The organism is Chromobacterium sp. CCUG 76385, assembly GCF_059916625.1.
In genome coordinates, this window is record NZ_JAUCGU010000014.1 from 1 (window position 1) to 90,861 (window position 90,861).

The following is a 90,861-nucleotide window of genomic DNA, read 5'->3' on the forward strand; positions in this document are numbered from 1 at the left end:
AGCGCCGATGATAGTGTGGCATTCGCCATGTGAAAGTAGGACACCGCCAGACGCCCGATAAGACAAAGCCCAGCTCACACGAGCTGGGCTTTGTGCTTTGCGCCGGCGAAACGCCGCCCCAACCCGCCCCGACAGTCCCTGCCGGGGCGTTGGCGTTTAGTGGGCTAGTTGTCCCCATCCTGCCGCAGCAAGGCATCGACTTCCTCTTCATTCCACACTTGGATGCCATGTTGGCTCAGCAGGCTGGCGGTCACTCCTTGGCCGTCGCGCAAGGTTGTTCTGAAACGGCCATCGTAGATTTGCCGATTGCCACAGGATGGGCTGTTGGCCTTTAGCAGCGCCAGTTTGCAGTCACCCTGCTGGGCCAGGCGCAGGGTTTGCCAAGCTCCGGTGATGAATGCCAGGCTGACATCCTGCCCGCCTCTGGTTTGGACCGATGCTTGCTGTGTCAGCACATCATTACCCGAGCCGCCGATGATCTCTGCCGCGGGTCTTGGCGTGGGAAGACCGCCCATGCACTCCGGACAGGCGGGAATGAGTTCGAATCTATCGCGGATCTTTGTCCAGTCGATATCGCGCATGGGTTTGGACTGGCCGTCATAGCGCACCGGCTGTCCCAGCAGGCAGGCGCTGATCAAGAGTTTGGTTTTGTTGGTCACAGTCTGCTCTCCAGAAGTCTGGCCAGCGCTTGGCTGGCGGGGGCGACGCCTTCGTCCGGCACGGCCGCGTAACCGAGCACCAATCCGTTGCGATCGGCTTTGCCCAGGAAGTGACGAGCCAGTGGCCGCAGCCAGAGTCCTTGCCGGGCGGCGGCATTCTGCAGTTCCCATTCATCAAAGCCCAAGGGCAGATTGGCTAGCAGATGCATGCCAGCCTCGCCGCCCGATATCGGCAGGGCATCGCCCAGGTAGCGCGCCATGGCGGTTCGCAGCAGATGCTGCCTGTGCGAATACAGCTCGCGCATATTGCGGATGTGTTGGGCAAAGTGGCCGCGCTCGATGAAATCGGCCAACGCTGCCTGGTGGAGGTAGCCGGATTCGCCGTGCAGTCGCGCCTGGCACTGGCGGAAGGCCTCGGCCAGTTCAGGCGGCAGCACAAGATAGCCCAATTTCAGTGCAGGGAACATCACTTTGCTGAAGGTGCCCAGATAGATGACGCGATTATCCTGATCCAGGCTTTGCAAGGCGGCCAATGGATTGGGGGTATGGCTGAACTCGCCGTCGTAGTCGTCCTCGATGATCCAGCTGTCGTGATGCCGCGCCGTCTGCAACAGTTCCAGCCGCCGCGCCAGCCCCATGATGACGCCGGTTGGATATTGGTGCGCCGGCGTGGTGTAGATCAGTTTGGGAGGGGCTGCGCTGGATAGAGGCGCAAGTCCATGCTGATCCACTGGAATGGGGCGGCAAGCCAGCCCGGCTTCCATCATCGCGGCTTGGGCGCCGGTATAGCCCGGCTCCTCCAGCCAGGCGATGTCGCCGGGATCGGCCAGCAGCTTGGCGATGAGCGCCAATCCGACTTGCGTGCCGCTGGTGATCAGGATTTGGTCCGGGCTGCAGCGCACGGATCGCGTCAGGAACAGGTACTCCGCCAGCGCATGGCGCAGCGCCTGCAGGCCGCCTGCGCGCTGATAATGCATCCATTCCAGCGGCGCGGTTCGTTGGCTGCGCGCCAGACACTTTTGCCATTGCTGATGGGGAAAGCGCGCCAGCTCGGGCTGGCCGGGGATGAAGGCGCCAAACTTGCTGGCGGGCAGACGGCTGCATGCTTGCAGCTGTACGCCGCGCCGCGATAGCTCTCGCCGCGGCAAGACGGCGGGAGCAGGCGATGCCGTGGATGCAAACGCCTGACAGACATAAGTGCCCGAACCATGCCGGCTTTCCAGATACCCTTCGGCAATCAGTTGCTCATATGCGGCAAGCACGGTATTGCGACCCAATGCCAGCGTATCGGCCAACTGGCGGCTGGCGGGTAGCGCGCTGCCGGGCGCCAGCCGGGTTTGGCGGATCAGCTCTCGCAGGTGTCGATACAGTTGGCGTGACAGGTTTTCCCCCTGGCCGCGCAGCAGACGGGATTTGAGATAAGAACAGAGCCAGTCGCGATTCAAAGTGGTTCCATCAAATTAATGAATGTGGTCCTTCAGATGGTGCTGCCTGTGTCGTAGGATAACAGCATCGTAACGAGCTGGAGCAAAGTGATGATCAGCCAGGAAGCGTTCTATGCCGCCAAATTGGCGTATGAGCTGGATGCCGCCGATGTGGCGCAGGCCTTCGCGCAAGGCGATGGCTCGCTGGTATTAGTCGATACCCGCAGCGCGGAAGCGTTTGCCCATGAAACCATTCCCGGAGCGATCAGCCTGCCGCACCGGCTGATGACTGAGGAAAGCACTGCCCATCTTGCGCGTGAGCTCACTTACGTTACTTTTTGCGATGGCATTGGTTGCAACGGCTCCACCAAAGGCGCATTGAAGTTGACCCGGCTTGGTTTCAAGGTCAAGGAGTTGCAGGGAGGCATCGATTGGTGGAAGCGTGATGGCTACGCCACCACGCTGCACGCCGGTTGCGGCAAGGACGTATGCGATGCGTGCTGACTGGGACGCGCTGGCGCAGCCGGCCGAGCAGATTTCGACCGGGCAGTGGGTGGGTTTGCCAGTGGAGGGCTGGACGGGCGCGGCCTATCCGCCGCGCCAAGCTTTGACCGGCCGGCATTGCCGAGTGGAACCGCTAGATGTAGAGCGGTATGGGGCGCAATTGTATGATGCCTTGCATCAGCTGGCGGGCGGAGCCAACTGGACCTACCTGAGCCACGGTCCGTTTTCCACTCTGGAGGATTGGCTGGGCTGGGTGCGGGCTAATGCTGGGCGCGATGACCCGCAGTTCTATGCGATCGTCGCTGCCAGTGACGATGCCGCTATCGGCTTGTGCAGCTATCTGCGCATTGCGCCGGACGATGGCTGCATTGAAGTGGGCTTTCTCAACTTTTCCCCGCGTCTGCAGCGCAGTCGATTGGCCTCTGAGGCGATGTACCTGATGATGCGCAATGCGTTTGAGCTTGGCTACCGGCGTTACGAGTGGAAATGCGACGCCCAGAATGCGCCGTCGGTGAAGGCCGCGCTGCGGCTGGGTTTCACCTTTGAAGGCTTGTTCCGCCAAGCGCGCACCAATAAGGGACGCAACCGGGATACCGCCTGGTTCTCCATTCTGGATCACGAGTGGCCGCAGCGGCGGCGAGCGCTGGAACTGTGGTTGGCGGATGCCAATTTCGATGCGCAAGGGCGGCAATTGCGCAGTCTCTCGGAGTTTGCAGCGGAGGCAGCGGCTTGAGCTTGGTCGCGGACGCGGGCGCGCTGGCTCAAGCGGCGGTTTTCAATGCCGTGGGGCAGCCTGTCGGTTGCGAGGCAGATCGATGGAGCGGGGCGGCTTGGCCGCCGAGTGTTGTCTTGCAGGGCCGCTTCTGCCGTCTGGAGGCCTTGGATGCGGCGCGGCATGGGCGGGACTTGTTCATCTGCCTGCATGCCGATGCCAGCCACGCGAACTGGACGTATCTGAATCAGGGACCGTTCGCGTCCTTGGATGCATGGCGGTCCTGGCTGGAGAGCGCGATCCAGGCCAAGCGTGCCTGCAATTACGCGCTGATCGATGCGGATAGCGGCATGGTGCAGGGCATGGCCGCATATATGAATGCCCAGCCTGAAGACGGCTGCGTCGAAATCGGCGGGGTGCATTTCTCGCCGGCCATGCGCCGCAGCCGGCTGTCGACGGAAGCGATGTATCTGATGCTGAAGCAGGTATTCGAGCTGAATTACCGTCGCTGCGAGTGGCGTTGCGACGCGCATAACGCATCGTCGGCGCGCGCCGCCTTGCGTTTGGGCTTCACGTTCGAGTGCCTGTGGCGGCAGCGCCGAGTGAGCAAGGGACGCAATCGCGACGCGGCCTGTTTCTCTATGCTGGATCACGAGTGGCCGGCGAAGCGCGTGGCCTTGGAGAGCTGGTTGCATCCGATCAATTTCGATGCGGCGGGCCGCCAGCGATGCGATCTGGCCCATTTCATGGCGCGGCAGGGCTAATTCGCTGTTTGGACTTCATGCGGGGAGGCTGCGGCGCTACAATGGGTGACTGTAATCCCTTGATAGTGTTGTCTGAATGAAATCTCTGCCGCGCAACGCCCGCATCCGGGGCGAGCCTTTCCTGCCCAGCCGCTTTATTTTCGGCGATGCCGTCGATGACGAGGGCTTGGAGGGGAGCGAATACCTGGTGCATACCGAATCCCCTGCCTTCATTTGCCGGCTGGTAGGCAACGATGATACCGATTTCCCCGGCCGCGAAAGCGAGGGCTTGGCCAGCGCTGTACTGTACGACGAGGCGGAGAAGATCACGGTCTATGTCTGCAATTTGCGGCTGAGACTGTTCGACTTCAATTTCTACGATGAAGCCGAGCCCAGTGTCGGCGAGCTGCAGGATATCTGCGATGAGGCGATGCGCGCCTACCAGAAACTGCAGAAGGCCTATGCCGAGCGTGACGCCGCGGGTCCGCCGCCGCGCGAGATGCGCACCGGGCCGACCAAGCCATTGCCCCCGGCCGAGCGCCAGCAGGCGATCAGCCAGTTGATCGAACAGGCTCGCCTGGCGGTGGGCAAGCCCATGGGCGGCATGCAGTTGGCCGCGGCAGTGCAGATGGCGTTGATGGCCGGCGATCAGGCCGTGTTCACCGAAGCTCAGCTGGCCTTGCAGGCGGAGCCCGACGCGCGGCAGTTGCTGATCCAGCGCGCGCGCGACGCCGTGGCCTTCCCCGAAGTGCTGCGCAAGGACGGCTCCGTGGTGTCGTTTGAACTGTGGGCGCTGCCGTTTGCCTTCTCTCGCAGCCAGGGAGGCGTATGGTGGCATTTCCCGCGGCTGGAAGCCTTGGAGGTGGCGCTGGCCGATGCGCTGGAGGTGCCGGAAAAGTCGATTCTGTGGATTTCGCCCACCCTGTTCACCGTGGACATGCTGAATGAGCGTGGTTGCCAGGATCTGGTGCAATTGGCGCCGGTGATGGATGCCGGCTGCGATTTCGCGCCGCTGGACCCGGAGTCGTCGCGGGCCACCTATGAGGCGGCGCGCAAGACGAATGACCCGCAGTTGGTGATGGCGTGGATTCCGTTCCTGGTGGAGCGCGGCGCGCTGCCGATGGACAAGGCGCGCCGACTGGCCCGCCGGGCGCTGGATGTGGCCATGCCCTTGGTGCAGCAGGCGGTTGCCGCCGAGATGGAGTATGGCGAGGCGGAACTGTTTGCCCCCTTGCCGTGGTGGGAGGCTTTATCCAGCGGCATGCGCGCCTGGAACCGCAAGCGTCTGGGCGTGACGGCAGCCTTGCTGGCCGTCAGCCAGGGCGGCATCGACAAGCTGGAAGCGGTGGCCGAGTATCAGCCCGAGATCCAGGGCTTTGACGTGGCCTTGCGGGTAAAGGGGCGCGACGAGGTGGAAGCTCGCGTGCCTTGGCTGGTGGTGCCGGATGTCGCGCCGGACCGCGACGCCGCTTGGCGCGACTTGGCCGATTGTCTGCGTGAGGCCGGTATGCCGTTGTCGCAAAGCGTGGCGCGTTTGCACTGATTGTCACGCCAGCAGCAGAAAAGGGGCCTTGCGGCCCCTTTTTCTATGGCGGCTTGAAGCCAAGCGCTGATTTTGCCTGGCGCCGCTCATCGCATTTTGAGCGTTGTGGGTGGTGCAGCGCCCTTTGCTGCTATTGGTGCCCGCTACTTCTGCCAATAGGTTTTGACGTTGACGAATTCGTACAGGCCAAATTCCGACAATTCCCGCCCGTAACCGGACGCTTTGACGCCGCCAAACGGCAATCTCAGGTCGGAACTGGTGTGGCGGTTGATGAACACGCTGCCGGCTTGAATTTGTCGCGCCAGCGCCCAGGCCCGCTCATTATCGGCGCTGTAGATGCTGGCGCCCAGCCCGAATGGCGTGTCATTGGCCAGGCGGATGGCGTCAGCCTCATCGCTGGCGCGCAGAATGCTGGCGACCGGGCCGAACACCTCCTCGTGATAGACCCGGCAGGCGGCCGTCACGCGATCCAGCACGGTCGCGGGGTAGAAAAAGCCGGGCGTGTGCGGCATCTGCCCGCCCAGCCGCAGCTCGGCCCCATTATGGCAGGCATCCAGCACCTGGGCGTGCAAGGCTTCCCGGAGATCGGCGCGAGTCAGCGGCGACAGCGTCGTCGCCGGATCGCGCGGATCGCCGGCGCGCAATTTGGCGGCTTCGGCGCAAAAGGCCTCGACGAAGGCGTCCGCCACTTCCGGCACCACGATCATCCGCTTGGCGGCATTGCAGCTCTGGCCGGCATCGCGAAAACGCGAGTTAGCGGCATCGCGGGCGGCGGCTTCGATATCGGCATCGGCGAGCACGATGAAGGGGTTGCTGCCGCCGAGTTCCAGCACGGTTTTCTTCAGATGCTTGCCGGCCAGCGAGGCGATGATTCTGCCGGTGTGGGTGGAGCCGGTGAACGCGACGGCATCGCAACGGCGGATGGCGTCCTCCACCAGCTCGGTATCAATCCACGCCATGTCCATCACTGCCAGTCCGGATTGGCGGATGCAGTCCAGCAGCAATTGGCTGCATTGCGGAACCGAGGGCGCCGGCTTGACCAGGCAGGCATTGCCGGACATCAGCGCGGGAACCGCGAAACGCAGCACTTGCCAGATGGGATAGTTCCACGGCATCACGGCCAGAACCAATCCGAGCGGTTCAAACGCCACGCCGCTGCGGCTAGCCTGGGTGGGAATCTGCAGCGATTGCAATAGCTCAGGCGCCAATGCCGCGTAGTAACGGATCAATTGCACCGATTTGTCGATTTCGGCCAGGCATTCGCCGGTGCGTTTGCCGACTTCCTGAGTGATCAGGTCGGCCAGGACATCGCGTTGTTCGGCAAGCTGCTCCGCCAAACGCAGAAGCTGGGCTGCGCGCTGTTCTACCGTCAACGCGGCCCAGCTGCCTTGGGCTGCGTTCAATTGTTTCAGCGCTAGGTCAAGCTCGGGGGCGTGCCAAGTCGGGCGGGTGTAACAGACCTCCCCGGTGGCGGGGTTGCAACTGGTAAAGGCGGTCATGATGAAATGGCTGGGAAAAAAACAAATGTAACAAATAAAACGCTCCTATGGCAGTTTTGAGCGTTTCTTGAAATGCATGTCATTGTTTTTATTGAATATTATATTGTTGTGCATGGTTTCTCTATCCATGTGGGCCAGTTAACATATTCATTTCAATGAAATTGTTTGGAGTTGGATTCTTAACTGCACTAAGCACTGGCCGATTGGCCAGATTTCGTACTTTTGGCCTGGTTTTACATTTCAGCTGCCTGAGCAAGGCTTAATTAGGAGGCTGAAATGAAAGCGTTTTTCCCGTTGGAGCTGGATGGTCTGGTGTTGAATGTCGTTTCCTCGCCGTTGGAGCAAAAGCAGCTGTGGGCATTCCGGCACAGAATCTTCCGGGAGCAACTGGCGTGGGTGCCAGTATGCGAGGATGGCTATGATCGGGATAGCTATGATGATTTTTCTGATAATCTGGCGCTGTATCGGGATGGGCAGGTGGTGGGAGCGATACGTCTGACCGGAGGGCAGAATCCCTTCATGCTGGAAGAGGAATTCTCTGGCTTGCTGGCGTCGGGCGAGTGCATTGGCAAGGGGCGCGAGTACTCGGAAATCACACGGCTGGCGATTGATCGCCATGCATTGAGTGGCAGGGAGTCGGTGATGGCGGCTCGCATGCTTTATCTGGGCGCTTGGTTGTGGTCGCAGATCCATGGCGTGCGCTGGATGTATTTCGTGGTGGAGCCAGTGTTCTATCGTCGGCTGGTGATGTTCGGCTTTCCCATTGTTCCTGTGGGAGTGCCGAGACCTTTGGATGGCGGAGTGATGTCGATGGCCGGCCTTCTGGATTGGCGGCAGGCGCGGCCGGAGCTTATTCGCTCACTATGTCCCGGGGTGACAGTGTCAGATGCATGCCAAGAACTATGGCATGAGTACGATTATTCGCATTGAGCTTGCGAATCACGTTGGCGACGTGGAATTTGACGGTGCGTTCGCTGATATCTAGGATGGTGGCGATTTCCCAGTTGGTCTTGCCGCGGCTCATCCAGTGGAAGATGTCGTATTCGCGCTGCGAAAGCGGCATGCTGCTGGGGGAGGCCGGCGGCAGGTTGGCGATGCGGACCGCAGCTTGATGCAGATGAGGCGTCAGGCAATTGAGCATGGCGACCAGGGCAGCATTCCGCGCCGGTTCGCGTCCGCCAAGCGATAAGATGCTGCCCACGTTGTTGCGCTCGGAGGCCGCGCTGAAGGTGACACCATTACCCATGCCGTTCAGCGTGGCTTCTGCGACAAACCGTTTTTCATCGACGCCCTTGGCGCGGCTGAAACGTTCCTCCCAACTGACAGGACCCTGGCCAAGATGAATGCGCATGATGGGATCGTGCTGTGCGAAGTTTTCCTGCGCATATTGCTCCAGCCAGCTTGATGGATAGCTGACGTTCAGAATTTTTTCCATCCGCTGGATTTGATTCTGGTTGTTGAGCCGGCCCAGAACCAGAATGAGCTTGTCGGAAGGTGCCTGCGCGAGAATGGAGTCAAGAAAGGCCTTCAGTTCGCTTTCGGTCTCGATGTGTCCCGCCATATGGATCCATTCCAACAGCGTCCACTGCTGCGAAGTGGTGAGGCCGGCAGGAAGGGGTCTTGCATTGATGGTTTTCGAGATCGCCATGAACGGGTCTTCCTTGATTTTGTGAGGGCGCACGGTAAATAGTAGCCTACATGCTTTCTGCATGTAAGAACCTGGGCGCAAAAACCATGTGGATTGTTGTTTTTCCGTCCGTCAGTATACCAAATTTGTCCTTCTGCCGATCCTAGGAAAAATACTGATAAATCACTACTTTGTTTATCATCGGCAAGACCTTTACAATATGTAACCTGTTTGTCGCTGATAAATTCTTGACATTTTGTATTTTTGGCATGGCGAATTATGCCATTCGAGAGGCTTGAGCCTGTGCGGGGTAGGCGGCCTGCCCTAATACTGGTTAGCTGGGAAGCCGGCAGGATTTGTCGCATCCATGCCTCAGAACAAGGGCATAAATTGTAAGCAAAAGCTAATAAATTCTGGCAAGCAAACGCTTAAAAGCGCATAATTGCTTCGCATAAAAAATAAACATAACCGGCTTCGACGCCTTGGCGATTTGGGCTGGCAGGTAGTTGGGGAAGTTTGGGTTCTGTAGTGAAGAGGCTGGCGACGTGATGAACGTTTTTTAGAAGAATCTTCAATATCATGCGGGAGTGGTGTAATCTTTTTTAAGTATTTACATTCAATCCCGTGAACGGCGGTGTTCGCCCCATGGTCTGAGTCGTTCAAGACCCGTGCGCAACATGCCAGTTCAGGAATCGCCTCGCCTATGGATACCTTAAAAGCTCTAATGGTCTTCATGACCACTGCTGAAAACGGCAGTTTTTCGGATGCGGCCCGCAAGCTCGGCGTGTCGCCGGCTGCCATCAGCCAGAGTATCGCCAGACTGGAACAGGAGCTGGAAGTGCGCCTGTTCAACCGCACCACGCGCCAGTTGACGCTGACCGAAGATGGTCGCCGTTTTTATGCGCAGTGCCGTGGTCCGGTCAATAATCTGGATTCTGCCATCAATCAACTGAAGGCGAGCCGCGATGAGCCGGCCGGGCATCTGCGCGTCAGCATGCCCAACTCCTTTGGTCGCCGCTTCATTCTGCCCATCATGGGCGAGTTCTGCGAGCGCTATCCCAAGGTCCGCGTTTTCTTCGGCCTGGACGACCACTTCAGCGATTTGATCGAGGATGGCTACGATGTGGGCGTGCGTACCGGCATGATGCCAGACAGCCGGATGGTGGCGCGCAATCTGTCGCAGATGCCGTTGTATGTGGTGGCGTCGCCAGCCTATTGGGATCGCTATGGCCGGCCGACCACGCCGGAGGAGCTGGGCAATCATGATTGCATCAACTTCCAGTTCCCGACCTCAGGCCGCTTGTTCAAATGGGAGTTCGACCGCAAGGGCGAGCGCATCCCGGTGGAGGTGAACGGCACCTATACCCTGAACGACATGGAGGCGGTGGCCGAGCTGGCCAGGCTGGGCATGGGGGTGGCGCAATTGCCGGGCCACGAGGTGGTGCATATGATCCGCAGCGGCGAACTGGAGCCGGTGCTAACCGACATGGTGTCGCTGGAGCGCTCGATCTACATCTGCTTCCCGCATCGCGACCATATCGCGCCGCGCACCCGCGTCTTCGTCGATTTCGTGGTGGAGAAGCTGGCGGATCATCCGGACATCATGGCCGACCTGCCGGGATTGGATCTGAGCGCCAAGCGCAGCGCGGTGCAGCAAAGCATAGGCATCGTCTGATCGATTGCGTCTTGCCATGAAAAAGGCCGGCATTGCCGGCTTTTTTCATGCGCTCAAGGGTTCGTCTGCTCCAAACTCTCCCACTACTCGATTGCGGCCGGCCTGTTTGGCGGCATACAGCCGCATGTCGGCGCGATGGATCAGGCTGTCCGGGGTGTCGTCTTCCTGCAGCGTGGCGACGCCTATGCTGGCGGTGACGGCGGATACCGGCGCGAAATCGGTTTCCTGCAGCAGCCGGCCAATGTCGGCCGCCAGTTGCAGCGCGCCAAGTTGCCCGGTTTCCGGGCAGACGACGATGAACTCCTCCCCACCCCAGCGCGCCACCGTATCGAGTTGGCGAGCCCGTGTCTGCAGGACTTTGGCGAAGGCATGCAGCACGGCGTCGCCAACCTGGTGGCCATGGTTGTCATTGATGCACTTGAAGTGATCGATATCGATCAATAGCACGGAGAAGGGACGGTTGGAGCGGAAGCTGCGTTCGGTTTCGCGCTGCAACATCTGGTTGGCGCGGCGGCGGTTGGCCAGATTGGTGATGTCGTCGCGCTCGGCCTGCCGCCGCAGCACCTTGAGCAGGCCGCGCGCTTCCCGCAGGCGGCGGATGGCGAAGACCGTCATCGACACCGCCAGCGAGAAGCCGACCAGCATCACCTCATCCAGCGGGGTGTCGGGATGGTTGTGGAACCAATCATCCAGCTTGTCGAAGAGTTCGAAATAAACGAACAGCACAAAGCACGCCAGGTTGAACGCGGCAATCCAGGCCAGCTCTATCCAAATCCGCCGTTCTTTGTATGGCCAGTATTTCATGATGCCCCATCTTCGGCAGGTCTAGCTTCTTGCTAGCCCATGCCGAAGAGCGGAGCAAGCCGCTATGTGACGCGGCGCGTCAAGCCGCCATCAGCCGCGATAGCGGCGTTTCGCTCCAATCTATGCTGTCCAGCAGATTCTTGACGATCAGGCCTAGCTCGGTATCGCCCTCGATGCGCAGCTTGCGGTTGAAGAACAGCGTGTCCGGATCTTCCTCGCGCAGCAGCATGCGGGCGAAGTCGGCGCAATTTGCCGCCAGTGTCAGGTCCACTGGGCCGTTGGCGGCGGAGAACTTGCTGTCGGACGCGGCGAGAGTCAGGGCGAGTCCGGCGTCCTCCAGCCGAATCTCGAAGCGCTTGCCGGCCAGCAGCGCCATGTCGACGGGCAGCACGCCGCGCTTGGCCAACTGGTTCAGCGTGGCAGCCAACAACTGGCTGGGCGGCGTGGCTGGCAGCCGGGACAACAGGCCGGCTACGGCGGAAGGAAGCGTCAGTTCAGGAATGCGCATGTGGTTTCTCCAATGGGCGGATGCCGGCTTGGCCGCGCCAATAGCCGTCCACCAGTTCGCCGGGCGCTTGGCGGGCCAGTGTCGGCAAAAGGGGGGTGATGGGTTCCGGCTGCCGCAGCAGCTGAGCGAAGGCCCGCACCACCGCGTCGGTGCCTTGCGACTGCGGGCTGATGCGCACGCGCCGCACGCCGATGTCGTGCATGTCCTGCAAGTGCGGCAGCAAGGCCTGGCAGCCGTCGGACAGGGTCTGGGTGCCGTTGATGGCGAGGAAGCCCTGACGGTCGCGCGTGCTCAGCGTCAAGCCGTCGGGATGCTCCAGGCAGCGGAACTGGCAGTCATCCTTGTTCAGGTTGTAGTGGCGGGCGGTAAAGCAGCGCGACGACAACGCCAGCGGCAGGCGGCCCCAGGCGAATACCTCTGTCTCCATGCTGAGTTGCTGACGATGCGCCTCCGCCAGCACGCCGGCCAACGTGTCGCGGCTCATCTCCACCGGCGGCAGCCAACGGTAGGCGCCCAGCATTTCCATCACCGCCAGCGTGTCGGCGTTGTAGATGTTGAGATGCGGGCCGGCGACGAAGGGCAGGTGTTTTTCGCGCGCCAGGCTGGCGGCGCCCAAATCATTGGCCTCGATCGCCAGCTCGCCGTTATCCACCAGTTTGCGCACGCGCTTGATATCGGATTCGCTCTCGATCAGCGCCTGGCAGCTGAGCACCACTTCGCGGCCGGTGGCGGCTAGGTCGGCGGCCAGCGCGATCCAGTCCTGGCCGCGCATTTGCTGGCGGCGGCCGCAGACCACTTCGCCCAAGTAAATGGTGTCCAGCGGCCAGGTGGCCGCTTCGGCGTAGAAACGCAGGATGTCGTCGCGGCTCCAGAAAAACAGCACCGGGCCGAGCGAGAGCTTCAATGGGATGGCGTTCATGCGGGACTCCTCGCGCTTATTTCCACGGGCGGTTGTAGGCGCCCAGCGTTTGCTGGCAGCCTTCCGCCACCTTGTTCAGCGCCTGCTGCCAGGCCGCCTGCACCATGAAGCGCTGCCGTTCGCGGCCGGCTGTGTCCAGCGCCTGGCGCAGCACGCGGGTGACCTGGGCGACATAGGCCGGGCTGCGCTGGCGGCCTTCCACCTTGATGGCGGCCACGCCTATCTCCAGCAGCTGCGGCAGCATCGGCAGCACGTTCAGGCTGGTCGGCTCCTCCAACGCATAGTACGTGTCGCCGTTCACGTCGAAGCGGCCCTTGCACAGCGTGGGATAGCCCGCGGGCTGGTCTTTGCCGTAGCGGTCGATCAGGATGCCGCCCAGCCGGGCATCGAGGTGGTTCGCTCCCTGCTGCCATTGCACGAATTTGGCCGGCGAACACACGCCATGGCTGTTCGGCGATTCGCCGGTGGCGTAGCTGGACAGCAGGCAGCGGCCTTCCACCATCACGCACAGGCTGCCGAAGCCGAATACCTCGATCTCCACCGGGCTGTGTTCGATCACCTGCCGCACCTGCTCCAGCGTCAGCACGCGCGGCAGCACCGCGCGCTGGATGCCGAACAGCTCATGCGCCAGCCGCAGCGCCTCGCGATTGGTGGCGGAGCCTTGCACCGACAGGTGCAGCCGCAGATCCGGATGGCGGCGGCGGGCGTAGGCCAAGAGGCCCAGGTCGGCCAGGATCACGGCGTCCACGCCCAGGTCGGCGGCTTGGTCCACCGCGCGCTGCCAGCGGGCGATGTCGCCGCCCTGGGCGTAGGTGTTGATGGCCAGCAGGGTTTTGCGGCCGCGGTCTCGCGCGTAGCGGATGCCGATGCGGGCGGTGTGTTCGTCGAAATTGAGCCCGGCGAAATTGCGGGCATTGGTGTCGTTCTTCAGGCCGAAATAGACGGTGTCGGCGCCGTTGTCGACGGCGGCCTTGAGCGCGGGCAGGCTGCCCGCCGGACACACCAGTTCCGGCAGATGCTGTCTGGCTGGCATGGGAAAGTCACAGATAGGGGAAATGCGGCGACAGTAGCAGATGCCGCCGGGCCGGCCCTTGTTTTGGGTCAAGCCCGGCAGTCACTTGGCCGGCGGCGGGACGACGTTCAGGACGGTGGGCGCGCTCAGACTCAGCGTGTTCTCATCGCCCTGGCTGTCGGTCCATTGCATATAGACCGTGATGGTGTTGTTTGTTTCTTCGCGCCGGCAGCGGAAGCGCGATAGCGCCCCCTTGCCGCGAAACGCGGCGTAGTCAGCTTGGGCGCAGTCGACGAGCGCGCCGTTATGCCGCTGCTCCAGCACGGCCTGGGCCAGATTGGTGGCGGTGTTGTAGTCGTTGGCGGCCATCTGGCTGTGCAGCAGCTCGGTTTGCAGCCGCAGCAGGCCGAGCACGCCAACCGCCAGCACCAGCAGGCTGATCATCATTTCCAGCAGGGTAAACCCGGTTTGGGGCCTCATGAGCCGACTCCGCTGTCCATCCAGCTGTAGGGCTGCGCGGTCAGCGTTTTTTTCGCACCGTTGTTGCTGCCCTGGCCGGGATCGACGCCGGGTTTGAACGAGTCGGGCAACTGGGTCAGGTCTATGGTGGTGCTGCCGCCCCAGTTGTGGCGCAGGCTGGCGTCGTTGCTCTGCCGGGCGGCGCTGATGTAGCCGTGGATGGTGGTGCTGCCGCCGGAGATCAGCATATTGCCGGCCCAGACATTGCCGTACACCTGGGTGGACGCGCCCAGCGTGATGTTGCCGCCACGAAATTGCTGCTTGCGATAGCCTCCGGCGAGCAGCACCGCATGGCCGATGGGGCGGCCCTTGAATATGCCGCCTGCGCAGTAGTCGAGCGGATAGGCGTTGGGGAAGTCGCTGTTGCGGCAAATGCCGATCAGGCCGGCGTAGTTGACGGCGTAGCTGACGTGCTGGCCGCTGGTGACGATGTTGCCGGTGGCGATGAAGGTGTTGTGGTAGACGCCGCTGCCGATTTCCAGGTCGCCGTCGAACCACAGCACGCCGGGGGCCATGGTGGCGCCGCTGATTCTCCAGCGGCCGGGCGCGCTGCCGGCAAAGCAATCGCTGGTGTCGGGATCGTAGCCTTTGCAGATCAGGTAGCTGGGGCTGCCGGCCAGGCAGCGGCCGGAGGCATCGAGCTCGCGGCATAAATGATTGGGTTGCTGGCTGTCGGTGGCGACGCCCAGCCGGTAGCTGCCGTCCGGGATGCCATGTATCTGGCGCACGGTGACCAAGATGCGGCCCTTGTCGTCGTATTCGAAGCGGTAGTGGGCTTCGTGCCGGAAGTCATAGGCGTCGATGCGCGGCCGGGTCACTTGCAGCGGCGGCACCGGCTGCAGCTTGAGCTGCAGCTTGGGATCGACCTGAATGCGGATATCGCGGTTATTGGTGTTGTAACCTAAGCGGCCGGCGATGGCACCGGCTATCGGGGCCCCCCAGCCCTGAATGGTCAGATCGCCCAGCGCCTTCAGGCTGGCCATGCCGCCAAACTGCTGGATGTCTACCTTGCCTTCGGTCTCCAGCGCGCCAAGCGGAGCGCCGCCGGTATTGATGAGGACGTTGCCCTTCACCTGCGCCTGCTTGACGGCGGTTTGGCCGCCCGGGCTATTCAGGAAATCCGCGTTGCCGTTCACGCGCGCCAATTGCTCGACCATGGCGCTGCCCGTCAGCGTCAGTTTGCCCATGGCCTTGACCGTCTGGTAACGGCCGTTGGACAGCTCAAGATTGCCGTTGGAGTGCAGCGTGTTGATGGTCTGGTTGCCGCGGACGATGATGTCGCCGGTGCTCTGCAGCGTGTCGATGTTGTCCACGCTGCCATCCAGCGTGACCGTGCCGTCCACCGTCATGTCGACCGGCTTGTCGCTGATCATCTTGATGGCGCCGCTCAGGTTGAGGTCGCCGACAATCGTGAGCGCGCTGCGCGGCGGGTCCTCGTCGGCGCCTTGCTGGAAAATACGCTGCACCCGAACCTGATGCCCGTCGTAAACACCGATGCTCTCCAGGCGCAGCCGGTCGGCGCCGAGGGCGGTCATTTTGAGTTGGTAGTGCGGGCTGGCCGGCAGCGGCAAGCCCTGGCTCAGCGCGTTTTGCCCGGCGAGCAGTCCTTCTTCCGCGTAGTTCAAGGCCTGATGGTAGCGCTGCTGGTTTTGCGCATTCGCATGCGCCAGCACCAGTTGGCGCGAACCGGCCAGCAGCACCAGGCTGGCCAGCGCCAGCAGCGTCAATGCCATGAACAGCGTGGCCAGGCCGCGTTGTTTTGCCTGGCTGCTCATTGGACGCTCACCGTCGGCTGATTGCGCAGCGTGACGCTGGTGTGGATGTCCAGCTTCTCCTCGCCGGCGCTGCCGGCAGCGTGCGCCGCCAGGTCCAGGGCAATGGCATGGGTGCCATCGGCGGAGAAGCGCAGCGAGTCGATGACGCCGATATCGGTCTTGCTCAGATCGTCCCACAGCGCGTCTGCTGCGTTGCAACTCCAGCCTTTCTGATCGGTCGTCAGGCGCTGGATGCGGCCGCTGCTATTCAGGCGGAAGGCGAAGAAGCGCTTGCCGTCATTGTTTTGCGGCGGCGGCGCGTCGTAGGCGTAGCGCAAACAGCGGCCACCCTGTTCGATGAACAGCTGGCGGTAGGGATTGCTCTGCGCATCGCCGTTGCCGTTCCAGTAGCCGGCGCGGCGCAGCTCCATCGCCATCAGCGATAGCGAGGCGTCCAGCATCGCGCCCAATTGGACTTGGCGGCGGTCATGCGCTTGGCCGCCCAGCAGGTTGACCAGCAGGCTGGACATCGCCAGCAGCAGCAACAAGCCTATGGTCATGCCCACCAGCAGCTCCAGCAGGCTGATACCGCGCATCGCTTTCATGGGCAGCGCACCGCGCTATTGTGGATCAGCCCGGTCGACAGCAGCTGCAGCTCTGCCGGTTGGCAGGCCGCGCGTCTCAGTTGCAGCGTGATTTCGTGCTGCAGCGGGCCGTCGGCATCCTGAGGTATGCCGCGCAGCGGCGAAAACGCCAGCTGCAGCGGCAGGGCTTTGCCCGGCGCGCTCAGGGCGATGCCGGCATGCTGTTCGCTGCTTATGCAGCGCAAGTCGCGGCTGGCGTCGCAGCCATTGGCGATCTTTTGTTCGGACACCCGCATCAACCAGCCATCTTTCTGCTGGCTGAATTCCACCCACACCAGCTTCTGGCGGGTGGTGGCAAGCTTACGCGCCAGTTCCAGGCTCTGCTGGATATCGTCCTGCGCGCCCTGCAGTTGCTGCCGGGCGATCCACGGCCCCACGGCTGGCAGCGCCAGCGACAGCAAGACCGCCAGCAGCGTGAGCGTGACGAGCAGTTCGACCAGGGTGACGCCGCGCCAAGGAGCTTTCATCGCCGGCCCCAGCATGGCAAGGGCTCCAGCGTGACGGTGTGCTGCCGTTGGGTCAGCGTGATGGTCTGGCATTCGGCGTCGGCGGATTGCGCGCCGCCGGCAACCGCGATGGCGCGGATAAAGTAACTGGAGGCGGCATCGGCTTTGTTTGGCACGCCGGTTTCCAGCCGGTAATAACCCTGGGCGCTGATGCCGCCGGCAAACGGCGTTTTCAGCTTCTCAATGGCGTCGGCGTAGTCCTGGTTGAAGCCGCGATAGCGCAATTGCGCCTGCTGCAGCTGATGCAGCGCATCCAGCGCGTCGCTGCGGCGGCTGCGCTGCATATAGCTCTGGTAGCTGGGGATGGCGAAGCCGAGAATCAGCGCGGCTAGCGTCAGCACGATCAACAGCTCGATCAGCGAGAAGCCGCGAGTCTGTTTCGGCAAGCATGGGGTATGGGTCATCTGGCCACAGGCTCCGACATCAATGGCTTGGGGCAGGGCGGGAACATGCGCACCGGCGCGATGGGGCATGGACGGCGCGGCCGCCGTCCCTACCTGTTTCCTAGAAGTTTGAAACCGGACAGTCAAGATTGCCGGCGGATTTACAGCAGAGGCAGCACCATCTTGGTCTTGGCCACCAGCAGGATGTAGGCGACCACCGCCAAGGCGGCGAAGAAGGCCAGGCGCCGGCTCTTGGGCGTGGCGCCGCGCAGCGCGATGGTGCCGAGCGCCACATAGGCGACGAGCCCGATGATCTTGGCCAGCAGCCACGGGCTGTGCAGGATGGGCCAGCCGCCCATCGCCACCAGCGCAATCGCACAGCCCAGCAGCAGGGTGTCGATGACATGCGGCGCGATGCGCAGCGGCTTGTTTTGCAGCAGATGGCCGCGGCCCCCCATCACCAGCGCGCCGCGCGCGGCGAACAGCAGGATGGACAGGATGGCGAAGCCCATATGGGCATGCTTGACGATCAGATACGGATACATGGCGGGTACGGGCTGGGAAGGCGCTGCGCGCCGATGCCGGCCATGGTACACGGGGAGGGCGGCATTTTGTAGCGCGCCATGCGTGGCGCGGACGCAGAGAGGGGATTGGTACGGGGCGATTCATTGCGCATATGGTATGTCATTGGTATGAATGAGTGTTGATCAATATCAATCCCGGCGGCGCGCTGCGCCGGCCTTGCGATGCCTGGCGCAATGCTACAATCCGGCCATACCCGCATCCGGACGCGCGCCAACTCCATGCTGTTCCTCTATCAATCGAATCGTCTTGAGCAACTGGGCGAACTGTTTCGCGGCATGACGCAGACGATGCCGCTGGCCGACCCGTTCGCCGCCGAAACGGTCATCGTGCAAAGCCGCGGCATGGGGCGCTGGATCACCCTGGACCTGGCGCGCCAGGCCGGCATCGCCGCCAATATCGACTTTGTGCTGCCGGCCGCCTTTGCTTGGCGGCTGATGCAGAAAGTCATGCCGGAGCTGCCGAAGAAATCCGCTTTCGTGCCGGAAGTGCTGGCCTGGCGCTTGCTGGCGCTGCTGCCGACGCTGCAGGGCGAGCCGTTCGGGCCGGTGCGGCATTATCTGGAGGGCGGCGAGCGCGCGGCCTTTGAATTGGCCGGCAAGATCGCCGACATCTTCGACCAATACCTGGTGTTCCGCCCCGACTGGATACGCGCCTGGGAGGGCGGCGAGCTGTTGGGCCTGGGCGACGACGAGGCCTGGCAGGCGGCTTTGTGGCGGCGGCTGGCCGAGAGCGACCCGGGCCGCCACCGCGTGCGCATGCTGGACCAGTTCTTCGCCGAGCTGAAACCCGGGCATTTGCCGCCGCGCGTCACCTTGTTCGGCATCGCCAGCCTGGCGCCGATGTATCTGGCCCTGGTCAAGCGCTTGTCCGAGCTGACCGATGTCTGCCTGTTCACGCTGAACCCGTGCGAGGCGTACTGGGGCGACATCGTCGACGCCCGGCGCAAGCTGAAGCTGAGGCAGGCCGGCGACCTGTTCGCCACCGAAGGGCATCCGCTGCTGGCGTCCCTGGGCAAGCAGGGGCGCGATTTCTTCGAGCTGATCGCCGAGGACGCGGAGCTGGACGCGCGGCCGCTGTTCGCCGCGCCCAAGGGCGCTAGCCTGCTCGCCCGGCTGCAGCGCGATATTCTGCAGTTGAACGACCCAGCGCAAGACCCGCGGCCATTCGATCCGGTCGATGGCTCGGTGGAGGCGCACGCTTGCCACGGGCCGATGCGCGAGCTGGAAGTGCTGAAAGACCGGCTGCTGGCGATGTTTGCCGACGATCCCGCGCTCAGCCCGGCCGATGTGGCGGTGCTGACGCCGGACATCAACGCCTATGCGCCGTATATCGACGCGGTGTTCGGCCGCCGCGACGACGCGCCCAACATTCCGTACAGCATCGCCGACCGCCGCATCGAGCGCGAGCAGCCATTGTTGTCCACCTTCGCCGCGGTGCTGAAGCTGGCGGATTCGCGCTTCGCCGCCGACGCGGTACTAGCGCTGCTGGATTGTCCGGCCTTGCTGGCGCGCTTCGATCTGGCCGACGCCGACCTCGGCTTCATCCAGGACTGGGTGCGCGATGCCGGCATCCGCTGGGGGCGCGATGCCGCTCACAAGGCGGCGCTGGGCCTGCCGGCCGAGCCGATGTACACCTGGCGCTGGGGGCTGGACCGCCTGCTGCTGGGCACCGTGCTGCCGCCGGCCTTGGCCGGCGACGAGGCCGGCCTGTTCGCCGGCCTGCTGCCTTATACCGCGGCCCAGGGCCAGTTGGGCGAAACGCTGGCGCGTTTCGCCAATTTCTACGACGCGCTGGATGCGCTGGCGCGCGAGTGGTCCGTTCCCGCCGCGCCGCAGCAATGGGCGCAGCGCTTCCATTGGGCCTGCGACGCGCTGTTTGCGGCGGACGGCGATGACGAAGCCGCGCTGGAACTGCTGCGCGCCGCCTTCGCCGAGTTGGCCGAAGACGCCGATCTGGCCGGTTTCGAGCAGCCGGTGGAGTTGGCGGTGGTCCGCGACTGGCTGCTGCGCCAGCTGTCCTTGTCGTCCGCGCAGGGCTTTCTGTCCGGCGGCGTCACCTTCTGCGCCATGGTGCCGATGCGCTCCATCCCGTTCCAGGTGCTGTGCCTGATCGGCATGAACGACGGCGCCTATCCGCGTGACGAGCGGCCGGTCAGCTTCGATCTGGTGGCGCGCCATCCGCGGCGCGGCGACCGTTCGCGCCGCTTCGACGACCGTTATCTGTTTCTGGAAGCCATTCTGTCGGCGCGCAGCCGCTTGTATCTGTCTTATGTCGGGCAGTCGGCGCGCAGCGGCGAACCCTTGCCGCCGTCGCCCTTGCTGTCCGAGCTGTTCGATACCCTGTCCGCGATGTGCGGCGAGGACATGGCGGCCAGGCTGACTTTGCGCCATCCGCTGCAGCCGTTCGCGCCGCAAGCCTTCGATGGCGCCGATGTCAGGCAGGCCAGCTTCGAGCCGGCCTTCGCCGCCGCGCTGGCCGCGCCGCCGGCCGAGCCCAGGCCCTTTGTCGCGGCTATGCCGGATCAGCCGCTGGCGACGCTGGTCAATCTGCACGATTTCATCCGCTTCTGGCAAAACCCGGCCCGCGCCTGGCTGGCGGATCAGCTGGCGATACGCGTAGGGCGCGGCGACGAGGCGCAACCATCGCGCGAGCCGTTTGCGATGGAGCGCGACGCCAGCCAGACGCTGCGACGCCAATTGGTGGAGGCCATGCTGCACCGCAAGCCGTCCGTCCCGGTGCGCCAGCGGGTGGCCGCCGCCGGGCTGTTGCCATGCGGCGAGCTTGGCCAGGCCTGGCTGCAGGAGGAGGGCCGCGCCAGCGTGCGCCTGGCCGGCCGCTTGCCGCGCGCGCTGGCCAGCGAGACGCTGCCGCCGCAGCCGGTGCATCTGGAAATCGGCGGTTTCACCCTGGTGGGCGAGCTGTACGGCTTGCGGCCGGAGGGGCGGCTGAGCTTCATCGTCGGCAAGCTGAACGCGGCGCAGCGCATCGAGCTGTGGCTCAGCCATCTGATCCTGTGCGCGGCCCGGCCGGCCGGCATCGCCTGCCATAGCGCCTGCTACGACGACGCCGGCAGCATCCTGCTGCACGACGAGATCGACGCCGCCGGACTGTTGGCTCCATGGCTGGCGCGTTGGCGACAGGGCCAGGCTCAGCCTTTGCCGTTCTTTGGCCGCACCAGCTGGGCCTATGCCGAAGCGCTGGCCAAGAGCCCGGAGAATCAGGAGAAAGCCTTGTCCGCCGCCTGGCAGAAATGGGAGCCGAATTTCATCCTGGGCGACGGCATGGCGCAGAAGGACGAGCCGGCCATCGCGCTGGCCTTCCGCCACCAGTCGCCGCTGGACGACCCGCTGTTCGCCCAATTGGCGCAGACGCTGCTATTGCCGCTGGCCGAAAGACTGCAGGGAGGCGAGGCATGAGCGCGATGCAGGCGTTGGACGCGCTGAACTGCCCGTTGAGCGGCGTCAATCTGATCGAGGCCTCGGCCGGCACCGGCAAGACCTGGACCATCGCCGCCTTGTTCGCCCGGCTGCTGCTGGAGGAGCGCGCCGGCGCGCCGCCGCCCACCGTGGACCAACTGCTGGTGGTGACGTATACCAAGGCCGCCACCGCCGAGCTGCGCGAGCGGCTGCGCAGGCGGCTGGCCGAGATGCTGGCCGTGCTGGAAGGCAAGGCCGATGGCGACGAATTCCTGCAGGCGCTGGCGGCGCGTTTTCCCGCGGGACCGGCGCGCGAGCAGGCGCGGCAGCGTTTGATCGCCGCCGTCACCGGCTTCGACGCCGCCGCCATTTACACCATCCACGGGTTCTGCCAGCGCGTGCTGACCGACGCCGCCTTCGAGAGCGGCCAGACCTTCCAGGCTGAATTGGTGGAGGACGACGCGGCGCGGCTGGCGGAAATCGTCGACGATTTCTGGCGCCGCCGCATCATCGCCGAACCGTTGCTGGCCCAGGTGCTGGTGGAGCAGGGCGCCACGCCGGATGCCTGGCTGGCGGAAATCCGCCCCTATCTGTCCAAGCCCTACCTGAAGCTGCGCGCGCCGGACTCGGCCCGGCTGGACACGGCGCGACGGCTGGCGGAGGAACGCTGGCAAGCGCTGGCGGCCGATCCGGCGCGAGTGGAGCAGGGCTTGGCGCTTTTCCTCGCCCACCCCGGCTTCAAGGCCAATATCTACCGCCCCGATACCATGCAGCGCATAGCCGAGACTTTGCGCGGCTGGCTGGCGCTGCCGGACAACCTGCCGGAGCTGGACAGCGACAGCCGCAAGCTGCTGGAAAAGCTGCTGCCGGAAGCGCTGGCCAAGGGCATGAAAAAGGCCTGCGAGCCTCCGGCCCATCCGCTGTTCGAGCAAGTCGAGGCCTGGCTGGCGGCCTGGGGGCGGTATATGGAGCAGGTCGCCAACTCCTTGGCCGGCCTGAAGCTGGAGCTGATCGCCTGGGCCAACGAGGAATTGGCGCGGCGGCGCGGCGCGGAGCGCAGCCGCAGCTTTGACGACCTGCTGACCGATCTGGGCGCGGCGCTGGATCATCCGGAAACCGGCGCGCTGCTGGCGGCGCAGGTGGCCAGCGGCTTTGCCGTGGCGCTGATCGACGAGTTCCAGGATACCGATCCCACCCAATACCGCATCTTCCGCCGCTGCTTTGTCGAACAAGGGCGGCCGGTGTTTCTGGTGGGCGACCCCAAGCAGGCGATCTATAGCTTCCGCGGCGCCGACATCTTCGCCTATCTCTCCGCCCGGCACGACGCCGAACGCCACTATACGCTGGACACCAACCGCCGCTCCGACGCGCCGCTGGTCGAAACCGTCAACGCGCTGTTCGGCCGCGAGCTGCCTTTCCTGCTGGAGGGCATCGCCTATCAGCCGGTGGCGGCGCAGCCGTCCTCGGGCGCGTATCTGGACGTGGACGACGACCGCGCGGCTTTCAATGCGCAGTGGCTGCAGGCCGGCGACAAGGCCTTGAGCAAGGAAGCGGCGGAAGCGGCGGCGGCCGAGGCGTGCGCCAATGAGATCGCGCGCTTGCTGTCCTTGGCGCTGGAAGATCGCGCCGCCATCGTCAAGGGCGAGACGCGGCGGCCTCTGGCGGGCGGCGACATCGCGGTGCTGGTGGCCACCCACAGCCAGGGCGACCGGGTGCGCACCGAGCTGCGCGCCCGCGGCGTGGCCAGCGTGGCGCTGACCCAGGAGAGCGTGTTCGCCAGCCGCGAGGCGGCAGAGCTGCTTGCCCTGTTGTCGGCCTGGGCGGAGCCGGCGCACGAGGGCCGTCTGCGCCGCGCGCTGGCCACCGAGCTGGCCGGCCTCGATGCCGCCGAGATCAAGGCCGAGCTGGAAGACGAGTCGCGCTGGGAGTTGCAGCTGCTCAAGAACGGCGCCGATCATCAGCTGTGGCGCGAGCGCGGCTTCATGGCGGCCTGGCGCCATTATTTCGGCCGCGAGCGGGTGGCGGAGCGCTTGTTGCCGCTGCCGGACGGCGAGCGTCGCTTGACCAATCTTGGCCACCTGGCCGAGCTGCTGCAACAGGAGAGCGAAAGCCGTCAAGGCATGGCGCCGCTATTGGCCTGGCTCGCCGGCCGCGTGGCCGATCCGCCGCGCGGCGAGGATGCGGTGCTGCGGCTGGAGAGCGACGCGGCGCTGGTGAAGATCGTCACCGTTCACACCTCCAAGGGGCTGCAGTACCCGGTGGTGTTCTGTCCATTTTTATGGAACGGCGCGCTGGAGAGGCGCGGCGCCAGTTTCTGGAGCTATCACGACGGCGACCAACCCTGGCTGGCGCCGGACGTGGCGGCCGACGACGGCGTCAAGCAGGCGGCGCGCAGCGAGATGCTGGCGGAGAAGCTGCGCCTGTTGTACGTGGCGTTGACGCGCGCCCAGTATCGGCAATACCTGGCCTGGGGCTGGGTGCGCGAGCTGGAAACCGCCGCGCTGTCGTGGCTGTTGCATGCGCCGGGCGCGCGCAGCCTGGCCGAGTTGGAGTCGCAGGGGTTGGACGGCGCCCAGGTGGAGGCGCAGCTGCGGGACTTTCTGGATGGCCGCGGCGCGGCGGCGCGCTGGCTCGTCGATGAAGGCCGGCAGACATTGAGCAGCCTGGACGCCGCCGCGCGCCGCTATGCCGCGTGGCCGTTCGAGCGCAAACTGTTCTCGCCATGGAAGATCGCCAGCTTTACCTCGCTGACGCACGACGCCGGCAGCCATCTGGCCGAGGCGCCGGATTATGACCGCTCGGCCAAGCCGGCTGAGACCGAGCCGGCTGCGGAGCCGCAGTTCGATCGCTTTCATTTCCCGCGCGGCGCCAAGGCTGGCGTCTGCCTGCACGAGATATTCGAGAAGATCAGCTTCGGCGCGGCGGAGCCGGACATCCGCGCGGCGACGGAACAGGCGTTGGCCCGGCATGGTTTTGGCCTGGAATGGCTGGATGCCGGTTGCGACTTGATTCTGGGCACCTTGGGCGCGGAGATCGCGCCCGGCGCGCGGCTGGGCGATGTGGCCGACCACAAGCGGCTGATCGAGCTGGAGTTCACGCTGCCGGTGAAGCGGCTGGATGTGAAGGCGCTGATCGCGGTCTTGCAAAAGCCCGAGCACGGGCTGGCCGAGCCGCTGCGGACGGCCGCCGGCGCGCTGGATTTCGCCACGGTGCAAGGGTTTTTGAAGGGTTTTGTCGATCTGGTGTGCGAGATCGATGGCCGCTACTACCTGGTGGACTACAAATCCAACCATCTGGGGAACGATTACGACGATTATCGCGTCGACAATCTGCTGCAGGCGGTGGCGCGCGAACAATACTATCTGCAGTACCTGATTTATCTGGTGGCGCTGCGGCGCTACTTCGCCGCGCGCGGCGTGGATTGGGACGGCCGCTTCGGCGGCGTGCGCTACCTGTTCCTGCGCGGCATGGGATCGGCCGGATGCGGCGTGTGGGCCGACTCGCCGTCCATCGCCCTGCTCGATGCGCTGGATGGCCTGCTGAAGGGAGATCGGTAGTTATACGCAGTGATGACTACCGTAGACTGCAACTAAGCTAAGCTAGGGGATAAGGATGGAACTTCATGTTTGAATCTGCCGAAATCGGCCACCGCATAGACAAAGAGACGTTTCGCAAGATGATGCCCTCGCTGCGCGAGGCATTGCTCGACGTGCAGTACGACCTGAAAGAACAAGCCAATGTCCCGGTGCTGATCCTGATTCACGGTTTCGACGGCGCCGGCCGTGGCGAAACCATGAACCTGATCAACGAGTGGCTGGACCCGCGGCTGATCCACACGGTGGCGTTTGACAGCCCCAACGACGAAGCGCGCGCCCGGCCGTGGATGTGGCGCTACTGGAGCGAGCTGCCGGCCAATGGCCGCATCGGCATGTTCTTCGGCTCGTATTATTCCGATACCTTGTTTGACCGGGTATTCAGCCGCAGCGACCGCGACGCGTTCGACCGGCAGATCTTCGATATCCTCCGCTTCGAGCGCATGCTGACGCTGGATCGCGCGGTGGTGCTGAAGTTCTGGTTCCATCTGAGCCGCGACAAGCAGAAGCAGCGGCTGAAGCAACTGGAGCAGGATCCGGCCACCAGCTGGCGCGTCACCAAGACGGACTGGGAGCACTACGAGCGCTACGACAAGATCCGCAAATACGGCGAACACATGCTGCGCCTGACCAATACCGCCTATGCGCCGTGGATCATCATTGACGGCGAGGACGCCAATTACCGCAGCCTGACTGTCGCCAACACCATACTGGAAGCGATCCGCAAGCGCATCGGCCAGACCGTGCTGACCACGGACCATACCGAAGCCCCGCCGCTGCTGGCGCCGATAGACAACAAGCTGGTGCTGGACACTCTGGTGCTGGACCAGAAGCTGGACAAGGACACGTATCAGAAAAAGCTGGATCAGCTGCAGGGACGGCTCAGCAAGCTGACGCGCGATCCGCGTTTCGCCCGCCATTCGTTGGTGTTGGCGTTCGAGGGCAATGACGCGGCGGGCAAGGGCGGCAGCATCCGCCGCATCACCCAGGCGCTGGATGCGCGGCGTTACCGGGTGGTGCCGGTGGCGGCGCCGACCGAGGAGGAAAAGCTGAAGCCATGGTTATGGCGTTTCTGGCGCCATGTGCCGGGCAAGGGGCGCGTCACCATTTTCGACCGCAGTTGGTACGGGCGGGTGCTGGTGGAGCGGGTGGAAGGATTCGCCGCCGAAGCCGACTGGATGCGCGCCTACTATGAAATCAACGATTTTGAGCACCAGTTGACCGAGAACGGCGCCATCGTGCTGAAATTCTGGCTGGCGATCAGCAAGGATGAACAGTTGGCCCGGTTCAAGGGGCGCGAGGAAACCGGCTTCAAGCGCTTCAAGATCACCGACGAGGATTGGCGCAACCGCGATAAATGGGATCTGTACCGCCAGGCCGTCAGCGACATGGTGGACCGCACCAGCACCAGCAAGGTGCCGTGGACCCTGGTGGAGGCCAATAACAAGTATTTCGCCCGGATCAAGATTCTGACCACCATCTGCGAAGCATTGGAGGCAAGGTTGAGTGAGTAGAGTGCTCTGGTTTTGCCTGATGGGTTTGTTGAGCCAGCCGGTGTGGGCGCAAGTCATCCTGCGCGCCGGCGTGGCCAGCGACACCAGCGAACCGCTGCGCCAGGCAGGGGATGGCGAGTTGCAGCAGGCTTACCGCGAGGCTGTGGCGCTGATCGCGCGGCAGAGCGGCATCCGCTTCCAGCTCGACTACTACCCGACGCAGCGTTTGGAGCAACTGTTTGTGATCGGCCGGCTGGATATGGAGGTCGGCGTCAACCCGTCCTGGCGCGCGCTGTCGCCGGTGGCGGGCTTCTATACCATGCCGATAGGCGAAGTGGAGTACCAGCTGTGCCTGCCGCCCGGCAAAGGGCATGTTCAGACTGCGCTGGCGGATATGAAGGGCTGGACGGTGGGCACGCTGGCCGGGCAGCAGTACCCCTTGCTGGAGCCTGCCTTCCAGGCGCAACGGCTGAAGCGCGACGTATCGAGCAACGAGGACGAACTGCTCGACAAACTGCGGCTGGGCCAGGTGCAAGCGGCGGCGCTGGAGCGCGGCCGCGCCTTGTACTGGAATCGACGGGCCGAGGGCAGCCTTTGCCAGTTGTCGGAGTCGGCAGGCAGCCTGCCGGTGATGCTGCGCCTGCATCCGAAATATCGCGAGCTGCTGCCGAGATTCAATCAGGCCATTCAGACGCTCAACAACCAGGGCAAACTCAAGCCTTTATTCAGCCTGCGCGGCCCGGTCGTTCCCTGACTGCGGCGGCATGGCCATTCCCGGATTGATGATGAAATCATTTTCACCGCAGTTGCCTGAGCAGTTGGCCGCCTTGTTCTCGCGGCTGTTGCCCGATGTAGACGACGCCCTGCTGGCCTTGATCGGCGAGTTGAGCCACGCCAATCAGGCCGGCCATGTTTGTCTGCCGCTGGCGCATCGGGCGGAGCTGAAGGCTTTGCGGGCCAGCCCGCTGGTCGGCGCGCCCGGCGCGTATGCGCCGCTGATCCTGGACGATGCGGGGCGCCTGTATTTTGCCCGCCATTGGCATGATGAAGACCGCTTGGCGGCGGCGCTGATCCGTTTGGCCGAGCCTTTGCCGCTGCCGGACGAGGCCAGGCTGTCGGATTTGCTGGCGCGACTGTTTCCCGACGCCGGCGATGGCCAGCCGGATCGGCAGAAGCTGGCGGCGGCCCTGGCGGCGCGGCAGCGGCTGATGGTGATTTCCGGCGGGCCCGGCACCGGCAAGACCACCACCGTGGTGCGGCTGCTGGCCCTGCTGGCGGCCATGTCGCCGCGGCCGCTGGTGATGGCGATGGCGGCGCCGACCGGCAAGGCGGCGGCGCGGCTGTCCGAGTCGGTGCGCGCGGCGCGGGATAGGCTGGACGTGGACGAGGCGGTGAGGCGTCAGTTGCCGGCCAAGGCGGAAACGCTGCATCGTCTGCTGGGCTTGCGTCCCGGCGCGGAGCAGCCGCGCCATCATGGCGGCAATCCGCTGCCGCTGGACCTGCTGGTGGTGGACGAGGCGTCGATGATAGACCTGGCGCTGATGGCGCGCACGGTGGAGGCGCTGCCTTCGCAGGCCCGGCTGATCCTGCTGGGCGATCGCGACCAGCTGTCGTCGGTGGAGGCCGGCGCGGTGCTGGGCGAGCTGTGCGCCCGCATCGGCTATCGCGAGTCCACTCGGCAATGGCTGCGGCGGGTATGCGGCGCCGAGCCGGAAAGCGGCGGCGAGGCCGGCGCCTTGACCGACTGCGTCGCCTTACTGACCCGCAGCCATCGTTTCGGCGCGGCGTCCGGCATCGGCGAGCTGGCCCGCCGGGTCAACGCCGGCGACGGCGCGGCGGCGCTGGATGTGCTGCGCGACGCGGCCTGGGCGGACGTGGCGCTGCGGGATGCGGTGGAGGACGCGGCTTTGCTGGCCAGGCGCGACGGTTATTGGCGCGCCGTGGCGGCAGGCGAGCCGCCGGAGCGGGTGCAAAGCGCCTTCTCCGCTTTCATGCTGCTGGCGGCGGAACGGCGCCAGGTGGCCGAATGCAATCAGCGCATCGAGCGCAAGCTGGAGCGCGATGGCTTGAAGCAACCGGGTCGCGACTGGTATCCGGGGCGGCCCGTCATGATCAGCGAGAACGATTATGGACTTGGGCTGTTCAACGGCGACATCGGCTTTGCGTTGCAGGGCGAAGCAGGCCTGCGCGTGCTGTTTCCGGCGGATGATGGCGGCTGGCGGGCCTTTGCGCCGGCGCGTTTGCCGGCGCACGAAACGGTGTTCGCGATGACGGTTCACAAAAGCCAGGGCTCGGAGTACGACGAAGTGTGGCTGCAGTTGCCGGAGCAGGTGGGGCCATTGTTGAACCGGGCGTTGTTGTATACCGCCATCACCCGGGCGCGTTCCCGCTTTGCCGTCGCGGGCAGCGAGGCGGTCTGGCTGGCGGGCGCGGCTTCCGCGCCGCGGCGCGATTCCGGCTTGGCGGACCGTTTGCGCTGAGCCAAATGGATGGAATGCAACACTTCGCGCCATAGTGCGAGGAAGAATAGTCAAGCGCCGGTAGACATCCTAAGATGCAGCCTTCCCGAAAAAATGCAGGGGGAGAGTGTTCATGCAGGTGGATGCCGTTCTGGGCTATCTGGATAAGATCAGCCGATTCGATTCCCAACAGTTCACGCCGCTATTCGTCGGCACCGAACGCATGGGTTGCGTCAACGCGCAATGGAAGGCGCGCTTGCTGCAGCATGAGTCAGCCCTGTTCGAAGAGAATTACCTTGGCGTCTGTTGCCGGCTGGACGGCAGTTACCGCAGCATCAGCCATGCGCTGGCCTTGGCGGCGCGGCGCTGGCAGCAGGCCGGCTGGCTGAACGGCTGGCGCAACGAAAACTTTACCGCCTTCCGTCAGGACGGCACGCCCTTTTTCGAGCTGGAACGCGCCGCCTTCCGGCCGCTGGGTTTGACCAGCCGCGCGGTTCATATCAACGGCTTGTGCCGCATGGCGGACGGAGAGGTTCGGATGTGGGTCGGCCGGCGCAGCCCGCATAAGGCCGTGGACCCGAACCGGATGGACAATCTGGTTGGCGGCGGCGTGGCGGCTGGCGAGACGCTGGAGCTGGCGCTGGAGCGCGAGGGCTGGGAAGAGGCCGGCATCGCGCGCGAGTCGCTGCAAGGGCTCAAGCCATCCGCACTGCTGCTGGCCCAGCGCCCAGTGCAGCGCGGTCTGCATCGCGAATGGCTGTATGCCTACGATTTGTGGCTGCCGCTGGGGCAGTCGCCCTGTTGTCAGGACGGCGAGGTGGCGGAGCACTTGCTGCTGCCGCTGGAGGAGGTGGAACAGCTGCTGGTGGCGGAGCGCTTCATGATCGATGCCGCCCTGGTCAGCATGGATTGCCTGTGCCGCTTGGGCTATTGGCAGCAGGCCAATCCGTTGGTGGCCGACGCGCTGGCGCGTATTCGGCATGCCATGGGCCAGGATGAGGCGGTGCTGGCCTGAGTCCAGCTTATCGCGTCCCGCTTGCGTGAATGAAAAAGCCCGGCAATGCCGGGTTTCTTTTTGAGATGAGCCGATGCGGTATGATTTTTCATCATTTTATGATGAGTGTTTCAATATTGGAATATTGTGATTTTAAGTGGTTTTGTCAGCGCCATATGATGCTGTGTAAAAGTTTGAGATGGGTTGCGCATTAGGGTGAGCGCTCAGCTTAACTCATGTTAATATTGCCGAGAGGAAATCCAATCAGTATAAAAATTCAATAAACGCCGTTTCGACAGAGATAATAAAAATGTACCGGTTGAAATTGATTTCGCCGCACTTCGGCATCGACGACAAGGGGCCGTTGCATCCGACTCAGGAGCAGGCGCGTCAAGCAGCTGAGTTGATGCTGCGTGTGTATAGGGGCAATGTGCGCGCGGAAGTGCATCGCGTGGACGTGAAGACGCGCAAGACCGAAAAGCTGGAAGAGGTCTACATCAAACAGGAGTGGATCGAGTAGTTCGGCGCGGACTGTATTCTTACAACTTTCCCGTTGCATCTTGTCGCAGGATACGCTACCGTCATCGCTCCCTTAAACCCATTGTCCGCGCGCCTCCCCGGCGGCGGAGAGCGGAGCGATCTTTATGTTTGGCTGGTTTGAACGCCGAGTGTCGCCGTATCCGGACACGCCCCCTGCCCAACCTCCTCAGGGCTTTTTTTCCTTTATCTGGTTCTGCACCAAAGGCCTGCGCGGTCTGATCCTGTGCATGACGCTGCTGACTGCCTGCATCGGCGCCTTCGAAGCGCTGCTGTTTTCGATGATGGGCTCGGTGGTCGATTGGCTGGCCAAGACGCCGGCGGATCAACTGTGGCAGCGCGAACGCGGCCATCTGTTTTTGCTCGGCGGCATCCTGCTGGGCAGCGTCGCGTTGGTTGCCTTGCAGGCGATGTGCAAATACCAGGGCCTGTTTTCCAATTTTCCGATGCGCTTGCGCTGGAATTTCCACCGCCACTTGCTGGGCCAGAGCCTGAGCTTTTATCAGGACGAATTCGCCGGCCGGGTCTCGGCCAAGGTGATGCAAACCTCGCTGGCGGTGCGCGACACGGTGCTCATCCTCACCGACATCATGGTGTTTGTGGTGATTTACTTTGTCACCATGATCGCGGTGCTGGGACATTTCGACCTCTATCTGCTGCTGCCTTTCCTGGCTTGGCTCGCGCTGTACGTCGCCACGCTATGGTTCTTCGTGCCGCGCCTGGGCAAAGCCGCGACTCAGCAGGCAGACGCGCGCAGCCTGATGACCGGCCGCATCACCGACGCCTATACCAATATCGCCACCGTCAAACTGTTTTCGCATGGCCAGCGCGAGGCGCGCTTCGCCAAGGGCGCGATGCAGGAGTTTCTGGCCACGGCCTATCGCCAGATGCGCCTGGTCAGCGGCTTCGAGATCGTCAATCAGTTGACCAGCATGCTGCTGGTCGGGCTGACCGCAGGATCGGCGCTGTGGCTGTGGAGCCGCGGCGAAGTCAGCTACGGCGCGGTGGCGGCGGCGATTGCGATGGCGCTGCGCCTGAACGGCATTTCGCACTGGATCATGTGGGAAATGTCCAGCCTGTTTGAAAACATCGGCACGGTGCAGGATGGCATCACCACGCTGTCGCGCCGCGTCACGGTGCTGGACAAGCCCGATGCGGCCAAGCTGGAGGTGCCGCGCGGCGAGATCCGTTTCGAGAACGTGGACTTCTCCTATGGCGGCGCCAAGCAGGTGATTTCCGGTCTGGACCTGACGATACGCCCGGGCGAGAAGATCGGCCTGGTCGGCCGCTCCGGCGCCGGCAAGTCCACCATCGTCAACCTGCTGCTGCGCTTCTACGACCTGGACGGCGGCCGCATCCTGATCGATGGCCAGGATATCGCCGGCGTCACGCAGGATAGCCTGCGCGCCAACGTGGGCATGGTGACGCAGGATACTTCGCTGCTGCACCGCTCGGTGCGGGAGAACCTGCTGTATGGTCGGCCGGATGCTGGCGACGAGGACATGATCGCGGCGGCGCGTAAGGCCGAGGCGGACGAATTCATCCGCACCCTGAGCGACCCGAAGGGCCGCACCGGCTACGATGCCCACGTCGGCGAGCGCGGCGTCAAATTGTCCGGCGGCCAGCGCCAGCGCATCGCCATCGCGCGCGTGATGTTGAAGGACGCGCCTATACTGCTGCTGGACGAGGCGACCAGCGCGCTGGACTCTGAAGTGGAAGCGGCGATCCAGAGCAGTCTGTACCGTCTGATGGAAGGAAAGACCGTGGTGGCTATCGCCCACCGGCTGTCCACCATCGCGGCGATGGACCGGTTGATCGTGCTGGACCGCGGCCAGGTGGTGGAGCAGGGCACCCACCAGCAATTGCTGTCGCATGGCGGCTTGTATGCCAGATTGTGGGCCCATCAGAGCGGAGGCTTCCTTGGCGAGGAAGATGACGACGAGAACGACAGCGTGTCGTTGATGGGGTGATCGCGCCAACCCCTGCCTGTGGGTAGGGGTTTTTTATGTGTAAAGGACAACGCGATGGCCAATGCGGTTTGGGAGGTGCTGGATGTCAGCGTGGAGCATGCGAATCCCTGGTTTCAGGTGTGGCGGCGCCAGATCCGCTTGCCGGATGGCAGCTTGATTCGCTATTTCTCCGCGCAGTATGACCGCTCCGCAGTGGGCGTCTTGGCTTTGAATGCGGGGAAAGCGCTGCTGGTGCGCCAGTATCGTGTCTTGATCGATCGCGAAGTCTGGGCGATTCCCGCCGGCAGCGTAGATGTCGGCGAGGCGTCTCTTGCTGCCGCGGGGCGCGAGCTGCTGGAGGAGACCGGCCATGCCGCGCTGGCGCTGCGGCCATTGATCGCCTTTTATCCGACATATGGCAGCAGCAATCAATTGTTCGAGATTTTCCTGGCGGAGCGGACGGAGCGTCGCTGCGAGCAGATCGACGGCAATGAAGTGTTGGAAACGGGCTGGTTTGATGGGGACGAGGTGATGGAAATGATCGCGCGCAATGAAATTCCGGATAGCCTGTCACTGGTTCCGCTGTTGCTGGCCATGAGGCAGGGCTTGTTTGGCTGAGACAGAACGATGGCATCGCATCCGGTGAAATTCGGCGCCGAAATGATCTATATCAAATTTGACGCGCAAAAAAACACTTGGCTGGGCGGTGGAATGTTGCGGGATTGCGGCGGCGGTTGCCGGATGGCATGTTTTTTATAGCCCCGTTCTATTTACGGTAATTCAGAAAAATAGCGGGATAAAAAACAAAAAAGGCCCGCAGCGTGAAGCTGCAAGCCCTTGATTTCTTTGGCGCACCCGACAGGGATCGAACCTGTGACCTTCAGCTTCGGAAACTGACACTCTATCCAACTGAGCTACGGGTGCTTTGTGCGATCGCACTCAAGGTAAGCATCATACAACAGAAAACTAATCCGAGTCCAGAGTATGGTTTTTTGCCTTGCGCACCTGCATACTTTATAATCGACAGGTTTTAAATGTCATTTTTTCAGGCGAGGCTTGGGATGAGTAATGAGAACGGAATGGCCCCCGATCAGATCGTAAAGGTTCTGGTCAGCGTCGTTGTCTTTCTTGTCGTGGCGATTTGGCTTCTGGCCAAGCTGGCCACCAGTGGATTCAATGTGGATGCCGAGGTGATGACCAAGGAAGCCGTCGCGGCCCGCCTGAAGCCGGTGGGCGAGTCCAAGGCCAGCGACGCGCCGCCGGGCATGCGCACCGGCGAGCAAGTCTACAAGGGTCTTTGCATTTCCTGTCACGGCACGGGGCTGGCGGGCTCGCCCAAGTTCGGCGACGCTGGTGCTTGGGCGCCGCGCATCGCCAAGGGGTGGGATACGCTGGTGAACCATGCTTTGCACGGTTTCAACGCGATGCCGGCCAAGGGTGGTTCGCCGGACTTGACCGACGACGAAGTGAAGCGCGCGGTGGCCTATATGGGCAATGCCGGCGGCGCCAAATTCACCGAGCCGCCGGTTGGCGGCGCAGCCGGCGCGGCAGCGGCGGCCGATCCCGCCGTGGTGGGCAAGAAGATCTATGAAAGCGTATGCGTGGCCTGCCACGCGGCCGGCGTAGCCAACGCGCCTAAATTCGGCGATAAGGCAGCTTGGGCCGAACGCCTGAAGCCGGGCCTGGACGAAGTGGTGAAGATCGCCACCAAGGGGTTGAACGCCATGCCGCCCAAAGGCGGTTATACCGGCAGCGATGCGGAATTCCGGGCCGCAGTCGAGTATATGGTCAATAATTCAAAATAATTGATAGCAGTAATAAAAGCGCCCCATGGTGCAAGCCTGGGGCGTTTTTTATGGATATTGCATTGCGTCAAAAAGTCAATAGATGTGACCGGATAGAAAGGACAGGTGGCAGCGCAGGCCACTTCAGGCATCATGGGCACATCTGATTGACGGGTAGGCCAGTCAAGCTTGCAAGTCAGGTGAGGTTCCCCAGCCTCGCTTCACCCAGAGATGTTCCTCATTCTTCTTTATGGCGCCTCGCGGCGCCATTTTTCTTGCCCGCTCAATTCTGCGGCGGATCGCCGGACTTGTCCTTGCCGGCCAGCATGGCCGTCAGATTGGCCAGCCGCGACTTGCCTTCCGTCTTGCTGACCAGCGGTTCCGCGCCGGGCTTGCCGAAATGGCGCAAGTCGTCGCCGTCTATCTCGCTGATGAAGCGGGACGGCTCGATGAATTGCCATTCGCCTGCGCGGCGGCGCTTCACGCAATAGCTCAGCGTCAGGCTGCGCTGGGCGCGCGTGATGCCGACGTACATCAGCCGCCGCTCCTCCTCCACCATGCCGTTCTCTACCGACTCGCTATGCGGCAGGATGCCTTCCTCGCAGCCGACCAGGAACACGTGAGGGTATTCCAAACCCTTGGAGGCGTGCAGGGTGGACATTCTTACCGCGTCGACCTCGCCTTCGTCGCGGCCTTCCAGCATGGTGATCAACGCGATGGTCTGGGTCAGTTCGATCAGGTTCTTGCCATCGTCGCTGCCCTTGCGCGCCAGCCAGGCCACCATCTCCAGCAGGTTTTTCCACTTGGTCTCGGCAATCTTCGGACTGTCCTCGCTGTCGTACAGCCAGGCTTCGTAACCGATGGCCTGCAGCAGTTCCAGTGCGAGCTTGCCGGCTTCCTCGCGGGTGGCGCGGTATTGAAGCTGGGTGATGAAGTCGCAAAACTGTTCCAGCGGGGCCAATTGCGCGGCTTGAATCTGCACCCGCAGGCCTCCGTCATGGGCGGCGCCGAACAGGCTCTTGCCGTATTGGCCGGACCAGGCGCCCAGTTTTTCCAGGGTGCCGGCCCCGACGCCGCGCTTGGGGGTGGTGATGGCGCGGATGAAGGCCGGGTCGTCGTCCGGGTTGGTGATCAGGCGCATATACGCCAGCAGGTCCTTGATCTCCGGCTTGTCGAAGAAGCTCTGGCCGCCGGCCATCTGGTACGGGATGCGCTGATTGCGCAGCGCCTGCTCGAAAATCCGCGCCTGATAATTGCCGCGGTACAGGATGGCGTAGTCCTTGAAGTCGGTGCGGTGCTCGAACTTATGCGCCAGCAGCTTCTGCACCACGGTCTCCGCCTCGTGCTCCTCGTCCTTGCACTGCACCACGTGTATCGGTTCGCCCAGGCCCAGTTCGCTCCACAGCTGCTTCTCGAACAATTTCGGATTGTTGGAGATCACGCTGTTGGCGGCGCGCAGGATGCGGGCCGTGGAGCGGTAGTTCTGCTCCAGCTTGATCACCTTGAGCTGCGGGAAGTCCTGCTGCAACAGGCGCAGGTTTTCCATATTGGCGCCGCGCCAGGCGTAGATGGACTGGTCGTCGTCTCCTACCGCGGTAAACAGGCCGCGCACGCCGGTCAGCAACTTCACCAGCTGGTATTGGCAGGTGTTGGTGTCCTGGTATTCGTCGATCAGCAGGTAGCGCAGCTTGCCCTGCCATTTGAGCAGCACTTCCGGATGTTCGCGGAACAGCTGCACCGGCAGCCGGATCAGGTCGTCGAAGTCCATCGCCTGATAAGCCGTCAATGTGTCCTGGTAGGCGAGATAAGTCTTGGCGCAAACGCTTTCCCACTGGTCTTGAGCCGCCAGCAGCATGTCGTCCGGCGTTTTCAGGTCGTTCTTCCATAGCGAGATCTGGCTCTGCACCTTGCGGATCTCGTCCTTGGACGTGGTGTTCAGGATGTCGGCGATGATCTTGCCGGCATCGTAGGAGTCCAAAATGGAGAATTGCGGCTTATAACCGAGATGTGGCGCCTCCTGTCTGAGAATGTGCATCCCCAGTGAGTGGAAGGTGGAGACGGTGATGCCGCGGATCTCGGCCGAGGTCATCAGCTTGCCCACGCGTTCCAGCATCTCGCGCGCCGCCTTGTTGGTGAAGGTGATGGCCGCGATGTGCCGCGCCGGGATGCCGCCCTGCCGAACCAGATGCGCGATCTTGTAGGTGATGACCCGGGTCTTGCCGGAGCCCGCGCCCGCCAGCACCAGCAGCGGGCCGTCTAGGTAATGAATGGCCGCGCGTTGCGGCGGGTTGAGCAGGGGAGCGGACATGGCGGTATGGCCCGGACGGGCGTAGCAATTCGGTAATCGAGGCCGTGCATTGTAGCATGGGGTATCATGGCTTAAACGCGGATGGGATCGTCCTCGATCCGCTTCACAAGGAAATAATAATGGCCATCTATGCAATCGGCGATATCCAGGGTTGCTTCGCTCCTTTTCAGAAGCTGCTGCGCCTGATCGATTTCAATCCTGGCAAAGACACCTTGTGGTTGACCGGCGACTTGGTCAATCGCGGCCCGCAGTCGTTGGATGTGCTGCGCTGGGTATTCCACCACCAGGATCATGTGGAGATGGTGCTGGGCAATCATGACCTGCATCTGCTGGCGGTGTCGGAGGGGTTCGGCAAGCTGCATCGCGACGACACCATCGAGGATATTCTGAACGCCGCTGATGGCAAGGTCCTGCTGGACTGGCTGCGCTGCCAGCCGCTGATGCTGGAGGGGCATGGCTATGCCATGGTGCACGCGGGCTTGCTGCCGGAGTGGACCATTTCCAAGGCGCTGCGTTTGGCCGAGGAAGTGGAGTTCGGCCTGGCCAGCAATCGATATCGGGAATTCCTGGGCCGCCTGTACGGCAACAAGCCGACGCGCTGGAGCGACGATCTGAAAGGCGTGGACCGGCTGCGCATCATCGTCAACGTGATGACCCGCATGCGTTTTTTGACCCGCGATGGCGAGATCGATCTGAGTTACAAGGGCGAGTTGGACGGCGCGCCGTCCAATCTGGTGCCGTGGTTCGAGGCGCCGGGCCGCCGCCATGGTGGCACACCGATTGTGTGCGGGCACTGGTCGGCGCTGGGCCTGCATCTGGACGAGGATATTCTGGCGATAGACTCCGGCTGCCTGTGGGGCGGCAGCCTGTCCGCGCTGCGGCTGGACGACCGCCAGCTGTTTTCCCTCCCGTGCGAGGCGTACCGGGAAGTCGCGCTGGCGGCGGGTAAATAGGGCTGGCTCAGACGCCGGTTTCGCTGGCGGTCTGGCCAGCCGTCGCGGCCGGGCCCTCCAGCGCCAAACGCAAACCGCGCGCAACCTCTGCGCGGGCGGCCTCGGCCAGCAGAAAGCGGTTGTCCAGGCCGGCATCGCCGGCCTTCAACGGCTTGCCGTAGCAGATTTCGATCTCGATTTCGGGGACGGACAGTACCTTTCCCATGCTTTGCAGCAGGGAAATCTCATCGATATAGGCCGCCTCCAGCAGCAGGCTGCCATCCGGGCGCTGATAGCGCAGCGAGACCGGCTGCACCGTGCCGCCCGCCAGCAGGGCCGCCTCGAACAAGGAGGCCTTGAACGGCAACAGGCCGCTGCCATCCGAGGTGGTGGCTTCCGGGAATACGGCCATGCAGCCGCCGTTCTGCATCGCGTCGGCCAGAATCTGATTGACGCGGCTGGCGTCGCGGCGGTTGCCGCGATCAATGAACAACGTGCCGGCGACATAGGCCAGCCAGCCGATCAGCGGCCAATCCCGAATCTCCCGTTTGGCGACAAAGCGCGATACGGTGCAGCTGTTCAGCGCGATGATGTCCAGCCAGGACACATGATTGGCCACCAGCAGTGTATTGGGCGGGTAAAAGCCGGGGTTGATGCCCTGAACCTTGATGCTGACGCCGAGTATCTTCAGCGCGTGCTGCGCCCAGCGGCGAGTGACGACCGCGCGCTCGGCCTGCGCCAGCCGGGAATAGCGGGTCGCGATGATGAACACGCCTACGGCAAGATGGCCAAGCAGGCGCAAAACGCGGCCGCAGCGAGTGGCGACTGAGGTGGTAGCGGATGACTTCAAGGTTTTTTTAAGATTTCGAGTCTGAATGATGACAGGCCGCCACTCTATCACGGCTGGCACAGCGGGCAATAGTAAGAGCTGCGCTGTCCCTGGCGGATATGACGGATGGGGGTGCCGCAACGGCGGCACGGCGCCTCCTGGCGGTCGTACACCATATAGCTTTGCTGGAAGTAGCCGGGCTTGCCCTCGCTGTCGACGAAATCGCGCAAGGTGCTGCCGCCGGCATCGATTGCCCGCCGCAGCACGGCGCGGATTTCTGCCGCCAGCAGGTCGCATTCGGCGCGCGTGAGCGAGTTGGCCGGACGCATCGGTGCGATGCCGGCGTAAAACAGCGACTCATTGGCGTAGATATTGCCGACGCCGACCACCACGTGATTGTCCATGATGGCCAGCTTGATGGCGCTGCTGCGGCGCCGGATGGCCTCGAACAGCGCGGCGCCGTCGAAGGCGTCGGACAAGGGCTCAGGCCCCAGGTCTTTCAATAGCGGGTGCAGCTCGATCGGCCCGACATGCCACAGCATGGCGCCGAAGCGCCGCGGATCGCGATAGCGCAGCAGCTGGCCGTCCAGCAGCAGGTCCACGTGGTCGTGCTTTTGCGCCGGCGCGCCGGACGCCATGACCCGAAGGCTGCCGGACATGCCTAGGTGAATCAGCAAGGTGCCGCTTTGGCATTCCAGCAGCAGGTATTTGGCGCGTCTGCGCACCGCCAGCACGGTCTCGCCGGCGAGGCGCTCGGCAAGATCGGGCGGCACCGGCCAGCGCAGCGAGGGGTTGCGCACGACGGCGCCGCGCAAGGTGCGGCCGGCGAGATGCGGCTCGACGCCGCGACGGGTGGTTTCGACTTCTGGCAGTTCGGGCATGGTCTTCAATGCGAATCGGTAAATGGTGCAAACATAAAAACCGGACATGCTATTCTACGCGTTCAACAGGCTTTGAGCAGGCATCTTAGACTCCATGCGAATGAAACCGCTGAAACGAACCCTTCCATTGCTGCTGGCGCTGCTGCTGGCGGCATGCGCCAGCGTCAAGCCTAACGCGCCGTCGGTACCTCCGGTGCAGCAGAATGCCGCCGGCGATGACAACGCCAGCCCGGATGACGCCGCCAAGTCGGCGGATGCCGCGCTGCCGAAAGTGGAGCTGACGCCGGAAATCTTTTATGGCGTATTGGCCGGGGAGATCGCCGCCCAGCGCGGCGCCGCCGGCTCGGCCGGCCTGACTTATCTCGATCTTGCCCGCCAGACGCGTGACCCGCGGTTGGCGCAGCGCGCCGCCGAGTTCTGTCTGCTGTCCGGTCAGTTGAAAGAGGCGGCCTCGGCCTTGCGCTTGTGGATAGAACTCGATCCCGACTCTCTGCCGGCCCGCGAGCAGTTGTTCGTCACGCTGATGCGCAGCGGCGATCTGTCCGAGAGCAAACCGCTGGCCGAGGAGCTGCTGCGGCGCGAACCCGCGCGCGCGCCGGCCATCTTCGTGCAATTGGCCAGGTTGAGCACGCGGCCGGACGGCGGCTCGGCCCGCGCCTATCAGATGGTCAGCGAGCTGGCCGCCCAGTATCCCAACCTGCCGGAAGCGCGCTTCGCCGTGCTGGCCGCGGCGGCGGATAATGGCGACAAGGCCGCGGTGGACCGCGAGTTCGACCGCCTGGCCCAGATCGCCCCGCAGTGGGACTTGCCGGTTGCCTGGCAGGTGGATCGTTTGCGGCGGCAGGACATGAACCAAGCGGCCGTTTTCCTGCAGCGCGAACTGGCGCGTCGGCCGCAAGCCAGCCTGGAACTGCAGATGGCTTATCCGCGGCTGCTGGTCGGCGCCAAGCGCTTTGTCGAGGCGCGCGCGGCGTTTGAAGCGCTATTGAAAGATTATCCGGATAATCCGGACCTGTTGTACGCCACGGGGTTGCTGGCCTATCAGATGCGCGATCTGAAAACCGCGTCGGATCGCCTGGAGCATGCGTTGGCGCAGCGCCACCCGGAACCGGATTTTGTCCGCTTCACCCTGGGCCAGATCGCCGAAGACGACCACGACGCGGCGCGCGCCGCCAACTGGTATCGCCAGGTCGGGCCTGGCCAGCAGTATCTGCCGGCGCAGTCGCGGCTGGCGCTGCTGGAGGCTGGCGAGGGCCAGCTCGATGAAGCCTTGGGCCGTTTGAGCCTGCTGGGCAGCACGGACCAGGAAAAAGTGTCGGTGGTGCTGTTGCAGTCGCAACTGGCGCGCGAGGCCAAGCAGCCGCAACGCGCGTATGAGCTGTTGACCCAGGCGCTGCGCCGCCAACCGCGTTCCATCGAGCTGTTGTACGAGCGTTCGCTGGTGTCGGACATGCTGGGCAATGCCGGCAACGCCGAGCGCGATCTGCGTCTGATTCTCAAGGACAAGCCGGGCGATACCCAGGCGCTGAACGCGCTGGGTTACACGCTGGCCAATCGCACCACCCGCTACCATGAGGCCTATGGCTATATCGACAAGGCCTTGAAGTCGGAGCCGGACAATGCGGTGATCCAGGACAGCATGGGTTGGGTGCTGTACAAGCAAGGCAAGCTGGATGCGGCGCGCAAGTATCTGGAAAAAGCCTACCACGCCATGCCCGATCCCGAAGTGGCGGCCCACTTGGGCGAGGTGCTGTGGCGCCAGGGCCGGCGCGACGAGGCGCTGCAGCTGTGGGAGAAGGAACTGGCGGCGCACCCGGACCATGAAGTGATCACCGAGACCATGCGGCGGCTGGGGGCCAAGCGATGAAATGGCTGGCCTGCGCGCTGCTGGCCGCGCTGCTGACCGCCTGCGCCAGCCGCGAAGCGCCGTTCCGCGCCGCCCCGTCAGCGTCCGCCGCCATCGATGCGCCGTTCAGCGTCAGCGGCAGGCTCTCGGCCAATCTGGACGGCAAGGGCCATGTTGCCAATTTCGACTGGCAGCATCAGCCGCCGCGCGACGAGGTGGCGATCAACTCGCCGCTGGGCAATACCGTGGCCAAGGTGCTGCGCGACGGCGCTGGCGTGGTCCTGTTGGCGGATGGCAAGCGCTGGCAGGCCGACGACGTGGAAAGCCTGACCCGGCAAGTGATGGGCTGGCCGCTGCCGCTTTCCAATCTGGCATGGTGGATACGCGGCCTGCCGGCGCCGAATCTGCCCAGCCGTCTCGACGCCGACGGCAGCCTGGAGCAGCAGGGCTGGCGCATCCAATTCGTGCGCGACGCCGATGTCGATAGCCAGCACCCCAAGCGGGTGGAAATGCAGCGCGATGGCCTGACCGTCAAAGTGGTGGTGCAGAGCTGGCAGTGAGCCGTTCTGTCGCCCACCCGCTAGATACCCATTCAGATACAGATTCAAGACCGATATGCAGCAAGCGTTTCATTCCTTCCCGGCGCCCGCCAAGCTCAATTTATTGTTGCACGTGGTGGGCAAGCGGCCCGACGGCTACCACCTGTTGGAAACGGTGTTCCGTTTCGTCGATTTTGGCGACACCTTGCATCTGGCGGTGCGCGACGATGGCGAGATCGAGCTGTTGACGCCGACCGACGGCGTGCCGCCGGAGCAGGACCTGACGGTGCGAGCGGCCAAGCTGCTGCAGCGCGAAAGCGGTTGCGCCCTGGGCGCCAGCATCAAGCTGGAAAAGCGCACGCCGATGGGTGGCGGCCTTGGCGGCGGCAGCTCCGACGCCGCCACGGTATTGATCGCCTTGAATCGGCTGTGGCGCTTGAATTGGCCGCGCGAGCGGCTGCAACAGCTCGGCTTGCGGCTGGGCGCGGACGTGCCGGTTTTCATCTTCGGCCGCAGCGCGTTGGCGACCGGCGTCGGCGAGGTCCTGGAGCCGGTTTCTTTGAAGCCGGCCTGGTATTTGGTAATTCACCCACAGGTGCATGTGCCCACCGCCGCGATATTCCGAAATTTTTCGCAGGGCATGTTGACAGGCCTTGGTCGCCTCGGCATAATGCGAAGCCTCGAAACAACGCAGCAACGCAGAAATGATCTGCAAGACGTTGTAACGAGAATGTTTCCAGCGGTGAATGAAGTACTGAGCGAACTGAGAAAATATGGTTCGCCGCTGATGACCGGCTCCGGAGCCTGTGTGTTCTTGGAGTTTCAGTCGAAAGACGAAGCCGATAAAGTTTACCGAGTGTTGTCGGAAAAATATCAGGGATTTGTTGCTGAAGGACTTGACGTCCATCCCCTGTTCGACAGCGCTGAATAAGGTTACTGGGGAGTCGCCAAGTGGTAAGGCACCGGATTTTGATTCCGGCATTCGTAGGTTCGATCCCTACCTCCCCAGCCAGGACTTTCTCCAAATAAGAGAGAGCATGAAAAAAGCGTGTAAGAATGCCTTACACGCTTTTTCTTTATCCAGCTAAGGCAAAGCGAATCATGGCGGCATACGACAGTTTGATGGTATTTACCGGTACGGCTAATCCGGAACTTGCTCAGAACGTAGTCAAACATTTGGATATCTCGTTGGGACGCGCCGATGTCGGCAAGTTCAGCGATGGCGAGGTGGCGGTGGAATTGCTGGAAAACGTGCGCGGCCGCGACGTTTTCATTCTGCAATCGACCTGCGCCCCGACCAACGACAATCTGATGGAAATCCTGACGATGGCCGACGCGCTGAAGCGCGCCTCCGCCGGCCGGATCACCGCGGCGATTCCTTACTTCGGCTACGCCCGCCAGGATCGCCGTCCGCGTTCCGCCCGGGTGCCGATCTCGGCCAAGCTGGTGGCCAATATGCTGACCAGCGCCGGCATCGACCGCGTGCTGACCGTCGATTTGCATGCCGACCAGATTCAAGGCTTCTTCGACATTCCGGTGGACAACGTTTACGCCACCCCGGTGTTGCTGAAGGACATCCGCGCCCAGCGCTTCGACGACCTGATCGTGGTCAGCCCGGACGTGGGCGGCGTGGTCCGCGCCCGCGCGGTGGCCAAGGCCCTGAATACCGATCTGGCGATCATCGACAAGCGCCGCCCGAAGGCCAATGTGGCCGAAGTGATGAACATCATCGGCGACGTGTCGGGCCGCACCTGTCTGATCGTCGACGACATGATCGACACCGCCAACACGCTGTGCAAGGCCGCCAGCGCGTTGAAGGAGCGCGGCGCCGAGCGCGTGCTGGCCTATGCGACCCACCCTATCTTCTCCGGTCAGGCGGTGGATCGCATCAAGAATTCCGACATCGATATGGTGGTGGTGACCGACACCATCCCGTTAACCGCCGCGGCCAAGGCCTGCCCGAATATCCGGGTGGCCTCCATCGCCGGCTTGCTGGCCGAGACGCTGCGCCGCATCAACAACGAAGAATCGGTGTCCTACCTCTTCAATGAGGAACTGGTTGCGACGGGCGCTTGCCTGCCGTAAACATCGGGCCTGCTGGTCGCGGCGGGCCGGGTGCTTTTAATCTGAAACTGGAGTTTTGATATGTCTTACGAACTGATTGCTGCCAAGCGTGCTGATCTGGGTACGGGTGCGAGCCGCCGCCTGCGTCACGCTGGCAAACTGCCGGCCGTGGTATACGGCGCTGGCAAGGAAGCCGTTTCCCTGGAACTGGACCACAACACCATCTACCACGCCGTCAAGCACGAAGATTTCCACACCTCCGTGCTGGATCTGGTGATCGATGGCCAGAAGGAACAGGTTAAGGTTGCCGCGTTCCAAATGCACCCGTACAAACAGCAAGTGCTGCACATCGACTTCGCTCGTGTGTAATCCCTGCTGCCGTGCCGCCTGGCGGTAACGGTGAAGAGCCCGTTGTGCGCCCATGTGGCGGGCAGCGGGCTTTTTAATTTGGAATGACGACATGTCCGGCATCCGCCTGATTGTTGGCCTGGGCAACCCAGGCCCCGAATACGAAAAGACGCGCCACAACGCCGGCTTCTGGCTGGTGGACGAGCTGTGCTGGCAGTTCAAGGGCAACTGGCGCAACGAAGGCAAGTTTCATGGCGACGTCGCCAGAATCCAGATCGAAGGTCAGGACGTCTGGCTGTTGAAGCCGATGACGTATATGAATCTGTCCGGCCAAGCCGTGCTGGCGCTGGCCCATTTCTACAAGATACTGCCGGACGAGATTCTGGTGGTCCACGATGAGCTGGATCTTGCGCCTGGCGTCGCCCGTTTCAAGCAGGGCGGCGGCCATGGCGGCCACAACGGCTTGAAGGACATCGCGGCGCGGCTCAGCTCGCCGGCCTTTTGGCGCTTGCGGCTCGGCATCGGCCACCCTGGCGACAAGAAAGAAGTGGCCAACTTCGTGTTGAAGAAGCCGCGCGCCGAGGAGCAGCAGGCGCTGGACGAGGCCATCCTGGCCGCCTTGCGCGAACTGCCGCGCGCCATCGCCGGCAAGATGGCCGAGGCGATGAAGGCGCTGCACACCGAAGCGAAGTGATTGCGGGCTGGCGGTCCGCCGGGCCGCCGCCATAATGGATTGAAATAGAAATTCTAGGAAGACAGCCATGAGTCTGAAATGCGGTATCGTCGGTTTGCCCAATGTCGGCAAGTCCACCCTGTTCAACGCGCTGACCAAGGCCGGCATCGAAGCCGCCAACTACCCGTTCTGCACCATCGAGCCGAATGTCGGCATCGTCGAGGTGCCGGATCATCGTCTGGCCGAACTGGCCAAGATCATCAATCCGCAGAAAATCCAGCCGGCCATCGTCGAGTTCGTCGACATCGCCGGCCTGGTGGCCGGCGCCTCCAAGGGCGAAGGTCTGGGCAACCAGTTCCTGGCCAACATCCGCGAGACCGACGCCATCGTCAATGTGGTGCGCTGCTTCGACGACGACAATATCGTGCACGTCGCCGGCAAGGTGGACCCGATCGCCGACATCGAGACCATCCTGACCGAGCTGGCGCTGGCCGACCTGTCCGCCGTGGAAAAAGCCATCACCCGCGAGGGCAAGAAGGCCAAGTCCGGCGATAAGGACGCCCGCGCGCTGATCGCGGTGCTGGACAAGCTGGTGCCGCACCTGAACGAAGGCAAGCCGGCGCGTTCGCTGGGCCTGTCCGATGAAGAAAAGGCGCTGATCAAGCCCTTGTGCCTGCTGACCATCAAGCCGGCCATGTATGTGGCCAACGTGGCGGAAGACGGTTTCAGCAACAATCCGCTGCTGGCCAAGGTGGAAGAATACGCGGCCAAAGAAGGCGCGCCGGTCGTCGCGCTGTGCGCGGCCATCGAATCTGAAATCGCCGAACTCGAAGACGCCGACAAGGCCGAGTTCCTGGAAACGCTGGGCCTGGACGAGCCTGGCCTGGACAGGCTGATCCGCGCCGGCTACAAGCTGTTGGGCCTGCAGACTTACTTCACTGCCGGCGTCAAGGAAGTGCGCGCCTGGACCATCCATATCGGCGACACGGCGCCGCAAGCGGCCGGCGTCATCCACACCGACTTCGAACGCGGCTTCATCCGCGCCCAGACCATCGCCTACGCAGACTTCATCGCCTACGGCGGCGAAGCCAAGGCCAAAGAGGCTGGCAAGATGCGGGCGGAAGGCAAGGAATACGTCGTGCAGGATGGCGATGTGATGAACTTCCTGTTCAATGTCTAAACATCGTTGTAAGATTTAATTGGAAATAGCCGCATGGAAATGCGGCTATTTTACCAAGTCAGCCAGGAAAATGGATTGGGTTAGCTAGAACTGCAAAGTAGCATTAGATGGAAATATAATAAACTAAGATAGTTGCTTGAAAATGATTGCTTCAGCTTGGGGAAAATATTTTGCAAGATCGGGAAGATGAATTGGATCTGGCCCAGATTTGGGCGTTTGTCTGTATCTGGCATCGCTGGTTGTTGAGCGGGATGTTGGTTTTTGCCGTGATTGCGGGAGTGATCGCCTTGCAGATGCCGAATCAATACGAGAGTAAAACGCTGTTGTCGATTCCGGCGCCGGTCGGCGCACAAGGCGGGATTGCCATTGCGCAGAGCGCGACGACGCTGGATGGACTGGTGGACCGTTTCGATCTGCAAAAGCGCTATCGAGTTGAGGGCAATAGGGAAGCCAAGCTTGAATTGCTGAATCGGGTGAAAGCGTCGGCTACCAAGGACGGTTTATTGGAGCTGAGCGTGCGGGATCAGGATCCAGAGCTGGCCGCAAGCATTGCCGGCGCGCTGGCAGCCATAGTGCGGCAGCAGATTCTGGATAGCCATGCCACCGAGCAAAGCAAGCGTTTGTTCGTGTTGCGCGGCCGGCTGGACATCGCGCGCAAGGAGCTGGAGAACGACGCAGGCGCGATTGAGAAAATGGGTTTGCGCAATCGGCTTAGTCTGGATGGCAATGCCGAGCAAATCCTGATCGGTTTCGCCTCGCTCGATGCGCAATACGCGCTGGGCGAAAAAGACAGCCTGATGGGCAATCTGCTGCAATTGCGGGCCGAGCTGGAAAAGGGCAACTCCAGCCTGTATAAGCTGCCGGGCGAGCAGTTGAAGTTATTGCGCGATTTCTACTTCAACCGCGCTTTGGCCGATGAATTGCAGCGGCAGGTTCGAGTGGCGGAGTTGCAGGCCGCGCAGGATGTGCAGGTTGTGCTGCCTGCGGTGACGCCATTGGAGAAGGCGAGTCCCAAGCGCAGCCTGATGGTTGCGCTGAGCGCCTTGGCGGGTTTGATTCTAACTAGCTGCCTTTGCCTGATCCTGCAATGGCGGCGTCAGCGGCAAGCTGAGCTTGCCAAAGCCTGAGGCTGATGATTTCAATAGCACCCACTGCATGCAGTGGGTTTTTCTTTTGAGAGCGCAGGCTTGCTGTAAGTCAGAGAAGTCTGATATTCTTCATTTTAATATTTTTTAAATTCTAAATAAAAAATTGTTATATGAATATTCGACAGCTTCTTACTGCTTTACTTGTCCTGCTCGCCATGCCTGCCGCGATGGCCACAGATCTGCTGGATGTCGTCAAACAGCGTGGCACATTGAAAATCGCATTGGAAGGGACTTACCCGCCGTTCAACTTCAAGGACGCCAAGCAGCAGTTGACCGGGTTCGACGTTGAAATCGCCAGCGAGATCGCCCGCCGGATGCAGGTCAAACCGGAATTCACCACGGCGGAATGGAGCGGCCTGTTGGCCGGTCTGCAAAGCGGCAAATTCGACATCGTGGTCAACCAGGTGGGGCTGACGCCGCAGCGCAAGGCCGTGTTCGATTTCAGCCAGCCGTATATCTATTCCAGCGCGCAGCTGATCGTGCGCAAGAGCGAAACGCGCAACTTCAAGAGCCTGACCGATTTGAACGGCAAAAAGCTGGGCGTCGGCCAGGGCAGCAACTATGCGGATATGGCCAAGGCGGTGGCAGGCGTGCAGGTGAAGACGTATCCGGGCGCGCCGGAATACCTGCAGGACCTGGCTACCGGTCGTTTGGACGCGGCGCTGAACGACAGCCTGTTGATTCCGTTCGCCATCAAGCAGGCTAAACTGCCGCTGAAGGCCGGCGCCCCGGTGGGGGAGGTGGCGACGATGGCGATTCCGTTCGCCAAGGGCAATCCGCAATTCAAGGCGGCGATCGATCAGGCGCTGAGCGGAATGAAGGCCGATGGCACGTTCAAGAAAATCTCGCTGAAATGGTTCGGCATCGATGTTTCTAAGGCGCCTACGGTGGCCAAGCTGTAATTCCGTAGCGGGATCAGGATGGATGAGATGCCCCTGCGCAGCGGGGGCGTCGCTTTTATGGAAGGGATGGCATGAGCGATTGGATGGCTCTGTTCGAGGCGGCGCTGCCGGTGCTGCTGAAGGGCGCTTGGCATACCGTGCTGTTTGCCGTGGTGGCGATGGCGCTAGGTCTGATGCTGGGTTTTGCGGTGGCGATGGTGCGGGTAGCCAGGGTGCCGCTGCTGTCGCAGCTGGCGGCGTTTTACGTCAGCGCGATGCGCGGCACGCCGCTCCTGGTGCAGATTTTCGTCATCTACTACGGCCTGCCCGGCGTGGGCCTGGAGCTGGACCCGGTGCCGGCCGGCGTGCTGGCGCTGACGCTGAACGTCGCCGCCTACCTGTCGGAAAGCTTGCGCGGCGGCATCGCCGGGGTGGCCAAAGGCCAGTGGGAGGCGGCGTTTTCGCTAGGCTTCACCTGGTGGCAGACCATGCGCCACATCATCGCGCCGCAGGCGCTGCGCTTGTCCGTGCCCAGCTTGTCCAACAGCCTGATCTCGCTGATCAAGGATACCTCTTTGGTGTCGGTGATCACCGTCACCGAGCTGATGCTGGCGACGAAAGAGGTGATCGCCCAGACCTTTCAGCCGCTGCCGCTTTACCTGGCCGCCGCGGCCATCTACTGGGCGCTGAGCGCGTTGTTCGAGCGCTTGCAGCGCCATGTGGAGAATCGGCTCAATCTGGCGCACCAGCGCTGAGGCGGTGATGCATTAAGAAAAAAGCCCCGAGATTCGGGGCTTTTGCTTTAGGCCGGCTCCGGCATGCCGTACATGCCGTCTATCATGGCGCGGCAACGTTCGGCGATGACTTTGCGCCGCAGTTTCAGAGTCGGCGCCAGTTCGCCGGCATCCACGCACCAGGGCTTGTCCAGCAGCGAGAATTTCTTGATGTGCTCCCAGCTGCCAAAGCAGCGGTTGAAGCGCTTGATCTCGCGGTCGATCAGCTCCACCACCTTGGGGTGGCGGCTCATCTCGCTGTCGTTGGTGTAGGCGATGCCGTGCTCGGCGCACCATTCCTTCAACTTCTCGTACAAGGGCACGATCAGCGCGGCGGCATACTTCTGACCGTCGCCGACCACCATGATCTGGTCGATGAAGGCCGATTCCTTCAGCTTGTTCTCCAGCGCCTGGGGGGCAATGTACTTGCCATTGCTGGTTTTGAACATTTCCTTCTTGCGGTCGGTGATGCGCAGGTAGCCGTTTTCCAGCACGCCGATATCGCCGGTGTGCAGCCAGCCGTCGCGCAGCGCCTCGGCGGTTTGCTCTGGTTCCTTGTAGTAGCCGGTCATCACGTTGTCGCCGCGCACTAGAATTTCGCCGTCATCGGCCAAGCGCACTTCCACGCCGGGCAAAGGGAGGCCGACGCTGCCAATGCGCACGCCCTTGGCGGTGAACGGATTGGCGGAGATCACCGGCGAGCTTTCGGTCATGCCGTAGCCTTCGGCCACCGCGATGCCGGCCGCCCAGAACATCCGCGCCAGGCGCGGCTGCAGCGCGGCGGAGCCGACGTTGATGGAGATCAGTTCGCCGCCCATCGCCGCGCGCCATTTGCTGTAGACCAGTCTGTCGGCCAGCGCGTGCTGGAGGGCTTGCAGCGGGGAGGCGCGGCGATTCGGCTCGAAGGCCTCGGCGCGCGCCAGCGCCCATTGATAGATGCGGCGCTTGGCGCCGGTCAGGTCGCGAGCCTTGCCCACCAGCTTCTCGTGCACCTTCTCCAGCACGCGCGGCACGGCGCTGAAGGTATGCGGCTTGATGTCGGCCAATGCCGACGACAGGCATTCCACGCTGCTGAAATAGATACCGGTGCCACTGTACAGGTAGTAGAACACGCCGGCGCGCTCAAAGATGTGCGACAGCGGCAGGAAACTCAGGGCGCGGCAGCGGCCCTGCGGCAGGCCGGTGAAAGCGGCGGTGGCCACCACCGTGCTCAGCACGTTGCGGTGGGTCAGCATGACGCCTTTGGAGCGGCCGGTGGTGCCGGAGGTGTAAATGATGGTGTAGACGTCGTCGGCGCGAACGGCGCCGCGCAGAGCATCCAGTTCCGCCATCCGCTCGGGGCGCGCCAATTCGGCGATCTCTCGCCACGACGGCACGCCATCGATGTCCGCCAGGCCGTAGATCGGGCAGGACAGCTTGCCCAGCGCCTCGTACAGTTTTCGTTGCAATGCAGCACTGCCGGCGAAGGCCAGCTTGACCTCTGCATGCGTCAGGATATAGCGTGCATCATCCAGGGTGATGGTGGGATACAGCGGGACGCTGACGGCGCCGATCTGTTGCAGCGCGATATCGGTCAGCACCCATTCGATGCTGTTGTCGGCTGCGATCGCCACCTTGTCGCCGCGGCCTATGCCCAGTTCCAGCAAGCCCAGGCTGACGCGGTTGACGGAGTCCCGTACTTCGCTGGTGGACAGCTGCCGCCACGTCTTGCCGGCTTTGGCCGCCAGGCAGTCGGTGCGCGGGTAGTTCCCGAGCTGATGGGACAGTATGTCAAAAACGCGTTCTAGCTTCATGCAAACGATAGTTTAAATGCGAAACGGTGCAAAATAGTCCTAAAGCGTGTCGATGTAAAGTAAAAATCCGCGCCGAGTTGGCGTAGATCAGCTCAAATTGCCGATATTTGCTCGCAATTGCGTTGAAATGGCGGACTGTCGATGCAATGGGCATGGCAAATGCATGATTTGCCGTTGGTTTCGGTGGGATTGTTGGACGATCCATGCAAGTTAATGATTTTGAGGAGTTTTTGTGAAATTTTCCACGCGCGCCATCCATGTCGGTTACGACAATGCCGGACATAACCGTTCGGTAATGCCGCCGCTGTACCAGACTTCCGTATTCGCCTACGACCATGTCGGCGAGGCGATGCCCTACGTTTATGCCCGCAGCGGGAATCCGACGCGCAGCGCGCTGGAGGATTGCCTGGCCAGCCTGGAGGAGGCCCGTCATGGGCTGGCTTTTTCCAGCGGCATGGCGGCGATAGACGCGGTGCTGCGCGGCTGCCTCAAGCCCGGCGACGAAGTCGTCGCGCTGGCGGACCTGTATGGCGGCGCTTATCGCTTGCTGACGCAGGTGATGGAGCCGGCCGGCATCAAGGTGCGCTTTGTCGATCTGTCCAATCCCCATCGGCTGGAATCCGCCATCACGCCGGCTACCCGGCTACTGTGGCTGGAGTCGCCCACCAATCCGCTGTTGGGCCTGGTCGATATCACAGCATTGTCAGCCGTAGCGCATCGTCATAATGTAAAGGTGGCGGTGGATAATACGTTCGCCACGCCGTATCTGCAGCGGCCGCTGGCCTTGGGCGCCGACATCGTGGTCCACTCCGCCACCAAATATCTGGGCGGCCACTCCGACGTGCTGTTGGGCTTGGTGGCGGTCAGCGACGACAAGCTTTATCAGGATATCCGCTTTGTGCAGAACGCGGCCGGCGCCGTGCCGGGGCCGCAGGATTGTTTCCTGACGCTGCGCGGCATCAAGACGCTGGCCTTGCGCATGGAGCGGCATTGCGACAACGCCGAGCGCGTGGCGGATTTTCTGAGCCGCCATGCCGCGGTGGCCAAGGTGTTCTACCCGGGCTTGCCGGCGCATCCGGACCACGAGCTGGCCAAGCGGCAGATGAAGCGTTACGGCGGCATCATCAGCATCAAGCTGCGCGACGACAGCCGGGAAGCGGCGAACCGTTTCGCGCAGCGCCTGCAACTGTTCGCCTTGGCGGAATCGCTGGGCGGGGTGGAGTCGCTGGTCAATCACAGCTACACCATGTCGCACGGCAGCATGCCGGCCGAGCGCAAGGCGGAGTTGGGCATCGTGGAAGGCGGCTTGCGCTTGTCCATCGGCATCGAAGACATAGAAGACATTCTGGCGGATCTGGAGCAGGCGCTGCGCGAGTAAGCGCAGCGCTGGCTGCGGTTGCCTTTAAGGAGAACAGCATGCCACCAGTCTTGTGGCAACGATTGCAGCTGAAATTGCCGGTGATACAGGCGCCGATGGCCGGCGGCGCGACCACGCCGCAACTGGTGTCTGCCGTCTGCGAGGCCGGCGGCCTGGGTTTTCTGGCCGCCGCGATGCTGTCGCCGGAGCAGATCCGGCAGGAGGCGGCGCGCATCCGGGCGCGCACGCGCCAGCCGTTCGGCATCAATCTGTTCATACAGAACGATCCTGCGCCGAGCGCGGCGGAGCTGGAGGCGGTGCTCAGCATGTTGCGACCGTGGCATGCGGAACTGGGCCTGGCCGCGCCGACGGCGCCTGAGCGCTTCTGCCAGCCGTTCGAGGCGCAATGGCAGGCGTTGCTGGCGGCGCGCCCGGCTGTGGCCAGTTTTACTTTCGGCATCCTGACGCCGGAACAGGTGCGCGCGCTGCAGGCCGAAAACATCCTGGTGATCGGCACCGCGACCAATCTGGCCGAGGGTTTGGCCTGGGCGGAAGCCGGCGCCGACGCGGTGTGCGCCCAGGGACGCGAGGCTGGCGGCCATCGCGGCACTTTCATCGGCGAGCAGCCGCAGTCGCTGCGGCCCATGCTGTCCTTGGTGTACGAGCTGGCGCAGAATCTGCCGCTGCCGGTCATCGCCGCCGGCGGCATCATGAACGGGCGGGAGATCGCCGCGGCGATGCGGCACGGCGCGCAGGCTTGCCAACTCGGCACCGCTTTTCTGCGTTGCCCCGAGTCCGGCATCTCGGCCACCTGGAAGCAGGCCCTGGCGCAGGCCAAAGCCGGCGACACCTGCTTGACCCGCGCTTTTTCCGGCCGCTATGCGCGCGGCCTGTCCAATCGTTACATCGGGGGCATGGCGCGTTGTCAGGAACAGCTGCCGGCCTATCCCGTCATGAATGCCCTGACCGGCCCCCTGCGCGCCGCCGCGGCCCAGGCCGGCCGCAGCGACTTGATGTCGCTATGGGCCGGGGAGGGCGTGGCCGAGGCGCGGGAATTGCCGGTAGCCGAACTGATGGCGCAGCTGCAGGCGGAGTGGCAGGCGGCTTATCGCTAGCCAGCCGGGCTTCTAGGGGCTGTTGACGTTTGGTGAGTGGATCGCGTTTGAGCCGATTTGTGCCGGAAGCAAGGCGCACAGTCCGACGCATAGTCATTCTATGCAAGGGCTGGGCAACGCGGCTTCCGGCCCAAAGCGGCCAAACCCGCAGGGCCGGGTGCCTTTCGCGCCGACTCTTCGTTGTTCCGCGCTGGCAGAGAATGACTATGCGGCGCGCGAAACGCCTCGATTCGTCGCAAAACGCATCCCGGCGCGACCGCCCACCAAACGTCAACAGCCCCTAGTCCTCGTTGTGATAGATGGCGATCAAGCGCCGGCCGTCGCCGTCGATCGCCGCGCGGTACATCCCTTCGCAATTGAAGGGCAAGGCCACCCGGCCCCAACGGTCCACCGCCACTACGCCGCCGCTGCCGCCCATCTTCAGCAATTGGCCGTGCACGACGGCATCGCAGGCGCTTGCCAGCGTTTCATCTAGGTAGCGGATGCGGGCGGAGATCTCGTGGCCTACCGCTGCGCGGACAAAGTATTCGCCATGGCCGGTGCCGGACACGGCGCAATGGCTGTCGGCCCAGGTGCCGGCGCCGATCACCGGCGTGTCGCCGATGCGGCCCGGCCATTTGGCGGTGCGCCCGCCGGTGGAGGTGGCTGCCGCCAGCCGTCCTTGTTCATCCAACGCCACGGCGCCGACTGTGCCGTGCTTGCGGTCTTCCGGGATGTCTTCGTCGCCGCCGCCCTGCGCCAGCCTTTCCATTTCCAGCTGCAGAGCCTGCCAGCGCTTCTCGGTATGGAAGTAGGCCGGCGGCTGCATGGGCTGGCCGATGCGGCGGGCGAAGTCCTCGGCCGCCGCAAAGCCCAGCGTCACGTGCGGCGTGCGCTCCATCACCGCGCGGGCCAGCAGCACCGGATTCTGCACCTGGGAGAGTCCGGTGACGCTGCCGGCATCCTGGCGGCTGCCGTCCATCACCGCGGCTTCCATTTCCTGCTTGCCGTCCAGCGTGAAAACCGAGCCGCGGCCAGCGTTGAACAGCGGATCGTCTTCCAGCGCGCAGACGCAGGCGCATACCGCGTCCAGCGCGCTGCCGCCGGCGAGCAGTAGCGCATGGCCGGCATCCAGCGCGCGTTCCAAACCTTTCCGGTAAGCCTTTTCCTGCTCGGCGCCCATGTCTTGACGGCGCAGCGTGCCGGCGCCGCCATGCAGGGCCAGTGCGATGGTCATGATTTAGTCCTTTTCGTGATGAACGGATCGCTGAATAGAATGAGGCTTTTTGGTGGAGAGAGCTAGGGGCTGTTGACGTTTGGTGAGTGGATCGCGTTTGAGCCGATTTGGGCCGGAAGCAAGGCGCGCAGTCCGACGCATAGTCATTCTATGCAAGGGCTGGACAACGCGGCTTCCGGCCCAAAGCGGCCAAACCCGCAGGGCCGGGCGCCTTTCGCGCCGACTCTTCGTTGTTCCGCGCTGGCAGAGAATGACTATGCGGCGCGCGAAACGCCTCGATTCGTCGCAAAACGCATCCCGGCGCGACCGCTCACAAAACGTCAACAGCCCCTAGGGGCTTGTTAATGCCGCAGGAAGCCTTGCGCGCCTTGCCTCCCGCGCGACGGCATCCGCAGTTGAATGCCTGGCTTGGCAAGGATGGCGGCTCGGGTACATAATTGTTGAGTAAATTACTCAACAATTGGATTTCGCGATGAATGCCGCCCTGGAAGCCGAGATTCAGCAGAAATACACCGTCGAAACCATTACGGACATGAAGCATTGGACCGACAAGCTGGTCAGCTTCCGGCTCACGCGTCCTGAGTCGTTTCGCTTCAGCGCTGGCCAGTTTGCCCGGCTGGGTCTGCCGCTGGAGGGCGGCGGCCAGGTGTGGCGCGCCTATTCCATGTGTTCGGCCGAATACGACGAGTGTCTGGATTTTTACTCCATCGTGGTGCCGGATGGGCAATTCAGCTCGCGCTTGGCCATGCTGCAGCCGGGCGATCAGATGATGCTGGACAAGCGGGCGATGGGGTTCTTCCAGGCGGACAGGCTGCCGGATGGGCGAGATCTATGGTTGTTGGCCACCGGCACAGGCATCGCGCCCTACCTGTCCATTTTGCAGCAGCCGGAGGTCTGGCGGCGTTTCGAGCGCATTGTGCTGGCGCACTGCGTGCGCGAGGCGGCGGAGCTGTCATTCCAGGACGAGATCGCCGCGCTGCGATCCCATCCGCTGTGGCAGGAGCATGGCCACAAGTTGCAGTATCTGCCGGTGGTGACGCGCGCCGCGCCGGCCGGCATGCTGAATCAGCGCATCCCGGCCTTGCTGGAGAGCGGCGAGCTGGCGGCGCGCGCCGGCATCGAGATGTCGTCGGAGCACAGCCGTTTCATGCTGTGCGGCAACCCCAAGATGGTGGAAGACACCCATCGCCAATTGATGAAGATGGGCTACCGCATGACGCGGCAGAACGCGCCGGGCCATATCGTGCTGGAGAATGGCTGGTAGCCGTCATGCTGGCGGTATGGCGTTTGCGGCGAGGGTGTTACGATGAAGGCTTGCTTAATTGACGGTGATGACCGATGCCTGCCTTGTCTACCCTGCTGCTGTTCTCCCTGGCCTGCCTCGCGTTAGCCGCGACCCCCGGTCCCGACATGTTGCTGATTGCCAGCCGCAGCGCCAGCCAGGGGCTGCGCGCCGGTTTCGCCACGCTGTTCGGCATCCAGGTCGGGACTTACTGCCATGCGCTGCTGGCGGCGCTGGGACTGGCTCAGCTGTTCGTGCTGGTGCCGCTGGCTTATGACGCGGTGCGCATCGCCGGGGCCGTCTACCTGCTGTATCTGGCCTGGACCACATTGCGCAGCGACGGCGTGCTGCGTTCGCCGTCGGCCCCATCGGCAGGCCAGTCTATGCGCCGCATCGCGCTGCAGGGGCTGACCACCAATCTGCTCAATCCCAAGATGGCCTTGTTTGTGCTGGCGCTGTTTCCGCAATTCATCGAGCCGCAGGCCGGCCCGGTGGCGCTGCAGATCATGCTGCTGGCCACGCTGCTGAACGGGGTGGCTTTTTGCGTCAATGCGCTGGTGATCGTGGCCAGCAGCCGCATGGGCAAGGCCTTGTCCGGCGGCGGCGCCGGACCTTGGCCGCAATATCTGCTGGCCACCGTGTTCGGCGGCTTGGCCGTGCGTTTGCTGGCGGCTTCGCGGCAATGAGCGCCGGCCGGCGTTTCGGCTATGGTTAGGGCAGGGTCTGCTTCCGGCGAGGACTGGTTTGCGGTCCCCGTAAACTTTCAGGAGCGCTAAACCATGGCCGATGTTGGTGGCGATACGGAGATTGCCAGCCGTTTGCTGTCCTTGGCGCAGGACAGCCAGTTGTTGATCGCGCTGTTCAATCCGCGCGATCTGCTGTGCTATGCCAACGCGGCGTTCTGCGGCACCTTTGGCGTGGCGCCGGACGAGCGTCTCAGTTGGGAGCAATTGATGCGCCGCGGCTATGAGCGTGGGCATGGCAGCTGTATCCGCACCGACGACATCGATGCCTGGATCGCTTCCGCCCGCTCGCGGCGCGGCAAGCAGCCGTTCCGCACTTTCGAGGCCGATTTGACTGACGGCCGCTGGATCTGGGTGACGGAAACGCTGCAAGCCGACGGCTGGCTGCTGTGCGTCTGTTCCGATATTTCCAGTTTGCGGGCGGACGAGCGCGAGCTGCGCATCGCGCGCGATGCGGCCCAACGGGCGGCGTTGACGGACCCGTTGACGGGCATCAGCAACCGCGCCCACATCATGAGCCAGCTGGAGCGGCTATTGCGCCAGCCACGGGCGGCGGAGTCTCCCGCTTGCGTGGTGGGGATACTGGACCTCGATCACTTCAAACGGATCAATGATCGTTACGGCCACTTGGCGGGCGACACGGTGCTGCGCGATTTCGTGCGGAGAGTGCAGCCCATGCTGGAGCCCAAGGATGGGTTGGGACGGCTCGGCGGCGAGGAATTCCTGCTGTTGATGCCCGACCGGGCCTTGCGCGAGGCGGAGCTGATGGTGACGGCGATCTTGGCCGCGGTGGCGGAATCGCGGCCGTTGGCGGAGCCGGTGGACTTTGCCTATACCTGCTCCGCCGGCCTGACCCTGCTGCGCGCCGGCGATGATACCGCGCAGGCCCTGGGGCGGGCGGACGATGCCTTGTATCGGGCCAAGGAGGCCGGCCGCAACCGGCTGGCGACCAAGCTATAGCGTTCTGCACTGGGCAACGGTTTGGGAAACGGAAAAGGCGGGAGCTGTGCTCCCGCCTTTGTCATGACCGCGCTTACTGTTTGACGCAGTCCACGCAGTAGACCTTGCGGTCCTGCACCTCTACCGCCACCAGGCCGTGGACATCGGTTTCGAAGCCCGGCAGCTCGCGGTTGAAGGCCTGGGCGAAGCGCAGGTAGTCGACGATGGTCTTGTTGAAGCGCTCGCCCGGGATCAGCAGCGGAATGCCCGGCGGGTACGGGGTCAGCAGCACCGCGGTGACGCGGCCTTCCAGCTGGTCCACCGGCACGCGCTCGATCTCGCGGTGCGCCATCTTGGCGAAGGCGTCGGCCGGGCGCATCGCCGGTTCCATATCGGACAGATAGATGTCGGTGGTCAGGCGCGCCACATCGTGCTTGCTGTACAGGCTGTGGATGCGCTGGCACAGCTCGCGCAGGCCCACCCGCTCATACTGCGGGTACTTGGCGACGAATTCCGGCATCACGCGCCACATCGGCTGGTTCTTGTCGAAGTCGTCCTTGAACTGCTGCAACAACGAGATCAGCGTGTTCCAGCGGCCCTTGGTGATGCCGATGGTGAACATGATGAAGAAGCTGTAGAGGCCGGTTTTTTCCACCACCACGCCGTGCTCGGTCAGGTACTTGGTGACGATGGCTGCCGGAATGCCCATCTCTTCGAAGCTGCCGTCCACGTCCAGGCCCGGCGTCAGCACGGTGGCCTTGATCGGGTCCAGCATGTTGAAACCTTCTTCGATGCCGGCGAAGCCGTGCCAGCGCTCGTCCGGGCGCAGCGTCCAGTCAGTCTGGTCGCAGATGCCGTCGTCGGACAGGTCGTCCGGGCCCCACACGCTGAACCACCAGTCGCGGCCGTATTCCTCGTCCACCTTGCGCATGGCGCGGCGGAATTCCATCGCCTCCACCAGCGATTCTTCCACCAGCGACTGGCCGCCCGGCTGCTCCATCATGGCCGCTGCCACGTCGCAGCTGGCGATGATCGAGTATTGCGGGCTGGTCGAGGTGTGCATCAGGTAGGCCTCGTTGAACCAGGCGGTGTCGAGCTGGCGGTTCTGCGGGTCTTGCACCAGGATTTGCGAGGCCTGGCTGATGCCGGCCAAGAGCTTGTGGGTGGACTGGGTGGAGAACACCAGGCTGTCTTCGCAGCGCGGCCGGCCCTCGCCGATGGCGTGGAAATCGCGGTAGAAGTCGTGGAAGCTGGCGTGCGGCAGCCAAGCTTCGTCGAAGTGCAGCGTGTCCACCTCGCCGTCCAGCAGGCCTTTGATCTCTTCGACGTTGTACAGAATGCCGTCGTAGGTGGACTGGGTCAGGGTCAGGATGCGCGGCTTGCGGTTGGGGTGCTTCTCCAGCGCTTCGCGGGCGAACGGATTGGCCAGGATCTTCTTCTTGATGGTGTCCGGCTGGAACTCGGATTTCGGAATCGGGCCGATGATGCCGTAGTGGTTGCGCGTCGGCATCAGGAACACCGGGATGGCGCCGGTCATGATGATGGCGTGCAGGTTCGACTTGTGGCAGTTGCGGTCCACCAGCACGATGTCGCCGGCGGCGACGCAGCTGTGCCAGACGATCTTGTTCGACGTGGACGTGCCGTTGGTGACGAAGAACAGGTGGTCGGCGTTGAAGATGCGCGCGGCGTTGCGCTCGGATGCCGCCACCGGCCCGGTGTGGTCCAGCAGCTGGCCCAGCTCGTCCACCGCGTTGCAGACGTCGGCGCGCAGCATGTTTTCGCCGAAAAACTGGTGGAACATCTGGCCCACCGGGCTTTTCAGGAAGGCGACGCCGCCGGAGTGGCCGGGGCAGTGCCAGGAGTAGGAGCCGTCGTAGGCGTAGTCCACCAGCGCGCGGAAGAACGGCGGCGCCAGGTTGTCCAGATAGCTCTTGGCCTCGCGGATGATGTGGCGGGCGACGAACTCCGGCGTGTCCTCATGCATGTGGATGAAGCCATGCAGCTCGCGCAGAATGTCATTCGGAATGTGGCGCGCGGTGCGGGTCTCGCCGTACAGATAGACCGGGATGTCCGGGTTGCGGCGGCGGATCTCGGCGACGAAGCCGTACAGATTGCCCAGCGCCTGCTGCGCCGAATCCTCGGTCTGGAATTCCTCGTCGTCTATCGACAGGATGAAGCCGGCGGCGCGGCTTTGTTGCTGGGCGAAGGAGGTCAGATCGCCGTAGCTGGTATAGCCGATCACGCTCATGCCTTCCGCTTCCATGGCGGCGGCCAGTTCGCGGATGCCGGAACCGCTGGTGTTTTCCGAGCGGAAATCCTCGTCGATGATCACGATGGGGAAGTGAAAACGCATACCTGAGTCCTTGTTGCTGTTAACTCGGACATGACGGCGGGGCCGGAGGATCGCCGGCGGCGGCGCCATGTCGCTCGGTGCGCGTGGGGCGCAGATCTGTACGCACGGGCAGAAGAACGAATCTTCGCCGCCGCCCTGGAGGCTGGCCTTGAGGCGCGAATAAAACGGGTCGCTTTGCGCCGCGGTCCGTACTTGGCGACCCATAGTCGCTTCACGTCAGCCGGCCTGGAGAACATCCCAAGAAAGCGCGAATTGTAGACCTTTTGTCTGGCATGTTGTGGTGCGATGCGGCACGCGCGGCAAAAAAAACGCGATGCGCGCCAGGCCTAGGTTTGGCATGGTTGCGGCGATGGAGCGCGGGGGCGGCTAAGCGCATGTTTTTATTGGACGTCGGGCGGCGGCGTTTCGTCTTGCCGCGCGTCTGGCAATGCCTGGCGCAACTGTTGTTTTTTTCTCCGTTTGGCCCGGTACAGGCTGACGGAGCGTGCGACGATGGACAGACCGGCGCCGGCCAGCAGCAGGGTCAGCGGCGCGGCCACCAGCCAGGGGAAATAGCCCACGGCCAGCGCCAGCAGGCACAGCGCCACGCCTATGCTGAGAAAGGCCGGCGCTTCGCTGCTTTCCACGCTGCGGCTGCCGTGCACGACGGCGCCCAGCATGTCGCCAAGCCGGGCGGCCTGGCGCGCGGCGGCGCTGGCGCCGCTCAGCGCCATTTCCTTAGGCGAGCCGCGGCGGCGTTTTTCCCGCCGCACCGGCGTCGGCACCGCGCGCTTGCGCTGCTGCTTCAACACGATCTCGGTGGCGTTTTCCAGATCCTGCAGGAAACGTTCGGCCAGTTGCGCCGCCAGGGTGGCGTCTTCCAGCGCGATGTCCAGCTCGCGGTTGACCAGCCAGCTGGACAGATTGAGATTGGTGGAGCCGATGCGCGCCCAGCGGCCGTCGGCAACCGCCGTTTTGGCGTGGATCATCGGGCCGTCCCATTCGAACACCCGTACGCCAGCCTCCAGCAGCGGACGGTATTGGGTGCGCGATACGGTGCCTATCCAGCGGATGTCGCTGGAGCGCGGCACCAGCAGCCGCACATCCACGCCATCCAGCGCCGCCTGTTTGAGCGCGGACAGATACAGGCTGGTGGCCATGAAGTAGGCGTCGGTCAGCCATAGCGTATGGCGCGCGAAACTGGCCACCAATAGATCCAGCCGCATCATCCGAGCGGTGGAGGGCGTGGTGGCGATCAGCCGCGCCGCCGTCTCGCCGCAAGGCTCGGTTTGGGCCGGTTGCAGCCAGCGCGCGTCCAGCGGCGCGCCGCAGCTGGCCCAGCTGTCGGCGAATGCGGCCAGGGCCTGCGCCAGCAGGGGGCCACGCAGCGCGAGCCCGGTGTCGCGCCATGGCGCCAAGCCATGCTCTGGACGGCCCTGCCAGCTGGCGCTGATGCACAGGCCGGCCACAAACAGCTCCCGCCGGTCGACGATGATCATCTTGCGATGGTTGCGGCCGAGCATGCTGAGTCCGCCGCTCAGGCTGGGCGGATGATAGGCGCGCACTTCGGCGCCGGCCTCGATCAAGGGTGTGAAAAAGCGGGACAGATGCGCGCGCCAACTGCCCAGCCAATCATATAACAGACAAACTTGTATGCCTGATCTGGCTTTATTTATAAGGATTTCGAGTATTTTCAGGCCAAATTGGTCATTGGCGAAAATATACATTTCAATAAAGACGGAATCCTGGCTGGCGGCGAGAGCATTTTCCCAGGCTGGGAAGTTTTGCGCGCTGTCGTACAACAATTCCACCTGATTTCCTGCCGTCAGTGGCGCGCCGGCTGAGCGCGACAAGGCCTGTTCCGCCAGCTGGCGGACGAATTGCAGGGTTTGCTGCGACTGATCGTCTCGGTTCATGATTATTTTGAATGTTGTCTAACAAAATACAAAATATCGCTTGGATTGCGGGTTTGTATCTATTTCACGCTGCCGTAAACTGTCGTTTTTTTGAAAATTTTTGTCTCAAAAAATCAAAAAATGCGCATGATTCAAGTAGTGGAATTACATATCAAAAACAAGACATTGTGCATCAACTGATTGAAATCAAATGATTGTTGCGGCGCGGTAAACCGGCTTGCGGCAGGCGTGATCTTGCCCGTAGAATCGAACACATCACTACAAAGTATAAATGGGCAGAGAAATGGACCGACAGCGCCGACTGCAGGGCACATTGTATAAACCGGAATTCGAACAGGACAGCTGCGGCTTCGGCCTGATCGCCCAACTGGACGACAAGCCCAGCCATTGGCTGGTGGCCACCGCCATTTCCTCGCTGGCCAAGCTGACGCACCGCGGCGCAGTGGCGGCGGATGGCAAGTCGGGAGATGGCTGCGGCCTGTTGTTCAAGAAACCGGATGGCTTTTTGCGCGAAGTGGCGGCGGAGGCCGGCATCGCGCTGAAGTCAGTGTACGCCGCCGGTCTGGTGTTTCACCACTCTGATCGGGCGATAGGCGAGCGCAGCCTCGCGCGCCTGCGCGAACATCTGGAGGCGCAGCAGCTGGAAGTGGCCGGTTTTCGTACCGTGCCGGTCGATACTGCGGCCTGCGGCGAAACCGCCTTGGCGTCCTTGCCCGCCATTTCCCAGGTGTTCGTGAACTGTCCGTTCGGCATGGATGAGCTGGCCTTCCAGCGGCGTCTGTACATGGGGCGTCGTCAGGCGGAAAAGGCCAATAAGGAAGATGACTCCTGTTTCTACCTGCCCACGCTGTCGCCGCACACCATCTCTTATAAAGGCCTGGTGACGCCGGAAAACCTGCCGCGCTTCTTCCTGGACCTGGCTGATCCGCGCTTCGAATCCAGCCTGGCGGTATTCCACCAGCGCTTCTCCACCAATACCTGGCCGCAGTGGAAGCTGGCCCAGCCTTTCCGTTTCCTTGCCCACAACGGCGAGATCAACACGGTGCAAGGCAACCGCAACTGGGCGCGCGCGCGCGAGCGCATCATGGCCTCGCCGCACCTGGACATGGACGCGGTGCGCCCCATCGTCCAGACCGACGGTTCGGACTCGATGAGCTTGGACAATATGCTGGAAGGCCTGCTGATGGGGGGCATCCCGCTGTTCCGCGCGCTGCGCCTGCTGGTCCCGCCGGCCTGGCAGAACGTAGACAGCACCGACAAGGATTTGCGCGCCTTCTACGAATTCAACTCCATGCACATGGAGCCGTGGGACGGTCCGGCCGGCATCGTGCTGACCGACGGTCGCTACGCCGCCTGCATGCTGGACCGCAACGGCCTGCGTCCGGCGCGCTGGGTGCTGACCCGCGACAACATCCTCACCATCGCCTCCGAAGTCGGCGTCTGGGACTACCGCGCGCAGGACGTGGTGAAGAAGGGCCGCGTCAAGCCTGGCCAGTTGTTTGGCGCGGACCTGATGAACGGCGAGCTGCTGATGCCGGAAGACATCGACGCGATGCTGAAAAGCGCCAAGCCGTATCGGCAGTGGATCAAGGACAGCGCCAAGTACCTGGAGCTGTCGATCGAGGACGATGCCGGCGTGGAGCCGCTGTCCAAGGATGAACTGACGCGGTTGCAGAAGATGTTCAATCTCAGCCGCGAGGAGCGCGACCAGATCCTGCGCGTGCTGGCGGCCGATGGCCAGGAAGCTGTCGGCTCCATGGGCGACGACACGCCGATGGCGGTGCTGAGCCAAAAAGTCCGCTCGCCGTTCGACTACCTGCGCCAGCAGTTCGCCCAGGTGACCAACCCGCCTATCGACCCGATCCGCGAAGCGGTGGTGATGTCCTTGAACACCGTGTTCGGTCCCGAGCGCAATATGTTCGAAGAGAGCGCCGAACACGCCAAGCGGCTGGAAGTGCGCAGCCCGGTGCTGAGCCACGAGAAGTTCACCCGCGTCACCACCCGGCCTGAACCTTACCTGAAGGCCACCAACTTCGACCTGTGCTACGACCCGAGCGAAACCACGCTGCGCGAAGCGATTTCCTGTCTGACCCGGCATGTGGTGGAAGCGGTGCAGGAGGGCACGGTGGTGGTGGTGCTGTCGGACCGCCACGCCACCGGCGAGCGGCTGCCCATCCACGCGCTGTTCGCCACCGGCGCGGTGCATCACGCGCTGATCGACGCCGGCCTGCGCTGCAAGACCAATATCGTGGTGGAAACCGCCACCGTGCGCGACGCGCATCAGATGGCCTGCGTGCTGGGTTACGGCGCCACCGCGGTGTACCCGTATCTGGCCTACCAGACCATCATCGATCTGGTGAACAGCGGCGAGGTGTCGCTGAAGGCCAACGAAGCGCTGCAGCATTACCGCAAGGGCATCAACAAGGGCCTGCTCAAGGTGCTGTCCAAGATGGGCATCTCCACCATCGCCTCGTATCGCGGCGCGCAATTGTTCGAGGCGGTCGGCATCCATGAGGAAGTGGTGGACCTGTGCCTGAAGGGCACGGTGTCGCGGGTGTCCGGCGCCAATTTCGATGATTTCGAATCCGATCAGAAGCAACTGGCCAAGCTGGCCTTCAATCCTATGCGGCCGATCAACCACGGCGGCTTGCTGAAGTACGTGCACGGCGAGGAGTACCACGCCTACAACCCGGACGTGGTGCAGCTGTTGCAAAAAGCGGTGCAGAACGGCGACTACGACGTCTACCTGCAATACGCCGAAACCGTGAATACCCGGCCGGTGGCCATGCTGCGCGACCTGATGCAGCTGAAGCTGGCCGGCGAGCCGATTCCGCTGGACGAGGTGGAACCGGTAGAGGCCATCGTCAAGCGCTTCGACTCGGCCGGCATGTCGCTGGGCGCGCTGAGCCCGGAGGCGCACGAGGCGCTGGCCATCGCCATGAACCGTTTGGGCGGCCGTTCCAACTCCGGCGAAGGCGGCGAAGACCCGGCGCGCTACGGCACCGAGAAGATGTCCAAGATCAAGCAGGTGGCGTCGGGCCGTTTCGGCGTCACCCCGCATTACCTGGTCAACGCCGAAGTGCTGCAGATCAAGGTGGCTCAGGGCGCCAAGCCGGGCGAGGGCGGCCAGCTGCCAGGCGACAAGGTGTCCGGCCTGATCGCGCGTCTGCGCCACGCCAAGGAAGGCGTCAGCCTGATCTCGCCGCCGCCGCACCACGACATCTATTCCATCGAAGACCTGGCGCAGCTGATCTTCGACCTGAAGCAGGTCAACCCGTCGGCGCTGGTGTCGGTGAAACTGGTGGCCGAGCCTGGCGTCGGCACTGTCGCAGCCGGCGTGGCCAAGGCCTATGCCGACCTGATCACCATTTCCGGTTATGACGGTGGCACCGGCGCGTCGCCGCTGACTTCGGTCAAGTACGCCGGCTCGCCGTGGGAGCTGGGCCTGTCCGAGGCGCAGCAGGTGCTGCGCGCCAACGGCCTGCGCGGCCGGGTGCGCGTGCAGACCGACGGCGGCCTGAAAACCGGCCTCGACGTAGTCAAGGCCGCCATCCTCGGCGCGGAGAGCTTCGGCTTCGGCACCGGACCGATGGTGGCGCTGGGCTGCAAATACCTGCGCATCTGCCATTTGAACAACTGCGCTACCGGCGTGGCGACGCAGGAAATCAAGCTGCGTTCCAAATACTTCACCGGCCTGCCGGACATGGTGGTCAACTACTTCCTGTTCATCGCCCGCGAAACCCGCGAGTGGATGGCCAAGCTGGGCGTGCGCTCCATGGAAGAGCTGATCGGCCGCATGGACCTGCTGCAAGTGCTGGAAGGCGAGAGCGAGCGCCAGGGGCGTCTTGATCTGACCCCTTTGCTGTCGCTGGGCACGGTGCCGGATAGCGAGCCGCGTTACTGCATAGCCGACAGCAATCCGTCTTTCGACAAGGGCGAGCTAGCCGAGCAGATTCTGCAAGACGCGCTGCCGGCCATCCACAACAAGCAGATGCTGGAGCTGGCCTACCCGATTGAAAACACCCACCGCTCCATCGGCGCGCGCCTATCCGGCGAGATCGCCCGCGTCCACGGCGCGGCCGGTTTGCCGTTTGGCTGCCTGAAGGTCAAATTCACCGGCAGCGCCGGCCAGAGCTTTGGCGTGTGGAACGCGGCGGGCCTGCATCTGGAGCTGGAGGGCGACGCCAACGACTACGTCGGCAAGGGCATGGCCGGCGGCCGCGTCACCATTTACCCGCCCAAGGATGCCGGCTACCCGGCGGGCGAGTCCATCATCATCGGCAATACCTGCCTGTACGGCGCGACCGGCGGCCAGCTGTTCGCCGCCGGCATCGCCGGAGAGCGCTTCGGCGTGCGCAACTCCGGCGCCTTGGCCGTAATCGAGGGCGCGGGCGACCATTGCTGCGAATACATGACCGGCGGCACCGTCATCGTACTGGGCGAAACCGGCTACAACTTCGGCGCGGGCATGACCGGCGGCTTCGCCTTCGTTTACGACCCGAACGAGAAGTTCGCCTATCGCTACAACAACGAGCTGATCGACATCCACCTGATCAACGGCGAGGCGATGGGCATGTACCGCGCCTACCTGTTGGAGAAGATCGCCAAGCATGTGGAGCTGACCGGTTCGGAAACCGGCCGCGCCATGCTGCAGAACTTCGACGATTACGTGGACTACTTCTGGTTGGTGAAGCCCAAGGCCGCCAAGCTGGAAAGCCTGCTCAAAGACTAAGCGCCGCTTGCAACTCATAAATATAGGGCGGCGCAGGGCGTCGCCCTCCCTCGCGGGAGAGAAAACCATGTCCGATGTATTCCAGTTCATGAAGCTGTCGCGCAACCCTGGCGACAAAGTGGAAGCCAGCGTTCGTAAAATCGAATTCAAGGAAATCTACCAGCCGCTGCATGCAGTGGACGCCGCCGACCAGGCCGGCCGCTGCCTGTCCTGTGGCAACCCTTATTGCGAGTGGGAGTGTCCGGTGCACAACTACATTCCCGACTGGTTGAAGCTGGTGGAGGAAGGCCGACTGTTCGAGGCGGCCGAGCTGTCGCATCAGACTAACAGCCTGCCGGAAATCTGCGGCCGCGTCTGTCCGCAAGACCGGCTGTGCGAAGGCGCCTGCACCTTGAACCAGGGCGGCTTTGGCGCAGTATCCATCGGCAGCATCGAGAAATACATCACCGATGAAGCCTTCAAAGCAGGCTGGCGGCCGGATATGTCAAAGGTAGTTTGGACGGACAAGACCGTGGGGATCATCGGCGCTGGTCCGGCAGGCCTAGCCTGTGCGGACGTGCTGGTGCGCAATGGCGTCAAAGCGGTGGTGTATGACCGCTACGAGGAAATCGGTGGTTTGCTGACCTTCGGCATTCCGGAATTCAAGCTCGAGAAAGAGGTGGTGCGCCGCCGCCGGGAAATACTGGAAGGCATGGGCGTGGAGTTTGTGCTGAATACTGAAGTGGGGAAAGACATCGCCTTCGACAAGCTGATGCACCAGCATGATGCCGTGTTCATGGGCATGGGCGCTTATAAGAATATGAAGGGCGAGTTTCCAGGCGAAGACAGTCAAGGCGTGCTTGAGGCCTTGCCCTACCTAATCAATAACGTGAGGCAAAGTTTGGGCACGTTGCCTGCGGGGGAACAGGCGATCTCGATGAAGGGCAAACGAGTGCTGGTGCTGGGTGGCGGGGATACCGCGATGGACTGCAATCGCACCGCCATCCGCCAGGGCGCCAGACGCGTGATCTGCGCCTACCGCCGCGACGAAGACAATATGCCGGGGTCGAAGCGAGAGGTTGCCAATGCCAAGGAAGAGGGCGTCGAATTCCTGTGGAATCGGCAGCCGCTGGCGATCGAGCCGATGATAGGCGGTACGCTGGCAGTCAAGCTGGCGTCAACTCGGCTGGGAGAGGCGGATGCAAAAGGCCGTCGCAGCGCCGAAGTAGTGCCCGGCAGCGAGGAGATCATCGAGTGCGACCACGTCATCGTCGCTTTTGGTTTCCAGGCAGAGGCTGCATCATGGTTCGAAACCCAGGGCATTGCCGCTAGCTCCAGTGGCCGGATCCTGGTTGCGCGAGGGCTTTACAAGTACCAAACCAGCAATCCCAAAGTTTTTGCTGGGGGGGACATGGTTCGAGGGGCGGATCTGGTGGTGCGGGCAGTATACGAGGGCAGGCAGGCAGCGGAGGGAATGTTGGCTTACTTCGAAAGTAGTCCGTCCCACTCCCCGAAGGCAACGGGTTCACCGCGCAAGCCACTATGGCGGCGACCGACACCACGCGCCCGGCCTTGCGCACTTTCAGGTAGGTGGCATCCAGCCACAGATAAGGCCATTCGTCTTAAATGGGCCGCGTCAGAAACGATTCCACGCGCTCATCGATGTTTTCATGGTCTCTATCGTTTGGTGCAGTAGACCTTTTTGCATGACATTGAGTACAATGTTCGAGTTCTTACAGAACACGCTTTTGCTGTATCCTAGGTTATTAAGTCTGGATGCAATGTAAGTGGCTGTAGTGTGTTTGAAAGTATTCTCATTCAGCATGTCATTTTGGAGTGATGTTTCGATCTCATGACCAGTCGTCAAGCAAGGCTACAAGAAGATACCTATTTCCGGGTGATGCGCATCTTGCAAGAAAACCCGGACCTCACCCAGCGGGAGCTGGCTAAAAGGGTGGGTGTCAGTGTGGGCGGGCTAAACTACTGTCTCAAGGCATTGATGGAGAAGGGCTTGGTGAAGATGAAAAACTTCGCTTATGCCCGAAACAAATTCGGCTATATCTACACCCTCACGCCCAACGGAATCGCGGAAAAAGCTTCCATCACTCATCGCTTTCTGCAACGCAAGATAGAAGAGTATGAGGCGTTGAAGGCGGAGATTGAGGTACTTCAGAAAGAAGTCAGTGAAAGTGAGAATGAGGGCCGAGAAAGGGCTAATACATGAAGATAGCTATTGCTGGTACGGGGTATGTCGGTTTGTCAAATGGTGTGCTGCTTGCGCAACACAATGAAGTTGTCTGTCTCGACATTGTGCCTGAAAAGGTAGCGATGCTAAATCGTAAAGAGTCGACGATCCAAGATGTGGAAATCGAAGATTTTCTTATACGTAAAAATTTAAATTTTCGAGCGACCCTAGACAAACAAGACGCATATGAAGGCGCAGAATTTGTCATTATTGCCACACCCACAGACTATGACCCTGTAACCAACTATTTTAATACCAATTCTATCGAGTCGATAATTCGCGATGTGATGGCAATCAACCCGACTGCTACGATGGTTATTAAATCGACTATCCCGGTTGGTTACACTATTCGTATACGCGAAACGCTTGGCACGCAAAATGTTATCTTCTCGCCAGAGTTTCTGCGTGAGGGGCGGGCACTGTATGACAACCTGTACCCATCGCGTATCGTTGTGGGTGAAAAATCCACTCGTGCAGAAACTTTTGCAAAACTTCTACAACAAGGCGCCTTCAAGCAGGATATTCCCATTCATTTCACCGGTAGCACCGAGGCTGAGGCGATCAAACTCTTCGCTAACACGTACCTCGCTATGCGTGTGGCCTATTTCAACGAGCTGGACACCTACGCGGCTACCCACGGACTGGACACACGCGAGATCATTGATGGTGTTAGTCTCGATCCTCGCATCGGCCACAACTACAACAACCCCAGTTTTGGCTATGGTGGATACTGTCTGCCTAAAGATACCAAGCAATTGCTGGCTAACTATCGTGATGTTCCTCAAAATCTCATTCGTGCCATTGTTGAATCCAATACGACGCGGAAGGATTTTATCGCTGATGAGATCATTAATCGGAAACCCAAGGTGGTTGGTATCTACCGCTTAATAATGAAGGCTGGTTCGGATAATTTTAGGGCTTCTAGTATTCAGGGAGTCATGAAGCGCATTAAGGCTAAAGGAATAGAAGTCATTGTCTATGAGCCAGCGTTCGATGGTGGCGAGTTCTATCATTCTCAAGTCATTAATAATCTGCAAGTATTCAAGCAAAAGGCAGATGTCATTGTTGCCAACAGAAGAGCAGAAGCTTTAGCGGATGTGATTGAAAAGGTTTACACCCGCGACTTATTTGGGAGCGATTAATTGAAAGTGCTTGTCACCGGTTCGGCCGGCTTTATTGGATCTACTTTGGTACTACGTTTATTGGAACGTGGCGATACCGTTATTGGCATCGATAATCATAACGATTACTACAGCCCGGCGTTGAAAGAAGCTCGTCTGGCACGCCAAATTAATCATCTCAACTATACCCACATTCGCATGGACATGGCTGACCGTCTTGCCATGGTTGAGTTGTTCGAGACTCACAAGCCCCAGCGAGTTGTCAATCTGGCGGCACAAGCAGGTGTACGCTACTCGATTGAGAATCCTCTCGCATACATTGATAGTAATCTTGTAGGTTTTGGCCATGTCTTGGAAGGCTGCCGCCATAGTGGCGTAGAACACTTAGTGTACGCAAGTAGCTCTAGCGTGTATGGTGCCAACACCGCTATGCCATTCTCAGTACACCACAATGTTGATCACCCCCTTAGTCTATATGCTGCGACAAAAAAAGCTAATGAACTAATGGCTCACACATACAGCCATCTGTATGGGTTGCCGACAACGGGGCTTCGTTTTTTCACTGTTTATGGTCCTTGGGATCGCCCCGATATGGCCCTGCAGAAATTTGCGCAGGCAATTACAAAAGGTGAAACGCTCAAGGTCTTTAATCACGGAATGCACCGCAGGGATTTTACCTACGTTGATGACATCGTTGAGGGACTTGTACGCGTATTGGATCGACCTGCGTTGCCAAACCCAGCTTGGTCGAGTAACAATCCTGATCCAGGCACTAGCAAAGCTCCATGGAGGATTTACAATATTGGCAATAACCATCCGGTGAACTTGATGGATTACATTAGTGCTCTTGAGAAGGCGCTGGGTAAAGAAGCCAATAAAGAGTTTCTTCCGATGCAGCCAGGTGATGTGCCCGATACATGGGCTAATGTAGATGACCTTGTTGATCAATTCGATTATAAGCCAAGTACATCCGTCGAGGATGGAGTGGCTAATTTCGCAGCTTGGTTTAAAAATTATTATAAACTAGATAACTAACAATATTTATGTAGCCTGACTATTGAGGATGACGCTGTAGTGATTTCTTTTGCGATGATTATATGGCTTGCATCGGTTCGGTACGGAGAGGTTGCGCATTTTCGGCCTAAATGTAACGCTAATATTGCCTTGAGTGCCTGCTCTGTCAGTTCATTTTAATTCAACTGAGTTTAAGAATTAATTTCCGGTAATTTCAAAATAGGTGTCTGAAACAGAAGGCGACCTGCTTGATAATCTATTCGTATAAAGAAAACGCTAGATCTATATAGAACAGCTTTTTTGTATCATGGCGTCAGACTTGTAGCTAATAGTTGATGGTTAGATTAACCATAACTAGGTTGAGTGATAGTTTATATGATCAAATAACTGCACCAGTAAGTTAAGCACATTTCATTGACTGCAAGTCAAAAAAACTATCTAACCATCATTTCGGAAATGCTTGCCACGTACATCATGTTTTTTAGATGCACGTATTTGTTGAAAGCCAAATGATTGCAAACACATATAAGTCGCCAATGTGTTCGATTGAGTGTGAAGATGACATACTGATTTTTGATGACACCATCCAGGAAAAGTATGAACAGATGAAAACGAGTTGAAGTGCTTGCCCTGCGACCACGAAGTCAGTCGCAGTGTGTGCACTCAAGCTGCATCTTGTGCTCTACTTTGTTGAGCGGATATCCATTCAATTCCACTATAGGCTAGGTAAGGAAGCTAATTTAAAATTTCGATACCATGACCCGGTAGAGCAAACGCATGTCTGGGCATCAATAGCTGTCTCAGACCATTTACGTTGTACTGCAAGTTTTGATCAATGCTTCGCGCATTCCGTGTGACCGGTAGTAACAGCCTTGAGCTTTTACTGCGTGATATTTGTAATCTATTAGCCTCGCAAAGATCATATCTTGTTTTATTCACTTCTGATGGCCTTGCTGTAAGGGTATGATGTCGCAACTTTCGGCGAGAGGTCATTGCACTCATCTCCTACTAAATTTATTGTGATTGATTGTCGAGGCTAATAATAAAGCAGAATAAGCGACATGAACAAGACTTGTTGACGTATTATATATTTGGTTTCGGTGAGTTGAGAAAGTTACTTAAATATATAGCGTTGGTGTAGAGTGACTAGATATTTATAATCATATATGCCGCTCCCAGTCTATAAGGTTTGTCCATCAGAATTTTTTAACCCATTCCAGATGTCCTGTATGTGATTGATCGATGTAGCGCGCTGTACATATGACCAGCTGCAGCAGTTTCACATCGCTTCTGCATAATTTGAGTGAGAAATACAAAATGGCACGTCGGATGATAAGTGAATTTGCGTGGGTGCTGCTTGGTAAAGTAGTTGCTTTCGTTTCAAGCATGCTGCTTGTGAGATATTTAACTCATGCGATGTTGCTGAATCAGTATGCTGAATTAATGCTTGGATTGACTATTTTTAATTTTTTCACCCAAATATTAATGGGTGCATTGGGTCAGGGAGTAGGTAGGATATATGTTCAAGCAATTGGTATGGGAGAATATTTCAGGTTCAAAAAATCAGCAAAAAAATTATTCAGAGACGCTTTAATTGTGTATTTGGTAATAATGATAGGTTGTTTGTTAGGGTTGTTTTTTGATGTGGATCACGATTTATTGTTACTTTTGGCATTGCTTTCTTTGTATTCGTTCATATACGGCATTAATGATATTGCTACCGGTGTTCAAAATTTAGCTAGGAATAGACGAGAAACTGCATACGTAACAATTCTTGAGCAGTTTGTGAAAGTTTTCGGCATCGTGTTGATAAGTAAATGTATGGCTATTGATGCAAAGAAAGTTATTGGCATATATATATTAGCAACTTTAACTGCATTGTGTTACCAAAGAATGGTCCAGGGAAAGATTGGGCAAGCCACTGTTTGTGAAAATGCTTGTGTGGAAATTTGCTGGCGTGAGAGAATTATGCAAATAGCAGCTCCGGCTTCATTCTGGGGGGTATTTGTATGGTTACAGCAAGCATCTGATAAATGGGCACTGAAGCTTTTTGTTGGTAGTGATAGTGTTGCACAATATGGTGTTCTTTATCAAGTGGCATATGCTCCATTTTTAATGGGTATGGGTGTTGTTATGACACTGTTTACTCCGATGATATATGCGAATAAGGGAGCTGAGAAAATAATTGTTAAATTACTTTGGTTTTTGCTTTTTTCAGTTATTATCTCTGTTTGTCTTGCCTTGTTCTTTGGGAACGCCATTCTAAGTAGCATAGTGGATAATAGGTATACGGCAATGGCTCACCTCATGCCTTATATGATTGTTGCTGCTGGTTTTTATCAGGCTGGTGATGTGGTTTCTTCTCACTTGATGAGAAATATTCAACCTAACGTAATGATGGTTATTAAAATGTTTTCATCAGTATTCTGTTTGGTTTCGAATTTCATTGCAGCATACTTTTTTGGTTTGTTTGGTGTTGTTGTGTCAATGATTTTATTTGGTTTGGTATATTTTTTATGTTTTTCCTGTTACTCTTTTTCAAAGAGAGATAATGGACTTTCTCCTGCGTCATCATAAATCGCGTGACGATTTTCAAAATGTACTCAGGAGATTTTAGATATACTTGGTCGTTGAGCAAATTTGTGAAATGATCAATTTCTAGTTTGTGGGGAAGGTTGAAATGAAAAGTATTGTATATCTTTTTCCGAACTATTTTTTTATTGGGGCACAAAGAGCTGCAGCGGCGTCAATTAGAGTCCTAGTGCAAAAAGGTTGGGATGTAACTGTTTTGGTTTTTGATCAATCAGGTGATATGGAAAAAGAAATTCCTGATTCGGTCGATAGGGTTGAGTTACCAAGGATACCCGTAATCTCTACCATTCCATTTTTCAGAATACTGGCATGGCCGATTGCGCTAAGACTTTTTTTAAAGAAATCGAAAGTGAAGTTTTGTTTATCGATCTGTCCGCAGACAAATTTTACTATGGTTCTTTATAGAATGCTCTACGGCAAGGATGTAATCTTTGTGGGTGAAGAGCATCAACACTTGTCCAATGCTATAAGAAATGATCCAAGTGATTTCAAAGCACCTTGGAGATATCTTTACTATTTTTCACTTCAAAACTATTACCGGTTGGATTTGCTTCGTTGCGTGTCAAAATCGGCAGCTAATGATTTTGTAGAGAACTGGGGTGTTCCCCGCAGTAAGGTCCAGACAGTCTATCCGGCATTCGATCTTGATCGAATCAAGAGTCGCAGCCATAACATAGAAAGAAATAATGCGATCCCAGTCATTTGCTCTGTGGGTCGTCTGACTAGTCAGAAAGATTTTATCTTGCTAATCAAGGCATTCGCATATGCTAGAAAAGTTATGCCGCTCAAACTAAAAATTGCGGGTACAGGGCCTGAAAAAGAGAAGCTGCAAAGTTTAATCAACGAACTCGGCTTACAGCAAGACGTAACGTTACTTGGCTTTGTGGAATATGCAGAAGAGTTGATTGCATCATCAGATGTCTTCGTCATGACCAGCATCTGGGAGGGTTTTCCGGCAACACTGGTCGAATCCATGGTGCTGGGTACGCCTGTGATTAGTGTTAACTGTGAGTCAGGACCGGCAGAGCTAATCGAAGATGGTGTCACCGGGTTGCTTATCCAACAGCGCCAACCTGAAGCCATTGGTCAGGCGATGATCAACATTCTTGCTGACAAAACTGCATGGGAAAGCATGAGCCAACAGGCGCAAGTACGCGTGCAGAGTTTTTCTCTGGAATCAACCGTCACGGCATTAGAAGACGCGCTATTGACGATCAATTGAGGAGCAATAATGAGCATACTGATTACAGGGGTGGCAGGCTTTGTAGGTGTTAACTTGGCTGCAACCTTGCTGGATCGAGGAGTTCGCGTTTGTGGAGTGGATAACCTTAGCCGTGGTTCCACACGCAACATGAACCAACTATTATCCAATCCGGGCTTTGAATTTAAGCAATTGGACATAACTGAGCCAGGTGTACTTTTGCAAGCTTGTGAGCAATTTTCCAAGACAGAGTCTATTACGGAGTGCTGGCATCTTGCAGCCAATTCAGACATACCTGCAGGTGTTAGCGATTCATCGGTCGATCTCAAAGACACTTTCATGACAACGCACTGCGTGCTGGAGGTCATGAAACAACTTTCCATAGAAAAGTTGGCGTTTGCATCAAGCTCAGCCATCTACGGCGATCATGGCAGTAATACTCTGGTCGAGGATATTGGCCCACTCCTGCCGATCTCGAACTATGGCGCGATGAAACTGGCTTCGGAAGCCGCCATTAGTGCCGCTGCCGAAAGCTTCCTTGGCCAAGTCTGGATATTCCGTTTCCCCAATGTTATCGGGGTCCCTGCTACACATGGTGTCATGCTCGACTTTGTCCGCAAACTTAAACAGACACCTGATAAGTTGCTAGTACTCGGAGATGGAACGCAGCAAAAGGGTTACCTGCACGTCGAAGAGCTGGTGGAGGCCATGCTCTGGATACATGACCATGCGCAGGAGAATCGAGCAATCTATAACATAGGTGCTGACGATGAAGGCGTCACTGTCAAGTTTATTGCGGAAGAAACCGTGCGTGTCGTAGAATCTGGAGCCACCATTGAGTATGGCGAGGGCAACAGAGGATGGGTAGGTGATGTACCTCGATTTATCTATTCCATCGAAAAACTAAAAAGCCTTGGCTGGAATCCAAAACTAAACTCAGAACAAGCCATCAAAAAAGCGATCAGACAAATCGTTCAACAAGAGCAAAACGCGTGAGCCTGCAGCAAGCCATCATTCTGGCCGGAGGTCAAGGTACTCGGCTGCGCGAAAGACTTGGGGATTTGCCAAAGCCGTTGATTGACGTGGCCGGTATTCCCCTACTCGAGCGGCAGATCCTTTTGCTTAAACGGTATGGTTATAGGCGTATCATCATACTGGTTAACTACAAAGCTGAAAAAATCGAGCAGTTTTGCAACTCCCATGCCAACTGGGAGCTGCAGATATCATGTGTTGATGATGGCGAGCCCCGAGGTACTGCGGGCGCAGTGCTGAACATCTACGACTGTCTCGATGATGAATTCCTGGTGGTCTATGGCGACACTATGCTTGAAGTGGACATAGGGAGATTTGAAGCTGCGCATACGCGCAACAAAGACAGTGCTGGCACCATCTTTTTGCACCCTAATGATCATCCTCAGGATTCCGACCTTGTCGAGATGGATGAAGATGGCCGGATTACAGTCTTTCATGCTTATCCGCATCCTTCCGATCATTACCTGCCCAACCTGGTCAATGCGGCTCTTTACATTCTAAATCGTGATGCCCTAAAACCATGGCGCCAAGCTGGCGTACAAGGTATTTTCGACTTTGGCAAGCACTTGTTTCCGGAACTCCTGGCTAGTGGGCAAAGGCTTTATGGTTACAATAGTCCTGAATACATCAAAGACTGCGGGACTCCTGCTAGGCTAGATAAGATCACGCAACATCTGATCAGTGGAAAGGTCGAACGATCAAGCCTGGCACACAAACAACCTGCGATTTTCCTCGACCGGGATGGAACTATTAATAAGGAAGTTCACTTTCTCAAGTCGGCAGACCAACTGGAATTGCTTGACGGAGTGGAAGAGGCTATTCGAGCCATAAACCAATCGGCATACCGCACTTGTATTATTACCAATCAACCCGTCGTCGCTCGCGGAGAGTGCAGCTTTGCGGAATTGAAAAACATTCATAACAAACTCGAAACTCTCCTTGGCAGAAAAGGGGCATTTGTAGACCGCATCTACGTCTGCCCGCATCATCCCGATAGCGGCTTTATCGGAGAGATCGCTGAACTGAAGGTTAGTTGTGCTTGTCGTAAGCCGAACACTGGTCTCGTTGATCGCGCAGAAAAAGAACTCAATATTGATCTTGAGCGATCATGGTTGATTGGTGATACGACCACAGACATTGAAACCGCGCGACGTGCCGGTTTACGATCGATTCTGGTTGAAACTGGTTATGCTGGTCTGGATCTAAAATATAACAATACAGCCGACTTTACGTTCCCGAGCTTGCCTATGGCTGTCCAATTTATTTTGGACATCTATCCTCAGGCGTGCATAAAGGCCAACCAACTGCTTGCACATGTACTGCCCGGCCAAGTTATCTTGATTGGTGGGCAGGCGCGTAGTGGAAAAAGCTCAACCTCGATGATCATGAAAATGGTTCTCAAGGCACAAGGCAAGAGGGCACACGTAATCTCAACCGATCGCTGGCTGCTTCCAGAGCAAGAAAGAAGGGCGGGGGTGTTGGGAATTCATAACTTACAGGGGCTACACCGCATTTGCAAGCAGCTGGCACAACCTAGATGCAATACAATAGCGTTACAGTTGCCAGTACATGTGAAAAATGTGCACGTTAGTACTGCCCAGGATAATACATTGGAGATCATGCCCTCCGACATCGTGATTCTGGAGGGGGTCGTTGCACTGAGCCTTTCCAGTCAACTTCCGCAAGGCTGCCACAAATTTGCTACCGTCATTGATGAAAGAGAGCGGCGCACACAACTTATGAATGAATACCTGCGCAATTCAGATAATGACCAAGAGTCTCAAGTCCACTATCAAAAACACATCCAGGATGAGTATGAAGAAGTAATGTCCATCATGACGCAAGCGCAGTTGATAGACTCGCTGGCAAGAATCCCAACTCAATGGACCCCAAGGCATGATTATTAGCAGAACCCCATTTCGAATGAGTTTTGTCGGCGGCGGGAGTGATCTTCCCGCCTACTACAAATACAAAACCGGTGCAGTCATCAGTACTGCCATCGACAAGTACGTTTACGTTACCATCAACAAGAAATTCGATGATGGCATTCGAATTGCCTATTCAAAAAATGAAGAAGTATCATCGGTAGATCAAATAGAACACAAACTGGTCAAAGCTGTTTTGCAGAATCTTCAGATCCAGGGTGGGATTGAAATCACAACTATTGCTGACATTCCATCAAAAGGCACCGGCCTCGGATCATCGAGTTCATTTACTGTAGGCCTGCTGCATGCTTTAAACGCCTATAATGGTATCTTCAGCTCCAGTGAATCGCTGGCGGCGGGCAGTTGCCAAATTGAAATTGACATTTGCAAAGAACCTATTGGTCGACAAGATCAATATGCAGCGGCATACGGCGGATTTAATTTTATGGAATTCATGCCTGATGACAGCGTCGTAGTGAGTCCCATCATTTGCGAACCTAGTACGATTAAATTAATCGAGCAGAGTACGCTTCTGTTTTATACTGGCATTACCCGCAGCGCATCCAGGCTTCTACAGCGGCAATCAGAAGATATTACATGTAATCAAGACAAGCAGACTGCCATGTCGCAGATGGTGCGGCTAGCATACGACCTAAAGGCAGAGCTTGAGCGCAACAACACCACCGTATTTGGCGAGATACTGCATGAAAATTGGTTGTTGAAAAAAAAACTGACACAGGGCATCTCCACTGCAGAAATTGACGATTGGTACTCCAAAGCCTTAAATGCTGGCGCAATAGGTGGAAAGATTCTGGGGGCTGGGGCTGGTGGGTTCCTGATGCTCACCGCGCCGGTGGAAAAGCATGAAAGCATCAAGCAGGCTTTGAGAGGGCTCAGACACATTAATGTCAAATTTGAACCTCATGGCAGCCGCATTATTTTTTATCATTAAGCCAAATTCTAAAGAGAACTATAATGACTATGCAAAACACAACGTCCAAATATCTGAATAAGCTGGCAAATACACTGGCTGAAATCAATTGCGAAGAAATGGATCGTGCCATTGACGTGATAGAAGCTGCATGGCGATCGGGTAAGCAAATTATTACGCTCGGTAATGGTGGAAGCTCAATGACTGCGTTGCACTTCATAAATGACTGGAATAAAAGCATTTATCTGAATACAAAAATTCCCTTCAGAGGTAGAAGTCTTGTCGATAATATGGGTTTGATTATGAGTTACTCGAATGACATATCGTTTGAGAACGTATTTGTCGAGCAGCTTATGAATATATTGCAACCTGGTGATCTTGTTCTGGCCATATCCGGTAGTGGCAATTCGGAAAATGTGATTAGAGCTGTTGAATATGCTAATAAAAATCAGGCTGTCACACTTGGTCTTTGTGGGTACTCTGGAGGTAAACTCAAGGATCTGGCGCAACATACCGTGTGGGTCAATGTTAACGATATGCAAATCGCTGAAGACGCTCATGCCATATTTGGCCATATAGTGATGCAGAAACTTTGCGGCTATGTTGAGTAAAGAGCAATAGACATGCAGCTAGGATTAGTTTGGGCATTCTGGTTTTTATTCTACTTTTCAGGCGGATTGATCCTTTATTTTGACAGTGCCCTATTTGAAAGCTTTGGCAACGTCATTTTTATGCTCGCTGTTCTTGGCTTGATCTGGAATGTTCGCAGGATGGAGCAAGACTTCATGGGTCAATTGAGGCTTGTTTTTCTTTCTGCTATTGGTTTTTATGCGGGCTTTGTAAAAATCCTAGGGCCTGATATTGGTTTTTCTGGCTTTGGTCTGCGCGTACAAACCTTTGACATTGGTGTCAAGATGTTTGCGCTAACGCTACTTGCTATGTCTGGCATGCAGCTGGCCTACGGATTGGCTGAAACAAGAAAAACACATATCAGACCACCACTGATTCAGAGTACGCCTGAAGCTCAGCTGACAATCTTGCATGGGGTAAGTACATTTTTTATTTTTTTGATCGGCTATTTTTCAGCACTTAGCTATGGTCCTCCTATATGGCTGGCTGTTTATGCATCCGGAGAGGGGGAGGGGCAGCTTCTTGGTAATTTACAAGCTATGGGCGTGATTTTTATCGGATTAAATTATTTATTTGCGTCGCAAATTAATAAAAGAACATACTGGCTGGTTAGCTTTTCAAGTTATTTTTATTTGCTTGTCTGGGGTATATTAATCCGCGGTGGTCGTCTTGAATTTTTATCGGGGATAATGGCCTTGTTTGTTGGGTATCAAATTATTCGAGGTCGAGATAGAAGGCTGTCAATATGGTACTATATTTATCTGGTGCTGGCAGCGGTGCTGATGGAATATTTCGGGTATTTGCGTTCTTCTTTATCGGGTGTCGATACGGAGACAATGCTTGACGGTATTGCCCGAATGTTAGATGAAGGTTTCTTATTTTTAGGCACAATAAGCGGCATTGCCTCTTCATATGCTAATGTACTGCACATGGTCCAGAATAAGGTCATTGACTGGCAGTGGGGCATCCCTTATTTCGAATACCTTTTAAGAACACCTCCTGACTTTTTGTATCCGGACCGACCCCAGGACTTATCTGCTATTTTTGATAAATATGGTTACCTATCCATAGGTGGCTTTTTCGAATTAGCTGAGGAGTACCTGAATTTCGGACTGGTGGGTGTGTTTTTTATTCCCGCTCTTATAACATACCTATTTAAGAGAATTCAAGATAAAGCTAAGGCAGGTAGTTTATTTTATTACATCCAGCTCTTGGCAATTATGTCAGTTTTTATGCGTGGCGCATGGTATCAAACGTTCGCTTACTATAAAGCCATGGTTACTGGACTCATCATTTATGGCCTGCTGTGTGCCCTTATGGCATCAGTGCGGCCGGCAAATAAGGTGGTTTGATTCATGTGTGGAATTGCAGGCAGCGCTTCTGCGCGGACACAGGCACCCTCCCTGACTGGTTGGTATGAGCGCTTGAAACACCGGGGTCCGGATGATTCTGGCTTTTGGGTATCAGCTGATGGCCGCATAATGCTTGGTCACGCTAGGCTGGCCATTCAAGACCTGAGTTCGTTTGGTCACCAGCCAATGCATCGCGCCAACGGACGCTATGTCATCATATTCAATGGTGAAATTTACAATTTTGATGCTTTACGTACGCAACTACAGCAGCGTGGTCAAGTTTTCAGATCAACGGGTGACACTGAGGTGGTTCTGGCAGCATACCAGGAGTGGGGGAGCGAATGTGTTAAGCACTTCAATGGTATATTTGCTCTGGCTATATTAGATCATGGTGTTAATAATGCTGCGCCTACGCTGTTCTTGGCTCGTGATAGGGCTGGTGAGAAGCCACTCTACTATATGTATGCGGACGGCGTTCTGAGGTTCGCGTCAGAGATCAAAGCGTTGCCGCATGGCGGCACGCTCAACATGCAGGCTTTGAATCATTATCTGGCTCTGGGTTATGTACCAGCGGAACAATGTCTATTCGAAGGTGTGCAAAAACTGCCTCCTGCCCATTGTGCGCAATATACCTTGCAAACAGGGGAGCTGCGCATCTGGAATTATTGGTCATTACCAGCAAACAGTGCTAAGTATCATGCTGATGGTCCATCATTGGCACAAGAGGCAGGCTCCTTGTTTGAAGACTCTGTACGCTTGCGTCTAGCGGCTGATGTGCCGGTAGGAGTGCTCTTGTCTGGTGGTCTTGATTCCAGTCTAGTTACCGCTGCGGCGGCTCGGGTCAGCAGTCGTCCAGTGGAGACCTTTACTATTTCTCTGCCGGGTTCTCCACTTGATGAGGCCCATCATGCCGAGAAAATTGCTAGCCACTTTGGCACGCATCACCATGTATTGCCGCTGCCGAAAGCCAGCCTAAGCCTGCTCGATGGGTTGGCTCCTTTTATTGACGAGCCGATTGCGGATTCGTCTATTTTGCCAGCCTGGATGGTTTTTGGAATGGCGCGTCAGCATGTGACTGTTGCGCTTGGTGGTGATGGCGGGGATGAATTGTTTGGTGGTTATTCTGATTACGTCCGGAGCATGCGCGACGCTCAACGCATGGCATGGCTGCCCCAGCCTGTATTGGGGGCACTAGCTTCAACTGCTTCCTTGCTACCTGCTGGTATTCGTGGACGTAACAGGCTCGCTTCGTTGCGCGGTGGACCATTGCAACAACTAATTTGGGGTGGGGCCTATTTCGATAGCAGGCTACGGAGCCGATTGTTGCACGGCGACGTGGTGGCGGATTTAAGTCATGAGTTGGAGGCACCAGAACATTTTCTTTTGAACTTGTTTAATGAAGGTGTTGATCCTATCGACCGGATGACGCGTATGCAGTTCAAAAGTATATTGCCGGACGATTTCCTAGTAAAGGTAGACCGAGCCAGCATGGCACATAGCCTTGAAGTGCGGGCGCCAATGCTAGACCATCGTCTGATTGAATTTTGCTTCTCTCAGGTGCCGGATCACTGGAAAGTCAAAAATGGTGAGTCCCGCAGGTTGCAACGTTTACTTGCTGAGCTTTGGTTGCCCCATGATTTAGATACCAGAAGAAAACAGGGTTTTTCGATTCCTGTAAATGAGTGGCTTAGAGCCGAAGGTGAGGCCAAACTCATGGCACGTATGGAGTCTTTACCCGATGTCATCAACTTGGATGAGGTTTGCTCCTTAGTTCGCGGACATCTAGCGGGGCGTGCCAATGGTGGCCGCTTATTTGCTTTAATTATGTTGGCTATTGCCATGCAAAATATATCCTCATGAACTCTAGACCACTATTTTCTGTGTGCATCCCGGCTTATAATCGGGTCAATTACCTTGCTCCGTTGCTGGATTCAATCTTTCAGCAACATGAGCGTAATTTTGAAATTCTGATTTGCGAGGATTATTCCCCCGAGCGGAATGCGATTGCTGCTATTGTAAAGGAATATTCTGAAAAAAAACCAGGGTGCATCCGTTATGTTGAAAATGAAAACAATCTTGGCTATGACGGAAACATTCGCGAGCTCGTTGCGCAGGCAAAAGGCGAGTATTGCGTATTCATGGGCAACGACGACCTAATGTCTGCGGGTGCATTGGCTGTGATTGCAGATGTGACACGCCGCTATCCGGACTGTGGTGTTGTTGTCAGGACCTATGCGACCTTTGACGAAAGTCCTGAAGTTTACAAACAGGTATTCAGATACTATCCGGATGAGCATGTAATACCGGGTGGCTGCAAGGCTATTTCCACCGCATATCGTCGTTCTGTGGTTATTCCGGGGATGGTGATCCATCGTGACAGTGCTGCTGAACTGTCTACTGAGGAGTTCGATGGCACCTTGCTCTATCAGCTGTATTTGGTAGGGCGCATCTTAGCCAAGCGTAGTGTTGTGTTTACTCCAGAGATCATCGCATTGCGGCGAGATGGTGTTTCACCTGATTTTGGCAATAGTGCAGCAGAGAAAGGCAGGTTTATTCCAAATGACCAAACGCCTGAATCATCATTACACTTCGTTAGTGGGATGATTCGCATTGCGCAACATGTGCAATGTGCGACTGGGCTGCCTGTATTTTCGACCATCCATAATGACATTGGCAGTTATTCGTACCCTATCTTGGCCATACAGGCTCGGCGTGACAAATTAGTCTTTCTGCGCTACGGATTGGCGTTGGCTCGCATGGGATTTTGGCGCTCGCCACTGTTCCATGCCTATTTTATGGCCCTGGTTGTTTTAGGACCAGATCGCGTGGATGTTGTGATCAAATGGATAAAAAAACATTTGGGATATACCCCTCGCTTGGGAGCAGCTAAAGGATGAGTCACATGAAAGTGCTGGTGGCTGGAGATTGGCACTCCGATCTACACGAAACGGAAGTCTGCAATTCCTTGAAGCGGCTGGGGCATGAGGTATTAGAATTCAAATGGTTTCACTATTTCAAATTTGATGTTAGCAAGCCGTGCTCATTTGGGGCCCTAGTTAAACGTATACAAAATAAGTTTGTTGCAGGACCGTTGATTGAAAAGATCAACCGGGATTTTTTGGCGCAGGTACTCAAACAAAAGCCAGATGTGATCTTTGTATATAGGGGCACGCATTTGAAGGAGGCGACCTTGCGGAGTATTCGTAGATCACTACCTGACTGTAAACTTATTGGTTACAACAATGACGACCCATTTTCCCCCAAGCAGCCGCGCTACTTATGGCGCCATTTCATGGCATGTGTGCCTATATATGATTTAATGCTGGCTTATCGCCATGCTAACTTGGGCGACTTTAGGAGCGCCGGTGCAAAGCAAGTGGATTTGATGCGCTCATGGTATGTGCCAGACCGTAGTTATCCAATTGAGTTGGCTGAGGCTGATAAAAAACTGTATGAATGCGATGTTGTTTTTATAGGGCACTACGAGTCAGATCAGAGGCTAGAATATCTCGAAGCTATAGTCAAAAAGGGCTATAGTTTACGTTTGTTTGGCCCGGCCAAATATTGGCAGAAGCCACTTGAGCACTCATCTGTACTGAAACATTTGGCACCAACCCGCATGGTCTGGGGTGAGGACTACAATAAAGCATTGTGTGGTGCAAAAATAGCCTTGTGTTTTTTCTCAAAGCTTAACAGAGATACCTATACTCGTAGGTGTTTTGAGATTCCAGCTACGCAGACATTGATGCTGTCGGAGTATTCAGATGATCTGGCAACGCTTTATGAAAAGGGCGTAGAGGCGGATTTCTTTAGCAGTCAAGAAGAGTTCCTTGAGCGGATTGATTTTTATATTAATAACAATGATGTCAGAGCAAGAGTGGCAGAAAGAGGCTATTCAAAGGTGAGTTCAGCTGGATATGATATTGATACAAGAATTTCAAATATGTTGAAAACAGCTGGTTGTGTGGTAGTGGGTTGCTAAATTCAAAGTGTGGTTTCTGCGGTAGATACCGATTTATTTTTTATTTGAGTAATTAATACAATGCGCGACATGGTAACGTTGGCCATTGATGCCAGTAATATTTCCTCTGGCGGAGGTCTTACTCACTTGTTACATTTGTTGGCGGCTGCAAAACCGGCTGAGTGTTCTATCAAAGCAATTCATTTGTGGACTAGCACGCAAACTGCTCGAAAATTACCAAGGTATGATTGGTTGATTGTTCATACTCCGTACTGGTGTGATGCCGGGTTGCTCCGCAGGATGTGGGGTCAGCAATTTCTGCTGCCTGCAATGGTAAAGCAAGTAGAATGCGATGTGCTTTTCTCCCTAGGAGGCACGTTACCTGCGTGGTGTCCAGTATCGATGGTTGCCATGTCGCAAAATATGCTCCCCTTTGAACCGGATCGTGCAGCTCTTTTTGGTCGTTGGAGTTGGATGCGGATGAAGATGCGCTTGTTGCGTATCAGCCAAGGGCGCTCATTTCGCCGAGCTCATGGTGTGATTTTTTTGACGCAATACGCACGTGACACGGTAAGTGCGGCTTTAGGCGGTATACGTGCGAAGACTGCGTTGATTGCCCATGGTGTCGAGCCCCGCTTTGTTATGATCCCGAGAGAGCAAAGACCTGTTCAGATGTTTGCTGATCGACCGCTGAACTTGCTGTACGTATCAATCCAGATGCCATATAAACATCATCTTGAGGTGATGCAGGCGGTTGCCTTGCTGCGCAAGCAGGAGCTGGCCGTGGTATTAAATATGGTGGGCAGTAATGTAGGTACTTATGGGGAGGCCGTACGCAACAAGCGCTTGGAGCTTGACCCGGATCAGTCCTTTCTCCATGACATGGGGCATGTAGATTTTGGACGCTTACATGAGCTTTATCAACAAGCAGATGCATTTGTCTTTGCTTCAAGTTGTGAAAATTTACCCAACATTCTAATTGAAGCAATGGCAGCTGGTTTGCCTATTGCTTGTGCAAACCGTGGGCCGATTCCAGAGGTCTTGGCAGAGGATGGTGTGTATTTTGAACCGGAGTCTGCTACATCAATTGCACAAGCTATTACTGATTTGGCAAATGATGTAGATTTACGAACTGATTTAGCCAGGCGGGCATGGCAGCGGGCTCAGGCGTATTCTTGGGAGCGCTGCGCAAGTGAAACTCTGGATTTTGTAAGCAGCGTAGCTTTGTTACATGATCCAAAACATGTCGGCGAGTAACCATATTTTCTGTGGGAAGTTTCATGTTACTAGTGGTGGTTCGACTTGGCCTTATTGCTGTGCTTAGCAGCATATTATGTTTGATCGATAAAGCCAGATCGAGTGACTTCGCGACATTTATGAGAGGTTGTTGAGTGTTTGATCAAAAGACGCTATTAATTACTGGTGGCACAGGTTCATTCGGAAATGCCGTGCTTCGTCGTTTTCTCGATTCAGGTTTGCGCGAAATTCGAATATTTAGTCGTGATGAAAAAAAACAGGACGACATGCGCAAGAAATATAAAAATGCAAAGATTAAATTCTACATTGGGGATGTGAGAGATTATCAGTCAGTGCTCAACGCTGTCCGTGGCACTGATTTTATTTACCATGCCGCAGCACTTAAGCAAGTACCGTCATGTGAATTTCATCCCCTTGAAGCAGTTAAGACGAATGTAGTGGGCACAGAAAATGTGCTAGAAGCTGCTATCAGTTGTGATGTTAAGCGTGTGGTGGTGCTCAGTACAGATAAGGCAGTTTACCCCATCAATGCAATGGGTATTAGCAAGGCGATGATGGAAAAAGTTGCAGTTGCAAAGTCTCGCAACAGTAACGGAACGGTAATAAACGTTACCCGTTATGGTAATGTGATGTGTTCGCGTGGCTCGGTTATTCCCCTTTTCATCAACCAAATTCGTGCTGGCCAGCCTATTACCATCACCGATCCGTCCATGACGCGCTTCATGATGACATTAGATGATGCAGTTGATTTAGTTCTGTTCGCATTTGAGCATGGGAAACCAGGAGAAATATTTGTACAAAAGGCACCAGCAGCCACTATTGAGGTGTTGGCCCACGCGCTGACTAACATGTTGGATGCGCCAGATCATCCCGTCAGCATAATAGGTACGCGCCATGGCGAGAAACGTTTTGAGGTGCTGCTGAGTCGTGAAGAAATGGTTGCTGCCCAAGATTTGGGTGGCTACTACCGAGTTCCCCCGGATTTGCGTGATCTGAATTATGGCAAGTTTGTGGAGCAAGGTGAGGTCAAAATTTCCGAAGCTGAGGAGTACAACTCTCACAATACCACTCGGCTTGATGTGCCAGGTATGCAGACGTTGCTGACGAAATTGCGCTTCATGCAGGCAACGTTGCGGGGTGAGCAAGTAGAGGCTGAGGAGTAATGGGATGACTCTGGTCAACCGACACATTTTGGTTACCGGTGCAAATGGTTTTATCGGCAAAAACGTCGTGGTGCGTTTAAAAGAAATTTCAGGTGTCAATGTCATTACGTTTGTGCGAGGTGACGATCCTGCAAAATTGCCGCTCCTGATGGCGAATGTTGATGCTATTTTGCACCTTGCTGGTGAAAATCGCCCAGCAGACGAAATGGCTTTTGCACGAGTGAATACTGAGCTAACCTCTGAACTTTGCAATGCAATCCGGAATGAGTTCAATATCTCGGGCCGGCATATTCCATTTGTATTGGCTTCATCTATACAAGCTGAGCGTGATAATCCTTATGGTCGAAGCAAGCTAGCGGCGGAGCAAGAAGTGCTAGCTCTTGCGCAAACCACTGGCAATCCTTGTGTAGTGTTCCGCTTACCTGGGGTGTTTGGTAAGTGGTGTAGGCCCAATTATAACTCGGTGGTTGCCACATTCTGCCATAATCTAGCTCGTAACTTGCCTATTCAAGTCAATGATCCATCTACACCTGTTCGCTTGGTCTATGTTGACGATGTGACTTCTGCTCTGTTGGCTGCTTTAGATGAACCTAGAATTGGCTGCGAACAGGCCACCGTGGAGCCTGAATACAACATCAGCATAGGTGAATTAGCAGAGCAGATACGTGCTTTCGGTTCTTGTCGTACCTCACTTATAAGTGAGCGCGTTGGAACCGGATTGACTCGTGCGCTTTATGCTACGTACGTAAGCTATTTGCCTGACGAAAAATTCTCATACGAGGTGCCGCAGTATGAAGATTCTCGAGGTGTTTTTGTAGAAATGCTCAAAACGGCAGATAGTGGCCAGTTCAGCTATTTCACTGCGCACCCGGGTATTACGCGAGGTGGACATTACCATCATACCAAAACAGAGAAATTTCTAGTTATTAAAGGTGAGGCACTATTCCGCTTTCGCCATTTGCTAACTGATGAATTAATCGAGCTACGTACCAGTGGTGCCAAGCCGCAAGTGGTTGATACGATTCCGGGTTGGTCGCACGATATTACAAACATCGGATGTGATGAGATGATAGTCATGTTATGGGCCAATGAAAATTTTGATAGGAATAATCCAGATACTGTGGCCAGCAGGGTTTGAAAATGAAAAAACTTAAAGTTATGTCGGTTGTAGGTACGCGACCAGAAATCATACGTCTATCTCGTGTTCTGTCTGCACTCGATCTGCATTGTGAGCATGTGTTGGTGCACACCGGGCAGAATTACGACTACGAGTTAAATCAGGTATTTTTTGACGATCTTGGTGTACGCAAACCTGACTTCTTCCTGGATAGCGCCGATGGGAGTACAGGGGCCGCCAACACCATTGGTAATCTCATTACTGCGGTTGACGGTGTTTTGGCTCAAGTGCAACCCGAGGCCATGTTGGTACTGGGTGACACAAACAGTTGTTTGTCGGTGATTCCAGCCAAGCGCCGCAAGATTCCAATTTTTCACATGGAGGCTGGTAATCGCTGCTTTGATCTACGCGTGCCCGAGGAGACCAACCGTCGGATTGTTGATCACACTGCAGACATCAACCTTACCTATAGTACCATTGCACGTGACTACCTTCTTCGTGAGGGCTTGGCTCCAGACCAAGTCATCAAAACCGGTAGCCCGATGTACGAGGTTCTGCATCACTACATGCCGCAGATCAAAGCATCCGATGCGTTGAGCCTCCTTGAGTTGCAACCGGAGCAGTATTTTGTGGTGAGTGCACACCGTGAGGAAAACATTGAGTCTGACAAATCGTTTGCTAAATTAGTAAATGTACTGAATGTTGTTGCCGAAGACTATGGTTTGCCGGTGGTGGTATCGACCCATCCTCGAACACAAAAGCGGGTAGACATGACTAGAGCCAATTTTCATCCCTTGGTCCGTTTGATGAGGCCGTTGGGCTTTCACGATTATGTGAGTTTGCAAATGCAAGCGAAGGCTGTGCTTTCAGACAGCGGTACCATAAATGAAGAATCCTCTATCCTAAACTTCCCGGCTCTCAATCTGCGTGAGGCGCATGAGCGCCCGGAGGGCATGGAAGAAGCCGCTGTGATGATGGTGGGCTTGGAGGTGGAGCGGGTTAGGCAAGGTTTGGCCATCTTGAAAACCCAGACTCGTGGCACGGATCGGTACCTGCGCCTCGTTGCTGACTACAGCATACCTAATGTCAGTGAGAAAGTGATTCGGATCATTCATAGTTACACCGACTACGTGAACCGCGTGGTGTGGAAAAAGTACTGAGTCGTTGCTTATGCGTATTGCATTGATTGCGGATACTTTTCCTCCCCTCCGAACATCAGGAGCTGTGCAACTTCGGGATTTGACCCGAGAGTTTGTGCGTCAGGGGCATGCCTTGACAGTACTGTTGCCATCAGGAGAACAGAAAGAAGCTTGGCTGTTGGAGGAATTCGAAGGCGCACAGATTTTACGCCTCAAAGCCCCTCGCACCAAGGACATTGGCTATATACGGCGCACGTTGGCTGAGTTTGTGATGCCGTTTGCCATGTTGAGGCAGTTTCGTAAAAGCCCGCTTGCCAACGAGTGTTGGGACGGGGTTATTTGGTATGCACCATCAATCTTTCATGCCCCTTTGGCGAATGCCCTTAAAAAGGAGAGTGCTTGTAAAGGGTATCTGATTATCCGCGACATATTTCCTGAATGGGCTGTCGATATGGGTTTGATGCGACGTGGCCTGCCTTATCTTTTTTTTTCTGCGGTAGCTCGTTACCAGTATTCGATTGCTGATGTGATAGGTGTTCAAACACCTGGCAATCGTAAGTACTTTGATAGATGGCAGCAACGATCTGGTCGCCGATTGGAGGTATTGCAAAACTGGCTTTCCAAGACGCCGGCACATACAGCATGCTCAATTCGGATTTCTGATACACCGCTGGTGGGACGTAAGGTACTTGTATATGCTGGCAACATGGGCGTGGCGCAAGGTATGGATATCTTGCTGGATTTGGCAGAGAGACTGAAATATCGCTTGGATGTTGGATTCTTGTTCGTGGGGCGTGGCAGCGATGTGGTTAGATTAAAGGATGCTGCTAAAGATAGACAACTTAACAATATTGTTTTCTTTGACGAGATACACCCCGACGAAATTTCAGACCTTTACGCCCAATGCAGTGCGGGCATTGTGGCGTTGGATTCACGACACAAATCGCATAATATACCTGGTAAGTTTTTGACCTATATGCAAAGTGGCTTACCTGTTTTGGCTAATGTCAATGCCGGTAATGATCTTTCTCAAATTATTCGTGATGAACAGGTCGGGAAAGTTTGTGAGAGCAATCAGGTTGATGAACTGGTAAGGTTAACAAACCAATTGCTGATGCAGATAGCGACCGACACCGGCTTGTCGGATCGTTGTCGACGCCTTTTCACGCGTGAGTTTGCTGTTGAAAGAACTGTACAACAAATTACGACTGCATTCTTTATGTAAATAATGAAGTTAATAAGGTTAATTTTTGAGTAATGGATTGCATTCGACCGCTTCCATAAAGCTATGTGAAGAATGGGTCGATGAGCCAAAGCGCGGCATGGAGAATGCACTGCGAGCCAAGCCGATGGAGATCCGTGAGCAGTACGAGAAACAAATCAAGGACCTCCAAGAGGCGTTCGGCGAAGCCATGCTGGAGCTACGTGCCAGAAAAAAATTACAGTTCCTGTTGGGCGAGGACGACAAGTAATCGAGTCCGTTCGGCAGGGACTGGCTGAAGATGGCATCCGGGTTGCGGTTAGCACCTTGTGCCGCTGGTTTAGCATCCCGCGGCGCACGGTCTATTACCGCGAGCAGAAGGCTGAGCCCAAACTCCAGCAACTTCGTCGCGCCGATCAAAGCGATGATCGAGGAGAATCCCTCATGCGGCTATCGAACGTTCGCGGCCCTTCTGGGCTTGAACAAGAACACTGTGCAACGGTTCTTTCAGCTCAAGGGCTGGCAGGTGAAGAAACGCTCGGTGGGCTTCCGCCCGCGTGTGCAAGCTTTGCCTTCGATAGCGAAGCGGCCAAATGAGCGTTGGGCCACCGATCTATGCCATATGTGGTCGGGAAAGGATGGCTGGAGTCAGCTGGCACTGGTGATTAACTGTTGTACTCGGGAGTTGCTTGGCTGGGATTTGTCACACAGTGGCAAGTCGAAGACAGCCGAATCGGCACTCGAGCATGCGCTCACCAGTCGATTTGGCTGCCTGGGGCGTGTGCCGGAGAAGTTCTTGCTGAGAAGCGATAACGGTTTGGTCTTTACCAGTCGGAACTACATGGCATTGGTTGATCTGCTCCCCTCAGCCCCTACCAATCAAAAGTAGAGAGAAGTCCGTCACTTGAAGGAAAATGACGGATATGAAG

General features: G+C 58.7%; 74 protein-coding genes, 2 tRNA genes and 2 pseudogenes. 55 read left to right on the forward strand and 23 right to left on the reverse strand.

Annotated features, from left to right (window positions below):
- Positions 1-164 precede the first annotated feature (164 nt).
- Both QUG01_RS10895 and pdxR read right to left on the reverse strand, forming a co-directional pair.
- Positions 165-659: a 2-thiouracil desulfurase family protein gene (locus QUG01_RS10895; RefSeq protein WP_500830163.1), complete on the reverse strand. Its 495-nt coding sequence runs from the start codon at positions 657-659 to the stop codon at positions 165-167.
- Positions 656-2,104: a MocR-like pyridoxine biosynthesis transcription factor PdxR gene (gene pdxR, locus QUG01_RS10900; protein WP_500830164.1), complete on the reverse strand. Its 1,449-nt coding sequence runs from the start codon at positions 2,102-2,104 to the stop codon at positions 656-658. Before pdxR ends, QUG01_RS10895 begins: the two co-directional genes overlap by 4 nt.
- A 90-nt stretch (positions 2,105-2,194) precedes the next feature.
- Here pdxR and QUG01_RS10905 point away from each other — a divergent pair, with 90 nt between their 5' ends.
- The 4 genes from QUG01_RS10905 to QUG01_RS10920 all read left to right on the forward strand — a co-directional run bounded on the left by QUG01_RS10905 (position 2,195) and on the right by QUG01_RS10920 (position 5,585).
- On the forward strand, positions 2,195-2,587 hold the full coding sequence (locus tag QUG01_RS10905) for a rhodanese-like domain-containing protein (RefSeq protein ID WP_500830165.1): 393 nt from the start codon (positions 2,195-2,197) through the stop codon (positions 2,585-2,587).
- Positions 2,577-3,320 carry a GNAT family N-acetyltransferase gene (locus QUG01_RS10910; RefSeq protein ID WP_500830166.1) on the forward strand — a complete coding sequence of 248 codons (744 nt, stop codon included), beginning with the start codon at positions 2,577-2,579 and terminating at the stop codon, positions 3,318-3,320. Before QUG01_RS10905 ends, QUG01_RS10910 begins: the two co-directional genes overlap by 11 nt.
- A gap of 116 nt (positions 3,321-3,436) precedes the next feature.
- Complete coding sequence (locus QUG01_RS10915; RefSeq protein WP_500830167.1) at positions 3,437-4,063, forward strand: GNAT family N-acetyltransferase; 627 nt, start codon at positions 3,437-3,439, stop codon at positions 4,061-4,063.
- A gap of 76 nt (positions 4,064-4,139) precedes the next feature.
- The gene (locus QUG01_RS10920; RefSeq protein WP_500830168.1) at positions 4,140-5,585 is read left to right on the forward strand and encodes a hypothetical protein; all 1,446 of its coding nucleotides are present in this window, start codon (positions 4,140-4,142) and stop codon (positions 5,583-5,585) included.
- Positions 5,586-5,728: 143 nt separating this feature from the next.
- On the opposite strand, the gene QUG01_RS10925 is transcribed toward QUG01_RS10920, so the two are convergent.
- Positions 5,729-7,084: an aldehyde dehydrogenase family protein gene (locus tag QUG01_RS10925; protein ID WP_500830169.1), complete on the reverse strand. Its 1,356-nt coding sequence runs from the start codon at positions 7,082-7,084 to the stop codon at positions 5,729-5,731.
- Between the two features lie 276 nt (positions 7,085-7,360).
- Here QUG01_RS10925 and QUG01_RS10930 point away from each other — a divergent pair, with 276 nt between their 5' ends.
- Positions 7,361-8,014, forward strand: a complete 654-nt coding sequence (locus tag QUG01_RS10930; protein ID WP_500830170.1) for an acyl-homoserine-lactone synthase — start codon at positions 7,361-7,363, stop codon at positions 8,012-8,014.
- Here the strand turns inward: QUG01_RS10930 and QUG01_RS10935 are convergent.
- On the reverse strand, positions 7,935-8,732 hold the full coding sequence (locus tag QUG01_RS10935) for an autoinducer binding domain-containing protein (RefSeq protein WP_500830171.1): 798 nt from the start codon (positions 8,730-8,732) through the stop codon (positions 7,935-7,937). The two genes, QUG01_RS10930 and QUG01_RS10935, sit on opposite strands and share 80 nt — an antisense overlap.
- A 682-nt stretch (positions 8,733-9,414) precedes the next feature.
- On the opposite strand from QUG01_RS10935, the gene QUG01_RS10940 reads away from it, so the two are divergent.
- On the forward strand, positions 9,415-10,386 hold the full coding sequence (locus QUG01_RS10940) for a LysR family transcriptional regulator (RefSeq protein WP_103319578.1): 972 nt from the start codon (positions 9,415-9,417) through the stop codon (positions 10,384-10,386).
- Positions 10,387-10,431: 45 nt separating this feature from the next.
- Here the strand turns inward: QUG01_RS10940 and QUG01_RS10945 are convergent, their stop codons facing one another.
- The 10 genes from QUG01_RS10945 to QUG01_RS10990 form a co-directional block, all read right to left on the reverse strand.
- Positions 10,432-11,190 (reverse strand): GGDEF domain-containing protein, encoded by a 759-nt coding sequence (locus tag QUG01_RS10945; protein ID WP_500830172.1) that lies wholly within the window; start codon positions 11,188-11,190, stop codon positions 10,432-10,434.
- Positions 11,191-11,269: 79 nt separating this feature from the next.
- Positions 11,270-11,698: a ubiquinone anaerobic biosynthesis accessory factor UbiT gene (gene ubiT, locus QUG01_RS10950; RefSeq protein ID WP_500830173.1), complete on the reverse strand. Its 429-nt coding sequence runs from the start codon at positions 11,696-11,698 to the stop codon at positions 11,270-11,272.
- On the reverse strand, positions 11,685-12,617 hold the full coding sequence (locus tag QUG01_RS10955) for a U32 family peptidase (protein ID WP_500830174.1): 933 nt from the start codon (positions 12,615-12,617) through the stop codon (positions 11,685-11,687). The genes ubiT and QUG01_RS10955 overlap by 14 nt, the downstream gene beginning before the upstream one ends.
- 16 nt (positions 12,618-12,633) lie before the next feature.
- Entirely contained in the window at positions 12,634-13,650 is a 1,017-nt protein-coding gene (ubiU, locus tag QUG01_RS10960) for a ubiquinone anaerobic biosynthesis protein UbiU (RefSeq protein ID WP_500830175.1), read from the reverse strand.
- 81 nt (positions 13,651-13,731) lie between these two features.
- Positions 13,732-14,109, reverse strand: coding sequence for a prepilin-type N-terminal cleavage/methylation domain-containing protein (locus tag QUG01_RS10965; protein ID WP_500830176.1), 378 nt, complete (start codon positions 14,107-14,109; stop codon positions 13,732-13,734).
- Entirely contained in the window at positions 14,106-15,923 is a 1,818-nt protein-coding gene (locus QUG01_RS10970; protein WP_500830177.1) for a bactofilin family protein, read from the reverse strand. The genes QUG01_RS10965 and QUG01_RS10970 overlap by 4 nt, the downstream gene beginning before the upstream one ends.
- Positions 15,920-16,507, reverse strand: coding sequence for a hypothetical protein (locus tag QUG01_RS10975; protein WP_500830178.1), 588 nt, complete (start codon positions 16,505-16,507; stop codon positions 15,920-15,922). Before QUG01_RS10975 ends, QUG01_RS10970 begins: the two co-directional genes overlap by 4 nt.
- Positions 16,504-17,013 carry a GspH/FimT family protein gene (locus QUG01_RS10980; protein WP_500830179.1) on the reverse strand — a complete coding sequence of 170 codons (510 nt, stop codon included), beginning with the start codon at positions 17,011-17,013 and terminating at the stop codon, positions 16,504-16,506. Before QUG01_RS10980 ends, QUG01_RS10975 begins: the two co-directional genes overlap by 4 nt.
- Complete coding sequence (locus QUG01_RS10985) at positions 17,010-17,456, reverse strand: type IV pilin protein (protein WP_500830180.1); 447 nt, start codon at positions 17,454-17,456, stop codon at positions 17,010-17,012. The genes QUG01_RS10980 and QUG01_RS10985 overlap by 4 nt, the downstream gene beginning before the upstream one ends.
- 140 nt (positions 17,457-17,596) lie before the next feature.
- Positions 17,597-17,980 carry a SirB2 family protein gene (locus QUG01_RS10990; RefSeq protein ID WP_500830181.1) on the reverse strand — a complete coding sequence of 128 codons (384 nt, stop codon included), beginning with the start codon at positions 17,978-17,980 and terminating at the stop codon, positions 17,597-17,599.
- A gap of 213 nt (positions 17,981-18,193) precedes the next feature.
- On the opposite strand from QUG01_RS10990, the gene recC reads away from it, so the two are divergent.
- The 9 genes from recC (at position 18,194) to QUG01_RS11035 (ending at position 33,079) form a co-directional block, all read left to right on the forward strand.
- Positions 18,194-21,436, forward strand: coding sequence for an exodeoxyribonuclease V subunit gamma (recC, locus tag QUG01_RS10995; protein ID WP_500830182.1), 3,243 nt, complete (start codon positions 18,194-18,196; stop codon positions 21,434-21,436).
- Complete coding sequence (recB, locus tag QUG01_RS11000; protein WP_500830183.1) at positions 21,433-24,993, forward strand: exodeoxyribonuclease V subunit beta; 3,561 nt, start codon at positions 21,433-21,435, stop codon at positions 24,991-24,993. The genes recC and recB overlap by 4 nt, the downstream gene beginning before the upstream one ends.
- Before the next feature lie 65 nt (positions 24,994-25,058).
- A complete protein-coding gene (gene pap / locus QUG01_RS11005) occupies positions 25,059-26,543 on the forward strand; it encodes a polyphosphate:AMP phosphotransferase (protein ID WP_500830184.1) in 1,485 nt (494 codons plus the stop codon).
- On the forward strand, positions 26,536-27,276 hold the full coding sequence (locus tag QUG01_RS11010) for a substrate-binding periplasmic protein (RefSeq protein ID WP_500830185.1): 741 nt from the start codon (positions 26,536-26,538) through the stop codon (positions 27,274-27,276). Before pap ends, QUG01_RS11010 begins: the two co-directional genes overlap by 8 nt.
- Before the next feature lie 31 nt (positions 27,277-27,307).
- Entirely contained in the window at positions 27,308-29,002 is a 1,695-nt protein-coding gene (gene recD, locus QUG01_RS11015; protein ID WP_500830186.1) for an exodeoxyribonuclease V subunit alpha, read from the forward strand.
- A gap of 112 nt (positions 29,003-29,114) precedes the next feature.
- Positions 29,115-29,996, forward strand: a complete 882-nt coding sequence (locus tag QUG01_RS11020) for an NUDIX hydrolase (protein ID WP_500830187.1) — start codon at positions 29,115-29,117, stop codon at positions 29,994-29,996.
- 289 nt (positions 29,997-30,285) lie between these two features.
- On the forward strand, positions 30,286-30,495 hold the full coding sequence (locus QUG01_RS11025; RefSeq protein WP_043623136.1) for a hypothetical protein: 210 nt from the start codon (positions 30,286-30,288) through the stop codon (positions 30,493-30,495).
- A 124-nt stretch (positions 30,496-30,619) separates the two neighbouring features.
- A complete protein-coding gene (locus tag QUG01_RS11030) occupies positions 30,620-32,482 on the forward strand; it encodes an ABC transporter ATP-binding protein (RefSeq protein WP_500830188.1) in 1,863 nt (620 codons plus the stop codon).
- 54 nt (positions 32,483-32,536) lie between these two features.
- Entirely contained in the window at positions 32,537-33,079 is a 543-nt protein-coding gene (locus QUG01_RS11035; RefSeq protein ID WP_500830189.1) for an NUDIX hydrolase, read from the forward strand.
- A 229-nt stretch (positions 33,080-33,308) separates the two neighbouring features.
- Here the strand turns inward: QUG01_RS11035 and QUG01_RS11040 are convergent.
- Positions 33,309-33,385: transfer RNA gene (locus QUG01_RS11040), tRNA-Arg, on the reverse strand.
- A gap of 155 nt (positions 33,386-33,540) precedes the next feature.
- Here QUG01_RS11040 and QUG01_RS11045 point away from each other — a divergent pair.
- Positions 33,541-34,266: a c-type cytochrome gene (locus tag QUG01_RS11045; RefSeq protein ID WP_500830190.1), complete on the forward strand. Its 726-nt coding sequence runs from the start codon at positions 33,541-33,543 to the stop codon at positions 34,264-34,266.
- A gap of 262 nt (positions 34,267-34,528) precedes the next feature.
- On the opposite strand, the gene QUG01_RS11050 is transcribed toward QUG01_RS11045, so the two are convergent.
- Entirely contained in the window at positions 34,529-36,553 is a 2,025-nt protein-coding gene (locus tag QUG01_RS11050; RefSeq protein ID WP_500830191.1) for a UvrD-helicase domain-containing protein, read from the reverse strand.
- Between the two features lie 119 nt (positions 36,554-36,672).
- Here QUG01_RS11050 and QUG01_RS11055 point away from each other — a divergent pair, with 119 nt between their 5' ends.
- Positions 36,673-37,506 (forward strand): symmetrical bis(5'-nucleosyl)-tetraphosphatase, encoded by an 834-nt coding sequence (locus QUG01_RS11055; protein ID WP_500830192.1) that lies wholly within the window; start codon positions 36,673-36,675, stop codon positions 37,504-37,506.
- Between the two features lie 7 nt (positions 37,507-37,513).
- Here the strand turns inward: QUG01_RS11055 and QUG01_RS11060 are convergent, their stop codons facing one another.
- Both QUG01_RS11060 and mutM read right to left on the reverse strand, forming a co-directional pair.
- The gene (locus tag QUG01_RS11060) at positions 37,514-38,335 is read right to left on the reverse strand and encodes a lysophospholipid acyltransferase family protein (RefSeq protein WP_500830193.1); all 822 of its coding nucleotides are present in this window, start codon (positions 38,333-38,335) and stop codon (positions 37,514-37,516) included.
- Positions 38,336-38,382: 47 nt separating this feature from the next.
- On the reverse strand, positions 38,383-39,195 hold the full coding sequence (gene mutM, locus QUG01_RS11065) for a bifunctional DNA-formamidopyrimidine glycosylase/DNA-(apurinic or apyrimidinic site) lyase (protein ID WP_500830194.1): 813 nt from the start codon (positions 39,193-39,195) through the stop codon (positions 38,383-38,385).
- 94 nt (positions 39,196-39,289) lie between these two features.
- Between mutM and QUG01_RS11070 the strand changes: the two genes are divergently transcribed.
- From QUG01_RS11070 to QUG01_RS11120, 11 genes are all read left to right on the forward strand, one after another.
- Entirely contained in the window at positions 39,290-41,062 is a 1,773-nt protein-coding gene (locus QUG01_RS11070) for a tetratricopeptide repeat protein (protein WP_500830195.1), read from the forward strand.
- A complete protein-coding gene (gene lolB / locus QUG01_RS11075) occupies positions 41,059-41,601 on the forward strand; it encodes a lipoprotein insertase outer membrane protein LolB (protein ID WP_500830196.1) in 543 nt (180 codons plus the stop codon). Before QUG01_RS11070 ends, lolB begins: the two co-directional genes overlap by 4 nt.
- A 55-nt stretch (positions 41,602-41,656) precedes the next feature.
- Entirely contained in the window at positions 41,657-42,511 is an 855-nt protein-coding gene (ispE, locus tag QUG01_RS11080; RefSeq protein WP_500830197.1) for a 4-(cytidine 5'-diphospho)-2-C-methyl-D-erythritol kinase, read from the forward strand.
- 6 nt (positions 42,512-42,517) lie between these two features.
- Positions 42,518-42,592, forward strand: a tRNA-Gln gene (locus tag QUG01_RS11085).
- 89 nt (positions 42,593-42,681) lie between these two features.
- Positions 42,682-43,665, forward strand: a complete 984-nt coding sequence (locus QUG01_RS11090) for a ribose-phosphate pyrophosphokinase (RefSeq protein WP_021478224.1) — start codon at positions 42,682-42,684, stop codon at positions 43,663-43,665.
- 60 nt (positions 43,666-43,725) lie between these two features.
- Positions 43,726-44,013, forward strand: coding sequence for a 50S ribosomal protein L25 (gene rplY, locus QUG01_RS11095; RefSeq protein WP_103319616.1), 288 nt, complete (start codon positions 43,726-43,728; stop codon positions 44,011-44,013).
- Between the two features lie 91 nt (positions 44,014-44,104).
- Positions 44,105-44,686 (forward strand): aminoacyl-tRNA hydrolase, encoded by a 582-nt coding sequence (gene pth, locus QUG01_RS11100; RefSeq protein WP_500830198.1) that lies wholly within the window; start codon positions 44,105-44,107, stop codon positions 44,684-44,686.
- Between the two features lie 67 nt (positions 44,687-44,753).
- Positions 44,754-45,845 carry a redox-regulated ATPase YchF gene (gene ychF / locus QUG01_RS11105; RefSeq protein WP_500830199.1) on the forward strand — a complete coding sequence of 364 codons (1,092 nt, stop codon included), beginning with the start codon at positions 44,754-44,756 and terminating at the stop codon, positions 45,843-45,845.
- A 266-nt stretch (positions 45,846-46,111) separates the two neighbouring features.
- The gene (locus QUG01_RS11110; RefSeq protein WP_500830200.1) at positions 46,112-46,972 is read left to right on the forward strand and encodes a GNVR domain-containing protein; all 861 of its coding nucleotides are present in this window, start codon (positions 46,112-46,114) and stop codon (positions 46,970-46,972) included.
- A 230-nt stretch (positions 46,973-47,202) separates the two neighbouring features.
- Positions 47,203-47,895, forward strand: coding sequence for a transporter substrate-binding domain-containing protein (locus QUG01_RS11115; protein WP_500830201.1), 693 nt, complete (start codon positions 47,203-47,205; stop codon positions 47,893-47,895).
- 71 nt (positions 47,896-47,966) lie between these two features.
- Complete coding sequence (locus QUG01_RS11120; protein WP_500830202.1) at positions 47,967-48,629, forward strand: amino acid ABC transporter permease; 663 nt, start codon at positions 47,967-47,969, stop codon at positions 48,627-48,629.
- A gap of 47 nt (positions 48,630-48,676) precedes the next feature.
- Here QUG01_RS11120 and QUG01_RS11125 read toward each other — a convergent pair whose 3' ends face one another.
- Positions 48,677-50,440: an AMP-dependent synthetase/ligase gene (locus QUG01_RS11125; protein WP_500830203.1), complete on the reverse strand. Its 1,764-nt coding sequence runs from the start codon at positions 50,438-50,440 to the stop codon at positions 48,677-48,679.
- Between the two features lie 232 nt (positions 50,441-50,672).
- Between QUG01_RS11125 and QUG01_RS11130 the strand changes: the two genes are divergently transcribed.
- Positions 50,673-51,818 (forward strand): trans-sulfuration enzyme family protein, encoded by a 1,146-nt coding sequence (locus QUG01_RS11130; RefSeq protein ID WP_500830204.1) that lies wholly within the window; start codon positions 50,673-50,675, stop codon positions 51,816-51,818.
- 38 nt (positions 51,819-51,856) lie between these two features.
- A complete protein-coding gene (locus tag QUG01_RS11135) occupies positions 51,857-52,912 on the forward strand; it encodes an NAD(P)H-dependent flavin oxidoreductase (RefSeq protein WP_500830205.1) in 1,056 nt (351 codons plus the stop codon).
- A 280-nt stretch (positions 52,913-53,192) separates the two neighbouring features.
- Here the strand turns inward: QUG01_RS11135 and QUG01_RS11140 are convergent, their stop codons facing one another.
- The gene (locus QUG01_RS11140) at positions 53,193-54,128 is read right to left on the reverse strand and encodes an isoaspartyl peptidase/L-asparaginase family protein (RefSeq protein ID WP_500830206.1); all 936 of its coding nucleotides are present in this window, start codon (positions 54,126-54,128) and stop codon (positions 53,193-53,195) included.
- A 472-nt stretch (positions 54,129-54,600) separates the two neighbouring features.
- On the opposite strand from QUG01_RS11140, the gene QUG01_RS11145 reads away from it, so the two are divergent.
- The 3 genes from QUG01_RS11145 to QUG01_RS11155 all read left to right on the forward strand — a co-directional run bounded on the left by QUG01_RS11145 (position 54,601) and on the right by QUG01_RS11155 (position 57,113).
- Positions 54,601-55,392, forward strand: coding sequence for a ferredoxin--NADP reductase (locus QUG01_RS11145; protein ID WP_500830207.1), 792 nt, complete (start codon positions 54,601-54,603; stop codon positions 55,390-55,392).
- Between the two features lie 74 nt (positions 55,393-55,466).
- Complete coding sequence (locus tag QUG01_RS11150; protein ID WP_500830208.1) at positions 55,467-56,096, forward strand: LysE family translocator; 630 nt, start codon at positions 55,467-55,469, stop codon at positions 56,094-56,096.
- Positions 56,097-56,189: 93 nt separating this feature from the next.
- Positions 56,190-57,113 (forward strand): GGDEF domain-containing protein, encoded by a 924-nt coding sequence (locus tag QUG01_RS11155; RefSeq protein WP_500830209.1) that lies wholly within the window; start codon positions 56,190-56,192, stop codon positions 57,111-57,113.
- 73 nt (positions 57,114-57,186) lie between these two features.
- Here the strand turns inward: QUG01_RS11155 and QUG01_RS11160 are convergent, their stop codons facing one another.
- Together QUG01_RS11160 and QUG01_RS11165 are read right to left on the reverse strand one after the other, a co-directional pair.
- Positions 57,187-59,445: an Orn/Lys/Arg family decarboxylase gene (locus QUG01_RS11160; protein WP_500830210.1), complete on the reverse strand. Its 2,259-nt coding sequence runs from the start codon at positions 59,443-59,445 to the stop codon at positions 57,187-57,189.
- A 380-nt stretch (positions 59,446-59,825) separates the two neighbouring features.
- Positions 59,826-61,340, reverse strand: coding sequence for a phospholipase D-like domain-containing protein (locus QUG01_RS11165; protein WP_500830211.1), 1,515 nt, complete (start codon positions 61,338-61,340; stop codon positions 59,826-59,828).
- 283 nt (positions 61,341-61,623) lie between these two features.
- On the opposite strand from QUG01_RS11165, the gene gltB reads away from it, so the two are divergent.
- Complete coding sequence (gene gltB / locus QUG01_RS11170; RefSeq protein WP_500830212.1) at positions 61,624-66,072, forward strand: glutamate synthase large subunit; 4,449 nt, start codon at positions 61,624-61,626, stop codon at positions 66,070-66,072.
- Positions 66,073-66,139: 67 nt separating this feature from the next.
- Positions 66,140-67,543, forward strand: a pseudogene (locus QUG01_RS11175) (FAD-dependent oxidoreductase); the annotation flags it as partial.
- Between the two features lie 31 nt (positions 67,544-67,574).
- Here QUG01_RS11175 and QUG01_RS11180 read toward each other — a convergent pair.
- Positions 67,575-67,715: pseudogene (locus QUG01_RS11180) on the reverse strand (transposase); the annotation flags it as partial.
- Positions 67,716-67,903: 188 nt separating this feature from the next.
- Between QUG01_RS11180 and QUG01_RS11185 the strand changes: the two are divergent.
- The 20 genes from QUG01_RS11185 to QUG01_RS11280 all read left to right on the forward strand — a co-directional run bounded on the left by QUG01_RS11185 (position 67,904) and on the right by QUG01_RS11280 (position 90,821).
- The gene (locus QUG01_RS11185; protein ID WP_500830213.1) at positions 67,904-68,275 is read left to right on the forward strand and encodes a MarR family EPS-associated transcriptional regulator; all 372 of its coding nucleotides are present in this window, start codon (positions 67,904-67,906) and stop codon (positions 68,273-68,275) included.
- The gene (locus QUG01_RS11190) at positions 68,272-69,438 is read left to right on the forward strand and encodes a nucleotide sugar dehydrogenase (protein ID WP_500830214.1); all 1,167 of its coding nucleotides are present in this window, start codon (positions 68,272-68,274) and stop codon (positions 69,436-69,438) included. Before QUG01_RS11185 ends, QUG01_RS11190 begins: the two co-directional genes overlap by 4 nt.
- A gap of 6 nt (positions 69,439-69,444) precedes the next feature.
- Positions 69,445-70,452: an NAD-dependent epimerase gene (locus tag QUG01_RS11195; RefSeq protein ID WP_500830232.1), complete on the forward strand. Its 1,008-nt coding sequence runs from the start codon at positions 69,445-69,447 to the stop codon at positions 70,450-70,452.
- Between the two features lie 1,296 nt (positions 70,453-71,748).
- Positions 71,749-73,008, forward strand: coding sequence for a lipopolysaccharide biosynthesis protein (locus QUG01_RS11200; protein ID WP_500830215.1), 1,260 nt, complete (start codon positions 71,749-71,751; stop codon positions 73,006-73,008).
- A 103-nt stretch (positions 73,009-73,111) separates the two neighbouring features.
- Positions 73,112-74,245 carry a glycosyltransferase gene (locus QUG01_RS11205; RefSeq protein WP_500830216.1) on the forward strand — a complete coding sequence of 378 codons (1,134 nt, stop codon included), beginning with the start codon at positions 73,112-73,114 and terminating at the stop codon, positions 74,243-74,245.
- Positions 74,246-74,254: 9 nt separating this feature from the next.
- On the forward strand, positions 74,255-75,220 hold the full coding sequence (locus QUG01_RS11210) for an NAD-dependent epimerase/dehydratase family protein (protein WP_500830217.1): 966 nt from the start codon (positions 74,255-74,257) through the stop codon (positions 75,218-75,220).
- Positions 75,217-77,163, forward strand: coding sequence for an HAD-IIIA family hydrolase (locus tag QUG01_RS11215; RefSeq protein ID WP_500830218.1), 1,947 nt, complete (start codon positions 75,217-75,219; stop codon positions 77,161-77,163). Before QUG01_RS11210 ends, QUG01_RS11215 begins: the two co-directional genes overlap by 4 nt.
- A complete protein-coding gene (locus QUG01_RS11220) occupies positions 77,153-78,133 on the forward strand; it encodes a GHMP family kinase ATP-binding protein (protein WP_500830219.1) in 981 nt (326 codons plus the stop codon). Before QUG01_RS11215 ends, QUG01_RS11220 begins: the two co-directional genes overlap by 11 nt.
- A gap of 23 nt (positions 78,134-78,156) precedes the next feature.
- Positions 78,157-78,723, forward strand: coding sequence for a D-sedoheptulose-7-phosphate isomerase (locus QUG01_RS11225; protein ID WP_500830220.1), 567 nt, complete (start codon positions 78,157-78,159; stop codon positions 78,721-78,723).
- 12 nt (positions 78,724-78,735) lie between these two features.
- Positions 78,736-80,094 (forward strand): hypothetical protein, encoded by a 1,359-nt coding sequence (locus QUG01_RS11230; protein ID WP_500830221.1) that lies wholly within the window; start codon positions 78,736-78,738, stop codon positions 80,092-80,094.
- Between the two features lie 3 nt (positions 80,095-80,097).
- On the forward strand, positions 80,098-81,954 hold the full coding sequence (gene asnB / locus QUG01_RS11235) for an asparagine synthase (glutamine-hydrolyzing) (protein ID WP_500830222.1): 1,857 nt from the start codon (positions 80,098-80,100) through the stop codon (positions 81,952-81,954).
- Positions 81,951-82,991 carry a glycosyltransferase family 2 protein gene (locus tag QUG01_RS11240; RefSeq protein ID WP_500830223.1) on the forward strand — a complete coding sequence of 347 codons (1,041 nt, stop codon included), beginning with the start codon at positions 81,951-81,953 and terminating at the stop codon, positions 82,989-82,991. The genes asnB and QUG01_RS11240 overlap by 4 nt, the downstream gene beginning before the upstream one ends.
- A gap of 5 nt (positions 82,992-82,996) precedes the next feature.
- Positions 82,997-84,076, forward strand: coding sequence for a CgeB family protein (locus QUG01_RS11245; protein WP_500830224.1), 1,080 nt, complete (start codon positions 82,997-82,999; stop codon positions 84,074-84,076).
- 60 nt (positions 84,077-84,136) lie between these two features.
- Entirely contained in the window at positions 84,137-85,312 is a 1,176-nt protein-coding gene (locus tag QUG01_RS11250) for a glycosyltransferase family 4 protein (RefSeq protein WP_500830225.1), read from the forward strand.
- A 134-nt stretch (positions 85,313-85,446) separates the two neighbouring features.
- Complete coding sequence (locus tag QUG01_RS11255) at positions 85,447-86,475, forward strand: polysaccharide biosynthesis protein (protein WP_500830226.1); 1,029 nt, start codon at positions 85,447-85,449, stop codon at positions 86,473-86,475.
- A 4-nt stretch (positions 86,476-86,479) separates the two neighbouring features.
- The gene (wbjC, locus tag QUG01_RS11260) at positions 86,480-87,613 is read left to right on the forward strand and encodes a UDP-2-acetamido-2,6-beta-L-arabino-hexul-4-ose reductase (RefSeq protein WP_500830227.1); all 1,134 of its coding nucleotides are present in this window, start codon (positions 86,480-86,482) and stop codon (positions 87,611-87,613) included.
- Between the two features lie 2 nt (positions 87,614-87,615).
- Positions 87,616-88,752: a non-hydrolyzing UDP-N-acetylglucosamine 2-epimerase gene (gene wecB, locus QUG01_RS11265; protein WP_500830228.1), complete on the forward strand. Its 1,137-nt coding sequence runs from the start codon at positions 87,616-87,618 to the stop codon at positions 88,750-88,752.
- Positions 88,753-88,762: 10 nt separating this feature from the next.
- A complete protein-coding gene (locus tag QUG01_RS11270) occupies positions 88,763-89,956 on the forward strand; it encodes a glycosyltransferase family 4 protein (protein WP_500830229.1) in 1,194 nt (397 codons plus the stop codon).
- Between the two features lie 25 nt (positions 89,957-89,981).
- Positions 89,982-90,203 carry a hypothetical protein gene (locus QUG01_RS11275; RefSeq protein ID WP_500830230.1) on the forward strand — a complete coding sequence of 74 codons (222 nt, stop codon included), beginning with the start codon at positions 89,982-89,984 and terminating at the stop codon, positions 90,201-90,203.
- Positions 90,204-90,356: 153 nt separating this feature from the next.
- Complete coding sequence (locus QUG01_RS11280; protein WP_500830231.1) at positions 90,357-90,821, forward strand: DDE-type integrase/transposase/recombinase; 465 nt, start codon at positions 90,357-90,359, stop codon at positions 90,819-90,821.
- The last annotated feature ends 40 nt before the right edge of the window (positions 90,822-90,861 follow it).

Excerpts from the sequence above, each read along its gene's own strand:
- QUG01_RS10905 (WP_500830165.1), top strand. The coding sequence starts at position 2,195 with ATGATCAGCCAGGAAGCGTTCTATGCCGCCAAATTGGCGTATGAGCTG.
- QUG01_RS10910 (WP_500830166.1), top strand. The coding sequence starts at position 2,577 with ATGCGTGCTGACTGGGACGCGCTGGCGCAGCCGGCCGAGCAGATTTCG.
- QUG01_RS10920 (WP_500830168.1), top strand. The coding sequence starts at position 4,140 with ATGAAATCTCTGCCGCGCAACGCCCGCATCCGGGGCGAGCCTTTCCTG.
- QUG01_RS10925 (WP_500830169.1), bottom strand. The coding sequence starts at position 7,084 with ATGACCGCCTTTACCAGTTGCAACCCCGCCACCGGGGAGGTCTGTTAC.
- QUG01_RS10930 (WP_500830170.1), top strand. The coding sequence starts at position 7,361 with ATGAAAGCGTTTTTCCCGTTGGAGCTGGATGGTCTGGTGTTGAATGTC.
- QUG01_RS10935 (WP_500830171.1), bottom strand. The coding sequence starts at position 8,732 with ATGGCGATCTCGAAAACCATCAATGCAAGACCCCTTCCTGCCGGCCTC.
- QUG01_RS10940 (WP_103319578.1), top strand. The coding sequence starts at position 9,415 with ATGGATACCTTAAAAGCTCTAATGGTCTTCATGACCACTGCTGAAAAC.
- QUG01_RS10945 (WP_500830172.1), bottom strand. The coding sequence starts at position 11,190 with ATGAAATACTGGCCATACAAAGAACGGCGGATTTGGATAGAGCTGGCC.
- ubiT (WP_500830173.1), bottom strand. The coding sequence starts at position 11,698 with ATGCGCATTCCTGAACTGACGCTTCCTTCCGCCGTAGCCGGCCTGTTG.
- QUG01_RS10955 (WP_500830174.1), bottom strand. The coding sequence starts at position 12,617 with ATGAACGCCATCCCATTGAAGCTCTCGCTCGGCCCGGTGCTGTTTTTC.
- ubiU (WP_500830175.1), bottom strand. The coding sequence starts at position 13,650 with ATGCCAGCCAGACAGCATCTGCCGGAACTGGTGTGTCCGGCGGGCAGC.
- QUG01_RS10965 (WP_500830176.1), bottom strand. The coding sequence starts at position 14,109 with ATGAGGCCCCAAACCGGGTTTACCCTGCTGGAAATGATGATCAGCCTG.
- QUG01_RS10970 (WP_500830177.1), bottom strand. The coding sequence starts at position 15,923 with ATGAGCAGCCAGGCAAAACAACGCGGCCTGGCCACGCTGTTCATGGCA.
- QUG01_RS10975 (WP_500830178.1), bottom strand. The coding sequence starts at position 16,507 with ATGAAAGCGATGCGCGGTATCAGCCTGCTGGAGCTGCTGGTGGGCATG.
- QUG01_RS10980 (WP_500830179.1), bottom strand. The coding sequence starts at position 17,013 with ATGAAAGCTCCTTGGCGCGGCGTCACCCTGGTCGAACTGCTCGTCACG.
- QUG01_RS10985 (WP_500830180.1), bottom strand. The coding sequence starts at position 17,456 with ATGACCCATACCCCATGCTTGCCGAAACAGACTCGCGGCTTCTCGCTG.
- QUG01_RS10990 (WP_500830181.1), bottom strand. The coding sequence starts at position 17,980 with ATGTATCCGTATCTGATCGTCAAGCATGCCCATATGGGCTTCGCCATC.
- recC (WP_500830182.1), top strand. The coding sequence starts at position 18,194 with ATGCTACAATCCGGCCATACCCGCATCCGGACGCGCGCCAACTCCATG.
- recB (WP_500830183.1), top strand. The coding sequence starts at position 21,433 with ATGAGCGCGATGCAGGCGTTGGACGCGCTGAACTGCCCGTTGAGCGGC.
- pap (WP_500830184.1), top strand. The coding sequence starts at position 25,059 with ATGTTTGAATCTGCCGAAATCGGCCACCGCATAGACAAAGAGACGTTT.
- recD (WP_500830186.1), top strand. The coding sequence starts at position 27,308 with ATGAAATCATTTTCACCGCAGTTGCCTGAGCAGTTGGCCGCCTTGTTC.
- QUG01_RS11020 (WP_500830187.1), top strand. The coding sequence starts at position 29,115 with ATGCAGGTGGATGCCGTTCTGGGCTATCTGGATAAGATCAGCCGATTC.
- QUG01_RS11025 (WP_043623136.1), top strand. The coding sequence starts at position 30,286 with ATGTACCGGTTGAAATTGATTTCGCCGCACTTCGGCATCGACGACAAG.
- QUG01_RS11030 (WP_500830188.1), top strand. The coding sequence starts at position 30,620 with ATGTTTGGCTGGTTTGAACGCCGAGTGTCGCCGTATCCGGACACGCCC.
- QUG01_RS11035 (WP_500830189.1), top strand. The coding sequence starts at position 32,537 with ATGGCCAATGCGGTTTGGGAGGTGCTGGATGTCAGCGTGGAGCATGCG.
- QUG01_RS11045 (WP_500830190.1), top strand. The coding sequence starts at position 33,541 with ATGGCCCCCGATCAGATCGTAAAGGTTCTGGTCAGCGTCGTTGTCTTT.
- QUG01_RS11050 (WP_500830191.1), bottom strand. The coding sequence starts at position 36,553 with ATGTCCGCTCCCCTGCTCAACCCGCCGCAACGCGCGGCCATTCATTAC.
- QUG01_RS11055 (WP_500830192.1), top strand. The coding sequence starts at position 36,673 with ATGGCCATCTATGCAATCGGCGATATCCAGGGTTGCTTCGCTCCTTTT.
- mutM (WP_500830194.1), bottom strand. The coding sequence starts at position 39,195 with ATGCCCGAACTGCCAGAAGTCGAAACCACCCGTCGCGGCGTCGAGCCG.
- QUG01_RS11070 (WP_500830195.1), top strand. The coding sequence starts at position 39,290 with ATGCGAATGAAACCGCTGAAACGAACCCTTCCATTGCTGCTGGCGCTG.
- lolB (WP_500830196.1), top strand. The coding sequence starts at position 41,059 with ATGAAATGGCTGGCCTGCGCGCTGCTGGCCGCGCTGCTGACCGCCTGC.
- ispE (WP_500830197.1), top strand. The coding sequence starts at position 41,657 with ATGCAGCAAGCGTTTCATTCCTTCCCGGCGCCCGCCAAGCTCAATTTA.
- QUG01_RS11090 (WP_021478224.1), top strand. The coding sequence starts at position 42,682 with ATGGCGGCATACGACAGTTTGATGGTATTTACCGGTACGGCTAATCCG.
- rplY (WP_103319616.1), top strand. The coding sequence starts at position 43,726 with ATGTCTTACGAACTGATTGCTGCCAAGCGTGCTGATCTGGGTACGGGT.
- pth (WP_500830198.1), top strand. The coding sequence starts at position 44,105 with ATGTCCGGCATCCGCCTGATTGTTGGCCTGGGCAACCCAGGCCCCGAA.
- ychF (WP_500830199.1), top strand. The coding sequence starts at position 44,754 with ATGAGTCTGAAATGCGGTATCGTCGGTTTGCCCAATGTCGGCAAGTCC.
- QUG01_RS11120 (WP_500830202.1), top strand. The coding sequence starts at position 47,967 with ATGAGCGATTGGATGGCTCTGTTCGAGGCGGCGCTGCCGGTGCTGCTG.
- QUG01_RS11125 (WP_500830203.1), bottom strand. The coding sequence starts at position 50,440 with ATGAAGCTAGAACGCGTTTTTGACATACTGTCCCATCAGCTCGGGAAC.
- QUG01_RS11135 (WP_500830205.1), top strand. The coding sequence starts at position 51,857 with ATGCCACCAGTCTTGTGGCAACGATTGCAGCTGAAATTGCCGGTGATA.
- QUG01_RS11140 (WP_500830206.1), bottom strand. The coding sequence starts at position 54,128 with ATGACCATCGCACTGGCCCTGCATGGCGGCGCCGGCACGCTGCGCCGT.
- QUG01_RS11145 (WP_500830207.1), top strand. The coding sequence starts at position 54,601 with ATGAATGCCGCCCTGGAAGCCGAGATTCAGCAGAAATACACCGTCGAA.
- QUG01_RS11150 (WP_500830208.1), top strand. The coding sequence starts at position 55,467 with ATGCCTGCCTTGTCTACCCTGCTGCTGTTCTCCCTGGCCTGCCTCGCG.
- QUG01_RS11155 (WP_500830209.1), top strand. The coding sequence starts at position 56,190 with ATGGCCGATGTTGGTGGCGATACGGAGATTGCCAGCCGTTTGCTGTCC.
- QUG01_RS11160 (WP_500830210.1), bottom strand. The coding sequence starts at position 59,445 with ATGCGTTTTCACTTCCCCATCGTGATCATCGACGAGGATTTCCGCTCG.
- QUG01_RS11165 (WP_500830211.1), bottom strand. The coding sequence starts at position 61,340 with ATGAACCGAGACGATCAGTCGCAGCAAACCCTGCAATTCGTCCGCCAG.
- gltB (WP_500830212.1), top strand. The coding sequence starts at position 61,624 with ATGGACCGACAGCGCCGACTGCAGGGCACATTGTATAAACCGGAATTC.
- QUG01_RS11185 (WP_500830213.1), top strand. The coding sequence starts at position 67,904 with ATGACCAGTCGTCAAGCAAGGCTACAAGAAGATACCTATTTCCGGGTG.
- QUG01_RS11190 (WP_500830214.1), top strand. The coding sequence starts at position 68,272 with ATGAAGATAGCTATTGCTGGTACGGGGTATGTCGGTTTGTCAAATGGT.
- QUG01_RS11200 (WP_500830215.1), top strand. The coding sequence starts at position 71,749 with ATGGCACGTCGGATGATAAGTGAATTTGCGTGGGTGCTGCTTGGTAAA.
- QUG01_RS11205 (WP_500830216.1), top strand. The coding sequence starts at position 73,112 with ATGAAAAGTATTGTATATCTTTTTCCGAACTATTTTTTTATTGGGGCA.
- QUG01_RS11210 (WP_500830217.1), top strand. The coding sequence starts at position 74,255 with ATGAGCATACTGATTACAGGGGTGGCAGGCTTTGTAGGTGTTAACTTG.
- QUG01_RS11220 (WP_500830219.1), top strand. The coding sequence starts at position 77,153 with ATGATTATTAGCAGAACCCCATTTCGAATGAGTTTTGTCGGCGGCGGG.
- QUG01_RS11225 (WP_500830220.1), top strand. The coding sequence starts at position 78,157 with ATGACTATGCAAAACACAACGTCCAAATATCTGAATAAGCTGGCAAAT.
- QUG01_RS11230 (WP_500830221.1), top strand. The coding sequence starts at position 78,736 with ATGCAGCTAGGATTAGTTTGGGCATTCTGGTTTTTATTCTACTTTTCA.
- asnB (WP_500830222.1), top strand. The coding sequence starts at position 80,098 with ATGTGTGGAATTGCAGGCAGCGCTTCTGCGCGGACACAGGCACCCTCC.
- QUG01_RS11240 (WP_500830223.1), top strand. The coding sequence starts at position 81,951 with ATGAACTCTAGACCACTATTTTCTGTGTGCATCCCGGCTTATAATCGG.
- QUG01_RS11245 (WP_500830224.1), top strand. The coding sequence starts at position 82,997 with ATGAAAGTGCTGGTGGCTGGAGATTGGCACTCCGATCTACACGAAACG.
- QUG01_RS11250 (WP_500830225.1), top strand. The coding sequence starts at position 84,137 with ATGCGCGACATGGTAACGTTGGCCATTGATGCCAGTAATATTTCCTCT.
- wbjC (WP_500830227.1), top strand. The coding sequence starts at position 86,480 with ATGACTCTGGTCAACCGACACATTTTGGTTACCGGTGCAAATGGTTTT.
- wecB (WP_500830228.1), top strand. The coding sequence starts at position 87,616 with ATGAAAAAACTTAAAGTTATGTCGGTTGTAGGTACGCGACCAGAAATC.
- QUG01_RS11270 (WP_500830229.1), top strand. The coding sequence starts at position 88,763 with ATGCGTATTGCATTGATTGCGGATACTTTTCCTCCCCTCCGAACATCA.
- QUG01_RS11280 (WP_500830231.1), top strand. The coding sequence starts at position 90,357 with ATGATCGAGGAGAATCCCTCATGCGGCTATCGAACGTTCGCGGCCCTT.